The 114,718-nt window shown below is 62.0% G+C and carries 101 protein-coding genes, 3 tRNA genes, 3 pseudogenes and 1 riboswitch (2 of these 108 only partly in view); of the genes and pseudogenes, 71 read left to right on the top strand and 36 right to left on the bottom strand.

Annotation, left to right across the window (positions count from 1 at the left end; translation table 11 throughout):
• Positions 1–1,704 carry the 5' portion of a sensor histidine kinase gene (locus ACTAQJ_RS09260; RefSeq protein ID WP_498702168.1) on the bottom strand. It extends 51 nt beyond the left edge of the window, so the window shows 1,704 of its 1,755 coding nt (coding positions 1–1,704); the start codon lies at positions 1,702–1,704; its stop codon lies beyond the left edge, outside the window.
• 198 nt (positions 1,705–1,902) lie between these two features.
• Here ACTAQJ_RS09260 and ACTAQJ_RS09255 point away from each other — a divergent pair, with 198 nt between their 5' ends.
• From ACTAQJ_RS09255 to arr, 6 genes are all read left to right on the top strand, one after another.
• The gene (locus ACTAQJ_RS09255; protein ID WP_498701774.1) at positions 1,903–3,399 is read left to right on the top strand and encodes a CitMHS family transporter; all 1,497 of its coding nucleotides are present in this window, start codon (positions 1,903–1,905) and stop codon (positions 3,397–3,399) included.
• A 315-nt stretch (positions 3,400–3,714) separates the two neighbouring features.
• Complete coding sequence (gatC, locus tag ACTAQJ_RS09250; RefSeq protein ID WP_017199363.1) at positions 3,715–4,011, top strand: Asp-tRNA(Asn)/Glu-tRNA(Gln) amidotransferase subunit GatC; 297 nt, start codon at positions 3,715–3,717, stop codon at positions 4,009–4,011.
• A 5-nt stretch (positions 4,012–4,016) separates the two neighbouring features.
• A complete protein-coding gene (gatA, locus tag ACTAQJ_RS09245) occupies positions 4,017–5,585 on the top strand; it encodes an Asp-tRNA(Asn)/Glu-tRNA(Gln) amidotransferase subunit GatA (protein WP_477513710.1) in 1,569 nt (522 codons plus the stop codon).
• Positions 5,585–7,093: an Asp-tRNA(Asn)/Glu-tRNA(Gln) amidotransferase subunit GatB gene (gene gatB / locus ACTAQJ_RS09240; protein WP_498701773.1), complete on the top strand. Its 1,509-nt coding sequence runs from the start codon at positions 5,585–5,587 to the stop codon at positions 7,091–7,093. The genes gatA and gatB overlap by 1 nt, the downstream gene beginning before the upstream one ends.
• A gap of 107 nt (positions 7,094–7,200) precedes the next feature.
• Positions 7,201–7,761: a DUF5666 domain-containing protein gene (locus tag ACTAQJ_RS09235; protein WP_498701772.1), complete on the top strand. Its 561-nt coding sequence runs from the start codon at positions 7,201–7,203 to the stop codon at positions 7,759–7,761.
• A 128-nt stretch (positions 7,762–7,889) separates the two neighbouring features.
• Positions 7,890–8,300 (top strand): NAD(+)--rifampin ADP-ribosyltransferase, encoded by a 411-nt coding sequence (gene arr / locus ACTAQJ_RS09230; RefSeq protein WP_442006319.1) that lies wholly within the window; start codon positions 7,890–7,892, stop codon positions 8,298–8,300.
• Positions 8,301–8,342: 42 nt separating this feature from the next.
• Here the strand turns inward: arr and ACTAQJ_RS09225 are convergent, their stop codons facing one another.
• Positions 8,343–9,356, bottom strand: a complete 1,014-nt coding sequence (locus tag ACTAQJ_RS09225) for a formylglycine-generating enzyme family protein (protein ID WP_498701770.1) — start codon at positions 9,354–9,356, stop codon at positions 8,343–8,345.
• 213 nt (positions 9,357–9,569) lie between these two features.
• On the opposite strand from ACTAQJ_RS09225, the gene ACTAQJ_RS09220 reads away from it, so the two are divergent.
• The 5 genes from ACTAQJ_RS09220 to ACTAQJ_RS09200 all read left to right on the top strand — a co-directional run bounded on the left by ACTAQJ_RS09220 (position 9,570) and on the right by ACTAQJ_RS09200 (position 15,623).
• Positions 9,570–10,595 carry an ABC transporter permease gene (locus ACTAQJ_RS09220; protein WP_498701769.1) on the top strand — a complete coding sequence of 342 codons (1,026 nt, stop codon included), beginning with the start codon at positions 9,570–9,572 and terminating at the stop codon, positions 10,593–10,595.
• Positions 10,596–10,626: 31 nt separating this feature from the next.
• Positions 10,627–11,550 carry a carbohydrate ABC transporter permease gene (locus ACTAQJ_RS09215; RefSeq protein ID WP_498701768.1) on the top strand — a complete coding sequence of 308 codons (924 nt, stop codon included), beginning with the start codon at positions 10,627–10,629 and terminating at the stop codon, positions 11,548–11,550.
• Between the two features lie 72 nt (positions 11,551–11,622).
• Positions 11,623–13,284: a type 2 periplasmic-binding domain-containing protein gene (locus ACTAQJ_RS09210; protein ID WP_498701767.1), complete on the top strand. Its 1,662-nt coding sequence runs from the start codon at positions 11,623–11,625 to the stop codon at positions 13,282–13,284.
• 64 nt (positions 13,285–13,348) lie between these two features.
• Entirely contained in the window at positions 13,349–14,401 is a 1,053-nt protein-coding gene (locus ACTAQJ_RS09205; RefSeq protein WP_498701766.1) for a LacI family DNA-binding transcriptional regulator, read from the top strand.
• Positions 14,402–14,429: 28 nt separating this feature from the next.
• Positions 14,430–15,623, top strand: a complete 1,194-nt coding sequence (locus ACTAQJ_RS09200) for a Gfo/Idh/MocA family protein (RefSeq protein ID WP_498701765.1) — start codon at positions 14,430–14,432, stop codon at positions 15,621–15,623.
• Here ACTAQJ_RS09200 and ACTAQJ_RS09195 read toward each other — a convergent pair.
• Complete coding sequence (locus ACTAQJ_RS09195; RefSeq protein WP_431119289.1) at positions 15,620–16,546, bottom strand: LysR family transcriptional regulator; 927 nt, start codon at positions 16,544–16,546, stop codon at positions 15,620–15,622. The two genes, ACTAQJ_RS09200 and ACTAQJ_RS09195, sit on opposite strands and share 4 nt — an antisense overlap.
• A 107-nt stretch (positions 16,547–16,653) precedes the next feature.
• Here ACTAQJ_RS09195 and tdh point away from each other — a divergent pair, with 107 nt between their 5' ends.
• The 15 genes from tdh (at position 16,654) to ACTAQJ_RS09120 (ending at position 34,550) form a co-directional block, all read left to right on the top strand.
• Positions 16,654–17,700 carry an L-threonine 3-dehydrogenase gene (tdh, locus tag ACTAQJ_RS09190; protein WP_431119291.1) on the top strand — a complete coding sequence of 349 codons (1,047 nt, stop codon included), beginning with the start codon at positions 16,654–16,656 and terminating at the stop codon, positions 17,698–17,700.
• A 47-nt stretch (positions 17,701–17,747) separates the two neighbouring features.
• Entirely contained in the window at positions 17,748–18,941 is a 1,194-nt protein-coding gene (locus tag ACTAQJ_RS09185; protein WP_431119292.1) for a glycine C-acetyltransferase, read from the top strand.
• Positions 18,942–19,155: 214 nt separating this feature from the next.
• Positions 19,156–20,253: an NAD(P)/FAD-dependent oxidoreductase gene (locus ACTAQJ_RS09180; RefSeq protein ID WP_498701764.1), complete on the top strand. Its 1,098-nt coding sequence runs from the start codon at positions 19,156–19,158 to the stop codon at positions 20,251–20,253.
• Positions 20,254–20,264: 11 nt separating this feature from the next.
• On the top strand, positions 20,265–21,503 hold the full coding sequence (hutI, locus tag ACTAQJ_RS09175; protein ID WP_498701763.1) for an imidazolonepropionase: 1,239 nt from the start codon (positions 20,265–20,267) through the stop codon (positions 21,501–21,503).
• 113 nt (positions 21,504–21,616) lie between these two features.
• Complete coding sequence (locus ACTAQJ_RS09170; RefSeq protein ID WP_498701762.1) at positions 21,617–23,119, top strand: sensor histidine kinase; 1,503 nt, start codon at positions 21,617–21,619, stop codon at positions 23,117–23,119.
• A complete protein-coding gene (locus ACTAQJ_RS09165; RefSeq protein WP_498701761.1) occupies positions 23,116–23,799 on the top strand; it encodes a response regulator in 684 nt (227 codons plus the stop codon). The genes ACTAQJ_RS09170 and ACTAQJ_RS09165 overlap by 4 nt, the downstream gene beginning before the upstream one ends.
• 155 nt (positions 23,800–23,954) lie before the next feature.
• Positions 23,955–25,931 (top strand): APC family permease, encoded by a 1,977-nt coding sequence (locus ACTAQJ_RS09160; protein ID WP_431119301.1) that lies wholly within the window; start codon positions 23,955–23,957, stop codon positions 25,929–25,931.
• A gap of 18 nt (positions 25,932–25,949) precedes the next feature.
• On the top strand, positions 25,950–26,327 hold the full coding sequence (locus tag ACTAQJ_RS09155) for a hypothetical protein (RefSeq protein WP_431119303.1): 378 nt from the start codon (positions 25,950–25,952) through the stop codon (positions 26,325–26,327).
• 82 nt (positions 26,328–26,409) lie between these two features.
• Positions 26,410–28,395 carry an APC family permease gene (locus tag ACTAQJ_RS09150; RefSeq protein ID WP_431119304.1) on the top strand — a complete coding sequence of 662 codons (1,986 nt, stop codon included), beginning with the start codon at positions 26,410–26,412 and terminating at the stop codon, positions 28,393–28,395.
• Between the two features lie 76 nt (positions 28,396–28,471).
• Positions 28,472–29,851, top strand: coding sequence for a TrkH family potassium uptake protein (locus tag ACTAQJ_RS09145; protein ID WP_431119305.1), 1,380 nt, complete (start codon positions 28,472–28,474; stop codon positions 29,849–29,851).
• A 190-nt stretch (positions 29,852–30,041) separates the two neighbouring features.
• Complete coding sequence (locus ACTAQJ_RS09140) at positions 30,042–30,959, top strand: SIS domain-containing protein (RefSeq protein ID WP_498701760.1); 918 nt, start codon at positions 30,042–30,044, stop codon at positions 30,957–30,959.
• Positions 30,960–30,968: 9 nt separating this feature from the next.
• The gene (locus tag ACTAQJ_RS09135) at positions 30,969–31,904 is read left to right on the top strand and encodes an ROK family protein (protein ID WP_498701759.1); all 936 of its coding nucleotides are present in this window, start codon (positions 30,969–30,971) and stop codon (positions 31,902–31,904) included.
• Positions 31,901–32,899 carry a 1-phosphofructokinase family hexose kinase gene (locus ACTAQJ_RS09130; protein ID WP_498701758.1) on the top strand — a complete coding sequence of 333 codons (999 nt, stop codon included), beginning with the start codon at positions 31,901–31,903 and terminating at the stop codon, positions 32,897–32,899. The genes ACTAQJ_RS09135 and ACTAQJ_RS09130 overlap by 4 nt, the downstream gene beginning before the upstream one ends.
• Positions 32,881–33,735: a class II fructose-bisphosphate aldolase gene (locus tag ACTAQJ_RS09125; RefSeq protein ID WP_498701757.1), complete on the top strand. Its 855-nt coding sequence runs from the start codon at positions 32,881–32,883 to the stop codon at positions 33,733–33,735. The genes ACTAQJ_RS09130 and ACTAQJ_RS09125 overlap by 19 nt, the downstream gene beginning before the upstream one ends.
• A gap of 23 nt (positions 33,736–33,758) precedes the next feature.
• A complete protein-coding gene (locus ACTAQJ_RS09120) occupies positions 33,759–34,550 on the top strand; it encodes a DeoR/GlpR family DNA-binding transcription regulator (RefSeq protein ID WP_431119314.1) in 792 nt (263 codons plus the stop codon).
• Positions 34,551–34,582: 32 nt separating this feature from the next.
• Here the strand turns inward: ACTAQJ_RS09120 and ACTAQJ_RS09115 are convergent, their stop codons facing one another.
• Positions 34,583–35,239 (bottom strand): histidine phosphatase family protein, encoded by a 657-nt coding sequence (locus tag ACTAQJ_RS09115; RefSeq protein ID WP_498701756.1) that lies wholly within the window; start codon positions 35,237–35,239, stop codon positions 34,583–34,585.
• 112 nt (positions 35,240–35,351) lie between these two features.
• Between ACTAQJ_RS09115 and ACTAQJ_RS09110 the strand changes: the two genes are divergently transcribed.
• On the top strand, positions 35,352–36,125 hold the full coding sequence (locus tag ACTAQJ_RS09110) for a CPBP family intramembrane glutamic endopeptidase (RefSeq protein ID WP_498701755.1): 774 nt from the start codon (positions 35,352–35,354) through the stop codon (positions 36,123–36,125).
• A 141-nt stretch (positions 36,126–36,266) separates the two neighbouring features.
• Here ACTAQJ_RS09110 and ACTAQJ_RS09105 read toward each other — a convergent pair whose 3' ends face one another.
• On the bottom strand, positions 36,267–36,905 hold the full coding sequence (locus tag ACTAQJ_RS09105) for a VOC family protein (protein ID WP_216925364.1): 639 nt from the start codon (positions 36,903–36,905) through the stop codon (positions 36,267–36,269).
• Between the two features lie 226 nt (positions 36,906–37,131).
• Between ACTAQJ_RS09105 and ACTAQJ_RS09100 the strand changes: the two genes are divergently transcribed.
• On the top strand, positions 37,132–38,448 hold the full coding sequence (locus ACTAQJ_RS09100; protein ID WP_498701754.1) for a bifunctional o-acetylhomoserine/o-acetylserine sulfhydrylase: 1,317 nt from the start codon (positions 37,132–37,134) through the stop codon (positions 38,446–38,448).
• A 139-nt stretch (positions 38,449–38,587) separates the two neighbouring features.
• A riboswitch (SAM riboswitch) is annotated at positions 38,588–38,702 on the top strand.
• Between the two features lie 14 nt (positions 38,703–38,716).
• Positions 38,717–39,838 carry a homoserine O-acetyltransferase MetX gene (gene metX / locus ACTAQJ_RS09095; protein WP_477513682.1) on the top strand — a complete coding sequence of 374 codons (1,122 nt, stop codon included), beginning with the start codon at positions 38,717–38,719 and terminating at the stop codon, positions 39,836–39,838.
• A gap of 140 nt (positions 39,839–39,978) precedes the next feature.
• Here the strand turns inward: metX and ACTAQJ_RS09090 are convergent, their stop codons facing one another.
• From ACTAQJ_RS09090 to ACTAQJ_RS09080, 3 genes are read right to left on the bottom strand one after another with little or no spacing between them, the layout of a single operon-like run.
• Positions 39,979–40,296, bottom strand: a complete 318-nt coding sequence (locus tag ACTAQJ_RS09090; protein ID WP_498701753.1) for a hypothetical protein — start codon at positions 40,294–40,296, stop codon at positions 39,979–39,981.
• A 44-nt stretch (positions 40,297–40,340) separates the two neighbouring features.
• Complete coding sequence (locus tag ACTAQJ_RS09085) at positions 40,341–41,498, bottom strand: winged helix DNA-binding domain-containing protein (protein ID WP_498701752.1); 1,158 nt, start codon at positions 41,496–41,498, stop codon at positions 40,341–40,343.
• A 44-nt stretch (positions 41,499–41,542) separates the two neighbouring features.
• On the bottom strand, positions 41,543–42,388 hold the full coding sequence (locus tag ACTAQJ_RS09080) for an SGNH/GDSL hydrolase family protein (protein ID WP_498701751.1): 846 nt from the start codon (positions 42,386–42,388) through the stop codon (positions 41,543–41,545).
• 68 nt (positions 42,389–42,456) lie between these two features.
• On the opposite strand from ACTAQJ_RS09080, the gene ACTAQJ_RS09075 reads away from it, so the two are divergent.
• Positions 42,457–43,110, top strand: a complete 654-nt coding sequence (locus ACTAQJ_RS09075; protein ID WP_498701750.1) for an alpha/beta hydrolase — start codon at positions 42,457–42,459, stop codon at positions 43,108–43,110.
• A 70-nt stretch (positions 43,111–43,180) separates the two neighbouring features.
• Here the strand turns inward: ACTAQJ_RS09075 and ACTAQJ_RS09070 are convergent, their stop codons facing one another.
• Positions 43,181–43,408: an RNA-binding S4 domain-containing protein gene (locus ACTAQJ_RS09070; RefSeq protein WP_431119331.1), complete on the bottom strand. Its 228-nt coding sequence runs from the start codon at positions 43,406–43,408 to the stop codon at positions 43,181–43,183.
• A gap of 23 nt (positions 43,409–43,431) precedes the next feature.
• Here ACTAQJ_RS09070 and ACTAQJ_RS09065 point away from each other — a divergent pair, with 23 nt between their 5' ends.
• The 14 genes and pseudogenes from ACTAQJ_RS09065 to ACTAQJ_RS09000 all read left to right on the top strand — a co-directional run bounded on the left by ACTAQJ_RS09065 (position 43,432) and on the right by ACTAQJ_RS09000 (position 58,619).
• Entirely contained in the window at positions 43,432–44,436 is a 1,005-nt protein-coding gene (locus ACTAQJ_RS09065; protein WP_498701749.1) for a DMT family transporter, read from the top strand.
• Positions 44,437–44,570: 134 nt separating this feature from the next.
• On the top strand, positions 44,571–45,956 hold the full coding sequence (locus ACTAQJ_RS09060) for a glycine--tRNA ligase (protein ID WP_216925355.1): 1,386 nt from the start codon (positions 44,571–44,573) through the stop codon (positions 45,954–45,956).
• A gap of 2 nt (positions 45,957–45,958) precedes the next feature.
• Positions 45,959–46,921 carry a GNAT family N-acetyltransferase gene (locus ACTAQJ_RS09055; protein WP_498701748.1) on the top strand — a complete coding sequence of 321 codons (963 nt, stop codon included), beginning with the start codon at positions 45,959–45,961 and terminating at the stop codon, positions 46,919–46,921.
• 223 nt (positions 46,922–47,144) lie between these two features.
• The gene (locus ACTAQJ_RS09050) at positions 47,145–48,518 is read left to right on the top strand and encodes an FAD-binding oxidoreductase (RefSeq protein WP_498701747.1); all 1,374 of its coding nucleotides are present in this window, start codon (positions 47,145–47,147) and stop codon (positions 48,516–48,518) included.
• A gap of 55 nt (positions 48,519–48,573) precedes the next feature.
• Positions 48,574–50,076, top strand: coding sequence for a YibE/F family protein (locus ACTAQJ_RS09045; RefSeq protein ID WP_498701746.1), 1,503 nt, complete (start codon positions 48,574–48,576; stop codon positions 50,074–50,076).
• A gap of 111 nt (positions 50,077–50,187) precedes the next feature.
• Positions 50,188–51,126 carry an ABC transporter ATP-binding protein gene (locus tag ACTAQJ_RS09040; protein ID WP_498701745.1) on the top strand — a complete coding sequence of 313 codons (939 nt, stop codon included), beginning with the start codon at positions 50,188–50,190 and terminating at the stop codon, positions 51,124–51,126.
• The gene (locus ACTAQJ_RS09035; protein WP_498701744.1) at positions 51,123–51,899 is read left to right on the top strand and encodes an ABC transporter permease; all 777 of its coding nucleotides are present in this window, start codon (positions 51,123–51,125) and stop codon (positions 51,897–51,899) included. Before ACTAQJ_RS09040 ends, ACTAQJ_RS09035 begins: the two co-directional genes overlap by 4 nt.
• Before the next feature lie 29 nt (positions 51,900–51,928).
• Positions 51,929–53,038: a sensor histidine kinase gene (locus ACTAQJ_RS09030; RefSeq protein WP_498701743.1), complete on the top strand. Its 1,110-nt coding sequence runs from the start codon at positions 51,929–51,931 to the stop codon at positions 53,036–53,038.
• A complete protein-coding gene (locus ACTAQJ_RS09025) occupies positions 53,035–53,646 on the top strand; it encodes a response regulator transcription factor (RefSeq protein ID WP_498701742.1) in 612 nt (203 codons plus the stop codon). Before ACTAQJ_RS09030 ends, ACTAQJ_RS09025 begins: the two co-directional genes overlap by 4 nt.
• Before the next feature lie 84 nt (positions 53,647–53,730).
• The gene (dusB, locus tag ACTAQJ_RS09020) at positions 53,731–54,912 is read left to right on the top strand and encodes a tRNA dihydrouridine synthase DusB (protein ID WP_431119345.1); all 1,182 of its coding nucleotides are present in this window, start codon (positions 53,731–53,733) and stop codon (positions 54,910–54,912) included.
• Positions 54,913–54,977: 65 nt separating this feature from the next.
• Positions 54,978–56,293: pseudogene (locus tag ACTAQJ_RS09015) on the top strand (deoxyguanosinetriphosphate triphosphohydrolase).
• Between the two features lie 53 nt (positions 56,294–56,346).
• Positions 56,347–58,272, top strand: coding sequence for a DNA primase (dnaG, locus tag ACTAQJ_RS09010; protein ID WP_498701741.1), 1,926 nt, complete (start codon positions 56,347–56,349; stop codon positions 58,270–58,272).
• An 86-nt stretch (positions 58,273–58,358) separates the two neighbouring features.
• Positions 58,359–58,431 (top strand) — tRNA-Asn (locus tag ACTAQJ_RS09005).
• A 115-nt stretch (positions 58,432–58,546) separates the two neighbouring features.
• Positions 58,547–58,619, top strand: a tRNA-Asn gene (locus ACTAQJ_RS09000).
• Between the two features lie 46 nt (positions 58,620–58,665).
• Here ACTAQJ_RS09000 and ACTAQJ_RS08995 read toward each other — a convergent pair.
• The 5 genes from ACTAQJ_RS08995 to ACTAQJ_RS08975 form a co-directional block, all read right to left on the bottom strand.
• Entirely contained in the window at positions 58,666–59,073 is a 408-nt protein-coding gene (locus ACTAQJ_RS08995; RefSeq protein WP_431119351.1) for a hypothetical protein, read from the bottom strand.
• 43 nt (positions 59,074–59,116) lie between these two features.
• Positions 59,117–60,400 carry an alpha/beta hydrolase gene (locus ACTAQJ_RS08990; protein WP_498701740.1) on the bottom strand — a complete coding sequence of 428 codons (1,284 nt, stop codon included), beginning with the start codon at positions 60,398–60,400 and terminating at the stop codon, positions 59,117–59,119.
• A gap of 22 nt (positions 60,401–60,422) precedes the next feature.
• Positions 60,423–62,921, bottom strand: coding sequence for a bifunctional lysylphosphatidylglycerol flippase/synthetase MprF (locus ACTAQJ_RS08985; RefSeq protein ID WP_498701739.1), 2,499 nt, complete (start codon positions 62,919–62,921; stop codon positions 60,423–60,425).
• A gap of 155 nt (positions 62,922–63,076) precedes the next feature.
• On the bottom strand, positions 63,077–63,256 hold the full coding sequence (locus ACTAQJ_RS08980) for a YMGG-like glycine zipper-containing protein (protein ID WP_216925346.1): 180 nt from the start codon (positions 63,254–63,256) through the stop codon (positions 63,077–63,079).
• A 72-nt stretch (positions 63,257–63,328) separates the two neighbouring features.
• Entirely contained in the window at positions 63,329–64,558 is a 1,230-nt protein-coding gene (locus ACTAQJ_RS08975; RefSeq protein WP_498701738.1) for a multidrug effflux MFS transporter, read from the bottom strand.
• 176 nt (positions 64,559–64,734) lie between these two features.
• Here ACTAQJ_RS08975 and ACTAQJ_RS08970 point away from each other — a divergent pair, with 176 nt between their 5' ends.
• The 6 genes from ACTAQJ_RS08970 to ACTAQJ_RS08945 all read left to right on the top strand — a co-directional run bounded on the left by ACTAQJ_RS08970 (position 64,735) and on the right by ACTAQJ_RS08945 (position 70,059).
• A complete protein-coding gene (locus ACTAQJ_RS08970) occupies positions 64,735–65,583 on the top strand; it encodes a phage holin family protein (protein ID WP_498701737.1) in 849 nt (282 codons plus the stop codon).
• A gap of 49 nt (positions 65,584–65,632) precedes the next feature.
• A complete protein-coding gene (locus ACTAQJ_RS08965; RefSeq protein WP_498701736.1) occupies positions 65,633–66,256 on the top strand; it encodes a CDP-alcohol phosphatidyltransferase family protein in 624 nt (207 codons plus the stop codon).
• Complete coding sequence (locus tag ACTAQJ_RS08960; RefSeq protein WP_431119363.1) at positions 66,256–67,161, top strand: DMT family transporter; 906 nt, start codon at positions 66,256–66,258, stop codon at positions 67,159–67,161. Before ACTAQJ_RS08965 ends, ACTAQJ_RS08960 begins: the two co-directional genes overlap by 1 nt.
• Positions 67,162–67,271: 110 nt before the next feature.
• On the top strand, positions 67,272–68,468 hold the full coding sequence (locus ACTAQJ_RS08955; RefSeq protein WP_498701735.1) for a glycosyltransferase: 1,197 nt from the start codon (positions 67,272–67,274) through the stop codon (positions 68,466–68,468).
• Between the two features lie 83 nt (positions 68,469–68,551).
• Positions 68,552–68,625, top strand: a tRNA-Ile gene (locus ACTAQJ_RS08950).
• 243 nt (positions 68,626–68,868) lie between these two features.
• Positions 68,869–70,059 carry an acyl-CoA dehydrogenase family protein gene (locus ACTAQJ_RS08945; protein ID WP_498701734.1) on the top strand — a complete coding sequence of 397 codons (1,191 nt, stop codon included), beginning with the start codon at positions 68,869–68,871 and terminating at the stop codon, positions 70,057–70,059.
• A gap of 44 nt (positions 70,060–70,103) precedes the next feature.
• Here ACTAQJ_RS08945 and ACTAQJ_RS08940 read toward each other — a convergent pair whose 3' ends face one another.
• Positions 70,104–70,598: a M23 family metallopeptidase gene (locus ACTAQJ_RS08940; RefSeq protein WP_498701733.1), complete on the bottom strand. Its 495-nt coding sequence runs from the start codon at positions 70,596–70,598 to the stop codon at positions 70,104–70,106.
• A 409-nt stretch (positions 70,599–71,007) separates the two neighbouring features.
• On the opposite strand from ACTAQJ_RS08940, the gene rpsB reads away from it, so the two are divergent.
• The 6 genes from rpsB (at position 71,008) to ACTAQJ_RS08910 (ending at position 75,890) form a co-directional block, all read left to right on the top strand.
• The gene (gene rpsB / locus ACTAQJ_RS08935; RefSeq protein WP_431119370.1) at positions 71,008–71,856 is read left to right on the top strand and encodes a 30S ribosomal protein S2; all 849 of its coding nucleotides are present in this window, start codon (positions 71,008–71,010) and stop codon (positions 71,854–71,856) included.
• A gap of 121 nt (positions 71,857–71,977) precedes the next feature.
• Positions 71,978–72,814: a translation elongation factor Ts gene (gene tsf / locus ACTAQJ_RS08930; protein WP_431119372.1), complete on the top strand. Its 837-nt coding sequence runs from the start codon at positions 71,978–71,980 to the stop codon at positions 72,812–72,814.
• Between the two features lie 121 nt (positions 72,815–72,935).
• Positions 72,936–73,673: a UMP kinase gene (gene pyrH, locus ACTAQJ_RS08925; RefSeq protein ID WP_224092194.1), complete on the top strand. Its 738-nt coding sequence runs from the start codon at positions 72,936–72,938 to the stop codon at positions 73,671–73,673.
• Between the two features lie 117 nt (positions 73,674–73,790).
• Positions 73,791–74,348 carry a ribosome recycling factor gene (gene frr / locus ACTAQJ_RS08920; RefSeq protein WP_216925335.1) on the top strand — a complete coding sequence of 186 codons (558 nt, stop codon included), beginning with the start codon at positions 73,791–73,793 and terminating at the stop codon, positions 74,346–74,348.
• Positions 74,348–75,283, top strand: coding sequence for a phosphatidate cytidylyltransferase (locus tag ACTAQJ_RS08915; RefSeq protein WP_431119376.1), 936 nt, complete (start codon positions 74,348–74,350; stop codon positions 75,281–75,283). Before frr ends, ACTAQJ_RS08915 begins: the two co-directional genes overlap by 1 nt.
• A gap of 22 nt (positions 75,284–75,305) precedes the next feature.
• Positions 75,306–75,890 carry a DivIVA domain-containing protein gene (locus ACTAQJ_RS08910; RefSeq protein ID WP_477513655.1) on the top strand — a complete coding sequence of 195 codons (585 nt, stop codon included), beginning with the start codon at positions 75,306–75,308 and terminating at the stop codon, positions 75,888–75,890.
• Between the two features lie 13 nt (positions 75,891–75,903).
• On the opposite strand, the gene ACTAQJ_RS08905 is transcribed toward ACTAQJ_RS08910, so the two are convergent.
• The 5 genes from ACTAQJ_RS08905 to ACTAQJ_RS08885 form a co-directional block, all read right to left on the bottom strand.
• Positions 75,904–76,563, bottom strand: coding sequence for a hypothetical protein (locus tag ACTAQJ_RS08905; protein WP_498701732.1), 660 nt, complete (start codon positions 76,561–76,563; stop codon positions 75,904–75,906).
• A gap of 95 nt (positions 76,564–76,658) precedes the next feature.
• Complete coding sequence (locus ACTAQJ_RS08900; protein ID WP_431119381.1) at positions 76,659–78,125, bottom strand: sodium/solute symporter; 1,467 nt, start codon at positions 78,123–78,125, stop codon at positions 76,659–76,661.
• Entirely contained in the window at positions 78,122–78,484 is a 363-nt protein-coding gene (locus tag ACTAQJ_RS08895; RefSeq protein WP_431119382.1) for a DUF485 domain-containing protein, read from the bottom strand. The genes ACTAQJ_RS08900 and ACTAQJ_RS08895 overlap by 4 nt, the downstream gene beginning before the upstream one ends.
• Entirely contained in the window at positions 78,481–79,200 is a 720-nt protein-coding gene (locus ACTAQJ_RS08890) for a LytR/AlgR family response regulator transcription factor (RefSeq protein ID WP_431119384.1), read from the bottom strand. The genes ACTAQJ_RS08895 and ACTAQJ_RS08890 overlap by 4 nt, the downstream gene beginning before the upstream one ends.
• A 22-nt stretch (positions 79,201–79,222) precedes the next feature.
• The gene (locus ACTAQJ_RS08885; protein ID WP_431119386.1) at positions 79,223–80,425 is read right to left on the bottom strand and encodes a sensor histidine kinase; all 1,203 of its coding nucleotides are present in this window, start codon (positions 80,423–80,425) and stop codon (positions 79,223–79,225) included.
• Positions 80,426–80,667: 242 nt separating this feature from the next.
• On the opposite strand from ACTAQJ_RS08885, the gene ACTAQJ_RS08880 reads away from it, so the two are divergent.
• Positions 80,668–81,048 carry a DUF485 domain-containing protein gene (locus ACTAQJ_RS08880; protein WP_431119388.1) on the top strand — a complete coding sequence of 127 codons (381 nt, stop codon included), beginning with the start codon at positions 80,668–80,670 and terminating at the stop codon, positions 81,046–81,048.
• Positions 81,045–82,676, top strand: a complete 1,632-nt coding sequence (locus tag ACTAQJ_RS08875; protein ID WP_498701731.1) for a monocarboxylic acid transporter — start codon at positions 81,045–81,047, stop codon at positions 82,674–82,676. Before ACTAQJ_RS08880 ends, ACTAQJ_RS08875 begins: the two co-directional genes overlap by 4 nt.
• A gap of 95 nt (positions 82,677–82,771) precedes the next feature.
• Here ACTAQJ_RS08875 and ACTAQJ_RS08870 read toward each other — a convergent pair whose 3' ends face one another.
• From ACTAQJ_RS08870 to ACTAQJ_RS08850, 5 genes are all read right to left on the bottom strand, one after another.
• Positions 82,772–83,791, bottom strand: a complete 1,020-nt coding sequence (locus tag ACTAQJ_RS08870; protein ID WP_498701730.1) for a PHP domain-containing protein — start codon at positions 83,789–83,791, stop codon at positions 82,772–82,774.
• A gap of 78 nt (positions 83,792–83,869) precedes the next feature.
• Positions 83,870–84,469 carry a hypothetical protein gene (locus ACTAQJ_RS08865; RefSeq protein WP_498701729.1) on the bottom strand — a complete coding sequence of 200 codons (600 nt, stop codon included), beginning with the start codon at positions 84,467–84,469 and terminating at the stop codon, positions 83,870–83,872.
• Positions 84,470–84,513: 44 nt separating this feature from the next.
• The gene (locus ACTAQJ_RS08860; RefSeq protein ID WP_431119394.1) at positions 84,514–84,921 is read right to left on the bottom strand and encodes a DUF4383 domain-containing protein; all 408 of its coding nucleotides are present in this window, start codon (positions 84,919–84,921) and stop codon (positions 84,514–84,516) included.
• 130 nt (positions 84,922–85,051) lie between these two features.
• Complete coding sequence (locus ACTAQJ_RS08855; RefSeq protein WP_431119395.1) at positions 85,052–85,879, bottom strand: DUF3824 domain-containing protein; 828 nt, start codon at positions 85,877–85,879, stop codon at positions 85,052–85,054.
• A gap of 56 nt (positions 85,880–85,935) precedes the next feature.
• On the bottom strand, positions 85,936–86,406 hold the full coding sequence (locus ACTAQJ_RS08850) for an Lrp/AsnC family transcriptional regulator (RefSeq protein WP_431119396.1): 471 nt from the start codon (positions 86,404–86,406) through the stop codon (positions 85,936–85,938).
• Positions 86,407–86,600: 194 nt separating this feature from the next.
• Here ACTAQJ_RS08850 and pdhA point away from each other — a divergent pair, with 194 nt between their 5' ends.
• Genes pdhA through ACTAQJ_RS08835 form a run of 3 tightly spaced genes read left to right on the top strand, consistent with a single transcriptional unit; the run spans position 86,601 to position 90,267 of the window.
• Positions 86,601–87,770, top strand: a complete 1,170-nt coding sequence (gene pdhA / locus ACTAQJ_RS08845) for a pyruvate dehydrogenase (acetyl-transferring) E1 component subunit alpha (RefSeq protein WP_431119398.1) — start codon at positions 86,601–86,603, stop codon at positions 87,768–87,770.
• Positions 87,770–88,780: an alpha-ketoacid dehydrogenase subunit beta gene (locus ACTAQJ_RS08840; RefSeq protein ID WP_431119400.1), complete on the top strand. Its 1,011-nt coding sequence runs from the start codon at positions 87,770–87,772 to the stop codon at positions 88,778–88,780. The genes pdhA and ACTAQJ_RS08840 overlap by 1 nt, the downstream gene beginning before the upstream one ends.
• Entirely contained in the window at positions 88,777–90,267 is a 1,491-nt protein-coding gene (locus ACTAQJ_RS08835) for a dihydrolipoamide acetyltransferase family protein (protein ID WP_431119401.1), read from the top strand. The genes ACTAQJ_RS08840 and ACTAQJ_RS08835 overlap by 4 nt, the downstream gene beginning before the upstream one ends.
• 85 nt (positions 90,268–90,352) lie before the next feature.
• Here the strand turns inward: ACTAQJ_RS08835 and ACTAQJ_RS08830 are convergent, their stop codons facing one another.
• From ACTAQJ_RS08830 to ACTAQJ_RS08820, 3 genes are all read right to left on the bottom strand, one after another.
• On the bottom strand, positions 90,353–91,225 hold the full coding sequence (locus tag ACTAQJ_RS08830; RefSeq protein ID WP_431119402.1) for an NAD-dependent epimerase/dehydratase family protein: 873 nt from the start codon (positions 91,223–91,225) through the stop codon (positions 90,353–90,355).
• A gap of 262 nt (positions 91,226–91,487) precedes the next feature.
• Positions 91,488–93,275: an HNH endonuclease signature motif containing protein gene (locus ACTAQJ_RS08825; RefSeq protein ID WP_498701727.1), complete on the bottom strand. Its 1,788-nt coding sequence runs from the start codon at positions 93,273–93,275 to the stop codon at positions 91,488–91,490.
• Between the two features lie 80 nt (positions 93,276–93,355).
• A complete protein-coding gene (locus tag ACTAQJ_RS08820; protein WP_431119405.1) occupies positions 93,356–94,003 on the bottom strand; it encodes an SACE_7040 family transcriptional regulator in 648 nt (215 codons plus the stop codon).
• 145 nt (positions 94,004–94,148) lie between these two features.
• Here ACTAQJ_RS08820 and ACTAQJ_RS08815 point away from each other — a divergent pair, with 145 nt between their 5' ends.
• From ACTAQJ_RS08815 to ACTAQJ_RS08785, 7 genes are all read left to right on the top strand, one after another.
• A complete protein-coding gene (locus ACTAQJ_RS08815; RefSeq protein ID WP_498702167.1) occupies positions 94,149–95,759 on the top strand; it encodes a carboxyl transferase domain-containing protein in 1,611 nt (536 codons plus the stop codon).
• A gap of 99 nt (positions 95,760–95,858) precedes the next feature.
• Positions 95,859–97,964 (top strand): acetyl/propionyl/methylcrotonyl-CoA carboxylase subunit alpha, encoded by a 2,106-nt coding sequence (locus ACTAQJ_RS08810; protein WP_498701726.1) that lies wholly within the window; start codon positions 95,859–95,861, stop codon positions 97,962–97,964.
• Positions 97,961–99,124 carry an acyl-CoA dehydrogenase family protein gene (locus tag ACTAQJ_RS08805; protein WP_498701725.1) on the top strand — a complete coding sequence of 388 codons (1,164 nt, stop codon included), beginning with the start codon at positions 97,961–97,963 and terminating at the stop codon, positions 99,122–99,124. The genes ACTAQJ_RS08810 and ACTAQJ_RS08805 overlap by 4 nt, the downstream gene beginning before the upstream one ends.
• Positions 99,125–99,144: 20 nt before the next feature.
• Positions 99,145–99,933 (top strand): CoA transferase subunit A, encoded by a 789-nt coding sequence (locus ACTAQJ_RS08800; protein WP_498701724.1) that lies wholly within the window; start codon positions 99,145–99,147, stop codon positions 99,931–99,933.
• Positions 99,930–100,682 carry a CoA transferase subunit B gene (locus tag ACTAQJ_RS08795; protein ID WP_498701723.1) on the top strand — a complete coding sequence of 251 codons (753 nt, stop codon included), beginning with the start codon at positions 99,930–99,932 and terminating at the stop codon, positions 100,680–100,682. The genes ACTAQJ_RS08800 and ACTAQJ_RS08795 overlap by 4 nt, the downstream gene beginning before the upstream one ends.
• Positions 100,679–101,164: a MaoC family dehydratase gene (locus ACTAQJ_RS08790; RefSeq protein WP_223948528.1), complete on the top strand. Its 486-nt coding sequence runs from the start codon at positions 100,679–100,681 to the stop codon at positions 101,162–101,164. Before ACTAQJ_RS08795 ends, ACTAQJ_RS08790 begins: the two co-directional genes overlap by 4 nt.
• 61 nt (positions 101,165–101,225) lie before the next feature.
• Positions 101,226–102,101 carry an HpcH/HpaI aldolase/citrate lyase family protein gene (locus ACTAQJ_RS08785; protein WP_498701722.1) on the top strand — a complete coding sequence of 292 codons (876 nt, stop codon included), beginning with the start codon at positions 101,226–101,228 and terminating at the stop codon, positions 102,099–102,101.
• A gap of 125 nt (positions 102,102–102,226) precedes the next feature.
• Here ACTAQJ_RS08785 and ACTAQJ_RS08780 read toward each other — a convergent pair whose 3' ends face one another.
• From ACTAQJ_RS08780 to ACTAQJ_RS08750, 7 genes and pseudogenes are all read right to left on the bottom strand, one after another.
• The gene (locus tag ACTAQJ_RS08780; RefSeq protein WP_498701721.1) at positions 102,227–103,330 is read right to left on the bottom strand and encodes a Gfo/Idh/MocA family protein; all 1,104 of its coding nucleotides are present in this window, start codon (positions 103,328–103,330) and stop codon (positions 102,227–102,229) included.
• A complete protein-coding gene (locus tag ACTAQJ_RS08775) occupies positions 103,315–104,016 on the bottom strand; it encodes a ThuA domain-containing protein (RefSeq protein WP_431119417.1) in 702 nt (233 codons plus the stop codon). The genes ACTAQJ_RS08780 and ACTAQJ_RS08775 overlap by 16 nt, the downstream gene beginning before the upstream one ends.
• Before the next feature lie 57 nt (positions 104,017–104,073).
• Positions 104,074–105,077 (bottom strand): annotated as a pseudogene (locus ACTAQJ_RS08770) (sugar phosphate isomerase/epimerase family protein).
• Positions 105,078–105,088: 11 nt separating this feature from the next.
• A complete protein-coding gene (locus ACTAQJ_RS08765) occupies positions 105,089–106,282 on the bottom strand; it encodes a Gfo/Idh/MocA family protein (RefSeq protein ID WP_498701720.1) in 1,194 nt (397 codons plus the stop codon).
• Positions 106,283–106,295: 13 nt separating this feature from the next.
• On the bottom strand, positions 106,296–107,201 hold the full coding sequence (locus ACTAQJ_RS08760) for a carbohydrate ABC transporter permease (protein ID WP_498701719.1): 906 nt from the start codon (positions 107,199–107,201) through the stop codon (positions 106,296–106,298).
• 1 nt (position 107,202) lies between these two features.
• On the bottom strand, positions 107,203–108,132 hold the full coding sequence (locus ACTAQJ_RS08755; protein WP_498701718.1) for a carbohydrate ABC transporter permease: 930 nt from the start codon (positions 108,130–108,132) through the stop codon (positions 107,203–107,205).
• On the bottom strand, positions 108,129–109,454 hold the full coding sequence (locus tag ACTAQJ_RS08750) for an extracellular solute-binding protein (protein ID WP_477513626.1): 1,326 nt from the start codon (positions 109,452–109,454) through the stop codon (positions 108,129–108,131). The genes ACTAQJ_RS08755 and ACTAQJ_RS08750 overlap by 4 nt, the downstream gene beginning before the upstream one ends.
• A gap of 252 nt (positions 109,455–109,706) precedes the next feature.
• On the opposite strand from ACTAQJ_RS08750, the gene ACTAQJ_RS08745 reads away from it, so the two are divergent.
• Positions 109,707–110,843, top strand: a complete 1,137-nt coding sequence (locus tag ACTAQJ_RS08745; RefSeq protein ID WP_498701716.1) for a LacI family DNA-binding transcriptional regulator — start codon at positions 109,707–109,709, stop codon at positions 110,841–110,843.
• Here the strand turns inward: ACTAQJ_RS08745 and ACTAQJ_RS08740 are convergent.
• A complete protein-coding gene (locus ACTAQJ_RS08740; protein WP_431119428.1) occupies positions 110,815–112,293 on the bottom strand; it encodes a lipase maturation factor family protein in 1,479 nt (492 codons plus the stop codon). The genes ACTAQJ_RS08745 and ACTAQJ_RS08740 overlap by 29 nt on opposite strands.
• A gap of 89 nt (positions 112,294–112,382) precedes the next feature.
• Here ACTAQJ_RS08740 and dxr point away from each other — a divergent pair.
• Together dxr and ACTAQJ_RS08730 are read left to right on the top strand one after the other, a co-directional pair.
• A pseudogene (dxr, locus tag ACTAQJ_RS08735) lies at positions 112,383–113,565 on the top strand (1-deoxy-D-xylulose-5-phosphate reductoisomerase); the annotation flags it as partial.
• A 61-nt stretch (positions 113,566–113,626) separates the two neighbouring features.
• On the top strand, positions 113,627–114,718 hold the 5' portion of the coding sequence (locus tag ACTAQJ_RS08730; protein WP_431119431.1) for a M50 family metallopeptidase. It continues 240 nt past the right edge of the window; the window shows 1,092 of its 1,332 coding nt (coding positions 1–1,092); it begins with the start codon at positions 113,627–113,629; the stop codon falls past the right edge of the window.

Raw genomic sequence — 114,718 nt, 5'->3', positions numbered from 1 at the left:
CGTGCCGGTTTGGGCTTCAGCGCCGCCGTCGGCCGCTTGCCCCATCACGCCAGGTATTGTCGCCATGAAGACAGCTCCGGGGCCGCCTTTCCTGCCGGTCTCCAGGACGCGGACGTCCCCGCCCCTGCGCCGGGCCAATTGCCGCACCAAAGCCAAGCCCAAGCCTTGTCCGGCCCCTGAGCGTACCGGTTGTTCCGACGTCGTGAATCCTTCAGCGAAGACTTCCTCGGGTTCCAGGCCACCCAAACCGTCTCCGGAATCGCCGACGACGATATGCAGGGTTCCGCTGTCCTGGCCGGCATCGTCAAGTAACTCAAGTTCTACCCAGCGCTCCGAAGCGGAACCGGCGACGGCGGCACTCACGGCGTTGTCGATCAGGTTGCCGAGCACTGTCGTGACGTCCTGCGGATCGGCGACGTGTCCCCGGACCAGCGTTTCCGGCCCGATCCGCAGTGCCACTCCTCGTTCGGAAGCCTCTACACTCTTGGCGCCGACAAAAGCCTGCAAGTATGTGTCCTGAAGGAGTTCCGCCTGCTCTACAGGAAACTTCAGCGGCCCTGTGGCGGAGATCCGGGCCAGGTACTCCTTGGCTTGCTCGTGTTGGCCGATGCTCATGAAGCCGGCAATGGTGTGGAGCTGGTTGGCGAATTCGTGGCGCTGGGCGCGCAGGGCGGTAGACATGGTTCCCACCGCGTCCAACTGTCGGGTCAGTTGCTGCAGTTCGGTGCGGTCGCGGAGCATGACTACCCAGCCGAGGTCTTCCTTGCGGTGCCAGGCTTTTCGGGCGCTGGCCACCAGGACTCGTCCTCCCGCTACCAGTTCCACGGCTTCGGCGTCACGGGCTGCCGGTTGGGTGAGCTGCTTGAGTTGCCCGGGAACGTTGGCTGTGGCCCAGTCCTGACCGGTGGCGTCCGGCAGGTCCAGGAGCCTGGCGGCAGCTGCGTTGAACACGGAGATGCGTCCGTCCGCGGCGATGCCGATCACGCCCTCGTCCACGCCTTGGAGCACTGCCACTTGGTCGTGGACGAGGGTGCTGATCTCCTCTGGTTCCAAGCCCAGCGTGAGGCGTTGCAGGCGGCGCCGCAGCAGGAACGAAGCGAGGACGCCCGCCAGGAGTGCACCGCCCGCGGTCAGGGCAATGGGCACAATGTCCTGTGCCAGGCTCTTGCTGAGGGACTCCATGGAGTAGCCCACGCTCACTTCGCCCACGATGGTTCCAGCGGTTCCAGCGGTTGCTGCGCCGTCGGATGATGGTGCGTACACCGGCACCTTGGCGCCCGCCGATGGACCCAACGTGCCGGTGTTGCGGGTGGTGATCTCCTGGCCGGCCAAGGCCACAGAGGGATCTGTGCTCACGCGTTCACCGAGCCGCGCAATTTCCGGGTGGGCCAATCGGAGTCCGGTTTCGTCCGTGATGACCACGAAGAGGGCCCCAGTGCGGATCCGGGCCGCTTCTGCTGCTGCTTGCAAGGGTCCGGCGGCAAGAATGCTGGGCGGCGGCGTTCCTTCTTCCTTGCTGATGGCCTCGACGTCTTCCCTGATATCGGGATCCGCCGCAACTGTGCGGGCGAGGGTGAGTGCCTGGTTTTCGGCTTCGTCGCCGATCCGTTCGTAGACCAGCCACGCGTGGACGGCGCCGCTCAGGAGCACTACAAGCAGAACTACCCCCAGTTGGAGGAGGAGTGTTTGGGTGGAGAAACGCATACTGACCCTGGTAAAGCGCGGCACCGTTACTCCTTTCCTCCAGCTCCATTGAAGCACTGAGCACAATGCGCAAAACGCTCGCAATGATCAGTATTCCCAACAATTCCCGGAAACCCCAGCCCGTGACGGGCGCCACTATAACGTCTGTAGTGCGCATCACACCGAAGTGGTGCCATTCACAGTAGTAAGGAGCCGGCCGTGCTGGTTTTGCTTGGATTCGCAATGATTGCGGTATTCATGGTCCTGATCATGACCAAAAAGTTGACGCCCGTCTTGGCGCTGATCATCGTCCCCACCATCTTCGGCCTCTTCGCTGGGGCCGGCTTGGGCATAGGTCCCATGGTCATGGACTCGATGAAGTCCATGACCTCCACGGCCGCGCTCCTCATGTTCGCCATCATCTACTTCGGCCTGATGATCGACGTCGGGCTGTTCGACCCCCTGGTGAAGTTCATTCTGCGCAAGCTCGGCAACGATCCCGCCAAGGTAGTCCTGGGCACAGCTATCCTCGCCGCGGCAGTCTCCCTGGACGGTGACGGCTCAACCACCTTCATCCTCACCACCGCCGCTATGCTGCCGGTCTACCTGCGCCTGAAGATGAGCCCCGTTGTCCTTACCTGTGTGGCGGGCCTCGCCAACGGCACCATGAACATCCTGCCGTGGGGCGGACCCACAGCCCGCGCCGCTACCGCACTGAAGCTGGACGTCAACGACGTCTTCGTCCCCATGGTCCCGTCCCTCATCGTTGGCCTTATCGTCGTGCTCGTCTTCTCCTGGCTGCTTGGTCTGCAGGAACGTAACCGCCTCCGCACCACCGCCCCCGAAATCTGGGGCGACGTCGCCAATCCTGCTGACGCGTTCGACGGCGGCACTGGCCGCGGCGGTTCGGCCGCCACGGGTGCTGGTACTGGTGGTTCGGGCTTCAGCAAGGGTCGCTTCGGCTTTGGCCGCACCGCACCCAAGCCGGTAACCGGCGGAGGCGCCGGCGTCGCAGTTCTTGAACGTACTGAAGAGCTGGTGGACGATCACGACACCGCCATGGCTGACACCGCACTGGATCCCAACCGCACCACGCTGCGCCCCAAACTGTTCTGGTTCAACCTTGGGCTCACGGTCGCCGTCATGGTCACCCTGGTAGCGAACATCGTCCCGCTCCCGTTCGTCTTCATGGTGGGCTCCGCCATCGCACTGCTGGTCAACTTCCCCAAGGTCAAGGACCAGGGTGCCCAGCTGATCGCCCACGCACCGTCGATCGTCGCCGTCGTCAGCATGGTTATGGCCGCTGCCGTCCTCACCGGTGTCCTCAACGGCACCGGCATGGTCAAGGCAATGTCCGAGTGGCTGGTCCAGATCATCCCCGCGGACATGGGTCCGTTCATGGCAGTCATCACCGGCGTGCTGAGCATCCCCATGACCTTCTTCATGAGCAACGACGCCTTCTACTTCGGTGTACTTCCAGTCCTCAGCGAAACCGCCGCCCACTACGGCGTCGGTGCAGCGGACATGGCCCGCGCTTCCATCACCGGCCAGCCGTTCCACCTCCAGAGCCCCCTGGTTCCCGCGATTCTCCTGCTGGTCTCCCTTGCCAAGGTCGATCTGGGCGACCACCACAAGAAGGTCCTCTGGCGCACGGCAGTCATCTCGATCGTCATGCTTGCGGTCGGAGTCCTGACCGGAGCAATCGGCATCGGCTAAGCGAAGCCCGCCCCCAACCCAATAAACAAACGAGACAGCAAAGCGCGAATGGTCCGCTTTGCTGTCTCGCTTTGTTGTTGGGGGTGACTCGGCGCTGGGTGGGTTCGGCGTTAGGGGAGGGAGGCACATCGGCGGTTGGCGGGACCTCCCGTAGGCTGCGTCTAAGCGAGGAACGAGCGAGCAGCCGAGGGAGCGTCGCGCGGGCCGCCGAAAGGCGCGGACGTCACCTGCTGCTCATCCATTCGTCGTCGGTATCGTCCCGCACAGCCAAGTAGACTGGTTCGGAAAACCATTTGAACTTTGCAGGGGAGATCCATGGCTGCGATCAACCGTGACGACGTCGCGCATCTTGCGCGTCTGGCTCACATTGAAATGAGTGCCGAAGAGCTGGACAGGATGGCGGTTGAGCTTGCCGTCATCGTGGATTCGGTGAAGTCCGTCAGCGAAGCCGCCGGGGAGGATGTCCCGGCCACGTCCCACCCGATTCCGTTGACCAACGTGTTCCGTGAGGACGTCGTGGGCCACACGTTTACGGCTGAGCAGGCGTTGTCCGGCGCTCCGGATGCTTACGAGAACCGTTTCAAGGTCCCGGCAATCCTGGATGAGGACTAATTACCATGACTGAGCTGAAGAACGAACTCATTCGCCACTCCGCTGCCGATCTTGCTGCGAAGCTTGCTGCCCGCGAGGTTTCCGCTGTTGAAGTGACGCAGGCGCACCTTGACCGTATTGCTGACGTGGACGGCCAGATCAACGCGTTCCTGCACGTTAATACGGAGGAAGCCCTGGCTGTTGCGGCCGAGGTTGACGCTGCGCGTGCCGCTGGTGGCGCCGCTGCCGGGGAACTTCATGCCCTGGCTGGTGTGCCGATCGCTGTGAAGGACTTGATCGTGACGATTGGCCAGCCGACGACGGCTGGTTCGAAGATCCTTGAGGGCTGGCACAGCCCCTATGACGCCACCGTGGTGAAGAAGCTGCGCGCGGCCAAGATGCCCATCCTCGGCAAGACCAACCTTGACGAGTTCGCCATGGGTTCCTCCACGGAGCATTCGGCGTACGGGCCCACCCGCAACCCTTGGGACCTGGACCGCATTCCTGGCGGTTCAGGCGGTGGCTCGGCTGCCGCCGTCGCTGCTTTTGAAGCGCCGCTGGCGCTTGGCACAGACACCGGTGGATCGATCCGCCAGCCCGGTGCTGTCACCGGAACCGTCGGCGTCAAGCCGACGTACGGTGCAGTCTCCCGCTACGGAGCGATTGCCATGGCATCCTCCTTGGACCAGATTGGCCCGGTGTCCCGCACGGTGCTGGACGCGGCTCTGTTGCAGGAAGTCATCGGCGGCCATGATCCGTTCGATTCCACGTCCCTGACCGATCCGTTCGACAACCTGGCCGCTGCTGCCCGCGTTGGCAATGTTGCTGGAATGAAGATCGGCATCATCAAGGAGCTGCACGGCGAGGGCTATCAGGCCGGCGTTGAGAACCGCTTCAACGAGTCCCTTCAGCTGCTGAAGGATGCCGGCGCTGAAATCGTTGAGGTTTCCTGCCCCAACCTGAAGTACGCCCTGGGCGCTTACTACCTGATCATGCCGTCCGAGGCGTCCAGCAACCTGGCCAAGTTCGACGGCGTTCGGTATGGCTTGCGGGCCCTGCCCAAGGACGGCCCAATGACGATCGAGCGCGTCATGGGTGCAACCCGCGCCGCCGGCTTTGGTGATGAGGTCAAACGCCGCATCATCCTGGGCACCTACGCCCTGAGCGCTGGCTATTACGACGCCTACTACGGTTCGGCGCAGAAGGTCCGCACGCTCATTCAGCGCGACTTCGACGCCGCGTTCTCGAAGGCGGATGTCCTCATTTCGCCTACGGCTCCCACCACAGCGTTCAAACTGGGGGAGAAGGCCAACGATCCTCTGGCCATGTACCTGAACGACGTCGCCACCATCCCCGCCAATATGGCTGGTATCCCGGGCTTGTCGCTGCCCGGTGGCCTGGCTGACGAGGACGGCTTGCCCGTTGGCGTGCAGCTGCTGGCCCCTGCCCGTCAGGATGCCCGCCTGTACCGCGTAGGTGCTGTGCTTGAATCCATCCTGGAAGAAAAGTGGGGCGGCCCGCTTCTTGCCCAGGCCCCTGAATTGAAGACACCCGCTCTCGGTGCCGCATCCAACTCCGCCGGAGGTTCAAACTAATGTCCGTCGACGCAACCCTGAGCTTCGAAGAGGCCATGGAGAAGTACGATCCTGTTCTGGGTTTCGAGGTCCACGTGGAGCTCAACACCAAGACCAAGATGTTCTCCTCCGCGCCGAACGTCTTCGGCGATGAGCCGAACACCAACGTCAACGAGGTGGATCTCGGCATGCCCGGCGTCCTCCCGGTGGTGAACAAGACGGCTGTGGAGTCCTCCATCAAGATCGGCCTTGCCCTGAACTGCAAGATCGCCGAGTACTGCCGTTTCGCCCGGAAGAACTACTTCTACCCGGACACCCCGAAAAACTTCCAGACCTCGCAGTATGACGAGCCGATCGCGTACGACGGTTACCTCGACATCGAGCTTGAGGACGGCACGGTTTTCCGTGTCGAGATCGAGCGTGCCCACATGGAAGAGGACGCCGGAAAGCTCACCCACATGGGTGGTTCCGCGGGCCGTATCCAGGGCGCCGACTACTCGCTGGTGGACTACAACCGTTCGGGTGTTCCGTTGGTGGAAATCGTCACCAAGCCGATCCAGGGTGCCGGAAGCCGTGCCCCGGAGCTGGCCAAGGCCTACGTTGCCGCAGTCCGCGAAATCGTGAAGAACCTTGGTGTTTCGGATGCCAAGATGGAACGCGGCAACGTCCGTTGCGACGCCAACGTTTCCCTGCGCCCGCACGGCCAGGAACGCTTCGGCATCCGCTCGGAGACGAAGAACGTTAACTCGCTGCGCGCCGTCGAGCACGCCGTTCGTTACGAGATCCAGCGCCACGCCGCTGTCTTGGACTCCGGCCAGCCGGTGATCCAGGAGACGCGCCATTGGCACGAGGATACGCGTTCGACGACGTCGGGCCGCGCCAAGTCCGACGCCGACGATTACCGCTACTTCCCGGAGCCGGACCTGGTTCCCGTCGTCGCCTCCCGTGAGTGGGTGGAGGAGCTTCGCGCCACCCTTCCGGAGCCGCCGGCCGAGCGTCGCAAGCGGCTCAAGGAAGCCTGGGGCTACTCGGATCTGGAGTTCCGCGATGTGGTCAACGCCGGCGTCATGGACTCCATCGAAGAAACCATCGCAGCCGGTGCCAGCGCAGATGTTGCCCGGAAATGGTGGATGGGTGAGATCGTTGGCCGCGCCAAGGTTGCCGACGTCGATCCTTCCGCTCTGGGTGTCACACCGCAGGTCATCGTCGAGCTGAACAAGCTGGTCGAGGACGGCAAGATCAACAACAAGATGGCCACCCAGGTCCTGGACGGCGTTCTTGCCGGCGAAGGTACACCGGCCGAGATCGTTGAAAAGCGCGGCCTTGCGGTGGTTTCCGACGACGGTCCGCTGCTGGAAGCCATCGACGCCGCCCTTGCGGCACAGCCTGACGTCGCGGAGAAGATCCGTGGCGGCAAGGTCCAGGCTGTTGGCGCGATTGTGGGCGGTGTCATGAAGGCAACACGTGGCCAGGCTGATGCCAACCGCGTTCGCGAACTCATCCTGGAAAAGCTCGGCGTACAGGGCTAAATCCGGCAGCCAGTTGCCCAAGTAGCTCGCAGTTGTGGTTGTTTTGAGAGCTCAGAACAACCACAACTGCGAGCTACTTTTTTGTGTAAGGGGCGCAGAATGGATGCATGGCCACCATTACACCGGGCCTTCGAAAGGCCCTTATCGCCAGCGGCATCGCCGTCGCCCTGACCGGCGGCGGGGCAGCCGCAGTGTGGGCAGGCACCCAACCCAGCCCATCGCCGTCGAGCGCTACTGCCTCACCAAGTCCCTCCGCACCTGATGGCGCCAAGCGCCCTGAGGGGCGAGCCCATGGGATCCATGGCGAGCACGTTGTGAAAGAGCAGGACGGTACCTTCCGCACTGTGGTCACGCAGGCCGGCAAGATCGAGTCCGTGAGCGATTCTGCCATCACCGTCAAGAGCGAGGATGGCTTCACGCAGAGCTATGCGATCAACTCCGGGACCCGCATCTCACGCATGCCCACTGACCTCTCAGAACTGCGCAATGGCAAGGGCAAGCCCACGCTGCCTTCGGCTACCGCGGCGGATCTTAAGGCGGGCGACACCGTACGGATAGCAGGGACCAAGGACGGTGACACCGTGACGGCACAGCGCATTGTGGCTGGTGAGCTTCCGGCTGTCCTCAAGGGGCATGGTCCCAGGGGGCACGGACACAAGGGACTATGACCGTGAAAGGCGCACCGCCTCCAGTGCCTACATGGCCGGAGGCGGCGTTGGTCAAAGGCCAAAATCAGCTGTGATTGAGGATTTCGCAGTTGCGCTGGTCTGCGACGTTCTGCGATTAGGGTGTAGCTGTGAATCAACCGTTGGACGAGGGTCCGTTCTTTCATGGCACAAAGGCCAACCTTCGGGAAGGTGATCTCCTGAGCGCCGGCTTCAGGTCGAACTACCGGCCCGAGGTCGTGATGAACCACATCTACTTCACTGCTCTGCGGGATGGCGCAGGACTGGCTGCCGAACTCGCGGCCGGCGACGGCGCTCCGCGCGTTTATGCCGTCGAGCCGACCGGGCCATTCGAGGACGATCCCAACGTGACCGACAAGAAATTCCCCGGCAACCCCACCCGGTCATACCGCAGCACAGCCCCGCTCAGGGTCCTGGGCGAAGTCACCGATTGGACGCGGCTGGAGCCCGAGGCGCTGCGAGCATGGAAGGAACGCCTGGCGGCAATTCTTGCTGACGAGCGCGGCGAAATCATTAACTGACGGGGATCCTTGGCTGACCCGGGAACCGCTGACCCGAGAACCTTAGAGCGCTACGGTCCTGAATCCGAGGTTGGCGCTGGCCGAGTCAGGCGTGTTGGAACTCCGCGCGGCCAGCCGGTAACGGTTGCAGTAGGAGTCATGGCAAAGGTATGAGCCGCCGCGCATGACCCTCCCGCGCCCAATCGTTGGGCCTTGTGGGTCTTCTACGGTTCCGGCGGACAGGCACGTCTTGTAGTACTTGGGCAGGAACCAATCGTTGCACCACTCCCACACGTTGCCGCTGGTTTGGTACAGCCCGTAGCCGTTGGGGGCGAAGGACCTGGCCGGCGCTGTGGTGAGGTAGCCGTCCTCGACGTCGTTACGCACCGGAAACTCGCCCTGCCAGATGTTGCAGTTGTGCCGGGCGCTGCCTTCGGCGCTGTCATTGTGAAGTTCGTTGCCCCATGGATAGCGCTGCCCGGCCGCTCCACCGCGGGCTGCATACTCCCATTCCGCTTCGGTGGGCAGACGGCGCCCCGCCCACGCGCAGTAGGCCAGGGCGTCGTTGAAGGACACGTGCGTCACTGGATGGTCCGGGATGTCCGTCCAGTGGGAGAGGGGTCCGGCCGGGTGGGCCCAGTCTGCGCCCCGCACATTGAGCCACCAAGGGACGTTGTTTACCCTGTTCAGGATGTCGTGCGGCTCGGCCTTGACTGCAAGATGGAACACCGCTGACGTCCCGAACTCTTCAGATTCCGTGCGGTGCCCTGTGGCATCCACGAATGCCGCGAACTCGGTGTTGGTGACGGTGGTGGCGCTGATGGTGAGTCCGGAAACGGATACTTCGTGGACTGGCGTCTCGCCGTCGCCGTCGTAGCCTTCGCCAAAAGGATCGCCCATGGCGAAGGTCCCGGACGGGATGTCGATGTCGCCATTAACCGCCGTCACGGCGTCGATGCTGGAACGTACGACGCCGGCCGTCGGGTTCCGGTGTCCGCCCGCCGCGCGTAGTGGGAGCGTCAGTCCGGATGTGGTGTGTTCCCGGGCGCCGGCGCCCGGGCTGCAGCAATCTGCCATGTCAACCTTCCCTCTGCGGTTCTCCATCAATCTTAGTGGGGTGGGCCACACCGCCAATAATGATCAAAACTGATTTCTATCGTCAGTTTCAATCATGATCTTGCAAAGGGGAAGGTCGTCGTTTATGGTTTGTTAAACGGTTAACGAGCGTGTTTTGAATCACACTCTTCAATCAACATTTGAGAACCCTTGCCCCTGCACTGAGGAGACAGCATGAACTCGACGACGCAACAAGCTCCGGCTTTGCCGGAAGCGCGCCGCGTCCCTGAGCCATCGGCCGGAAAATCCGGCATGGGGAGGCGTAAGCGCGACAGGGCACCCCAGCAAAGCTTCCGTTCGAGGCTGAGGCGCGATAAGCAGATGCTCCTGATGATGCTCCCGGGTGTCGCTTTCCTGCTGCTCTTCTTCTACATCCCGATCCTGGGCAACGCCATCGCGTTCCAGGATTACCAGCCCTACCTCGGCATCGGGGACAGCCTCTTTGTTGGCTGGCAGAACTTCGTGGACCTGTTCGGCAACCCCGACTTCATCCACGCGTTCTGGAACACGCTCTACCTTGCGGCATGGCAGCTGGTTTTCCTTTTCCCGGTGCCGCTGGTGCTTGCACTGATTGTGGACTCCCTGATCAGCACGCGGGTCCGCAGGATTTTCCAGAGCATCGCCTACCTGCCGCACTTCTTGTCCTGGGTCCTGGTGATCGCTTTCTTCCAGCAGATGTTGGGCGGTGCGGGCTTCGTCAACAACCTGCTTCGCGATATGGGCATGGATCCGATTCCGTTCATGACCAATCCGGAGACGTTCCCCATCATGGTGGTTGTCCAGATGATCTGGAAGGACGCCGGCTGGGCAATGATCATCTTCCTCGCCGCCCTGGCAAGCATTGATGCCTCTTTGTATGAGGCAGCGGCTGCTGACGGTGCGGGACGTTGGCGCAGGATGTGGCACATCACCTTGCCTGGGCTAAGGCCGGTGATCGTGCTCCTCTTGATCCTGCGCATCGGCGACATACTTTCCGTCGGTTTTGAGCAGTTCATCCTCCAACGCGACGCCGTGGGTGCAGGGGCAGCGGAAGTGTTGGACACCTTTACCTACTACACGGGTGTGGTGGGTGGGGGCTGGAGTTCAGGTGCCGCAGCGGGCCTGGCGAAGGGTGTGGTCAGTGCCCTGCTGATCTACGGCGCCAACAAACTTGCCCACCGCTTCGGCGAAGAAGGAATTTTTGCAAAGCAAGCACGCTGAGCCTACGCGGCTGCTGCACAAGGAGAACCCCATGGCTACAACACTTTTCACGAGGAAACCGCGGGAATTGAGCTACAACCCCAAACGACCCGTATGGAAGGAACGCCCTTCTCCTCTGTACCAAACGGTAAAGGCCGTGGTCCTCGTCCTTTTCAGCCTGTCCATCCTGACGCCGATCCTCCTGGTGGTGTCGACGTCACTGGCGGACACCGAACAACTTGTACAGGCCGGTGGATTCGTGCTGTGGCCTGAGCGGCCCACCTTGGAGGCTTACGCCACGATCTTCAAAGGCCCCATGGTTCTGCAGTCCCTCGGCGTGAGCATGCTCATCACCGCCGTGGGCACCATCCTGGCGCTGTTCGTCACCATCACCATGGCGTACGCCACCAGCCGATCAGTCCTCTTCGGCCGCCCCGTGGTACTCGCAGTGTTGTTCACGCTCTTGTTCGCGCCGGGACTCATCCCGTCCTTCCTCATGATTCGACAGCTCGGGCTGCTGGATTCCCTGTGGTCGCTGATCCTCCCTGGCATATTCGGCGCCTTCAACTTTGTGGTGATGCGCTCGTTCTTCATGAACATCCCGGGCGAATTGATCGAAAGCGCCAGGATTGATGGCGCCAACGACTGGCAGATCCTGTGGCGGATCGTCATGCCGCTGTCCAAGGCCGTCATCGCCGTCGTCGGTTTGTTCTATGCCGTTGGTTTCTGGAACTCGTTCTTCAACGCACTGCTCTACATCAATGACCACAGCAAATGGCCCATCCAGTTGCTGCTCCGCAACTTCGTAGTCCAGGGCAGCGGGGCGGCAGACCAGCTGGGAATCACCACCACACCTCCGCCGCAATCCATCCAGATGGCTGTAGTAGTGGTGGCGCTGGTTCCGATCCTGATGGTTTATCCGTTCCTTCAAAAGCACTTTTCCAAGGGCGTCATCACCGGCGCTGTGAAGGGTTAGCCGCTCCAGCGGCCTGCCTGCAACAAGAACAGCAGCATCACCTACCAGTAAATAACCAGAAAGGGTTATGCCATGACGAGCACTACCTCAGGACAGGCTGGATTCAGCCGTCGCGGCTTTCTTGGCCTCGCCGGCCTGGCCGTCACCGCCGTCGGCCTGTCTGCTTGTGGGGGTGGGGGAGCTGCGAGCAGCGGAGGCGCAGCTGCCTCCGCGTCGGTCAAGCTGCCCACCTACAAGGAATTCACCGGTGTGACTCCGGACCTTGCCGGTAACGCCAAAGGCCTGCAGGCCGGCTACTTCAAGCTGCCCACCGCTGTGCAGTCCGTGAAGACTCCGCCGCTTAAGGGCAAGGTGACCGGTCTGACGGAAACCTTCGACACCATGAGCCCCGGTCTGAAGGACAACCCCTTCTGGCGACGCCTCAACGCCAAGCTCGGGGGTGACCTGGAACTGCAGATCGCCGAGGACATTGGAGACGGCTATCCGGCCAAGTTCGCCACTGTCCTTGCCAGCAATGAACTGCCCGACATGATGTGGGTGCCGCCGAACCAGGGAATTCCCAATGTTGGCCCGATGCTCGAAGCAAAGTTCCAGGACCTGACGCCCTACCTCTCCGGTGACGCAGTGCTCGAGTACCCCAATCTGGCCGCGCTGAAGCCCGATTCCTGGAAGACCGCCGTCGTGAACGGCAAGATCTGGGGAGCGCCCATCCCGAGCACCCCGTTCGGCCAGGTGTACCTGGGCAACCACGACGCATGGGCACAAGTAGGTGGTTTTGAGGCTGCGAGCGCGGACGAGTTCCTGGACAAGGCGAAGGAACTGACCCGTCCTGGCGATCAGAAGTATGCCCTGGAGCCCGCGTATATCAATGCTCTGCACATGGTTACCGAGTGGTTTGGCGCCCCGAACAGCTGGGCCATCAACAAGGACCGTACGCTGACGCACTTGTACGAAACTGATGAGTACTTGGCCGGCGTGGAGTTCACCGCCAAGATGTTCGCAGCCGGGGTTTTCTACCCGGATTCCAAGGCCACGGACATTCGTTCCCGCGTTGCCAATGGCAGTGTTGCGGCGCAGGTGGTGGTGGGTCCCCATGACCTCCGCAGCTACCGGGCACTGAACAAGACCGCGAAGTTTGACATCCTCATTCCTTTCAGCGCCGACGGGAAGGTCAAGCCAACCTACGACATGGGCTATGGGACGGTGGGTTTCACGCCGTTCAAGAAGGCTGGGGAGGACAAGATCCGTGAGCTTCTGGCCCTGATCAACTACCTGTCGGCACCGTTTGGCACGGTGGAGTACATGCAGAAGAACTTCGGCGAGCTCGGCCAGGATTACACCCTGGATGGTTCGGGCAACCCGGTGCGTACGGAGACTGGAACCACGAATGCGCCTGGCTTGGTCTCGGCGTTGAACATCATGTCCAGCCCGGAGAACGTCATCTTCAATCCGGGATTCGACGACGACACCCGCTATATCAGCCAGCAGGAAGAAAAATTGCTGGAGCTCGCATGGCGCAACCCCACCAATGGTTCCTACTCAGATACGAACGCCAAGGTGGGGGCGAAGATCACCAAACAGCTCCGCGACAAGGTGGTGGACATCATCACCGGACGGGCCAAGATCGATGAACTCAAGGACGCGGTCAAGCGCTGGAAGAGCGAAGGTGGTGACAAGATGCGCGACGAATACCAGGCCGCGTTGGATCCCGCTGCTCCCGTGTTCAGGAGCTAGCCTCAAAAAACAAGGCTAGATCAGACACCAGGCGACATCAGACACAAACAAGCAGGGGGAAATCATGGCAAAAGCGAGCAACTCGGGAGTCCGGCCCACCATCCGCATGGTGGCCGAACTCGCGGGTGTTTCCACGGCCACGGTTTCCTATGTGTTGTCGGGTCGCCGGGGCGATGCGGGACCGGGAGTTTCGGATCCGACGGCGGAGAAGGTCAAGGCTGTTGCGGAGCGGCTCGGCTATCGCCCCAACCAGGCTGCCCGGGCTATCCGGACGGGGCGGACGAACACCGTCATCCTGTCATTGACGATGCTGTCCGATCCTTGGTCGTTATCCGTCATCGAGGCCGTGCAAAAGGCGGCTGCTCCGTTGGGGATCACGCCGATGATCCTTGGCGACGCCGACTGGGTGAAGGTCCTTGGCACGCATAACGCGGACGCCGTGTTCGTGGACGCAGTCCGGCCTGAGCAACGGGACGCCCTTCGGAAGCTCGCGGAGCACGGGACCACGCTTGTGGTCTTTGACGAAGGGATTGAACCCGAGGGCTTTGACGTCATCAGGTCCATTGCGGGCCCGGGTTGCCGCATGGCCGTGGAGCACCTCCTCCACGGCCATCGGAGGATCGCTTGCCTCACCCCTGCCACGGCTGCCGGGGCTGCCGGCGGCACCCGCTATGGGGCATACTCAGAGGCCTTGGTGGACGCCGGCATCCCGGAAAACGAGGATTATTTGGGCCTCTTCGATGGCACGTCTGCCGGTGCGTATGCTGCCACAACGCGGCTGCTCAGCGTGCCGGACCGGCCTACTGCCATCTACGCCACCACGGACTTCGCCGCCGTCGCAGCCATCAATGCGGCTCAACGGCTTGGGCTCGCCGTTGGTGTGGACGTGGACATCATCGGCGTGGGCAACACGGTGGAGGGGGAGAGGATGTCGCCGTCGCTCAGCACTGTGGGCCCCGTGGATTTCTTCGGCAAGCTTGCCCGGCTGCTCTTGCAGCGGGCCACGTCACCCGCTTCGCCTGACGCCAAGCGCGAGCCTGCGGTCCTGGACTTCCCGTGGCACCTGTTCGTGCGCGAATCGGCACCCCACCGCAGCTCCGCAACCAGACTTTATTAAACGAACCAGCAGAAGGAAATTGCACCTCATGGAAAAGGATTTGAAGGTCGGCATCGTGGGTTTCGGCCTGCGCTCCGGGTTGTGGAGACACGCCCATAAGCCGGGCAAGGGCTCTGAAGTCACCCTCGTCTGTGACGTGAGCGAGAGGGGACGGGCGGACGCCGCGGCGAGCATCCCCTCGGCCCGCATCACCAGCGACCTCGAAGAGGTGCTCGCCAGCGACCTTGACGCCGTCCTGGTCTTAACCCCCGATAACCAGCATGCCGCCGTCGCGGTCCGTACGCTCAAGGCTGGCCTTGCGACCTTCTGTGAGAAGCCGCTGGACATCACAGTGGAGGCAGCGGACCTGATCCTGACGACGGCGTACGAGACCGGAACGCGCTTGTACGTTGGCCACAACATGCGGCACATGCCCGTTGTAGTACAGATGCGCCACATCATTCAGGAGGGCAGGATCGGTGAGGTCAAGGCCATCTGGTGCCGGCACTTTGTTGGCGATGGTGGGGACTACTACTTCAAGGACTGGCATGCCCAGCGCGCCAATGTCACCTCGTTGCTCCTCCAAAAAGGTGCGCACGATATCGATGTGATCCACTGGCTTGCCGGCGGGTACACCAAGCGGGTTGCCGCCGTCGGCGATCTTGCGGTTTATGGCAACGTCACCAACCGCAGTGACAACTCCGGCAAGCGCATGGGCGAATGGTTCTCGAGGGACAACTGGCCCCCCACGGAGCAGAAAGACCTGGCTGAGGTAATCGACGTCGAGGACATTTCCATGATGAACATGGTCCTGGACAACGGCGTGCTGGCCTCCTACCAGCAGTGCCACTTCACACCTGATTACTGGCGCAACTACACCATCATCGGCACCAAGGGCAGAATCGAGAACTTCGGCGACAGCCCCGGGCAGACCATCAACGTCTGGACCAACCGGACTTCCGGCTACGCGGCACCAGACGAGGTGATCACTATTGAGGACGGCGAAGGTGGCCACGGCGGTGCGGACCCTCGCCTGATTGAGGAGTTCCTGCGCTTTGCCTCCGAGGGCGGCCAGACCCAGACAAGCCCGATTGCAGCGCGACAGGCGGTAGTGGCCGGCATCCTCGCGGCAGAATCGTTACGCGGTGACGGCTCGGCTCGGGAGGTACCGGAGCTCCCGGTCGAACTAGTGGAGTACTTCGACGCCGGCCAACCCGCCTTGACACGCAACACACCCAACTAGCGGGGGCTGGATAGCTCGATAAGCTCGGTCATGACGGTTTGAAGTGACTCGCAAACCGTCATGACCGATTTCCGTTTCAGCGTTTCCGGCCGGGCGAGGATGTCGATCTTGCGCACCGAGTTCACGCCGGAAAGGGGCCGCAGCACAACACCCGCATCCAGGACGCGCCGCGCCGTGAACCTTGGCAGGAGTCCGATCGCGCCGCCCGCCGCGACAAGCGCGGCAACAGTTGAGTAGTCGTTGATGCGGTGCAGCACTTCGGCGGGCCGTCCACTCACGGCAACGACGGCGGCGAGCACGTCCGCGGGGGAGTAGCCGTCGCGGCTCGTCACCCAGGTTTCACCCACGACGTCGGACGGCTTCAGTTCGCGCCGGGATGCCAGCGGGTGGTCCGCGGGTAGGGCGACGTCCAGGGGTTCGTCCGCCAGTGGGATCACGGCCACTTTGTCCTCGGGCCACGCAGGGCTGTTGTCCATCCTGTGTGCAAGGACGAGGTCGTAGCGGGCAACCAAGCCCGGAAAATCTTCCTGGGCAACGTCCTCATCAGACAGCCGCAGACGAGGCGACTTCCCGCCGTCGGACGCCAACAGCGCTGCCAACGGCGCGAACAGCGCCTGCCCCGCACTGTGGAAGGCGCTGACGCTCACAGGCGCATCCGGAGCGTCGTGATAGGCGCCGATCGCTGCCCGCGCATCCGCCATGGCGTTCACGACGGCGGCACCGGCCTCGGCGAGGACCTTTCCGGCGTCCGTCAGCACCAGGGCGCGGCCTTCCTTGCGTGTCAGTGGAACGTCCACCGATTTCTGCAGGAGCGCGAGCTGTTGCGAAACCGCCGATGGGGTGACCATAAGAGTCTCGGCCACAGCTTTAACACTGCCCAGGTCCCCGAGTTCACGGAGCATCTGCAACTGGTGAATTTCCATTAGCAAATCCTAAATCGTTGATTGAGAAGAATCTAGTTGTGCTAAATCGTTAGCGGCGCTCTAATGGAGTCAGCAGCAGCGAAGCAGCCCCAGCAGTGAGGAATCCCATGAAGGCTCTCTACAAATCCGGACCACACGCAGGGTTCGAACTCGTTGACCGTCCCGAGCCCGAAGCGGGACCCGGCGACGTCAAGATCCGTGTCATGACCACGGGCATCTGCGGTACCGACCTCCACATCCAGAGCTGGGATGCCTGGGCCCAAAGCATCATCGAAACGCCGCTCATTGCGGGTCACGAGTTCTACGGTGAAGTAGTGGAAATCGGCGAGGATGTCCGTGACGTCAAAGTAGGAGACCGGGTCTCCGGCGAAGGCCACGTGGTCTGCGGGATCTGCCGCAACTGCCGTGCAGGACGCCGCCAGATGTGCATTCACACCGTCTCCGTTGGAGTGCAGCGCGATGGCGCGTTTGCCGAATATGTGGTCATTCCGGAGACCAACGTCTGGGTCCACCACGACGAATCCGTCACGCCGGAACTCGGTGCCATCTTCGATCCCTTCGGCAACGCCGTCCACACGGCCCTGAGCTTCCCCTTGGTGGGCGAGGACGTCCTCATCACTGGCGCAGGACCCATCGGTCTGATGGCCATTGCCGTCGCCCGCCATGCTGGCGCCCGCAAGATCGCCATCACTGACGTATCCGCTCCGCGACTGGAGTTGGCCCGTCAAATGGGCGTTGACCTCGCCGTCGACGTTTCCAAAATGCGCGTCCGCGACGCACAGCGGGAGCTGGGTATGCGCGAAGGTTTCGACATCGGCCTGGAAATGTCCGGACACCCCACGGCACTGCCTGAGATGATCGACAACATGAACCACGGCGGGCGGATCGCCATGCTCGGTCTTCCCAGCCAGTCCATCGACATCGACTGGGGCAAGGTGGTCACCCACATGCTCACGCTTAAGGGCATCTATGGCCGCGAAATGTTCGAGACCTGGTACGCGATGAGCGCCATGCTTTCTTCCAACCCTGTGCTGCACCGGAACATCTCAGCTGTGGTTACCGACAAGCTGTCGGCGGCCGACTGGGAGAAGGGCTTCGACATCGCCCGCGCCGGAACCGGCGGCAAAGTGGTCCTCGACTGGACCGAACTGTAACCCTGCTTCCGCCACCGAACCTTTCCCGACGTATTCAGGAGCACACCATGTACTCAGCCATCAAAGACCAACTCCAAGGCGAACTCGACGAAATCCGCAGCGCCGGCCTCTTCAAAACCGAGCGCCATATCGACTCCCCGCAGGCCAGCCACATCGCCGCCGGCCAACTCGGCCAGCCAGCCAATACTGTGCTGAACTTCTGCGCCAACAACTACCTTGGCCTTGCCGACCACCCGGACATCATTTCCGCAGCCAAGGCCGCGATGGACGAGCGCGGCTTTGGCATGGCCTCTGTGCGCTTCATTTGCGGCACCCAGGATCTTCACCTGGAGCTCGAGGCCCGCGTCTCGGCCTTTTTGGGCACCGAAGACACGATTCTGTTCTCCAGCTGCTTCGACGCCAACGGCGGCGTGTTCGAGTCCCTCTTCGGCCCGGAAGACGCCATCATCTCGGACTCCCTCAACCACGCATCCATCATCGACGGCATCCGCCTGAGCAAGGCCAAGCGCTTCCGCTACGCCAACCAGGACATGGCTGACCTTGAGGCCAAGCTCGTTGAGGCCGAGGGCTCCCGCCGCAAGATCATCGTCACCGATGGCGTGTTCTCCATGGATGGCTACCTCGCCCCGCTTGAAGCCATCTGCGACCTCGCCGAGAAGCACGATGCCCTGGTGATGGTGGACGACTCACACGCCGTCGGCTTCATGGGACCCACGGGTGCCGGTACTCCCGAGCACGCCGGTGTTTCCCGCCGCGTGGACATTTACACCGGCACGTTCGGCAAGGCCCTGGGTGGGGCATCCGGCGGGTACGTTTCAGGCCGCGGCGAAATCGTGGCGATGCTGCGCCAGAAGGCCCGCCCGTACTTGTTCTCCAACTCACTGGCGCCTGCCATCGTGGCCGCTACCATCAAGGCAATCGAACTCGTCCAGGAATCCGGGGAGCTCCGGACCCGCCTGTTCGAAAACGCAGCACTGTTCCGCCGCCGCATGAGCGAGGAAGGCTTCGAGCTCCTCGACGGCGAACACGCCATCATTCCCGTGATGTTCGGTGACGCCGTAATAGCCGCAAAGGTTGCTGACGAGATGCTCGGTCACGGTGTCTTCGTTACCGCCTTCAGCTACCCCGTGGTGCCAAAGGGGGCGGCCCGCATCCGCGTCCAGCTTTCGGCCGCACACAGCAGCGACGACGTCGAAGCTTGCGTTCAGGCGTTTGTGAAGAGTCGCGCAGCGGTCGCCTAACCGTTCCCGACGTTCTCTCACATCCTGCGGCTTTACGCCCGATCTTCTCGCACGTCCTACAGCTTTAGGCCCGATGTTCTCTCCCTTTCTTGGCGCAAGGGAGAGAACATCGGGGCGTTGGGGGTTGGACGTGAAGGAGCATCGGGCCGTTGGGGGGTGGATGTGGGAGAGGATCGATCTGTGCACCCCTCATGCCTTCTGACAGGATGGAGCCATGGCTTCGAATTATGACGTGGTAATCATTGGCGGCGGCATTGCGGGGCTCTCTCTGGCTTCTGCGCTCGCAGGCAAGTGCACCGTTGCACTGGTGGAGGCGGAGCAATCGTTGGCCTTCCACACTTCCTCGCGCTCAGCCCGCCAGCTGATTCCGAGTTACGGGCCGCCCATAGTGCAGGAACTCACCGTCCGGACCTTGGAGATGATGAGGGCGCGCGACGCCGAACTTCCTGAGCCGGTCCTTACCCCACGTGGCTTCATGCTGGTGGGCGATGAGGAAACAGTCCGGGCAGAGGCCAGCGGCAACATGCACACAATCACTCACGCAGAAGCCATGGAGCTGTGCCCGGTCCTGAATCCGGACTCGTTCACGGCGGCGGGGTTGGACAATGGCTCATATGGTTGCAATGCACCGGCCTTGTTGGAGGATCACCGGACGAGGGCCGAGGCCGCCGGAGCCGACATCATCACCGGTGCGCGTGTTCACTCGGCCCAGCGGCTCGGAAGCGGCTGGCAGGTGGGTGCCGGAACGGAAGGTTTCCAGTCCGCCGTCGTGGTTAATGCCGCGGGTGCGTGGGCGGACGAGTTGGCCGTCATCAGCGGCGTGGAGAAGCTGGGACTGCAGCCGTATCGGCGAACTGCGGCGATTGTGAACGTCGAGCAATCGTTGACGCGGCAAACGCCAATGGTGGCTGCAGCCGATCACTCGTTCTACTTCCGCGCCGAGGGCAACCAAGTGCTCATCTCTCCGTCGGAAACCGTGCCCAGCGGGGCCGAGGACGCCAAACCGTATGCCGGCGATGTGGACAAACTCATCACCAGGCTCAACTCAGTGACAACCTTGGGCATCCGTTCAGTGGACCGGGCATGGACGGGGTTGCGGACAGAAGCTGCGGACGGAATCCCGGTGGTTGGTTTCGACGCCGAAGCGAAGGGCTTCTTCTGGCTGGCCGGGCAGGGCGGCTACGGATTCCAGACGTCCTCGGCCATCGCCGGACTTGCCGCAGACCTCATCCTGGGAAATGTAGAGGCGGACAGTCCGGAATCCCGGACAGCTGAGCAGCTTGCGGCCGTTCGCTGGTCCATCCGGCGCTGAACAATAGGGACATGAGCGGAATCAGCAGTCCAGGACAAAACAGCACTCTCATCACCAACATCGGCGAGCTGATGACCCAGGACCTGGAGCATCGTGTCCTCAAGGACGCCGCGATCGTGTTCGAAGGCGAGCGCATTGCCTGGATAGGGTCCAGCAAAGACGCTCCCGCGGCGGAGGAAAAGATCGACGCCGAAGGCCGCGCCGTCCTGCCTGGCTGGGTCGACTCGCACTCCCACCTCGTTTTCGCCGGTGACCGCACAGCGGAGTTTGAGGCCCGGATGGCCGGGCAGAGCTACAGTGCCGGCGGCATTGCCGTCACCACGGGGGCCACCCGAAGCGTGAGTGACGATGAACTGACGCGCCTCGTGAGGGATCGTGTCACTGAAGCCGTTTCGCAGGGAACTACTTACCTTGAGAGCAAGACCGGCTACGGCTTGGACGTCGAGAACGAAGCCCGGAGTGCGCGCATCGCCGCGGCCCTGGTGGATGAGGTCACCTATCTCGGTGCGCACCTGGTGCCTGCCGGGTCCGATCCGGAGCAGTACACGGACCTCGTCTGCGGTGAAATGCTCGACGCCGTTCTGCCGCACGTGCGCTGGGCGGACGTGTTCTGCGAGCGAGGTGCCTTCACGGAAGAGCAGTCGCGCCGGGTCCTGACGGCTGCCCGGGACGCGGGGTTGGGGCTGCGCGTGCATGGCAACCAGCTGGGCGAGGGGCCAGGTGTTGCGTTGGCCGTGGAGTTCGGGGCCGCCAGCGTGGACCACGTGAACTATCTTTCGGATAGGGACATTGAGGCGCTCGCTGGAACCTGGAAGGGCTGGGATCCGGCTACGGGAAGTGGCGCCCGTGGAACCGTCGCAACCTGCCTGCCTGCCTGTGACTTGTCGACGCGACAGCCGCTCGCGCCAGGCCGGGAGCTGATCGATGCCGGCGTCCAGATCGCCCTGGCCGCCAACTGCAACCCCGGGACGTCGTACACGAGTTCCATCGCTTTCTGTGTGACCACGGCGGTCCTGCAGATGCACCTCAGTGTCCACGAGGCTGTTCGGGCGGCGACGTACGGCGGCGCCCTGGCGTTGGGCCGGGAGTCCGGGAACGACGTCGACGGCGAACGGGCGGTGGGTTCGCTCGCCGTCGGTCATCGTGCGGACCTTCACATGCTGAAGGCGCCGTCGGCCACGCACTTGGCGTACCGGCCGGGGATCCCGCTGACGCATTCGGTGTGGCGGGCGGGCGTTCGCGCCGTGTAAGGATCAAGTTGGAAAGAAGCAAAGGCGGCGTTCCGGTTGGGACGGCGCCCTTTCTTACCTTGTTCTTGCCTTGGGATCAGGCAGACCCCTGGCACAGCTGACAGACTGTGGACATGGCAAGGGGAATTCTTCGCATACGCTCAGGAGGGCTGGGCCGGACCAGGACCACGGCAGGTTTTGTCCTGGCGGTCTTCATCCCTGTTCTGACCACGGCGGTGATGTCGTTTGCCCCGGATCTGAACTTTGCCACCCATGTCTTGGTGCATTTGACCGGGGTGATGGCGGTGGCGTTCATCGGTGGTCTCTGGCCTGCCGTGCTGGCCGCGATTCTGGACTCGTTGCTGCTGAATTACTTCGAGACCGAACCCGTGGGGACTCTCAGAATCAATGACCCGCAGATTCTGTTTGCTTTGCTCGTGTTCCTGGGTGCCGGGATTGCTGTGTCCTTGGTGGTAGGGCTCTCGGCCAAGCGGGCCCAGGAGGCTATGCATGCCCGTGCCGAGGCGGCGACACTCTTGGACTTGGCCAGGGACGCCCTGATCGAGGACGACACCATTGCGGCATTTCTGGATAAGGTCCGTGAGACCTTCCAGGTCCGCTCGGTGGGATTGTTTACCAGAACCTCCGGCGCCAGGGGCGGCTGGAACCTCCAAGCGCACTCAGGAGAAGCGGCCCCACAGCCTCCGAGCTCGGCTGAATCAGGCGCCGATGCGTGTGAATTGGCAGATCCCGAGACGGCTCTTGTGGTCTCTGGCAGGACCCTTACCGCCGGGGAGCGGCGGCTCCTGACAGCCCATGCGACGCACCTGCTTTTACTCCGGCAACGTTCTGCACTCCAGCTTAGGCTGCAGAAGACCACGAAACTCGCTGAGGGCAACAGCATCCGGACGTCCATTCTGAACGCTGTCAGCCATGACCTTCGGACACCATTGGCCGGAATCAAGCTTGCTGTAACCGCCTTGCAGCGCCAGAAGCGACGGCTGCCAGAAGAGATACAGGACGAGATGCTCCATACCATCGACTCCTACGCGGACCGCCTTGACTCTTTGGTGGGCAATCTATTGGACATGTCCAGGATCTCCAGCGGATCCACCGCCCCGCTCACATCCTCGGTGACGTGGCGTGATGCCATAGAAGACGCGCTACGGGGACTGCCGGCAGGAGCCATCCGCATCGAACTGGCTCCAAACATGCCAGCCATTGATGCCGACCTGGGCATGCTGGAACGCGTCATTGCCAATATCGTCGAGAACGCCCTGAAATACGCGGCGGGCTCGGATATCGTCATCGTGGGACCTGCCAATGGATCAGGGGCGGCCACGATTGAAGGACGACCCTGCGGAGAACTGCGAATCGTGGACCACGGGCAGGGTGTGGCCACCGCGGACGTGATCGCCATGTTTGAGCCCTTCCAGCGGCTGGACGACGCGCCGGCTGGCTTGGGCATAGGACTGGGACTGGCTGTTGCGAAAGGCTTTACCGAAGCGATGGGCGGCCAGCTGAAGGCTGAACCGACACCGGGAGGGGGACTGACGCTCATCATCCGGCTCCCTCTTTCCACCGGGGACGGGAACGCGCATCACGCACCCGGCAACGCGGAACGAGGTGAGCCATGAGGACGATACTCGTCGTGGACGACGAACCCCAACTGCTGCGCGCTTTGCAGGTAAATCTGCGCGCTGAGGGATACCAGGTGCTCACCGCTTTGGACGGCACCACTGCGCTGCAGCAGGCCGGAGGCAACCATCCGGACCTTATCGTTTTGGATCTTGGACTGCCGGACATTAACGGCGTGGACGTCATTACCAGGATCCGCCGTTCCAGCAGCACGCCGATCATCGTCCTTTCCGCCAGGCACGGCTCCGTGGACAAAGTCCGTGCCCTCGACGCCGGTGCGGATGACTACGTCACTAAACCTTTTGGCCTGGATGAACTACTGGCACGGTTGAGGGTCGCCGAACGCCGTCTCAGCACGTACGACGGCGGCGAACAAGTCGTGATTGTCGACGTCGGGGACTTCGAAGTGGACCTCGAAAAGAAGAAAGTGACACGCGACGGCGCACCAGTGCGGCTCACGCCGCGGGAATGGGCCATCCTGCAGCTGCTGGTCTGCAACCCGGGCCGGCTCATCACCCAGCAGCAGATGCTGGCCAGGATCTGGGGCCCGGGTTACGACGGAGAAACGCATTACCTCCGCGTCTACATGGGACAACTGCGCCGCAAACTTGAAGCCGACCCTGCCCGGCCCAGGCATCTGCTCACCGAAGCCGGGATGGGTTATCGCTTCGAGCCGTAACCGGCAGCGATGCGGACGTCTTCACGAGACAACCTGAGCGTTCCGGAGGGGTGTAAATGATTCGTAAATAGAAACGCCTTTCCCGGTTCGATGCTTTCCGCCGGTGTTAGCTTCGGCTGTGACCGCGGCGCATTGTGCCGCGCGGAAAGGAAATAATGACCACGTTGAGCAGGCCGCCGGCCGACCCATCGGCTCCCAAGCCAGCCGGAAAAGCCGCACTGAAGAACTGGCTGCTGTTCGGGCTCCAGGACAGCAAAGGCACCCACCAGGGTCCCGGCGGAATGACTGCGGCCAACGAGAGGAAGCATCCGTGGTGGCAGGTCATGTGCCTCACCGGCGTCGATTACTTCTCCACCTTGGGTTACCAGCCGGCAATCGCTGCACTGGCCGCCGGTGTGATCTCACCATTGGCGACCTTGGTGCTCATTGCCGTCACCTTGTTGGGCGCCCTGCCGGTCTACCGCCGCGTGGCCCGGGAAAGCCATCGCGGCGAAGGCTCCATCGCGATGCTTGAACGGCTCCTGCCACGCTGGGGCGGCAAGCTCTTCGTCCTCATCCTGCTCGGATTCGCCGCGACCGACTTCATGATCACCATGACCCTCTCCGCCGCTGACGCAAGTGCACACCTGATCCAGAACCCTGTCGCCCCCGGTTGGTTGCAGGGCCAGAACATCCTCGTTACGCTCTTCCTTCTCGCGCTGCTGGCTGCCGTCTTCCTCCGCGGCTTCAAGGAAGCCATCGGAGTCGCGGTTGTCCTCGTCGTCCTTTACCTGGGCCTCAATGCCATAGTCGTGGCCGTGACCCTCAGCCAGGTGTTCATGCACCCTGTCGCCATGGGCGGCTGGTGGAACGCGCTCTGGACCTCGCACGGGGACCCGATCATGGTCGTGGGAATCGCCCTGCTCGTCTTTCCCAAGCTTGCCCTCGGACTGTCAGGCTTCGAAACAGGTGTCGCCGTCATGCCCCAGGTCCGGGGAGACGAGGCCGATACCGAGGAAAACCCGGCGGGGCGCATCCGCGGAACCCGCAGAATGCTGACCACGGCCGCTGTCATCATGAGCGGATTCCTCATGACCACCAGTTTCATCACTGTCGTGTTGATCCCGGAACAGGAATTCCAACCCGGCGGGCAAGCCAACGGCCGCGCCCTGGCGTTCCTAGCCCACGAGTACCTTGGCGTCGGGTTCGGCAGCATCTATGACATCAGTACCATCGCCATCCTGTGGTTCGCCGGAGCGTCCGCCATGGCAGGACTGCTGAACCTCGTCCCGCGATACCTGCCCCGCTACGGGATGGCCCCCGGCTGGGCCAAGGCCGTCCGCCCACTGGTTCTCGTCTTCACTCTCGTCGGCTTCCTCATCACCTTCCTCTTTGAAGCCGACGTCGACGCCCAGGGCGGCGCGTACGCTACCGGCGTTCTGGTGCTGATGACCTCCGCAGCCGTTGCCGTCACGCTCTCTGCGCGCCGACGCAGGCAGCGTAAACGCACCATCGGCTTCGGCATCATCTCCCTGGTCTTCATCTACACCACCATCGCCAATATCTTCGAACGCCCCGAAGGCATCAGGATCGCGGCAATCTTCATCCTGGGGATCATCGTGATTTCCCTGCTCTCCCGCATCCGACGTTCCTTCGAACTCCACGCCACCCGTGTCCACTTGGACCGTCAGGCCCTGGAATTCATGTCCGACACCCTCGAAGGACCCATCGCGATCATTGCCCACGAACCGCTCCGGCTCACCGCCGAAGCGTACCGGGACAAGCTCACCTCAGCGATCGAGGTCAGCCATCTGCCTCTGGAGCAACAAGCCATCTTCCTGGAAGTGATCGTCGACGATTCCTCGGACTTCGAAACGGAGCTACAAGTACACGGCGTGACGCGGCACGGGTACCGGATCCTGGAGGTCCACGGCCCGGTCGTACCGAACACCATCGCGTCCGTCCTGCTCCACATCCGGGACGTTACCGGGCTCATGCCACACATCTACTTCCGGTGGACCGAAGGGAATCCTTTCACCAACCTCCTGCGCTTCCTGTTCCTGGGCGAGGGCGAAATCGCTCCCGTCACAAGGGAAGTGCTGCGGGAAGCAGTTCCCGATGTCACCCAACGCCCCTGGGTTCACGTCGGCTGACCAAGGAGGTGCTCGCGGATGGGCCCGCATCAGGACCATACAGACGGCGGACTGAGGTTCGCTGCGCCTCCGGACTCAGTGGAGGGTTACGGAGGCCGCGGAGTAGACGGCGCAGCGTATCGGCCTCCGGCGGGCTACCTTTTCAGGGACGAAGCCGGAGATACCTGGTGGATTATTTTCCAGGTATCTCCTGACCCGGGTTCTCACGGACCCAAGGTTCGTGGAGATGTCCTGGGCTGCAGCGAAGCCTACGACGAGCTTGTTCACGTCCGAGTGCTGGCCGCCGACGTGCTCCGTGCAGATGCTGATTCTGCCTTCCGTCAGCAAGCACCCTCCAGCTACGAAGAGGCGGCGAGGGTTGCCGCAAGCATCCCCGGGGGCGTAAAGGAACCGTAAAGGATTTCCGGTTTTCCTGTTTCCGTTTTTTCTCCGGTGCTACGCTCCCGGAGATCACGTCGGCAAACAGAGAGATGAGGCAGTGACAACATCGGCCCGGAAGGACATTCCGGACAGCATCCCAACACCTGAACGCAAACGGCAATCCGGAAATCCGCTGGTGCGATGGTTGTTGGAACACCGCGTCCACCAGCCCGTCGGTCCGGAATCCGTTGAGGATCATGCCACGCAACAAAGCTGGTGGAAGGTCATGTGCCTGACGGGCGTCGATTACTTCTCAACGTTGTCATACCTTCCCGGCATAGCAGCCTTGGCAGCGGGTGCGCTTTCCCCGCTGGCAACACTGTTAATCGTCGCTCTGACCTTGCTGGGCATGCTGCCGATGTACCGAAGGGTGGCAAAGGAAAGCCCCCACGGCCAGGGATCCGTGGCCATGCTGGAGAACCTGCTGCCTTTCTGGCGCGGCAAAATTTTCGTACTCGTTCTGCTCGGCTTTGTTGCGACATCGTGGATCATCACCATCACCCTGTCCGCGGCCGACGCAACAGTACACCTTCTGGAGAACCCGTTCCTCCCGCCTTTCCTTGAAGGCCAAGCAGTCACAGTGACCGTCGTTCTCCTGCTGATCCTGGGCGGAGTGTTCCTGATGGGCTTCAGCGAGGCCGTCGCCGTGGCGATTCCGCTCGTGGCCGTGTTTTTGGGACTGAACGCCATCATCATCGGCGTTGGGATTGTGGACATCGCAGCCTCCCCGGCGCTCTTGTCCTCCTGGTCCGAAGCACTGACTGCCGCGTCCGGAGGTGGCCTGGGTGGACTGATCCTGCCTGCCTTGATTGCCTTCCCCCTTCTCGTCCTGGGCCTTTCAGGATTCGAGACCGGCGTCAGCATGATGCCCCTGGTCTCAGCAAAGGGTAAGACTCCCGAGGAACGGCTCGGCGCCCGTATCAGGAACACCCGCAAACTCCTCACGACCGCTGCCGTCGTCATGAGCGTCTATCTGATTGGCAGCAGTTTCGTCACGACCGTCCTGATACCGGCAGAAGCATTCCGGGAAGGCGGGGCGGCCAATGGCCGTGCCCTGGCCTACCTGGCACACCAAAGGCTCGGTGAAGGATTCGGATCTGTATACGACATCAGCAGTATCCTCATCCTCTGGTTCGCCGGGGCATCGGCCATGGCGGGGCTGGTCAACATCGTCCCGCGCTATCTTCCGTCCTATGGCATGGCACCGGACTGGACCCGGGCGGTGCGCCCCGTCGTCCTCGTCTACACGGCCATCAGCATCCTGATCACTGTTGGCTTCAAAGCAGATGTGAACGCCCAGGCAGGAGCCTACGCCACGGGGATCCTCGCCATGATGGTCTCTGGATCGGCTGCCGTGACCATCTCGGCCCTCCGACGAAAACAAGGCCAGGCAGCCACCGGTTTCACAATCCTGACTCTCATTCTGCTTTACGCCCTGATAGCGAACGTCATTGAGAAACCTGACGGACTCACCATCTCCGGTTTCTTCATCCTGGGCATCATTGTTGTGTCCCTCGTTTCCCGGGTCAGCCGGACCACCGAGTTGCGCGTGGATCGAATCGAATTCGACGACAACGCGCGTCGCTTCATCGCAGATTCGCTCGACTATGACGGGCGGCTCAACCTCATTGCCAACCGTCCCCAAGCACGGGATGCTGCCGAATACGCGGCCAAGGAAACTGACCAGCGCGAATTGAACCCGGTCCCTGGCTCCGCCGACGTCATCTTCCTCGAAATCGATGTTAGCGACCCCTCCAGCTTCAGCGACACCCTCACTGTTACTGGCGTCGAAGTTGCAGGTCACCGCATCCTGCGGGCCCAAAGCCCCGCCGCACCGAACGCGATCGCAGCGATCCTCCTGGCTCTGCGCAACGCCACAGGCGTCCGTCCCCACGCTTACTTCGAATGGTCTGAGGGCAACCCGTTGGCACACCTGATGCGATACCTGCTGCTGGGCCGGGGGGACACCGCACCCGTGGTGCGGGAAATCATCCGCGAAAACGAACCCGATCCCGACCTTCGCCCAGGCATCCATGTCGGTTAACCCAAAGCCATCGGCTAATCCGAAGCCCCGGGTCCGGACTCCCGGACCACCCCAAGCCGGGAACGGCAACGCACGCATGCAGTGGAAGCACCGAGACCCGCAGACGCGACGTGAGAACGTCCTTAGGCGCGCCCTCTCACATCCAGTCCGATCCGTACCTCTCGCTTTCCTGGCGGTCATCCTCCTCGGCGCAGCCCTGCTGATGCTGCCAGTCTCCCGCAATGGCACTGATCCAGCCACCCTCATGACGGCACTGTTCACCGCCGTGTCAGCGACGTGTGTCACGGGCCTGATTACCGTTGATACGGCCACCTATTGGACACCTTTCGGGCATGTCGTGATTCTGGCGCTCATCCAGGTTGGCGGGTTCGGCATCATGACCCTCGCGACCCTGCTGGCCCTGCTCGTCCGCAAAAGCATCGGCCTCCGCGGGCAGCTTGTTGTGCAGTCAGAAACGCACACCCTCAACCTCGGGGATGTTCGCTCCGTGCTGTTCCGGGTCGCCAGAATCATGGTCGTTTTTGAAGCGGTAACAGCAGCAATCCTGGCTGTCAGGTTCTGGCTCGTGTACGACTCCAACCCGGCCGTCGCACTGTGGCACGGCGTCTTCCACGCAGTATCTGCCTTCAACAACGCAGGGTTTGCGCTCTACAGCGACAACCTCATCAGTTTCCGCGAAGACCCATACATTCTGGTGCCCATCTGTTTGGCCATCATTTCCGGTGGCCTCGGATTCCCCGTACTCATCCATTTGCTCAACGGCGGGGGATTGAGGGTCCGGAACTGGACGGTACATTTGCGCCTCACAGTCTTCGGCACGGTCTTCCTGCTCGCAGCCGGCTTCGTGTTGTTCGCTGCGTTCGAATGGAACCGGGCCGAAACCCTGGGGCCGCTGTCCATCCCGGGAAAGATCGTCGGTTCCCTCGCTGGAAGCGTGTTCCCGCGCACCGCGGGATTCAACAGCATCGACTACGGGGTGGCCTCACCAGAGACGCTCATGGTCAGTGACATTCTGATGTTCATCGGAGGGGGAAGTGCGGGAACTGCCGGTGGAATCAAGATCACGACTTTCCTCCTCCTGGCATTCGCCATCTGGAATGAAGTCCGGGGCCGGGACGATGTGACCATAGCCCACCGGTCCATTAGCCCGGCCTCGGTACGGCAGGCCCTCTCGGTAGCACTGCTCGGCATCGGTGCAGTCATTACTGGAACCATGCTGCTGCTCATGTTCACCGACTACAGCCTCGAGAAGGTCCTGTTCGAATCCATCTCGGCGTTCGCCACCGTCGGCATGAGCACAGGAATCACGTACAACCTCCCTCCATCGGCTGAGTGGGTACTCATGGTTCTGATGTTTACAGGCCGCATCGGGACGGTCACGGTCGCTTCGGCATTGGCCCTGTCCTCCCGCCCCCGCCTGTTCAACCTGCCCGAAGAACGGCCCATCATCGGCTAACTGGAACAGGTTGAGCCTTCCCTGCTGCTCGTCACCGTTTCCACTGCCAGCACTTTGCCACCGTCCTGACTACTGGCCTGCCCAATTGCCGGATCCACTCCAGTAGATGATCCTTGTGAGATCGAAACTGATCGTTTAGTGTTTCTATAGATCATAAAACGTCATTGGCTGAGCAGGAGCGAAACACACGATGAGCGAGAACACACTGGGCGCCTTCATGGAAGAAGAGCTGGTATCACAGCCCGATGTCTGGCAGCGTGCCATTGACCAGGCCGATGCTGAGAACCTGCTTCCCGCCGACGGTCAGCGGATCGCCGTCATCGGTTGCGGCACCTCCTGGTTCATGGCCCAGAGCTATGCTGCCGCCCGTGAATCCGCAGGCAAAGGCGTGACGGATGCCTTTGCGGCGTCGGAGGCTTTCCTGAACAGCAACAGTGCTGATCGCCAGTACGACGCCGTTGTGGCCATTACGCGGTCCGGCACCACCACTGAGGTGCTGGAGATCCTGGCCGGGCTGAAGGGCATCGTCCCCACTGTTGCCATCATTGGCGATACGGCGTCTCCAATCGTTGATCTGGCCGACGCCGTGATCGGTCTCCCGTATGCAGATGAGCGATCCGTGGTGCAGACCCGCTTCGCGACCTCGGCACTGGTGTACTTGCTCACCAGCCTTGGGATTGACCTGAAGCAAGCTATCGAAGACGCAAGGGATGCAGTGACAGATCCCGTGGCACAGGAACTCCTGGATGCAGAGCAATTCACGTTCCTCGGTACCGGATGGACTGTTGGCCTGGCCCACGAGGCAGGACTTAAGATGCGCGAAGCCGTGCAGGGCTGGACCGAGTCCTACCCGGCCATGGAATACCGCCACGGTCCCATCTCCATCGCGGCGCCAGGACGCGTGACGTGGTTGTTTGGCGCACAGCCCGAGGGCCTTGACAAGGACATGGCAGCCACGGGTGCCCTCTACATCCACACGGACAAGCACCCGCTCGCTGAACTGGCCCGCGTCCACAAAGTGACCCTGGAACGTGCGCGCGTCCGCGGCCTCAACCCGGACCTGCCCCGGAACCTGACGCGCTCCGTCATTCTCGACCCCTCCGCCTAGGCACCCGTCATGGTTCTCGGGCACGCAGAATCAGCAGTCCTGGCATTCGACGTCGGCGGCACAGACGTAAAGGCTGGACTCGTGGATGCCTTTGGAAACGTCCTGGGTATGCGCCGGGTCCCCACGCCGCTGGATCCAGCACATCCCGGGGAAGCCGTGCTGGACAAGCTCGCAGGCCTCGCTGATGAACTCGCATCCGAGTTTCCGGACATCCCGGCCAAAGCAGCCGGCGTCATCGTCCCTGGCATCGTGGATTCCGCGGGAGGAATCGGGATCTACTCCGCGAATCTTGGGTGGCGTAATTTCCCGTTCACCGCCGAGGCAGAGAAGAGACTGGGGCTTCCCGTGGCCTTCGATCACGATGTCCGCTCCGCCGCTGCCGTGGAACACGCTTTTGGCGGATCCAAGGAGTTCAACGACGTCGTGGTCATGGTGGTGGGCACTGGAATCGCCGCCGCAGTCTTCTCCGGTGGTGTGGCCGTCACGGCCGGTGGTTTCGCCGGCGAGCTCGGCCACGCCCAGGTACCGGACCCCGACGCCGGAACTCAAGCAACAGGGGCCACCATCCTTGAGGCCGTGGGTTCGGCAGGCGCCATCGCCAAGCGATACAGCAAGAAGTCGGGCAACACCGTGGACGGTGCCCGCGACGTCCTCCTCCGGTCCCACCATGGAGATGCCGTGGCTGCCCGTGTGTGGGCGGACGCCGTGGACGCCCTCGCCTTCACCATCTGCCAATGCGTGAACATCATCGGCACTGAAGCGGTAGTGATCGGGGGAGGCCTGGCCGAAGCAGGCGAGGACCTCCTGGAACCGCTCCGGGCACGGGTCCACCAGATCCTGGACTTCCAACGACGCCCACGCCTCATCCAAGCCCAGCTGGGCCAGGACGCCGGGCTCCTTGGCGCAGCGTTGAACGCGCGTGCGCTCTTGGATGGTGCGCGATGACCGGCCCCGCCGCGGCCGGACGCGGCACCCGAAACGGCGCAATCCGCATTGTCACGGTGACCCCCAATCCAGCCATCGACATGACCTACACCGTCCACGGAATCACCGAAGGCGCCAGCCACAGGGTGCCCACACCCATCAGCCGCGCCGGTGGCAAAGGGCTCAACGTTGCCAGGGTGGTTCACCAAGTGGGCCATCCGGTGCTGGCCATTGCTCCCACCGGAGGAGCCGCGGGACAGACCCTGGCTGCTGAACTCTGGACCAGCGGCGTGCCCCACACGCTGGTGTCTGTCGCCGCCGAGACCCGCCGCAGCATCGCGCTCGTGGACACCCTCGCCGGCGAGACTTCCATCTTCAACGAGGAAGGCCAGGCACTCCTGCCGGACGATTGGCGCTCGCTGACAGCCGCCGTCGTTGAAGCCGTACGCGGCGATGACGGAGAAGCTCCGGCAGCTGTGCTGGTGGGTTCCGGCAGCCTGCCGCCGGACGCACCTGCCGATTTTTACCCGTCCCTGGTGAAGCTGGCGCACGACGCCGGCATCCCCGCCATCATCGATACCTCCGGACCGGGAATCATCACCGCAGCCCAGGCTGGCGCCGATGTCCTGAAACCCAATCACCACGAGCTCGCCGAAGCTACGGGGGAGTCGAGCGTGGAAGCCGCTGCGCTCTCGCTGATTGCCATGGGCGCGCGCACCGTCCTCGTCAGCGCCGGTGCGGACGGAATGCTCGCCTTCGACCACGCAGCACCCGGCGGGTACTGGAGTGCCAGCCTCCCCGGGCCGCTGAGCGGCAACCCCACAGGGGCGGGCGACGCCGGTGTAGCAGCTGCCGCCGTCGCCCTCGCCGAAGGCATCACCGAACCCCGCGAGATTCTCCGCCGGGCCACCGCCTGGTCCGCCGCGGCAGTGCTCATGCCCGCAGCAGGCGAGATCTCGCCGCGGTACCAGGAACTTGAAGAACAACTCATCGTGGCATGGAAGGAGACCCGGTGACCCTTGTCAGCACGCGGGAATTGATGGACAAGGCCGCGGGCAACGGCACCGGCCAAGGCGCATTCAACGTCATCCATGTGGAAACAGCCGAGGGGCTGGTGGCGGGTGCCGAGACTGCGGGAGTTCCACTGATCCTGCAGATTTCGGAGAACTGCGCCAAGTACCACGGTGGACTCGAACCGATCGCGGTGGCGACTTTGGCGATCGCCCGCGACGCATCAGTGCCCGTCGCGGTTCACCTGGACCATGCCGAATCCGAGGACCTCGCTCTCGCTGCCGTGGACCTGGGCTTTGGTTCCGTCATGTACGACGGCGCGCACCTGCCTTATGAGTGGAACGTCGCAGTCACGCAACGGGTGGCCCGCTACGCACACGAGCGAGGCGTTTACATGGAGGCTGAACTCGGCAAAGTGGGAGGCAAGGACGGTGCCCATGCACCCGGTGTCCGGACCGACCCCGCGGAGGCGGAGGCGTTTGTTGAAGCAACGGGTGTGGATGCGCTCGCGGTAGCCGTTGGCTCCTCCCACGCCATGACCGAACGCAGCGCCGCGCTGGACCTGCACCTGATCACGCGGCTGAAGTCTGCGGTCGGAAAACCGCTGGTCCTCCACGGCTCTTCAGGCGTCACAGATGAGATGCTCGTAGCTGCGATCGGCGCAGGTATGACTAAGATCAACGTATCCACACATTTGAACGGGTTCTTCACCCGCGCCGTCCGTGAGTACCTCGATGCCAACCCTGCAGTGGTGGATTCCCGGAAGTACATCAAGGCCGGCCGGGACGCACTGGTGCTGGAATCCGCACGTTTGCTCACGCTGTTCGCCAAAGCGAAATAGCCAGACCCCGCGAAAGGCTCGTCATGACCCGCACCGATCGGCTGACCGCCATCCTTGACCTCCTGGCCGAATCCGGCCATGTGGAAGTCGAGGACATCGTGACGCGGCTTGGCGTGTCACCGGCCACGGCACGCCGGGACTTGGACAGCCTTGCGAAACAACGGCTGCTCAGCCGTACCCGCGGTGGCGCCACCACCGGATCCGTATCCTACGACCTCCCGGGCCGGTACAACCGTGACGACCACGCCTTGGCCAAGCAGGAGATCGCCCAGGCCGCCTCGGCCCTGATCCGCCCCGGAGCGGTGATCGGCTTGAGTGGGGGAACCACCAACACGGCGCTGGCCCAGCTGTTGTCCACGCGTGAGGACCTCAACGCGCCGTCCAACAGGCCCACTCTCACGGTGGTGACCAACGCGATCAACATTGCATCGCAGCTCGCCGTTCGTCCGAACATCAAGATCATGGTGACCGGGGGAATCCTGAATCCGCGCTCCTACGAGCTCGTGGGGCCCTACACCGACGTCATCATGCAGAAGGTTGCCCTGGACATTGCGTTCATCGGGGTCAATGGTGTTGACCCGGACCTCGGCCCCACCATCACCGATGAAGGCGAAGCCATGGTGAACACCGTCATGGCGCGCCGGGCCACTGAGTCCTACGTCGTGGCTGACTCCTCCAAGGTGGGCCGCCGCTCCTTTGCTGCCATGGCCGGGTATGACTTCCGGCACCTCATCACGGACGCCGGGATCAGCGCTGAGGACAAGGCCGCGTTCGAAGCCAAGGGCACGGAAGTCATCGTCGCGCCCGGCAGCTAAGTGCCCCCCGCTAGAAACGCATTCTCAGGCTGCTAAAAGCGCATTCTCGGCGCGTGGAGCACTGAATCGTCAACATCCCTTGGCACCCACTGGCTGAACGGTTTGTCCAGACTGTATTGGCCGTCGTCGGTCCTTATCAGCGTGCGGAGTTCGGCGTTGTCCGGGTTGTTCAGCGATTCGAAATACTCAACAGTCCAGTGGAACCAGCGCATGCAGAACAGCCTCATGGTCAGTCCGTGGGTGACCATGAGGGTATTTGGGGCGTACGTCGGCTTTTCCCAATGGCGGTAAAGGGTCTCCATGAACGAGGACACGCGGTCGTAGACGTCCGAGCCTGACTCGCCCTCGCGGAACCTGTAGAAGAAGTGGCCATACAGGTTTCGCAGCTCCTTCTGGTCCTCGATCTCCCCGGCGATCTGGAAGTTGGCCCAGTCCTGCTCACGTAGCCTGGGTTCTTCGATCACCCGCTCGATCAGCGGGCCCAGGTCCAACGCCTCAAGAGTCTGGTAGGCCCGCAAATAGGGGGATACATAAACGCAGACCTGCTCGCCGTCGAGCTTCCGCCGGAGGGCCTCGCCTGTTATCCGGGCCTGTTCAATTCCGAGTTCGGTCAGCGGAATGCGGTAGTCCGGCACACGGTTGTAGATTGACGTGTCGGCATTCGCGGCGGACTGGCCGTGCCGGATCATGAAGATTCTCCCTGGGGCACTCATCCCACCAAGCATAGGGTCTGCCTGCGGGTGGAACCCGAACGTGCGCGGTTCACGGCAAAGTGGCAGGAACTGCAGGCAAGATAGGTACATGCTCCTTGCTTCCCGCCGCCGCCTGCGCGCCGAAGTACTCATCGTGCTGGGCCTGTCACTGGGCCAGTCAGCCGTGTACTCCGTGGTGCAGCTCCTGGACAAGATGACGCGCGCGCCGCTGTCCGAGGCAACTTCTACGCTTAACAGGTCCCAAAGCACCCGCGAGTACTTCGATCTCACGTACCAACTGCTGGACATTATCTTCGCTTTGGTGCCGGTGGTCCTGGTGTTCTATTTCCTCTCATCGCATGGCCAAGGCGGCCGGGAAGGTGCAAGTGGCTCAGGCTTTGCCCGGCTGGGGTTCAACTTCGCACGCCCCGGCAAGGACCTTTTGCACGGATTGGGACTGGCAGCTGCCATTGGTATCCCGTCACTTGGCTTGTACGCGGCCGGCCGGGCCCTCGGAATCACCACCGCCATTGTGCCCAGCGGCCTGGAAGCTTACTGGTGGACGGTGCCTGTGCTGATTCTCTCGGCGGTTCGCCACGCGATCGTTGAGGAAGTGATCGTCGTGGGATACCTCATGGACCGTTTCGGAAAATTCGGCTGGAGTACGCCGCTGGCCATTGTCCTAAGCGCGGCCCTTCGTGGCAGCTACCACCTGTACCAAGGTTTCGGACCGTTCATCGGCAACTTCGCCATGGGATTGGTTTTCGCCTGGATCTATACCAAGACGAAGCGGGTGGTGCCATTGGTCATTGCGCATGCGCTGCTGGACATCGTAGCCTTCGTTGGTTTCAGCCTCTTCGGCAAGGCGATAGGCCTGGGTTAGGCATCCGTTAAGAAATTCGGCCGCCATCGGTGGGTGACGTCATTGGCACCCGCTGATGGCGGCCGAAGCTTGACCGGACACACTGGTCCTTGACCGGACACGCTGGACCGGGAGGGGACCATGCCCCAAGGAAGTGACGCGTCAGATGGTGACGGCGCCGGATGCGGTTTCGAAAGTGACGGACATGATGCCAGGCGTACCGTGCGGGGCCATCCACTGGACAGCGACGTCCTCGAGTGGCTTCTCCACGGGTTCGCCCAGCCATTCGGTAACGCGTTCCGCCGAGCCTGCAATGGTGAGGCTGGACATCTTGACGTCACTCTCATAGACCTTGGACGGGTGCAGTGAGGGATCGCCCTCCCACTTGAGCAGGTACGGCACCTGAGGATCGGCGATCAAGCCGAGAATGCCGATCTGCTGCCATACAAGTTCGCGGCCGTCCGGGAACTTGCGGTTGCCCGGAACTGCGGAACGGCCGAGGCGTTCTTCGAAGGGGGCGAGGTCGTCAACGGCGACGCACCAGCCCATCCAACCGCCGCCAGCCGCCGAGCGTGCGCGGACTGCCTGGCCAAAGGGTGCCTTGTCAGAAGCAGGGTGGTCCAGGACCTCTACGACTTCCAGGTATTTGTTATCCGCCAAGGGAATGATCATGTTCCGGGTACCGAAGCGCGGGTGCACTCCGCCCCGGACTGCGTCCACTCCCAGAGCTGCGGAAATTCGTTCGGTAGTGGCCAAAAGGCCATCTCGTTCACAAGCGTAAGAGACGTGATCCATGCGCATGGCTTCATCTTGGCACTTTGTGATCGGGGTCTCAGCTAAGGGAAGCCTAACTAACATGGGACCTTATTGCGCGCCGCCGGAACGCGTCACGCCGGGTCGCGCAAAGACTGAAAAATACTGCCTTCGTCACAAAGCTGTCCAAGTACCCGGGCGCTTCCTAGACTGGCCCCAGCCCACGCCTACGGCGATCAACGGCAAACCCGCGCGCCACTAAGAGGAGAATTCAATGTCCCAAGGATGGTCTTTCGAAACACGCCAGATCCACGCAGGGCAGGAGCCTGACTCTGCCACGGGAGCGCGGTCGCTTCCGATCTACCAGACCACGTCCTTTGTTTTCCCCAGCGCAGAGAGCGCAGCCAACCGCTTTGCCTTGGCCGAGCTCGCCCCGATCTACACCCGTATCGGCAACCCAACACAAGATGCCGTGGAGCAGCGGATCGCCAGCCTCGAAGGCGGACTGGGCGCATTGCTCCTTAGCTCAGGACAAGCCGCGGAAACCTTCGCCATCCTGAACATTGCCGAGGCCGGAGACCATATCGTCGCCAGCCCCAGCCTTTACGGCGGCACCTACAACCTGCTGGCGCACACCTTGAAGAAGTTCGGCATCTCCGTGACGTTCGTGGAGGACCCGGACAAGCTGGACCAGTGGCGGGAGGCCGTACAGCCCAACACCAAGCTGTTCTTCGGTGAGGTGGTGTCCAATCCGCGCCAGGACGTGCTGGACATCGAGGGTATTTCACGCGTGGCGCATGAAGCTGGCGTGCCGCTGATCGTGGATAACACGCTGTCCACCCCGTACCTCATCCGTCCCATCGAATGGGGTGCGGACATCGTGGTGCACTCGGCTACCAAGTATCTGGGCGGCCACGGTGCGGCGATCGCGGGTGTGATCGTGGACTCCGGAAACTTTGATTTCGGCAAGGACCCTGAGCGCTTCCCCGGATTCAATACTCCGGACCCCAGCTACAACGGACTCGTTTACGCGCGGGACCTTGGCAAGGACGGCGCGCTCGGAGCCAACCTCTCCTACATTCTCAAGGCCCGCGTGCAGTTGCTGCGCGATCTGGGTTCGGCGGTTTCCCCGTTCAACGCGTTCCTCATCGCTCAAGGGCTGGAAACCCTGAGCTTGCGCGTCGAGCGCCACGTCTCCAACGCCACCAAGGTGGCGGAATGGTTGGAAGCCCACGACGACGTCGAATCGGTCGCCTTCGCGGGTCTGCCGTCCAGCCCTTGGTACGAGCGCGGCCGTAAGTACGGGCCGAGGGGTACCGGGGCAGTGGTGGCATTCAACATCAAGGGTGGCGTCGAGGCCGGCAAGCGATTCGTTGATGGCCTGGAGCTGCACTCCCATGTTGCCAACATCGGTGACGTCCGCTCGCTGGTTATCCACCCGGCGTCGACTACCCACAGCCAGCTCACGGTTGAACAGCAGCTGGTTGCGGGCGTGAATCCCGGCCTTGTCCGTCTGTCCGTGGGAATCGAGCACGTGGACGACATTATTGCTGACCTGGAGGCTGGTTTCCGGGCTGCCAAAGGCGCTTAGCGGAGCGGCCGCCCGCCGACGAAAATTCGCCGGGCGGCCCTTCAGCATGTGTGTTCCTGAACGAAGCGCCCCTAAACCGTCACACAGCTGTCACATTCTTCGCCAAAACAAGGGTATTTTTCCTAGACTCTACGTATTAGGTCATGAGTGCCAGCGACAGCCCCGGCTTGCTGGCCGGCAACCCTCCTCCGCGGTGGGGTGCCCCGGGTGAGGACCTGGCCTGTCGCACGCAAGGCGGCAGGCAAGCGCGAGGTTAGGTGTCAAAGGAATGACCATTACTGCTACAGCACCCCCAAAACCGGGCAAAGAAGACGGGACGGTCAAGTACGCCGGCGTAGGTTCGCTGGAACTTGAAGCCGGCGGTTTTCTCCCTGACGTTGTGCTGGCTTACGAAACCTGGGGGCAGTTGAACGCGGATGCGTCCAACGCAGTCCTCGTTCAGCACGCTCTGACGGGCAGCACGCATGTGGCCCGCGGTGCTACTGATGAGGAAGGCTGGTGGGAGCAACTCGTTGGCCCAGGCGCGACGATCGACACCAACCGGTTCTTCGTTATCTCCATCAACATTGTGGGCGGCTGTTACGGCAGCACGGGCCCATCGTCCCAGGCGCCGGACGGGCGGCCCTGGGGATCCCGCTTCCCCCTGATCACTTTGCGCGACAGCACGGTGGCTGAAGCCCGCCTCGCCGACGCGTTGGGGATCAAGTCATGGCACGCCGTCCTTGGCGGTTCGATGGGTGGGGCGCGGGCACTTGAGTGGGCGGTGACCTTCCCTGAGCGTGTCCAGCGGTGCGCGGTTATTTCTGTCGGCGCCTACAGCACAGCCGAGCAAATCGCTTTCGCCCAGTCGCAGACACTCGCCATCCGCCAGGACCCGAACTTCAACAACGGCGATTACTACGGTGGACCAACTCCTGAGGCGGGCCTTGCCCTGGCCCGACGGATAGCCCACATCACGTACCGATCAGCGCTGGAGCTTGATTTCCGCTTCGGCCGGGAAGCCCAGCACCAAGAGACGCCCCTGGCTGCTCCGGTCCTGGGGGAGCGTGGCCGCTACCAGGTGGAAAGCTACCTCGACCACCAAGGCACCAAGCTGGTGCGCCGGTTCGATGCCAACAGCTACATCGCCATCACTGAGGCACTCATGTCCCACGACATCAGCCGTGGCCGAGGCACCTTGCAGGAAGCCTTGGCCAGCGCCACTGCTGAATTCTTTGTAGCAGCCGTCGACTCCGACCGCCTCTATTTCCCGGCCCAGTCATTGGAACTGGCACAAAATCTGCCTGGCGACGTTCCCGTCCACGTGATCGAGGCCCCCATCGGGCACGATGGCTTCCTCACCGAAATCGGGCAACTGTCAGCCCAACTGCATCAGGCCTTCTTCGCCTAACGGCCCGGCTTTCTTCGACTAGGCCGGCTCAGCCGTTCATGATCTCGCCGCGCTGCTTCATGTAGTCCTCCATGGCGATCTCGCCGTTGCTGAACTTGAGGTCCAGTTCGGCCAGTTTTCGCGCGCGGAAGCCTTGCTGCTCAGAGCCGCTGTTGCTGGGGAAAGTAGGTGAAGAAGCGTTCGACGGCGGCCCTGCCGGCGGTTGCGCATCGGCAGGGCGGACGGTGGCGGGCTCCCCGGGATAGCCCGGGTAGCTCTGCTGCGGGTAACCCGGTCCCGGAAGATTCTGCGGGGGAGCCGGGGCCCGGATAGTTCTGGCCAGGGTAGTTCTGACCCGGGAAGCTACGGTCCTGGAAATTACGGTCCTGGAGCCGCCGCGCCCGGGACCTGTTGTATAGGCGGATTCCCATGGGAATCAGCCACGAGCAGACGATGATCCAGAAGATCAGATTGTTCACGGTGCAGGCCTCCTAGGTCTTAAACCCAGCTTAGCCCCGCCGTTTCACACCAGCTTTGCCTTCATGCCCAGGAACCTCCCATAGCGTTCCACCTCTGCCTCCAAAGCCTGTTGTTCGGCTGTTGTGACGGGCCGGTTCATTCTGACGTCGAGTTCGCAGAGCCCACCGGAGAAGCCATGGCGCCACCACCCGGCCAACCTGCCATCCAGCAACACCACGTGAATGGGAGCATCGCCCTCCGGGAAATAGGGTGCCCTTCCACCGAGGTAGTGCCTCGACTGGGAATAGCCCATCACGTACTCGTCGTAGCACTGGATGAGATCGACGCGGGGGAGCAGCGGCCCATCATCAGCTGGCGGCGGAGTCGCAGCAAGTGCTTCGAGGTCCTCTGCTGGCAAGTAGAAGTCCAGGCCCTCAATCGCCACAGGCTCCAAGGCGCCGGGAGCGGCCTCTTCAGCTATCTGTAAGCCAAGCCGTACATCTTTCATGGTCAGTCCGGACCACGCGGCACAGTCCTTGATAGTGGCAGGTCCGCGGCTGGTGAAGTACCGCAAGGCCAGTTGGCCCAAAGCCCACTCGCGGTCGTCCCCGATTAAGGACGTGGCGCCCGTAGCGGGCACTCGATCCTCGAACAAGGCGTATGTCTGTTTGAGTGCACCTCCTGCCGAACGGACCGGGGCGCCGCTCACCAGAATTTTGCTGATCTCCGCGTGCATGAGGTGGTAAACGAAGCCAAGGCCTTTGCCGGGGAGCCCTGCCTGTTCCAGGACCCCGGCTAATTCTTCGCGTGTTTTGTGGGCTCCACCGGCCACAGCTTCGGCAAGGATGTGCCCGCTGCGGGCGGCGGCGTGCTCATCAACTCCAGTCTGCCTGTACATGCCTTTGTTGCCTTGATGAAGGCGATCCGCAGACAACCCCATCAACCAGCCGAGGTCCTCACGATGCACAAAATGCCACGTCGGCCGCAGGATATGCGTCCGGAGGATCCTGCCGTCAGCCACCGCCTGCTCCACCTCATCGGCAGTGGTACCGGGTGTTCGCTGGGCAAGGGTCCACCTCGCATAGGGAAATTCCTGCGACTGCACCGCGAGGAGGTTGCGCAGCACGTCATCAACGCCTTCGCCGTACGGAGCCCGCAACTGCTGACGCCGAAGCCTGGATTGCACAACCTCGTCCGGCGCGAGTGAAATGTCAGCGTGCATCGCGGAGTTCTTTCCGGGCGTCAGTCCTGCAAGCGATCCTCACGTTAGCCGCGCGGCAGCATGGTGCCGTTGGGACCGAAGACCGGTCCCGCCGTCGGGCGTTTGGCGGTAATGCCGTCGCCGGAGGATCGATGCCGCAGCCTGCGGATAACCCAGGGAACAAAGTACTCACGGGCCCATACCAGATCCGAGGAACGGGCCTCACGCCAGGTGCGGACCGGCAGGGGCTTGGGCACCAAGGGTTCGAGGGTGTGCTGGACGTTCAGCGCTTCCAGGACCATCATCGCGATGGTGTGGTGTCCCAGCGGTGAGAAGTGCAGGCGGTCTTCGTCCCACATCCTGGGATCGGCCAACTGCCTCAGGGACCACATGTCCGCGATGATTGCGTCGTGCCGTGCAGCGACAGTCCTGAGGTTCTCGTTGTAAATGGCCACCTTGCCACGGATGCGGCCCAACACCGAGGATGCAGTGTCCGGCCCGTTGAACAACACCACAGTGGCACCACCGGAGCCCAGTTCCTGAACTGCAGCGTCCAGCTTCTCCGCCAACACGTCCGGGTCGCCACCGGGCCGGATGAGGTCGTTGCCGCCAGCGGAAATTGAGACAAGGTCCGGCTGGAGTTCCAAGCAAGGACCAACTTGTTCATCCACGATCTGCTGCAGCAAGCGCCCACGGATAGCAAGGTTGGCGTAAGCGAAATCCTCATGACCGCGGCCTAGTTCTTCCGCTACACGGTCAGCCCATCCGCGGAAGCCGCCGGGGTTCTGGGGCTCGGGATCACCGATGCCCTCCGTGAACGAATCCCCCAGTGCCACGTAACGGCTCCAAGGGTGTGTTTGAACCGGATCGCCCGGCTTCACCAATGAATTGACGTCACTCACGCTTTCCATCCTGCCTTGAACCTGCAAACCTACGCCACCGTAGGTTGTTACCCATCAGTAACTGCAAGAATAGACCCATGACTGAAGCCGTTGCATTCCCCGCGCCCGTTGTCCTGTGGTCCCATGACGAAGCCGAGCGGGAGGGCAAGCCGCTTCTGGTGCTGCTGCATGGCTATGGCTCCAACGAGGACGATCTCTTCAGCCTTGCCGGCCTGCTTCCGGAGGGATTTGTGGTGGCTTCCTTGCGCGCGCCCATGCCCATGGGCCCCGGCTTCACCTGGTTCCCGCTCACGGCGTCAATCGAATATTCCCTTGAAGCAGTAAAGCTTGCCGCTGAGTATGCCCTTGAATGGTTGGACACTGTCAAAGCCAATCATTCTTCAGTGACGCTGCTGGGCTTCTCCATGGGCATGGCCATGGCGACCACCATGCTCCGCTACCGTCCCGCGGACTTCGCTGCCGTCGTCGGGCTTTCGGGTTTTGTGGTGGACGCAGGTGACGACCTCGCCTTCCGCGATGCCGAACTGGACGGCGCCTTGCCGATGTTCTGGGGCCGCGACCAGCAGGACCCCGTCATTACCCCGGACAAGATCGAATACACCATGGGATGGGTGCGCAAGCACGTGGACCTCACCAAGGTGCTCTACACAGGCATGTGGCACGGTATCAACCAGCAGGAAATCGGCCACGTGGGGGAATTCCTGACCCACAAAGTTCTTTCCGTCGCCTAGAAAAGCAACGCGGGGTCACCTATGGCCCATGTTGCGGCTTCCAATGGGCCATAAGTGACCCCGCGTTGCTTCAGGCGGTGGCGATCCGGACGGTCTGGCCGTTGACGGTAACGGTATCTCCGGCGTGGAGTTGGCGGCCGCGGCGGTCTTCGATTTCGTCGTTGACCTTGACCAAGCCGTTCTTGATGAGCTCCGTTGCTTCAACGCCGTCCTCCACGAGGTTGGCGAGCTTCAGCAGCTGGCCGAGGCGGATCATGTCGTCGCGGATGGGGATCTCTTCGATTTCCGGGTTGCTCATAGAGCAATGATGCCTGAAGTAGTGTGGGGTCAGTGCCGCAGTCTTCGCTCCGTTCAACCCTTCCGCTCGCCGTTGGCCTCCCTGTTGCGGTAGCAACTGGCCTGGTCATTCCGCTTCAAGGAAGGATTAACGGGGCGCTCGGCGCCCGGTTGAACGATGGCATCGCCGCCGCCGTGGTGAGCTTCACCACAGGCCTGGTGCTCATTGCGGTCATTTCCCTTGCCACGCCAAAAGGCAGGGCGGGCCTTCGCCGCATCGTCCCGGCTGTCCGGGACCGGAGCTTTCCCCGCTTCTACGTCATGGCCGGCGGAATCGGCGCTCTCTTCGTCTTTGCCCAGTCCTTCACCATTGGCCTGCTGGGTGTGGCCTTGTTCACCGTTGCAGCGGTCACGGGGCAAACACTGAGCGGCCTCCTGGTGGACCGCATGGGCATAGGTCCCGGCGGCAAACGGTCCATCACGGGAGTGCGGATCCTGGGCAGCGTGCTGACGGTGGCCGCCGTTGCCTGGGCTGTTTCCCCTCGGTTCGGGGGCAATACCGACATCGCCTCGCTGTTGTTGCCCGTCCTGTTGCCTCTGGCGGCAGGGTTTCTCATGAGTTTCCAGCAAGCCATGAACGGAACCGCCACCGTTCACTACGGCACGCCTGTTGCCGCCACGCTGGTCAACTTCATTGCCGGTGCCGTTATCCTCTGGATTGCCTGGCTGATCAAGCTTTCCGTGGCAGGCGCGGGCAACCCGCTTCCGGGTGAATGGTGGTTCTACCTGGGTGGCCCCATGGGCTGCCTTTTCATTGGGCTTGCGGCGCTCTTGGTCCGAAGCCTTGGCGTGCTGGTCACCGGTCTGGGCATGATTGCCGGCCAGTTGGTGGGTTCTTTAGTGCTCGACGTCGTGATCCCGAGTCCCGGTGCGGTGGTCGCCTTGCCCACGGTGTTGGGTACGGTGCTGACGCTCGCCGCGATCATCGTGGCCACACTGCCCTGGCCCAGGGGAGCATTCGTACGAAAGGTCCCGGGCAAAGGCCGGTAGGCTAGGACACGCAGCTTTCTGCACAGTTATTATCCGCACCATCCCCAGCCCACCCCGCCGGACAACCTCGTCCGGGATCCGGGGCAACCACCGCGGACCGCACCCAGCGGCCCTGTAGAACAAATGGAGTACCCATGGCAGCAAAATCCGTCCTTGACCAGGTCATTTCCCTCTCCAAGCGGAGGGGCTTTGTCTTCCAGGCCGGTGAAATCTATGGTGGCTCCCGTTCCGCGTGGGATTACGGGCCCCTTGGTGCGGAACTGAAGGAAAACATCAAGCGCCAGTGGTGGCAGAGCATGGTCCGCGGCCGCGAAGACGTCGTCGGCCTGGACTCCTCAGTCATCCTTCCCCGCCAGGTCTGGGAAGCCTCCGGCCACGTAGAGGTGTTCTCGGACCCCCTGGTGGAATGCCTCTCCTGCCACAAGCGCTACCGCGCTGACCACCTCGAGGAAGAGTACGAGGAAAAGAAGGGCCGTCCCGCCGAGAACGGCCTGAAGGACATTGCCTGCGCCAACTGTGGCACCCGTGGCCAGTGGACTGAGCCGCAGGAGTTCTCCGGCCTCCTGAAGACCTTCCTTGGCCCGGTGGCCAACGACGAAGGCATGCACTACCTGCGCCCGGAAACGGCCCAGGGCATCTTCGTGAACTTCAACAACGTCCTCACCACGTCCCGGAAGAAGCCGCCGTTCGGCATCGGCCAGATCGGCAAGTCCTTCCGCAACGAGATCACGCCAGGCAACTTCATCTTCCGCACCCGCGAGTTCGAACAGATGGAGATGGAATTCTTCGTCGAGCCCGGCACGGATGAGGAATGGCACCAGTACTGGATGAAGGAGCGTATGTCCTGGTACACCAGCCTGGGCATCCGCGAAGAAAACCTCCGCTTCTTCGAGCACCCGCTTGAGAAGCTGAGCCACTACTCCAAGGGCACCACGGACATCGAGTACCGCTTCGGTTTCCAAGGCTCCGAGTGGGGCGAGCTCGAGGGCATCGCGAACCGCACGGACTTCGACCTCTCCACCCACGCCAAGGCTTCCGGTACGGACCTGAGCTACTTCAACCAGGCCACCAACGAGCGCTACACCCCGTACGTGATCGAGCCCGCCGCCGGTTTGACCCGTTCCTTTATGGCCTTCCTGATCGACGCCTACACCGAAGACGAGGCACCCAACGCCAAGGGCGGCGTCGACGTCCGCACGGTCCTGAAGCTGGATCCGCGGCTGGCCCCGGTCAAGGCAGCAGTCCTGCCGCTGAGCCGCAACGAGGACCTGTCCCCGAAGGCAAAGGCGCTGGGCACCCAGCTGCGCAAGAACTGGAACATCGACTTCGACGACGCCGGCGCCATCGGCCGCCGTTACCGTCGCCAGGACGAGATCGGTACCCCGTTCTGCATCACCGTGGACTTCGATACCCTCGAAGACCAGGCCGTGACCATACGTGAGCGCGACACCATGAGCCAGGAACGCGTGTCCCTGGACAAGGTTGAGGCTTACCTGGCAGCACGACTGATCGGCGCCTAACCGTGGCTTTGGAATACCGCGAGTGGAAGGAAGGCGACGACCTCGCCCTCCTGGAAATCTGGGGCGGCCCGGAGACGCTGCCCGCAGAACAGTTCCGTGCTGCTTTGGCGCCTTCGAGCAACCAGCCTTGGCGCCGCTGCATCGTTGCCGAGGACGTCGTTGACGGCGTTCGCATCCCCGTTGCCGCCGGCGTGGTCCATGAAGCGTCCCTGCATCCGGAACGTCTCTGGGCTTATATCGAGGTTGCCAAGGACCATCGCCGGAACGGCGTTGGGACCACACTGCTGACCATGCTGCGCCGCGAAGCCGGGAACTCGCCGTCGGGCGTTTCCAAGCTTCGCAGCAAAGTTGAGCCGGGCACGCCGGGGGCCGCTTTCGCCGAGGCTGCAGGTCTTGGACCCATCCAGCGTTCCCAGTTGGTAGTGGTGGATCCTGAGCCGCTGAAGCTCCCGCGGTTCGGCGACGGTTCCGAGGAAGCTGCGTCGGAGCGCGTCGAGGACCTCGCCACCGGATCCGTGGAACTCAGCGAAGTGGTGGGCAGCTACTACTCAGCCGTCCATCACTGGGACAGCCCAGGTGAGCTCAGCATTCCTACGGTGCAGCGGCTCTTCCTGCACGATCTCACCGGGGCGCACGGGGCCATTGTGCTTCGTGCACCGAAGGCAAGCGCCTTTGGTGGGGGAGTGCCGGCCAGCCGAAAAGGCAAGATCCAGGCGTTCGCCATCAGCTACGCCCAAGGCAACTCCGAGGAGCCTTCGGATGTCTTCCTGGGTCACGATCCGAAGCTGTCCGCCGACGACGCAGAGGCTGCCGTACGGGACCTCCTGGCGCTCATTGCCTACCAGCACCCTGTGTTGTTGGAAGTGGACGAATCCATGACGGCACTGCGCAGCGTCCTGGCACCCTTGCTGGAGTCGGGCAAGGCCCACGTTCGTGGCGCTGACACACTGATCGTGAGCGACTGACAGCGACTGACCAGGTGTCTGCGTGTCCGGATCCCGCTTTGCCCATCGCCGATGGGCAGGGCGGGATCCTGGCTTTAAGCTCAGTTCGGATTCATGCTGGAAAAGTCTTGACGCGCCCATGGCGCAGGAGTAGGAAGGCGACGTAAGCCACGCGCCGGCACACTCGGAGGGAAGCGGCGTCTGTGGAACAGCTCCGGTCTCCTTTGAATCGGCGGTAACAATAATGAACGGAACGGCCTTGGACGGGCTGCGGGATCAGCTGCGCGGACAGCTCATCACTCCCGAAGACCCTGACTACGATTCGGCACGGGCAGTCTTTAACGCCATGGTCGACAAACGTCCTGCGGGCATCGTCAGGGTGGCCCAGGTGGCGGATGTGATCGCGGGAGTGAACTTCGCACGAGAGAATTCCATGCCCCTGGCAATCCGGGGCGGCGGACACAGCGCCCCTGGATTTGGAACAGAGGATGACGCACTGGTGCTGGACTTCGTCAACCGAACAGGGGTCAGGGTGGACCCGGAGACCGCCACTGCGCGGGCCGAAGGCGGAACCACATGGGCTGACTTCAACCACGCAACCCATGCCTTCGGACTGGCCACCACAGGCGGGATCGTCGGTTCCACGGGAGTGGCCGGGCTAACCCTGGGCGGCGGGATAGGTTACCTGGCCCGCAAGTACGGTCTCTCCTGCGACAACCTCGTTTCAGCCGATGTGGTCACGGCGGATGGAAAGTTCCTGGTTGCCAGCGAAGACCAAAACGAGGACCTGTTCTGGGCGCTCCGGGGCGGTGGCGGCAACTTTGGCGTGGTGACCTCGTTCGAGTTCAAACTCCATCCCGTTGATATGGTCCATGCCGGAGTCATTCTCTATGGCGCAGAACATACGGACACCGTTGCCCGGTTCTACCGTGATTACATCGCGAACGCCCCGGAAGAGTTTGGCGCGTTCCTGGGATTTCACCAAGGCCCGCCAGTCCCGTTCCTTCCCGAAGAGTGGCACGGCAAGCCTGTCTGTGTGGTGGTAGGGATGTGGACAGGGGACATGGGAGAAGGCGAAGCACGCTGGCAGCCCTTCCTGGACGCCGCTCCTGTTGCCGGCTCACTGGTAGCTCCTATGCCTTACCCAGCCCTGAACGTTGCCTTCGACGCCCTGAACCAGAAAGGAATGCAGGGCTACTGGAAGGCGAACTTCCTCCCCGAACTCAGTGATGGCGCCATCCAAGCTCACGCTGAGCACGGCGCGACGGTCACCAGCGTCAATACGGCCGTCCATATTTACCCGATCGATGGCGCCGTCTCACGCGTTGGCGTCCACGACACTGCCTTTGCGCATCGGGACATGAAGTTCGCGCCGGTCATTGCCGCGCAATGGATGGAGCCCACGGACAACGAAGCCAACATCGCCTGGGCGCGAGGGTATGCGGCGGCTCTTGCACCGCACTCGGCGCTGGGCGGGTACATCAACTTCATGGACACCGAAGACCAGAACCGCGTCACTGACAATTACGGCCCCAACTGGGATCGTCTGGTGCAGGTCAAGAGCAAGTACGATCCCGGCAACCTTTTCCATGTGAACCAGAACATCAAGCCCGCCTGAGGGAAGGCTTTGCATGTGACCCGGCTAGGCTTGAAGCCATGAGGTTTTGCAGCTGATGGGTCACGGACACTCCCACGGTCACGGTCATTCTGAAAGTTCCGAGCCAACCCCGCAGGCCGTTGCGTCCCGGAAGCGCGCCAACTGGCTCCTGGCTGCGGTGCTGGTTCCCCTTGGAGTGCTCACTGTCATCGCCATGATGGTCATGTGGCCCTCGGGCAGTCGGGACGGAATCTCCTTTGCGAGTCCCTACCAGGCTGCCCCGGGGGTGACGTTTGATACAGGAAAGATCCAGAGCGTGGTGCAGGAAAGTTGCACACAAACCGGACAATCCACGCAAGGACAAACGGATACTGGCCAGACGGACACCGGTCAAACGGGCCAGTCCGGCGGATCCGACTGCACTTTCGCCTTCACCCAGCCCGATAAGGGCGGGGAAGCCGTCAAAGTAGTGATCAACCCCGACGTCGCCAAATCCCATGGGGTGGATGTGGGGGACTCGATCCGCTATCTGAACCTTTCCGGTGTCCAGGGCGCATCGCAAGGCAACGGCTCGCCGTCGTACGTTTTTGTGGATTTCGTGCGGAGCCTGCCAATTGCCCTGCTGGCCGTGCTCTACGCGGTGGTAGTGATCGCTGTGGCGCGCTGGCGTGGCTTCCGGGCGCTCCTTGGCCTGGTTGGCGCCTATGCCGTGCTGGTCAGCTTCATCCTGCCGGGGCTCGTGGAGGGGAAGCCGCCACTCATGCTGGCTTTGGTGGGTTCCACGGTGATCATGATCGGGGTCCTGTACTTCGCCCACGGCTTCTCGGCGAGGACGTCCACGGCCCTGCTGGGAACCATCTTCGGGTTGGGCATTACAGCGCTGTTGGCGGCGTGGGCCACGGATGCTGCCAACCTTGCAGGCGTCGGTGACCATGACGCTGCCACGCTGATAAATATGTCGGACAAGATTTCGATCTCCGGCATCATCCTGTGCGGACTGATCATCTCAGGCCTCGGCGTCCTCAACGACGTCACCATTACCCAATCCTCTGCTGTGTGGGAACTTTACGAACTGGCCCCGAACACCAGTGCCCGGAAGCTGTTCTCCTCGGCGATGCGGATTGGCCGGGACCACATCGCCTCCACCGTTTACACCATTGCCTTCGCTTACGCCGGTGCCGCCCTTCCGATCCTCATCATCGTGATGCTTTACGACCGCCCACTTGCCGAGGCCCTGACCAGTGCGGAACTATCCGAAGAAGTCATCCGGACGCTGGTCGGCTCCATCGGGCTGGTGCTCGCCATCCCGGTTACGACGCTGATTGCCGTCCTGGTGGTCAAGGCCACGGGCGTGAAGGGGGCGGTCCCGGAGCCCGCTCTGTCCGTGAATCCGGACGACGTTGACGATACCGGTACGCTCGCAGCCGCGGCCGCCGTCGTGGGTTCTGGCCGGGTCGAAACGCTCGACGGCGGCCGGTCTTCCCGCGTGGTCGGCAAGCCTGCCCGCCCGGGGAGTCGCCGTGCCCAGCGTGAGGCGGAGCGCCGCGGCGACGATGACGGTGCGCGCGGCTCCATGTGACGGCAGGGCAATGACATTTGTCATCTTGGACCGGTGACAGCCTCCACGGGTCCGGGTGGGCAATCCCGGCTTGAATGGATGGTGGAACAAGACCGCCAACCAGGGAGAACCATGGGAATCACGGGAGTGCCGGCAGTCCACGCCGTCGGATTGCACAAGAGCTTCGGGGAGGTCCGCGCGGTTCGTGGCTTGGATCTGACCGTGCAACAAGGCGAAGTTGTGGCCTTCCTTGGGCCCAATGGTGCAGGCAAGACCACCACCATCGACATGATCCTCGGTCTTAGCACCCCCGACCAAGGTGAGGTTTCGATTTTCGGCCACTCGCCACGCGGCGCCATTGCGCGGGGCCAAGTGGCAGCGGTCATGCAGACCGGCGGGTTGCTGCGGGATATTACTGTCCGGGAAACGGTGCAGCTAACGGCCGCAATGTTTGACTCGTCGCGACCAGTGGAAGAGGCACTGACCCGTGCCGGCATCCTGGATATCGCCAACCGCAAGGTGGAGAAATGCTCGGGCGGCCAGCAGCAGCGCCTGCGCTTTGCGATGGCCCTGGTTTCTGATCCCGGCCTGCTGATCCTGGACGAACCGACCACTGGCATGGACGTCGCTGGCCGACGCGACTTCTGGGCCGCCATCAGGGCGGACGCCTCGCGCGGCCGCACAGTAATTTTCGCCACCCACTACCTTGAGGAAGCGGACGCTTACGCGGATCGGATCGTCTTGGTCCGTCAGGGCGAGGTAGTTGCCGATGGCACAGCGGCCCAGATCAAGAACCTTGCCTCCGGCCGCACGGTCAAGGCTTCCTTGCCAGCCACTGACCGGCATCTTCTGGCGGGACTCCCATCAGCGGACAGCGTGGACTACGACGCCGGAAAGCTCACCGTACGCACGGCGGACTCAGACTCGGTAGTCCGCTACCTGCTGAACAGCACTGCAGCACACGATCTGGAAGTCGTGGCCAACAACCTTGAGGAGGCCTTCGTGGCGCTCACAGGGGATGGAGCAGAATCAGAAACCACTGAACCCGCACTCGAAGGAGACCGGGCATGAGTACGGCAACGGCAATGCAGGACCGCAAGCCCTCCGCGGGCGGTATCAACCGGACGTTCCTGTGGATCGAGATTAAGCGGATGCTCCGCAACCGCAGGACAGTCATCTTCACAGTCGTCATGCCCGCGATCTTCTTCTTCATCTTCGGCCTGTCCAACAAGAACCAGCAGTTGCCCAACGGCCACAGCTATGGTCAGTACATCCTGATCAGTCTGACGGTGTACGCAGCCATGACCGCGGCCACCGGAGCCGGCAGTCAGGTGGCGGTGGAACGTGCGCAAGGGTGGAGCAGGCAGCTCCGGCTTACTCCTTTGCTTCCCGGTGCCTATATTGCTGTCAAAGCTGCGGCAGCCCTGACGTTGTCGCTCGTCGCCGTGATCGCCCAATTCGTCATAGGCGCTTTGGCCGGGGTCACCATGGACGTTCAGACGTGGGTGACAGCTGGATTGGTTGCCTGGCTGGGTTCCTTGGTCTTCGCCGCCCTGGGCTTGTTCGTGGGGTATCTCATGCCAAGCCAGAATGTGATGCAGATCCTTGGCCCGGCGCTGGCTATCCTGGCCATGCTTGGCGGGCTCTTTATGCCGATCGAGATCATGGGCGAGACCTTTGGTGCCATCGCCAAGTTCACCCCGGCATATGGGATCGGGCAGTTGGCCCGGAGCCCCATCACTGGACAGTTCGACGCCATGTGGATCGTTAACGTCGTGATCTGGCTGGCGATTTTCGTTGGCGGAGCCGCGCTGGCATTTCGCCGCGACACCAAGCGCGTCTGATCCTGTCCACTTTGACTAGGGTGGGAGTCATGAGCTCCGAGAAGTCCGGCGGAACGTTCCTTGGGAGAGGACCCGGCCGGTGGTATGTAGGCGCCGGATTTTCCATTCTTCTCTGGGCTTGGCCCACGTGGAACCTGGTGTGGTCCGTCGACGAACCGCTTCCCTGGAAACTTGCAGCCTCCACATCGTTGATCGCCTTCTTCGCCGCCTATGCCATTCTTCCCATGTACAGCCGACGCCGGGGCAGCGCGACCGGTCTGGTGTGCGTCAGCATTCTGTTGGCGCTGAACGGCCTGGTGATTTTCCTGGTCGGCCCGGAGGCACTCTGGACGTGGCCCTTCCTCGCGTGCGCGATTGCCATGACCGTGTTGCCGCCCCGCGTCGACTTCGCCTTGATCATGGCGCTTGCCGCAGTCTCCTTGGGTACCGGGCTGTCCACAGGGACACCCGGGCAGGCCTTCTTCCAGCCCGCACTCATCTTGTCGTTGGGTCTCATGATGTCTTCCTTTGCACGTATGATCCGGCAAACATCCCAGTTGCGTGCGGCGCAAAGCGAATTGGCGGATGCGGCGGTTGCTGCCGAGAGGAGCCGGGTTGCCCGGGACATGCATGACATCCTGGGACACTCCCTGACAGTGATCGCCGTCAAGGCTGAACTGGCAGGCCGGTTGATGGAAGGAGCTACCGGGCCTTCCTTGGACAGGGCGGCGGCGGAGATCACGGAAGTGCAGGACCTCGCCCGCGGCGCGCTGGCTGACGTCCGTGCCACCGTGGCCGGATATCGTGGCGTCAATGTCCTCGCCGAACTCGCAACCGCCAGGACTGCACTGGAATCGGCAGGTATCGAGGCCGAGTTGCCGTCGACTGTTGAGCAAGTTCCAGCCCGGCATCGCGAGCTCTTCGGCTGGGTACTGAGGGAAGGCATCACCAACGTAGTGCGGCATTCCCGTGCGACGCATTGTCGGGTCATGCTGACAGCCTCCGGCGTCCTGGTGGAGGACGACGGCGTGGGGCCGGGTCCCGAAGCGCGCCCCGGCAGCGGACTGGCCGGAATACGGGAGAGGGCGGCCATGGCAGGCGGAAGCGCCAGCATCGGCCCCAGCGAACTTGGAGGTTTCAGATTGGCAGTTGACGTATGAGCATCCGATTGGTGATCGCAGACGATCAAGCACTGGTGCGTGGTGCCCTGGTGGCCTTGCTGGGATTGGAGCCGGACATCGAGGTGGTTGCGGAACTGGGCGATGGGACAGGAGTCGCCGATGCGGTCGTGGAGTATTCCGCAGACGTCGCAATGCTGGACGTCGAGATGCCGGGACTGGACGGAATCAGCGCAGCCGCTGCCGTCCGCCGGGCGGCGCCCTTGTGCCGGGTGCTGATGGTTACCACCTTTGGTCGGCCCGGCTACCTCAAACGAGCCATGCAGGCCGGGGCATCCGGCTTCGTCGTCAAAGACACGCCGGCGCGGCAGCTCGCCGAGGCCGTGCGTCGCGTTCACCGTGGGCTTCGCGTGGTGGATCCGGCACTGGCTGCAGAATCCTTGACATCCGGCGACAGCCCGCTGACTCTGCGCGAGACGGAAGTGCTGAGGGCTGCCGCTGCCGGTGGGACTGTGGCGGACATTGCCAAAGCAGCAGTCCTTTCCGAAGGGACCGTGCGTAACTACCTCTCTGCGGCGATGGCCAAGACCGGCGGAAGGACACGAGCCGAGGCCGTACGAATCGCAGCCGATAACGGCTGGCTCCTGTAGGCAATTTCCGGAACAGCCGCCGGAACGCGCCATGCCCAAAAGTCTCTCGATAGTCGATTTGCCCTGATTTGCAACAATGGATGGGTGACTGTAGTAGCAACGCCCCCTGCCCCAAAGCTTGAGCTTCCGCCTTTGCAGCTCGGTGGGATCACCGTGGACACTCCCGTGATCCTTGCCCCCATGGCGGGCATCACCAACTCAGCCTTCCGCAGGCTCTGCCGTGAATACGGTGGTGGCCTGTACGTGGCCGAGATGGTTACCTCGCGTGCGCTGGTGGAACGGACTCCGGAATCGTTGCGCATCATCTCGCACGATGAGGACGAGAAAGTGCGTTCCGTGCAGCTCTACGGTGTTGACCCCGTAACGGTCGGCGCGGCAGTCCGCATGCTCGTCGAGGAAGACCGCGCAGACCACATCGACCTCAACTTCGGCTGCCCGGTGCCCAAGGTCACCCGCCGCGGCGGCGGTTCCGCGCTGCCCTGGAAGATCGATCTGTTCACGTCGATCGTGCAAACTGCCGTCAAGGAAGCCTCCAAGGGGGGCATCCCGCTGACCATCAAGATGCGCAAGGGCATTGACGAGGACCACCTGACGTACCTCGACGCCGGTCGGATCGCCCGCGATGCGGGAGTGGCCGCCGTCGCCCTTCACGGCCGCACCGCCGCCCAGTTCTATTCCGGGCAGGCTGACTGGTCCGCCATCGCCCGCCTTCGTGAGGCGTTGCCTGACATTCCGGTGCTGGGAAACGGTGACATTTGGTCCGCAGAGGACGCTGTCCGTATGGTCCGGGAAACCGGTGTGGACGGCGTAGTGGTAGGCCGTGGTTGCCAGGGCCGTCCGTGGCTGTTCGGCGATCTGCAGGCGGCGTTCGAAGGCAGCGACCAGCGGCACCGTCCGGGCCTGCGGGAGGTCGCCGAAGGCGTCTACCGTCACGCAGAGCTCATGGTGGAGACCTTCGGCAACGATGAGTACAAGGCACTGCGGGAAATCCGAAAGCACATGGCTTGGTACTTCAAGGGTTACGTAGTTGGCGGGGAGCTTCGCGCCAAGCTGGCCACGGTTCCCACCCTTGAGGTCCTGCGCGGACTCCTTGAAGAGCTGGACATGGATTTGCCGTATCCGGGCATCGATTCCGAGGGTCCGCGCGGCCGTGCCGGATCACCGAAGAAGCCAGCGCTGCCCAAGGATTGGCTCGTGAGCCGTCAGCTGAACGCGGAACAGAGTGCCGAAATCTCCGCAGCAGAGCTGGACGTGTCAGGCGGCTAGCTTCACACGTGTAAGACTGGCTCAAGAGGCACCATTACAACGGCGCTTGAAGGAGGCAGATACCCATGGGAACCGAAGCGATGCTGGGCCGCACTGGAACGCCGCACGACTACGTGCTGGCAATTCCGGGCTACACCGAAGCGGATTCTGCGCGGTGGGTGGAAGAGCCGCGAAAGACTACGTACCGCTCCGATTTTGAACGCGACCGGGCACGGGTCCTGCATTCCTCCGCCCTGCGACGGCTGGGGCAAAAACGCAGGTTGTTGCCCCGGATACGGACGATTTCGTTCGCACCCGTCTGACGCACAGCCTGGAGGTTGCGCAGGTAGGCCGTGAACTCGGCCGTTCGCTGGGCTGCGACCCGGACGTCGTGGATACTGCCTGCCTTAGCCATGACCTGGGCCACCCACCGTTCGGCCATAACGGTGAGTCCGCCCTGAATGAGGTGGCACACACCATTGGAGGCTTCGAAGGCAACGCGCAGACACTGAGGTTGTTGACGCGCCTGGAACCGAAAGTCCTTGCCGAGGATGGCAGGCCCGCCGGGCTCAACCTGACCCGCGCCAGCCTGGATGCTGCGTCCAAGTACCCGTGGTCCGCCGTCGACGCCCCCGTTATCCATGGCCACCGCACCAGCAAGTTCGGCGCCTATGAGGACGATCTTCCCGTGTTCGAATGGCTGCGTGAGGGCGCTCCCGGTAACCGCTCCTGCATCGAGGCCCAGGTGATGGACCTCGCGGACGATATTTCCTATTCGGTCCATGACGTCGAGGACGCAATTGTTGCCGGCCACTTCCAACTGAAGTGGATGGAAAATCCGGACCACCGCGCCCGCGTCGTGGGCTACACCAAGCAGTGGTACCTCCCACACAACGATCCTGCTGACATTGATGCTGCCCTTGCCAGGCTTGAGGCCACCACTGTGTGGGTCCGCGAGGCCGATGGCAGCCGAAAGTCCATGGCAGCGCTGAAGGATATGACCAGCCAGCTCATCGGCCGGTTCTGCCAGAGCGCCATGGAAACCACGCGTGACCATTTTGGCCCCGCAAACCTGACCCGCTATGGCGCCGAGCTGATGGTCCCGGAGGACACCGTGACCGAAATCGCGGTCCTGAAGGGCCTGGCCACCACGTTCGTCATTTCCACGGATCACCGCCAGCCCGTCTACGAACGCCAGCGCGAAGTCCTGCACGCCTTGGTGGGCGTCCTTAACGCCACGGGCGACCGCCACCTCGAGCCGATGTTCGCTGCTGACTGGCGTGACGCTGCCGACGACGGTGCGCGGCTGAGGGTAGTCATTGACCAGGTGGCGTCGCTGACGGATGGTTCAGCCCTGGCCATGTACGAGCGCCTGGTGGGGAGCCTGCCGTCACTCTGGTAGCACCGGCACCCTGGCAGCCAGGGACGCCAAGCTGGAGCGGCTAGGATGGTCACGTGGCTGGCTTGATCAAACGTGAAGATATCGACGAAGTACGCCAGCGCACGGATATCAAGGAAGTCGTTGACGGTTACGTCACCCTGAAGAGTGCCGGCCTGGGCAGCTTCAAGGGCCTGTGCCCCTTCCATGACGAACGCTCACCATCCTTCACTGTCCGCCCCCAAGTGGGCAGATATCACTGTTTCGGCTGCGGCGAAGACGGGGATGCCATCTCCTTCGTCCAGAAAATGGACCATAGCTCCTTCCACGAGGCAGTGGAAAAGCTGGCCGCCAGGATCGGCTACGAGCTGCGTTATGAGGACGGCGGCACCGGTCCGAGCCGCGAAGAAGTGGGCAAGCGCCAGCGACTCCTGGATGCCCATAAGATCGCCGACGAGTTCTTCCGCGCCCAGCTGCTGACGCCCGGAGCCGCCGAGGGCCGTAACTTCCTCGATGGCAGGGGCTTTGACCGCGCGGCGGCCGAGCACTTCGGTGTGGGCTATGCGCCGCAGGGCTGGGACTCGCTCCTTAAGCACCTGCGCGGCCGTGGACTTACAGATGCTGAACTCAAGCTGACGGGCATGTTTTCCGAAGGAAACCGGGGCATCTACGATCGCTTCCGTGGCAGGCTCATTTGGCCCATCCGGGATATCGCCGGTGACACCATCGGCTTCGGCGCCCGGAAGCTCTACGAGGATGATCAGGGTCCAAAGTACCTGAACACTCCTGAAACCACTCTCTACAAAAAGTCCCAGGTCCTCTACGGGATCGACATCGCAAAGCGCAACATCGCCAAGGACCGGCAGCTGGTGGTGGTTGAGGGGTACACCGACGTCATGGCCTGTCACCTGGCAGGAATCACGACGGCGGTGGCCACCTGCGGCACGGCGTTCGGCACCGAACACATCAAGATCGCCCGGCGCCTGCTTTCGGACGACGGCACCGGGGGAGAAGTGGTTTTCACCTTCGACGGAGACGCCGCCGGCCAGAAGGCCGCCCTCCGCGCCTTCGAGGAAGACCAACGATTCGTCGCGCAAACGTACGTCGCGGTAGAACCCACTGGCGCTGATCCCTGTGATCTTCGTCAACTCAAGGGCGATGCCGCAGTACGTGAACTCATCGACAGCAGGAAGCCGCTCTTCGAGTTCGCCATCCGGGCCTCGCTCCGCAGGCACAACCTGGACACGGTAGAAGGTCGCGTCGCAGCGCTGCGGGAAGCGGCGCCCGTTGTGGCACAAATCCGCGACTCCGCCATACGTCCCGCCTACATCCGCGAACTCGCTGGCTGGTTGGGCATGCCTATTGAGGAAGTCAGCCGCTACGTTGGGGCGGCAGCCAAGCGCGCGGCATCCGGCGCTGCTTCATCCGGCGCTGCTTCATCTGGCGCTGCTCAGTCCGGCGCTGTGGGGCAATCGACGACGACGGCAGCATCGTCGAACGGTCAGGCGTCGAGCGGTCAGGTCTTCAACCGTCCCGACCCGCGGGACCCCGTGGCAGGGATGGAGCGCCAAGCACTGGAAGTGGTCCTCCAGGAGCCCTCAGTCCTGGGCGACGGGGCATGGGAACGCTTTGAGGCGTCCCATTTTGCTACTCCTGCCTATGCGGCGGTGCACGCAGCCGTGCGTGCCACAGGACTGGCCCACGCGGCTGATCCCGTGGCATGGGTGGAGCACATCCGGCAGGAAGTCCCGGAGCCTCTTCGGCCCTTGGTTTCTGAGTTGGCGGTAACTCCTTTGCCGGCCAGTACCCCGGAGGCCATGCAACGCTATTGCCGGGACATTTTGGCGAGGCTTTTCGAACTGCAGATCACCCGCATTAAAGCGGACAAGATGGGCCAGCTGCAGCGCCTTGACGCAACTGCATTTCCCGAGGAATTCCAGCGCCTGAACCGGGAACTGATGATGTTGGAAATGCAGCGTCGAGCCCTGCGTTCAGACTCCTGACGGTCCCTGCCGAGGGCTGTCAGAAGCGGCCTGGATGCTCGATTTCGTTTTCCGGCGGGGCCCTGTTAAGCTAGTAACCGCTTCATTCCTCCGTAGCTCAATTGGCAGAGCATTCGACTGTTAATCGAAGGGTTACTGGTTCAAGTCCAGTCGGAGGAGCGCACAATACCCCCGTTCCGGAGTCTCGGAACGGGGGTATTTTTATACCCCCAGGGGGTATCTCCGGCCGATTCGCATTCGCATAAAACCTTTGCTAAAGTCATAACCGCTTCATTCCTCCGTAGCTCAATTGGCAGAGCATTCGACTGTTAATCGAAGGGTTACTGGTTCAAGTCCAGTCGGAGGAGCGCAAGGACCCCGCATCGGTTTCGTACTGGTGCGGGGTCCACTTTTTTACACGAAATCCATCTCCACCTGGAGGAACCGTGCGGCTTCGGCCACGGCTGCCAGGAAGGCTTCCTGTTCGGTCGGGGGTGTCCGGGGTTCACGCGGATGCCATTCGTGGGGTGCGGAGTAGACGCGGCTGAAACCTCCGCCCGGGGGCGCATAGAAGATTCCAAACCGCTGGACCGGCCACTCAGGTGAGGTCTCCGGGGCAACCAGCAACGCGGCGTCGGCTTCGGGGTTGTACCACTGGGCGATGGGCCGGCGGCGATCATCCGTGAAAAGGCCGGCAGCATACAGTGCCGCAGACTGGGGACTGGTCACAGAGCACAGACGGTCCCACCAGAGCGGCAGGATGCGTTCATCCCGACGCTGCCAAGGTGCCGGAAGCGGCTGCAGCTCTTGCCAATGTGGCACATCTCAACTTTATCGCCGGGGACGGGCCGGCAACAGGCCCCGCCTAGCCGGACAGACCAAGTCTGGGATACAGCACCTCGAAGCCCTTGGTCAGGCCGGCGTTCAATGCGATGCCTACATGCCCGCCGTTTGGCACTTCGTAATAAGTAACCGTCATTCCGGAAGCTTTCGCAGCCGCGGAGACAGCCTTCGCAGCTGCAACATAGGTCACATCATCCGAGCCCACGGTGAAAACGGCAGTGGTGTCTGGAAATTGCTTACCCTTCATGATGTTGATGGGTTTCTGTGCGTCATAGGCGGCCTGGTTGCCGCCAAAGATCTCTGCCAGGTTGCCCGCAGGGTCCTCCGCCCCGGGAAACTCCTCGCCTGAGATGTCCACCACATTGCCCCACATCTTCGGGTATTTGAGGGCAAAGGAGATGGCGCACTGCCCGCCGTTGGAGTATCCGGCGATGGTCCAATGGTCGCGGTCCGGGAGGATGTTCAGGTTCGCCTTGGCCCAGTTCACGACGTCAACGTTGATGTACTTCTCCACGTTTCCGTACTTGGCTGTGTCCAGGCACAGAGTGTCGTCTTGATCCGGTCCGATCTGGTCGGCCACGATCGCGATGGGCGCCAAGCCGTTGTTCTTCGCAGCAAATTCGTCCAACGCGGCCGAAACGTACTGGGGATCAGGGAGGCCCGGCTGGCCCATCATGAGGACGAACAAGGGCAAACGGGGAGGGTTCTCCGTCAGGGCTGCAGGCGGCAGGTAGATCCCGGCGGGGCGCGCATTGAAACCCGATGCGGTGGCTGGAATGACCTGCGTTCCCACCTCGCCCTTTGTTGGCATGTTGGCTGGTGGTTTCCAGTTCTGCCAGAGGGGCCCGGAAGGGAGGGGAGCGTCCGGGTCCGGCTTGCTCAGTTGGATGGCTTCTTCAGTGGAAATCCCCAGCGCTGAGCCCAGGGTCCTGTTGAGCCCGAACTCCATGTTGACGCCCAGCGCAGTGACCAGGAGGAATACAGGAATCGATATCGCCGCCACCACCTTCCGCCACCGGGGACTATGGCGAAAACTCACCACGGCCAGCCCAAGGGCAGCGAAGCCGGTGACCACCCAGAACGACACGCGAGGGGTCAGGCCCACGTGGAAGACGTCCAGGACATCTTCCACGATCCAGACCGTAAACCAGCCCAGTGCCGCTGTTATCACAATGCCAACCACCGCGGTGATGACCCAGCGCGAAGACGGCCTGAGGAACAGCAGCAGGAAAAGCCCGACGCCGATGACCACGGCTATCGTCATGACCACCGGGCCGCTGATCTCGATTTCCAGGAGGCCCTTCATGTCCGCGGCATCTGTCGCGCGGTCATGCGGCGGGTTCCCGGGCAACCATTTGCCGAAGCAAACCGGCGCTCTGTGCGCGGGACAACCCCGGCAAGTACGCCGAGCCAACGGCAAGACCAATGGAAGGCAGAGCCAGCGGGTCCCGGTAATACATGTACAGAGTGCGGTGCTCGGGCTGGAACCGCGATTTGAAAGCTGCCAGGGACTTGAAGCCGTACATCGGTTCCAGTGCATTGCCCAGCATTGCCAGGACCCGGTCCAAGGCACTGTGGTCACCGTCGTCCGTCGCGGCCCCTGTGTTGGCCAGCGGGGAGCCTGACAGCGAAATCCGGGGAACGTCGTCCTTGAAGTGCGTAACGGCAGAGGCGATCAGGAATTCCATGACCCCCTTGAAACCAGTGGTTCGGCGGCGCATGAAGTCCAAGGTCCAGCCCGACACCACGCCGTCGGTAAAGACCGGCAGCCAGCTCGTGACGCCATGGACCAAGCCATCATCGTCCACCGCCACGCAACACACGACCTCGGGATCCTTCAGTTCATCGAGTCCGCCCAACGTGAACCCCATCTCGGGGAGGGCCTTGTCCGCCACCCACTCTTCCGAGATTTCGGCCAGTTGTGCCCGGATCCCCGGCGGCATGTCCGCGTAGTGGTACCAGTGGTCCTTGATGGACAGCTTCCCAGCCCTGTTCAGCGCGGTCCGGACGTTCTGCCATTCCTTGCCTTTGAACGTCATGGCCTGGATATTCAGCAGGGTTTCTTCCGCCACCTCCAGTTTGCGGAAGCCGCGGGGGAGGAGGGCCTCGTCAAGCTCCGCCGTGGCCGAATAGAAGCACGGTGTGAGGCCCAGTGCCGCACAATGGGCCAGGAAGCCTGTCGCAGCCTCGGTGTGGTGCTGGCGGGCCCCGAACGGACCCGCCACCGTCAGCGCCACTCCGTTGTGCACTTGGTAGGCGAGGCCAGCCCTCCTGTCCGGAGTGAACCAGTATTGGTTGTTGTCCCACAGGGCCATCCAGGACAAGGTGCCTCCGCCGTCGTGAAGTAATTCACGGGTATGTCCCAGGTCCGCAGCAGGGTCCTTTGCCAGCGTCCGGAACCGCTGGAAATTGCTCAGGACCATCAAAAGGATGCAGAGCCAGATGACGTCCCCGCCCAGTCCGTAAAGAACTGTGCTCAGCAGTCCCTGTGGCAGTTCAACGACGAAGGGAACAGGGAAGGGGACCAGGATATGGGTCAATTGGCCTGCGAGGTCCCACAGGGATGAGCGGCCCGGGTTCCCTTCTACGAACCAGAAGACCACGTAGAGGGCCGCCGCCGCCGCAGCCATGATGAGGGTTGTCCTGCCCAGGACGCGATATCCGGCGTCGCTGGACTCCACCCGGAATTTGTGGCGGTTGATCACCAGCAGGGCCGCGATGATCAGCGGCGCCAGGATAGCGGGAACGGCATAGAGCAGGAGGTAACCGATGTCGTCATTGCCCAGTGTCACTTCCGGATCCGTCACGTACTGCAGGATTGCCACGCTCGTCACGAACGCCAGGTAGAGCTGGATGACCAGGGTCAGTCTGTAGGCGAGGCGGCGACCACGGCGCAGCCCCTCAGCACAGACAAGCAGCAACAGCACCGGGATCACTGACAGGATGGTGGCGCCGAAACTCTGCACACCCACAACGCTCTGCAGCGTGACGCAGCTCTTGTCGTTGTCGCAGGCTTCCTTCACTTCGTCCACGCTGGGGCTTGCTTGCAGCATCACCTCGGAAACCACAGAAAGCGGTCCCACCTCCAACGTGCCCGTCAACTGTGTGAGCAAGGGGCCCAGGGCGAAGACACCCACCACGGTTCCCACAAGGAACCGGGTCTCACGAAGACTCGAGGAATGAAGCGAGCCCGCACGTCGCCGCAGCACCAGGGCCTGAACGGCCCAACCGGCCAGAATGCCGATGACAGCGCCGGCAAGGGCCTGGAGTGTTTGTGCGACGCCTACAAACAACGCAAACATGAGCGTGGCGGCCAGCAACCATGTCCGGAGGCGACGACGCCACAGTGCCTCCAGTGCCGCCGTCGAACATCCCAACGCGGCGGCGGCGCCACCGTAAGCGCCCACAACGTACTCGCCACCCAGGAAACTAAGCCATTGGTCGCTGTTGTCCGTTCCAAAAGCAACCAGCCCCATCAACACCAAGGCGCTCAGGGCAGAACCAAAGATAAATGCTGCCAACGCCAGCCATGGACCCATGGTGCGCTCGGCGATACCCACGCCCACCAGGATCATCACGGTGCATGCCAGATAGTCGAGCAAGGATGAGGCGAAGAAAGATGATGTGAAGATGGACCAACCCGGCCCCGGATCCAGCGCCAAACCCAGCCCGACTTGTTCCAGGAGTGCCTCGTTGGGACCGGCGATAAGGCTCCCTGTAACTGCCCCTACAACCCAAAGGAACAACACGAGTCCCAAGGTCAGGGGCAGCCGCCGTATGGCCGCCAGGCCGTAAACAGTGCCCCTATATCCCACAGCCGCACTCATGTGATGTCCCCTTCACCGGCGAAGCGGGGGAAACCCCCGGCTGGCCACCATTCTGCCCTGCCAGGCGCCGTAAGGGGAGGGCTTACGCGGGCCGATGGACCCGGGGTCGATGGACCCGGGGCCGATGCACCCGGGGCCGATAGACCCGATTACGGTTAGTCCCGATTCCAGGGACCCGGGTTCACCCGGTACAGCAGGGCCGCTCCAATGACGGCGCCAAGTATCGCCCCGAACAGGGCACTCCCAGCCAGGCGGCCCAACAGTGCCCCGACGACGGCGCCAAGCACGGCCCCGAGGAAAAGGCCCCTGCCGTTGCGGTGCGGTTTCTTGGTCATGGTCACAGCCTATGGTCCGGTTCTGGGGAATGCCGTACTAACGGATTGATGGGACTAGTTGGATTGAAGGGACTAGTGGATTGAAGGGACAGTCCGAGGCCGGACCACCAGCCACAGTGCGGCAATGGCTCCGGTGATACAGACAGCCTGGACCGCGCCCATGGGTACCGCTGAATCGACTCCCAGCCAGCCGACCACCGGGGGGACGATGCCCGCCATCATGAATTGCGCTGCGCCCAGGAGCGACGCCGCCGTCCCCGCTTGGGCTCCATGGTTCGCCAGGGAGAGGACCTGGACGCAGGGGAACAGGAAGCCTGTAGCGCAAATGTAGAACCAGAGCGGAATCAGGATGCCCCAGAGACCCACGTGCAGGAGGTCGAGCACAATAATCAAGGCCGCCATCAGCAGCATGAACACCGTGGCTCCGGCCACGATCCACTGCGGAGCCACGCGTCGGATCAACCTTGAACTGATCTGGACGCCCGCAACGATGCCCAGCGAATTGACGCCGAAGAGGAGGCCGTATTCCTGGGGAGAGAACTCATAAATGTTCTGGAACAGGAACGTGGAGGCGGAGAGGTAGGCGAACAAACCACCAAAGTTGAGGCTGCCTACCATCAACATGCCCACGAAAATCCGGTCCGTCAGCACCGTCTTGTACCGCTGCCGCACAGTGACTGTGGACTTCCCGCGCCGTTCCGCCGGGAGTGTTTCGCGAATGAAGAAGATCGCGGCCAGTATCACCAGCGTGCCGTAGCAGGCCAGGAAGTAGAAAATGCCAGGCCACGGGAACACCAGCAGCAACTGGGAACCGATGATTGGGGCCAGGATCGGGGCCAACCCGTTGACCAAGGACATCCGGGAGAACATGCGGACCATCGAATAGCCGTGGAACAGGTCCCGGACCATCGCCATTGCAACGACGCCGCCGCCCGCGGCGCCGATACCCATGAGCACACGGAAGAGGGACAGGAACCCAATGTCCGTAGCCAATGCAGCGCCCAACGATGATCCGATATGGAGGGCAGTGGCCAGGATCAAGGGCAGGCGACGGCCAAACTTGTCGCTGAAGGGACCAACCACCAACTGTCCAAGGCCAAACCCAACGGTGGTGCCGGTCAGTGTCAGCTGGATCGCCGTGGCTGATACGCCAAAACTCTCCTCCAGCGCAGGAAACGCAGGAAGGTAGAGATCCACCGTGAAGGGCCCCAGAGCGGTCAGGGCACCGAGGAGGACAATGTAGACAAGCTTTTCGAGTCGGCTCAGGGAATCGCCCGGAGCAATTGGATTGGTCACGATCATCTATCCTATGGCCGTCACATCATATTTATGCAGCTACGTCAGGCGCGCCGCGGTGTCATCGGCGAAAGTTGAGCCGGAACCTGAATGATAGTTTTGAGGACAGGTGCCCGCGGCGATCTTTTTCCGGCCGCGTTCGCCCGACACGATGCCCAGAGGAAGCAGTTAGGCGGAACCCAATGAGTGGACGTCACACCGGCCGGACCAGCACGCGACCAGCCATCCGTACTTTGCCGAAGACCCTCAAGCTCGTTGCCCGTTTGGCCCCCAGGCAACTCAACGATGAAATCGCCCTTGCCAAGGTCGAACTCAAGCGCAAGGCCACCCAGGTTGGGGTGGCCGGAGCGTTCTTTGGCGTAGCACTTGTATTCATGTCCCTCCTGGTGATCGCGTTGGTGGTGGCCGCGATTCTCGGTTTGGCTACCATCATGCCGGGCTGGCTTGCGGCGTTGATCGTCGCAGCGGTCTTTCTCGTGATCGTCGCGCTCGGAGCCTTGATCGGCGTCGCCAAGTTCAAGAAGGCCATGCCTTTGATCCCGGAAGACACCATCCGTGGACTCAAGCACGATCTCGGAATTGCGAAGGAAGGCTCGGCCTTCGACGAATCGATCCTCGATCCCAATTCGCCTGCTGCCAAGGCGGAGAAAGCCGCCAAGGAAGCTGCCGCCGAAAAGGCGAAGGCAGAAAAGGCTGCAAAGGAAGCTGCCAAGGAAGCGGACGCAGCCAAGGCGCCCACGGAGGCAGAACTCCGCCTGCGCCTGAACAAGCGGCGGGAACACCTCACCGGCGTGCGCGATGAACTTGGCGAGCAGTTGGACGTCAAGAAGCAGGGCCAGGCTTTGCTGGGCACAGCCACCATGAAACTCCAGGAGGGAAAGGACTTTGCTTCGGCGAAGTTCGCTGACCTTGGGGAGGCCGTCCCCGAGGACCTCACCGGACGCCTTGCTTCACGATGGAAGGACCTCGTGGCTTTCGCCGCCGCGGCTGCAGTCTTCGTGGTTGCCCTGCGGAAGCTGCTGAAGAAGTAGCAGCCTGCCGCGGTACCGCACACACTGGAGTAGAGGAAAGGGGGACACCATGAGGTTTATCGGTGCTGGTTCGCATCCGGACCGTCCCCAGGTGGACCACGACCTCCTCTTTACTGTTCCCAATGTCCTCACCGTTCTGCGCTTCATGGGCGTTCCGCTCTTTGTGTGGCTGGTCCTGTGGCAGAAGGAGTATGGCTTTGCCGTGCTCGTCCTGGTCATCATGGGCAGCACCGACTGGGTGGATGGTTATATCGCCCACCGCTACGACCAAACCTCCAAGTTGGGCAGGATCCTGGACCCCCTGGCGGACCGGGCCGCGCTCATAGCCGTTGCCATCACTTTGGCGATCGCCGGCGTCGTGCAGTGGTGGTATCTGGCCGCGCTGGTGGTGCCTGACGCCATTCTTGCCATTGCCTCGCTGATTTACTTCCGCAGCCACCCAGACCTTCCTGTCAGCATCATCGGCAAGATCCGCACCGGGCTCCTGCTGGTGGGCACGCCGTTGCTGGTACTTTCCAAATTGCCGGTTCCCTACACCGACGCTTACTTTGCCGCCGCTTGGGTCTTCCTCGGCCTCGGCCTGCTGGGACACTGGATTGCGGCCTACAACTACTACTGGGCCATCCTGCGTAAAGGCAAAGAACTGCGGGCCAACGACGGCGGACACGGCTGATGGTGTGGCTGGCGGTTTGCCTTGCCGTACTTGGCGCTTTTTTCCTTGCCATTGGTGCCCAACGCCAAGGAAGCGCGGTCAAGGCCGATACCGGCGGTCTGGCGCTGAGCTCCAACGGGTTCCTCCGGCTTCTGCGTAACCCACGATGGATGCTCGGGCTCTTGCTGTTGTGCCTGGGCATGGTGATGAATGCGATTGCCCTCGTATCGGCACCCCTGACGGTGGTTCAGCCGATTGGTGCGATCGCACTGGTCATTACCACCGTGGTCAATGCGAAGGATCAAGGCCTGAGCATCAACCGCGCCACCGTGGTTGCCATTACGGCCTGCGTTACCGGATCCGCTTTGTTCGTACTGCTGGCAGTTAACGTCACGCAGGAAAACCACCATGTTAACGCTGAAGACGAACTGACAATCGTGCTGCTCCTGGCTCTGGCCGTGGGTCTTTTCGGCACCCTTGCAGTGTTGTTCAAACACCGCATGAGCGCCTTCGTATACATTGTGGGAGCTGGCGTACTCTTTGGCTTCGTGGCCGTCCTGACCCGGATCATCGGCAAGCACCTCCTGGATCCCAACGGCCTGTTCCTGCTCAATGTGCAGTGGTACACGCTCATTGCCATCGCGGCCGCCGGCGGCCTTGGTTCCTGGTTCGTCCAGAGCGCGTATTCAGGCGGCCCTCCGGATCTGGTTATTGCCGGACTCACGGTGGTGGACCCCATGGTGGGCATCGCCATCGGCATCGTCATCCTTGGTGAGCTTCGTCCCGATGTCCAGCCTGTGATGGCAATCAGCATGGCCGCCGCAGCTTCCCTTGCTATCGTGGGGGTTATTGCCTTGAGCCGGCACCATCCGGAAGTCACCAAGCGTAAGAAGGACGCGAAGGCGGCTGCAAGCCGGAAGGCCTAGCCAAAGCTTTATCTTGCGCCACCGCTTCCCAGCGGTCCGGCAACCCGGCGACACCACAGCATTGATCCGTTCAGCGCTGTTCCGCACCGTGACCATCAGGAGTTCTCCACGTGACCATTCCCGACACCAACAAACCCCTTACCATCCTGATCGCGGCGGACACCTACCCGCCGCACATGAACGGTGCTGCGCAGTTCGGCTACCGCCTGGCCAAGGGTATGACCGCGCGTGGACACAACGTGCACGTGTTGGCCTGCCGTCCGGACACGGGCAAGAGCTACACGGAGTTCCGTGACGAGGCCACAGTGCACCGCCTCCGCTCGCATGGAGTGTTCACCCACGAATACTTCCGCATCTGCTTCCCTTGGGAAATCAAGAAGGAAATCAGTCTCCTGTTCGACAAAGTCCGACCGGACGTGGTGCACATTCAAAGCCACTACATGATTGGCGAACACGTACTCTATGAGGCTGTAAAGCGTGGCATCAGGGTTATTGCCACCAACCACTTCATGCCTGAAAACCTGAACCCCTTCCTGCCTTTCCCGCAGTGGTTCAAGGACATCGTGGGCCGCATCTCCTGGAAGGATATGGGCAAAGTGATGGGCCAGGCGGACGTCGTCACAACACCGACCCCTCTGGCGGCGAAGGCCATGCACCAGCACGCGTTCCTCCGTAAGGTCCTGCCCCTGTCCAATGGCATCGACTCCGCAGCCTATGAACTTCAGCCGGGCGAGACAATCGAACCCCATGCCAATCCCACCGTTCTTTTCGCGGGACGGCTTGCGGAAGAGAAACACGTCAATGTGCTGATCGACGCCATTGCCAAGACCCCGCGCGAACTCAACGTGAACCTGGAAATCGTGGGTGGCGGCGAAGTCCGGCCTGCCCTTGAAGCCCAGGTTGCGAAGCTTGGGCTGGGGGACCGGGTGAGGTTCCTCGGGCTGGCGAGCGACGAGGACCTGCGCGAGGCCTACATCAAGGCGGACATTTTCTGCATGCCAGGCACTGCAGAACTTCAATCGTTGGTGACGCTCGAAGCAATGTCTGCCTCCACTCCGGTGCTGTTGGCCAATGCCATGGCACTTCCGCATCTGGTCCGCGACGGCGAAAACGGATACCTCTTCACACCGAACGACAGCACGGAGCTCGCAGCGAAGATCACCAAGCTGGTGGAGCTTCCCGAGGACCAGCTGAAGGCCATGGGCAAGGTGAGCCGCGAAATGGTGGAGCCGCACAGCATCAACGGCACCCTTCAGACCTTCGAGGACCTCTACCGCGGGGCTTCCTACGAGGACATGGTGGTGTGACAAAAGCACTCTCAAGTAGCTATTAGTATTGCTAGAGTGCATTTGCCCCAACTGCTGCTTCTTGGCGGCTGGCGGGGCGTCACGGGGCTATAGCTCAGCTGGTTAGAGCGCGGGACTCATAATCCTAAGGTCCTCGGTTCAAGTCCGAGTAGCCCTACATTTACACGGGAGCCGTGGTTGGCGTTTCATACGTCAGCCACGGCTCCTTTGCGTTGCCGCTGTGCGCAATCGGCCGGGTAAGGGATCCCGGTGTGAAAATCCCCGAAGCCTGAATTCCTCCATTCGTCTCGTTGCGGTGAACCGTGCAACTGCGGTATGTTACTCATCAGTAACTTACTACTCGCCGGTAACTTCCGGGGCCGTGACGTGGTCGCAGGTGACCACCCTTGAAGGAGCGCACATGTCCAACGCTGCATTCGATGCCAACAATCTCCCTTATGCCGATGGTGACTTCTACGCCTTTGAGCAGATGCTGACGGTCAAGGAGCAGGACCGCCTGGCCGAGGTTCGCGAATTCCTTGCCCGCGAGGTCAAGCCCATCGCCGTGGACTGCTGGAACCGCGCTGAGTTTCCCATGGAGCTCATCCCCAAGTTGGCGGAAATCGACCTGGTCAGCCCCGTGCGCCGGCAAGGCTATTCGAACCTCTTTGCCGGCATCCTCCATGCGGAAGTGACCCGCGCCGATGCTTCCATTGCGACGTTCATGGGCGTGCACGACGGCCTGTTCACCGGCTCCATCGAAGCCCTGGCTTCCCAGGAGCAGAAGGATGCCTGGCTTCCGGACATCTACTCCCTGAAGAAGATCGGCGCGTTCGGTTTGACCGAACCTCTGGGTGGTTCCGATGTGGCCGGTGGTACCCGGACCACCGCACGGCGCGATGGGGACCACTGGATCCTCAACGGTGCCAAGCGGTGGATCGGCAACGCCACGTTCTCCGATTGGGTGGTCATCTACGCCAAGGATGTGGCCGACAACCAAGTTAAGGCCTTCCTCGTGGATACTTCGCTGCCCGGATACTCGGCAAGCAAGATCGAGAACAAGATCTCCCTGCGTACTGTTCAGAACGCGGACATCACCCTGGACAACGTGGTGGTGCCGGACTTCTTCAAGCTGGCCAACGCCAACAGCTTCCGCGATACCAATGAAGTCCTCAAGGTCACCCGCCTCGCCGTGGCCTGGCAAGCCGTGGGTCTTCAACTCGCTGCCTTCGATGTGGCCCGATCCTACGCGGTGGAGCGCCAGCAATTTGGCAGGCCCTTGGCGGCCTTCCAACTGGTGCAGAACCAGTTGGTTCAGATCCTGGGCAACGCGGTGGCATCAATGGGCATGATGGTGCGTTTGGCCCAGCTTGAGGACGCGGGGGTTGCAAGGGACGAGCAGTCAGCCTTGGCAAAGGCGTTCACCACCGCACGCATGCGGGAAAGTGTTGCCCTTGGCCGCGGGATCCTGGGCGGCAATGGCATTGTCACGGACTACGAAATGGCCAAGATCTTCTCCGATGCCGAGGCCATCTACTCATACGAAGGCACGCACGAGATCAACACCCTGGTGACTGGGCGGGCTATCACTGGAGTCTCGGCCATCGTGTAGGTTTTCTGCCATCGTCCAGATACCGGGCTCCCGTTCAATCGGGCCTAATCCAGCGGTAGCAGGATGGATGGCCTCAGGTCCTCCACGAATCCCAAGGGGTTCACGTAGTCCTCGCCGCGGCGGACGCCCCAATGCAGGCAAGCAGTGGCGCTGCAGTGTCCGGCGTCCAAGGAGCCGATCGCCTGGCCCTTGCGCACCGTATCTCCGGGCTTCAGGTCACTCGTCACCGGCTCAAAACTGCTGCGTAGGCCGTCGCCGTGATCGATCGTAAGGACCGGACGGTCAACCACGACGCCGGCAAAGGTCACCACGCCGGCGGACGGCGCAGTGACCGTAGCGCCGTCGAGCGCTGGCCCCAGGTCAACACCCCGGTGTCCACTTAGCCAAGGCTTGTCCGGCGGATCGAAGGTCCGAAGGACGGCGGGTTCAGGGGAGAGGGGCCAGCTCCACCGCGCCTCTGCCGACGACGTCGCGCCGGGGCTTCCGGCCATGGTCACGGCGAGGACAACAGTGGATATGGAGAGCTTCAAAATAGCCATGTACCAAGGCTTTCCGCTCCCGCGCTGCCGTGCCATCCCCGGGCTGCCCTATGTGGACAACGTCCCTTTCGGGCGGTCAAACGAGTGGTGCTCCTGTAGTACACTTGGTGGAGCAGTTTGCTGTGCCCTCAAGCTAGTTCAGGAGCATGTCTCATTCAGATATGTGAGGGTCCCGAGCTGACTACGCGTATCCAGCCCTCCACCAGCGAAGCCTCTTGGCTTTAGGCTGCGGAGGATTGTGCCTCTTGCGGTCCGGTTGAGCCTTTGTGGCCCCACTCCGGATGAGAAGTGCAATGGATGCCAGGAGCCGCGCCCGTCCGGGCAAAGGCTAAACAACCGTCAACTATTGGCAGGGTAAGAGCAGCCCCATGGGCTCTCTCATGAATGACCTGCCGGAAGGAGCGTCGGCATGCCCGTCGTAACTATGCGCCAGCTGCTTGACAGCGGCGTCCACTTTGGACACCAGACCCGTCGTTGGAACCCGAAGATGAAGCGCTTCATCTTCACGGAGCGCAACGGCATCTACATCATTGACCTCCAGCAGTCGCTGTCCTACATCGACCGCGCCTACGAGTTCGTCAAGGCTACTGTCGCCCACGGCGGCACCGTCCTGTTCGTCGGCACCAAGAAGCAGGCTCAGGAAGCAATTGCCGAGCAGGCTACCCGCGTTGGCCAGCCGTACGTGAACCAGCGTTGGTTGGGCGGTATGCTCACCAACTTCCAGACCGTCGCCAAGCGTATCCAGCGCATGAAGGAACTCGAAGAGATCAACTTCGAGGACGTCGCCGGCTCGGGTTACACCAAGAAGGAGCTCCTGCTCCTCAAGCGCGAACTCACCAAGCTTGAGTCCAACCTCGGTGGTATCCGCAACCTGACCAAGGCCCCGTCTGTTCTGTGGGTTGTTGACACCAAGAAGGAACACCTTGCTGTCGACGAAGCCAAGAAGCTGAACATCCCGGTTGTTGCCATCCTGGACACCAACTGCGATCCCGACGAAGTTGACTTCCCGATCCCGGGCAACGACGACGCCATCCGCTCCGTCAACCTACTCACCCGCGTTGTTGCCGACGCCGTTGCTGAGGGCCTCATCGCCCGCAACCAGCGCGCCACCGGCACCACCGAGGCTCCGGAAGAGCCGCTGGCCGAGTGGGAGCGAGAGCTCCTCGAAGGCAGCAAGGCTGAAGAAGCTCCGGCCGCCGAGGCTGCTGAAGCTCCCGCTGCTGAAGCTGCATCCGGCGAAGCCGAAGAAGCCAAGTAAATCTGGACCTTCCCTGAGGCCGGAAATGGCCCCGGGGGCATCTGACAGGATGGCGGCTCACATGGTGGGCTGCCGTCCTGTCAGTCCGTAAACACACAACTTTCTAGACAGAGGGGTTCACATGGCGAACTACACTGCTGCTGACATCAAGGCCCTGCGCGAGCGCACCGGCGCCGGCATGATGGACGTCAAGAAGGCTCTTGACGAGGCCAACGGTGACGCCGAGAAGGCCATCGAGATCATCCGCATCAAGGGCCTCAAGGGCGCTACCAAGCGCGAAGGCCGCTCCACCGCTGAGGGCCTGGTTGCTGCCAAGGTTACCGGCGGCGTGGGCGTAATGATCGAGGTCAACTGCGAGACCGACTTCGTCGCCAAGGCTGACAAGTTCATCCAGCTCGCTGACAAGGTCCTCAACGTTGCAGTCGAGTCCGGCGCTGCCGACCTCGAAACCCTGCTCGCCACCGAGGTCGACGGCAAGCCGCTGTCCGAGATCGTCATCGAAGAGGGCGCTGTCCTCGGCGAAAAGGTTGTTGTCCGCCGTATTTCCCGCGTTGAGGGCACCACGGTTGACGCTTACTTGCACAAGACCTCCAAGGACCTTCCCGCACAGGTCGGCGTCCTGTTCGCTGTTGACGGTGAAGGCGAAACCGCTGCCACCGCAGCACACGACATCGCCGTCCACGTGGCAGCCATGGCTCCGAACTACCTGACCCGCGAAGACGTCCCGGCCGAACTGGTCGAGTCCGAGCGCCGCATCGCTGAAGAGACTGCCAAGGCTGAAGGCAAGCCGGAAGCGGCACTCGCCAAGATTGTTGAAGGCCGCGTGACGGGCTTCTACAAGGGCGAGGTCCTGGTTGACCAGGCATTCGCCAAGGATTCCAAGAAGACTGTTGCACAGGTCCTCGAAGAAGCCGGCGTCAAGGCAACCGCAGTATCCCGTTTCCGCGTCGGAAACTAGTAATTCATGAAAAGGGGTGGTCACTTCGGTGGCCGCCCCTTTTTCATGCACCCGTCCGGGTAGTATCTGCGCGGACCCACAGCACGATAATCTAGCCAGAGTCCACCAACGGGAAGGCACCATGGAAACCGTCAATACTGCAATCCAGCCCGAGAAGACCCGCCGCCGTGTACTTCTGAAACTTTCCGGCGAGGTCATCGGCGGAGGCAAGCTCGGCGTCGATCCTGAAACCGTGCGCGCCATTGCCAAGCAGATCGCTGCTGCCGTCGCTGACGTTGAAGTAGCCATTGTGGTTGGCGGTGGAAACTTCTTCCGCGGAGCCGAACTATCCCAGAGCGGCATGGACCGGTCCCGTGCGGACTACATGGGCATGCTCGGCACGGTCATGAACTGCCTTGCGCTGCAGGACTTCCTGGAGCAAGCGGGCGTTGAAACCCGGGTCCAAAGCGCCATCACCATGGGCCAGGTTGCAGAGGCGTACATTCCCCGCCGGGCCATCCGCCACATGGAAAAGGGCCGCGTGGTCATCTTCGGTGCAGGAGCCGGTCTGCCGTACTTCTCTACGGACACGGTGGCTGCCCAGCGTGCGCTCGAAGTCCACGCCGACGTCGTACTGATGGCCAAGAGCGGTGTGGATGGCGTCTACACCGCAGATCCCAAGAAGGATTCCTCCGCCGAAAAGCTTGATGTCCTCAGCTATGACGACGCCCTGCGCCGGGACATCCGCGTCATGGACCAGACAGCCATGACCATGTGCAAGGACAACAACCTCTCCATGGTGGTCTTTGGCATGGAGGGCGAGGGCAACGTTACCCGCGCCATCCTGGGTGAAACGCTGGGAACCCTGGTTACTCCCTAGCAGCGGCTAGGATATTTCTAGGACCGTCCGCCCCTCGTGGCGGATCTTTACTGTGCATTCCTGTAACGTGCATTGCCGCCCGCAGTTGGGCAGCGACTATTTTCTGAGGAGAAACCCGTGATCGAAGAGACCTTGCTCGAAGCCGGCGAGAAGATGGACAAGGCGGTTGAGGTAGCCAAGGAAGATTTCGCCTCGATCCGTACGGGCCGGGCAAACCCCGGGCTCTACAACAAGGTGATCGTGGAGTACTACGGCACTCCCACCCCGCTGCAGCAGCTGGCATCTTTCGCAGTTCCGGACGCAAGGACCATCCTCATCACGCCGTACGACAAAACGGCACTGCGTGACATCGAGAAAGCCTTGAGCGACTCCGAAGTTGGCGCCAACCCCTCCAACGACGGCAACATCATCCGTGTCACCATCCCGGAGCTCACCAAGGAGCGCCGCAAGGAATACGTCAAGATCGTCAAGGGCAAGGGTGAAGACGCCAAGGTTTCCATCCGCAGCATCCGCCGCAAGGCCAAGGACGCTATCGACAAGTTCGTCAAGGACGGCGACGCCGGCGAGGACGAAGGTTCGCGCGGTGAGAAGGAACTCGACGCCATCACCAAGCAGCACGTCGACAGCATCGACGAACTGCTCAAGCGCAAGGAAGCCGAGCTGCTCGAGGTCTAATGAACCAGGCAGAGCCGGCACCCGCTGGGAGGGTCCCGACACGCGATACGAGCAAACGCGTCAGGCGTTTGCGAGGGAACCCGACGCCGAAGGCAGGCCGGAATCTTCCGGCTGCCATCGGCGTCGGGCTTGCCATGCTTTTCGCCGTTCTTGGGGGATTGCTGTTCCTCCCGCTCGGATTCGTCCTGCTCACCACATCGTTTGCGGTATTGGGCGTTTGGGAAGTTTTCAGGGCCCTTGAGGCCCAGGGAACCAGGATGCCGATCATCCCTGTGATGATCGGAACTTTGGTGATGCCGGTTTCCGCCTACTTCGGCGGTTTGGAAGGCTTGTTGTTCACCATGACGGCAAGCTGCGTCGCGGTGCTGCTGTGGCGCTCCATCGAGAGTGCCGCAGGCGCTCCCCGCAGCGTTTTCGCGGGTGTCTTCACTCTCGCCTGGATACCGTTCCTGATCAGCTTCGCCGCGCTGCCGCTGCATGCCAGCGGTGGCGCGACTCCAGTTGGCTTATGGCCGGACGGAATCCCAGGGGGAGCCTGGCAGATTGCCACGATGCTGCTCCTGGTCGTATCGAATGACACGTTCGGTTACATCGTGGGCGCCTCCTTCGGGAAGCACCCCATGGCACCGAAAATCAGTCCCAAGAAGTCCTGGGAAGGATTTGCAGGTTCTGTCGCGGGCGCCATGATCATTGGCGTTCTCGCGTGTGTCCTCATGTTGGACAAACCGTGGTGGGTTGGCCTGGTGCTGGCTACCGGCATGGTTGCTGCTTCGACGGCGGGAGACCTCGCCGAGTCCATGGTCAAGCGCGAACTTGGCGTGAAGGACATGAGCAGCATCCTCCCCGGCCACGGTGGCGTCATGGACCGTTTGGACTCGATCGTCTTCGCGGCCCCTGTAGCCTATGTTCTGTTCGCGCTGCTGAGCGGCGTCTGACAACCCCGATGAAGGAAAATTAGTGGCCTTGGATATTCGTCGCCAGATTCCCGCAACGTTCGATCGCGTTGAGCGCAGCAAGTACGGCTACAACGCCAAGCAAGTGGACGCGTTCCTTAGCCGTGCCAGGACTTCTTTCGAGAACCCTGTGGGTGCCGCCGATCAAGTGGCCAGCACGGATGTACGCGATGTAGCTTTTGACCCGGTCAAGGGTGGGTACGACGCCAACAGCGTCGACGCCGCCTTGGACCGGCTTGAAGACGCCTTCGCGCGCCGGGAACGCGACGACCTCATCAGCCAGCAGGGTGAGGAAGCCTGGCTGCGGCAGATCGGTAAGCTCTCCGGCATCCTTCGTGGACGGCTGCACCGGCCCGACGGCGAACGATTCCGCCGCCCGGCCAAGAAGAAAGTCCGAAGCTACAACGTCCAGGACGTGGATGCGCTCTGTGCCGAACTCATCGGTTACCTGGAGCACGATCAGCCCCTTAGCGTGGACACCGTGCGGCGTGCAGTCTTCCGTGCCGCCAAGGGGGACGAAGGCTATGACGAGGCCCAGGTGGATGCATTCCTTGACCGCGTGGTTGAACTGATGGCGGCCATCGACTAACAAAGCCACAAAACTAACGTGGCGTTGGAGAGATGGGTGGGTTGTTCTTCCACACATCGAGGTAGCGGCGCCTGCCGCGGGCGAGTGCTGTAACGAAAAAAGCCAAGGCTGCCCCTAGGGCAACGCTCACCGCGACCGCGGCTGGCAGCCCTGCAACCAACAGCGCCGAGCCCACCAATAAGGCGATCAGTGCTGCGTTTACGGTTGCCATGAATACCATGCTGCTGCCAGCCACCTGGCTGAAGTCCTTCCTATCTCCGAAGAAGTAGTACGTACGTTTCGAACCTTCCTCGTCGTCGTGGGATCCAGCCATAAGGTACCTCGCCATGCCTGGATCCAGATCCACGTACGCGGCTCGCAACCGGTTCATGGCGATGACGTACATCAGATCCTCCATCCCGACGCTCATGACGCGTATGTGGGTGAGGAGCCCCACCATAAGGTCAATGGTGAGGATGGTCAGCGCGAATGCCCTGAAGGCTTCGGAGAATTGCGTCGCCTGACCCACCAGGGCCACACTCAGCAGGCTGGCCGATGTGAACGTCAGGAACATGCTGATACGTGTGAGGACCTCACCTTGGGTGGTGCTCCTGGAAGCAAGAAGGCTCCAATGTTCGGTGGCCAGCAACTGGGCCCGGATGCTCAGGGACGCGGCCGGCGGTTCTTCGGACATGGCGTCATTGTCCACCTTGCCCTATGCGCGGACAACAGGTGGCCGGTTTCAGTGCCAGTGGTCTTCTTCGCCAGTGGTCTGTCCTTCGCCAGTGGTCACCGTTCTGTAGCCACTGGTCGTTCCGGAACGTGCAGGCGGGACATCACGCGGTTCACGGAAGCCGGCACACGGTTCTTGGTCCAGACAGAAACCGCCACCGTCACTGCGAAAGCAGCCGGGACCGTCCACGCAGCCGGTTGGGCCAGCCATGCAGGAGCGTTGCCTTGGCCCATGACAGTGCCAATCACCATGGCCCCGCCGCACAGCAGCGCACCTGTCACCATCCCCGCAATTGCTCCGGCATCGGTCAGCCCACGCCACCAGATTCCCAGCAGCAATACGGGACAAATGGTGGAGGCCGTAAAGGCAAAGACGAGTCCAACACTTCCGGCCAAGGCAAGGGTGTCTGTCATGAAAGCAAAACCCAAAGGCACGACGGCGGCCAGCAGCGCTGCGAGGCGGAATCCCCGGACGCTTCCTCCAAAGAGGTCCTGGCTGATGACGCCTGAGAGCGAAACTACCAGCCCGGACGTGGTGGACAGGAACGCGGCAAAAGCGCCGGCGACCACGAGGGCTGAGAGGAGTTCACCGGCTGTTCCACCCACGAGCTTGCCGGGCAACAGCAGGACCAAGGCATCGGCCTGTCCGGACTGTGCAAGTTCCGGGGCGAAGATTCTTCCCAAAGCGCCGGAAAGCGTGGGGAAGAGATAAAACACGGAAAGCAGCCCAAGGACGATCAGTGTGGTGCGTCGTGCGGATTGTCCATCGGGATTTGTGTAGAAGCGCACCAGGACGTGGGGCAGGCCCAGTGTCCCGAAAAGCAATGCCACCATGAGCGAGATGTTCTGATAGGCGCTGGCGGCTGGCTGACCAGTGGGATTGACCGGGAGTTGGGCTTGGTGCGGGGTGTCGTTTCCAGCCAGCACCAGGAGCACGAATATCACAGGAACGGCCAACGCAGTCAGCTTGAGCCAATATTGGAAAGCCTGAACGAACGTAATGGACCGCATCCCACCAGCCACTACCGTCAGGCACACCACCAGCACCACCGCCGTCGAGCCTACCCACGACGGCAGGCCCGTGGTGATGCGGATGGTGAGCGCAGCGCCATGAAGCTGGGGCACGATGTACAGCCAGCCGACGGCCACCACCACCAGGCTTGTGACGCGTCGAACCACCCTTGAATCCAGGCGCGCCTCCGTGAAGTCAGGGATGGTGTACGCGCCGGAGCGCCGCAGGGGAGCGGCAACGAAAAGCAACAGCATGAGGTAGCCGGCGGTGTAGCCAACAGGGAACCACAAGGCATCGGTTCCGGACAGCAGGATCAGTCCCGCGACTCCCAGGAAGCTCGCGGCGGACAGGTATTCGCCGCCAATCGCTGAAGCATTCCACCACGGCGGGACTGTGCGTGAGGCAACGTAGAAGTCTCCCGTTGTGCGGGAGATGCGCAGCCCATAGAAGCCAATGACCGCCGTCGTGATCGAAACTGCCAGAAAGGCGACCAAGCCAACAGCAGGGTTCACTTGTCCTCCACAAGGTCCCGATATCGGGCTTCGTTGCGTGCAGCCGCGCGGTTGTAGAGCCAGGCGCTGAGGCCGATCACAGGGTAGATCCCCAGCCCCAGCAACAGCCAGTCGAGCGGAATGCCCAGGATCCTGGTCTCAGCCACCCCTGGTCCGAAGACCAGCAACACGGCGAACGAAGCAAGGATCAGCAGGAAGCCGCAGGCCACCACCAGGGCGAGGCGCAACTGTGAGCGGATAAGGGAACGGACGAAAACGCGTCCCACGTCCGAATCCTCGGCGACTTCGCCACCGTAAGGGAACCGGGTGGGGGCCGGTATCGCTGCTTGGCGTGGTGCTGTGACCCGAACGCGCGTCATCCTTGAGGCCGGATGCGGGTGGATTGCAGCTTGTCACGCACCGATGGCAGGTGGCGCCGGCTAATAGGCAGTTCCGCGCCGGCCACTCTTACGCTGGGCGCAGTCGCAGAGAGCTTCAGATGCCCCACGTGGTCCAAGGCAATCAGGTAGCTGCGGTGGATCCGGATGAACCCGGCTTCGGCCCACTTCTGTTCCAGATCGCTGAGCGGGACGCGGATCAAGTAACTGGCCTCGGCCGTGTGCAACCTGGCGTAATCGCCCTGCGCCTGCACATAGCTGACATCATCGCGACGGATCATGCGGGTGGTGCTTCCCAGATCCACCGTGATCATTTCGGGAGCAGGAGCGCCGTCCTTGATCAGCTCGCTGATCCGGTCCACGGAACGTGCAAGCCGTTCGGCACGGAGCGGCTTGAGGAGATAGTCAATGGCCGCGAGGTCGAAAGCCTCCAACGCGCAGTCTTCATCAGCGGTGACAAACACGACGGCGGGCGGGCTGCTGCTGCGCGCGATGGCGCGGGCGATGTCCAAACCGGAAAGGGCAGGCATATGGATGTCAAGGAACACGGCGTCAACTGACTCCCGTTCCAACATCCGCAAAGCCTCGGCCCCGGAAGAGGCCCGATGGATAGTGCCGATGCGCGCATCCCGCCCTAGCAGGAAAGCGAGCTCCTCCACGGCGGGCAGTTCGTCGTCAGCGACGAGCACGTTGATCATGATTAAAGATTAGCCCCGTGTGTCAGGCGTCATGTCCGGGCTGGGATTTGGGGACCCGCATGGTGATCAGCGTTCCTTCACCCGGAGCCGTTTCGATGACGAGACCGTGCTCGTCCCCGTAGACCTGCCGCAAGCGGGCATCGACGTTCCGCAAGCCCACGTGCTCACCGTCCGTATGTCCGGCAAGCACCGACCGCAGGTGCTCAGGTTCCATCCCCACACCGTCGTCCTCGATGGTGACCTCGGCGAACGCGCCGGAATCATTGGCGCAAATGGTGATGTGTCCGGGGCCTTCCTTCGCCTCAAGGCCGTGCCGGACCGCGTTCTCCACCAGCGGTTGCAGGCTAAGGAACGGTATGACGGTGCTCAGCACTTCGGGTGCGATCCGAAGGCTCACCTGCACGCGCTCGCCGAACCGGGCCCGTTCCAGAAGGAGGTAGCGGTCGATGCAGCGCAGTTCCTCGGCCACGGTAGTGAAGTCGCCATGCCTTCGGAAGGAGTACCGGGTGAAGTCGGCGAACTCCACCACGAGCTCCCTTGCCCGGGCAGGATCCGTATTGATGAAGGAAGCGATCGCGTTCAAGGAGTTGTAAATGAAGTGCGGGCTGATCTGGGCACGAAGAGCCCGGACTTCGGCCTCCATCAGCAGCGTCCGCGAAGCCTCCAACTCAGCCAGCTCAAGCTGGGCAGCAATCCAGTCAGCCACTTCGCTGGTGGCCCGTACCAGCCCGGCGCCAGCTGCAGGCGCCAGTGCTGCCACCGAACCGACCACTTTGGAGCCGGCACGGATGGGGGCAATGACAGCACTGAAATCGTGGTGACCGTGCTCGGATTTTGCGGACGCCGAATGCCCGGCGTGGGGCACCACGGCAGTCCGTCCCGTCGCCAGCACTTCAGCGGCGAGACGCATGAGGGAGGGCCTCAGCTCCTCGGCAACTCCGTCCCAGGCAAGGACCGAACCGGTGTCCGTGATGGCCAATGCATCGCAGCCGAGGAGCATCCGCAGTTGCTTGCTCGCCTTGGCCGCGCCGGCTGCCTGCAGCCCGCCACGCAGATGCTGCCCCGCACGCGAGGCAGCATGAAGTGTGTTGTAGGTGGCCCGTTCAGCATCCGTGCCCAGGTCCCGGAAGGAGCGGATTACCTTCAGCCCAACACCCACGACGACGGCGACTGCCAGGACGATCACGGCGATCGCGGCTGCGGTGAAGAGCGGGGAGTCAGGCATAGAGCCAGCGTATCGGGATGCCCGCTCACATCCTGCGCCGTTTTCCCCAACGTTCTCTCACGTCCCACCGGGTTTTCCCCAACGTTCTCGCATATCCCACCGTTCGGCGCAGCATCCTGACCGTTGGGCGACGGTGGCAGCTGGTTCTCTGGAACCGCTGGCACGGCGCGTTCGATAGTGATTGCAGTCACATTGGCAAAGCGTGTGGAGCTGATGTGGACACATCACAATCAGGAGGAACCATGGGTAATGAGGCCCAACCCCAAGACGCAACGGCGTCCGTGGACTTCCAGGAAGTCCAGCAGACGGAACGGTTCACGACGCTGCGCAAGCGGCACCGCAGTTTTGTCTTCCCGATGGCAGTGGCGTTCCTGCTTTGGTATTTCGCCTACGTTCTCTTGGCCGACTACGCCGTCGGCTTCATGTCCATCAAAGTTTGGGGCAACATCAACGTCGGCCTGATCCTCGGGCTGCTCCAATTTGTCACCACTTTCGGCATCACCGCCTGGTACGTGAGCTACTCCAACAGGAAGCTGGACCCCATCGCGGCCGAGATCCGCAACGAGATCGAGGGCCACCAGTTCGATAAGGACGGCAATGTGATCAGAGGGGCAGCCAAATGAACACCAACCACATCAGCACCGTTGTCCCCGCGGTCAACGTCGCCGCATTGAAGGATACGACGCTCCTCAATATGGGCATTTTCGCCCTCTTCGTGGCGGTCACGATGGTGATCGTCTTCCGGGCCAGCAGGAACAACAAGACCGCGGCGGACTACTATGCGGCAGGCCGTTCATTCACCGGTTCACAAAACGGTACAGCGATTGCCGGCGACTACCTTTCCGCGGCCTCGTTCCTGGGCATCACGGGCGCCATTGCGATCAACGGATATGACGGGTTCCTTTACTCCATCGGCTTCCTCGTCGCATGGTTGGTGGCATTGCTCCTCGTGGCCGAGCTCTTGCGCAACACCGGCAAGTTCACCATGGCCGATGTCTTGTCGTTCAGGCTGCGCCAGCGGCCGGTCCGCATCGCGGCTGCCCTCTCCACCCTTGCGGTTTGCTTCTTTTACCTCCTCGCGCAAATGGCAGGAGCCGGTAGCTTGATTTCGCTCCTGTTGGGCATCAGCGACTGGGGCGGACAAGCTTTGGTGATCATCGTCGTCGGCGCCTTGATGATCATGTACGTCCTCATCGGAGGCATGAAGGGCACCACGTGGGTGCAGATTATCAAAGCCATCCTGCTGATTGCCGGTGCTGCCGTCATGACAGCCTGGGTACTCGCGATCTACGGCTTCAACCTGTCCAACCTGCTGGGGTCCGCCGCTGAGGCCGCCAACAACCCGAACGTTCTCAACCCGGGCCTGCAGTACGGAAAGACGGAGACGTCCAAGCTTGATTTCATGTCCCTGGGCTTGGCGTTGGTCCTGGGCACGGCAGCTTTGCCACACGTTCTCATGCGCTTCTACACGGTCCCCACGGCAAAGGAAGCGCGCAAATCCGTGGTCTGGTCGATCTGGCTGATCGGCCTGTTCTACCTGTTCACGCTGGTACTGGGTTACGGTGCAGCAGCTTTGGTTGGAGCAGACACCGTTAAGTCCGCACCCGGCGGCGTCAACTCTGCCGCACCCCTGCTGGCCTTCCACCTCGGTGGGCCGCTGCTGCTCGGCTTCATATCCGCCGTCGCTTTTGCGACTATCCTGGCCGTGGTGGCCGGACTGACCATCACCGCGGCAGCGTCCTTTGCCCATGACATTTACGCCAATGTCATCTCAAAGGGCAAAGCCGACGCCACCACAGAGGTCAAGGTAGCCCGGCGCACAGTTGTAGTGATCGGTATTCTGGCCATCCTGGGTGGTATCTTCGCCAACGGCCAGAACGTCGCCTTCCTTGTGGCTCTTGCCTTCGCAGTGGCAGCTTCGGCCAACCTGCCAACCATCGTCTACTCGTTGTTCTGGCGGAAGTTCACCACCCAGGGCGCCGTATGGAGCATGTATGGCGGCCTGGCGTCGGCCATCCTGCTCATCACGTTCTCGCCCGTGGTCTCTGGTGCGAAGACGTCCATGATCCAGGGAGCCAACTTCGCGTTCTTCCCGCTGAGCAACCCGGGCATCGTATCGATCCCCCTCGCCTTCCTGCTGGGCTGGCTGGGGACCGTCCTGGATAAGCGCCGCGAGGATCCGGCCAAGCAAGCGGAGATGGAAGTCCGCTCGCTGACGGGTATCGGCGCAGAGAAAGCAGTGGATCACTAAAGTTCAACAAGAATCAGGGCCAAACACGGGGGCTCCTTCTGCCAAACGGCGGGGGAGCCCCTTGGTCATCCAAGCCCTCAGGCATGACCACTAAATCACTTCTCGAGGCTGAGCCATTCCTGCAACTGTTCCAAAGGCCATGTGGTGACGATCCGTTCTTTTGGCACCCCAAGTGCCTCGGCACGTTCGGCGCCGTATTGAAGGAAATCGAGTTGGCCCGGGGCATGGGCATCACTGTCAATGCTGAACAGGCAGCCGGCGTCCAGTGCCATCTTGATCAGCGCGTCCGGAGGGTCCTGCCGCTCCGGCCGTGAATTGATTTCGACGGCGACTCCCCACTCGGCACATTCCGTGAAGACCTTCATGGCATCGAATTCGGACTCAGGCCGGGTGCCGCGCGATCCTTGGACTAGACGGCCAGTGCAATGCCCCAAGACGTTGGTGTGTGGATCACTGATTCCGCCCAACATCCGCTTGGTCATGGTCTTCTTGTCCGAGCGCAGCTTCGAATGGACACTGGCCACCACCACGTCCAGCCGGTCCAGCATTTCCGGCGATTGGTCCAGTGTCCCGTCCTCCAGGATGTCCACTTCGATGCCTTTGAGCAGGCGGAAGCCGTCCTGATTGGCGTTGATTCCATCCACCACATCGAGTTGTTTTTGAAGCCGCTCCACGCTGAGGCCATTGGCGATGGTCAGATTGGGGGAGTGGTCAGTGAGGGCGAGGTATTCACGACCCAGGGTTTTGGCGGCAGCCACCATGGTTTCAATCGGTGAGCCGCCGTCGGACCAATTGCTGTGGCTGTGCAGGTCACCGCGTAACGCAGCCTTAAGGGTGTCGCCGCCGGACGCCAAGGATTCGGCTCCGCGCTCGCGAAGGTCGGCCAGATAATCGGGGACCTTGTCTTCCATTGCCTGGGTGATGACTTCCGCGCTTCGGTCCCCAACACCTTTCAGGCTGGTGACTCTTCCGTTCCGGACGAGCCTGGCCAACTCGTCGGGCGGAAGCTGCCGAACGGCGTCGGCCGCTTTCCTGAAGGCCTGGACCTTGAAGGTAGGGGCTTGGCCGCGTTCCAACCAAAAGGAGATTTCTTCGAGCGCCTCAACGGGATCCATGGCTCCATGATCCACGAGACCGGGCGCACCATCAACAGTGGGCAATGCTGATGGTGAGCCGGTCCGGGCCCATTGCCACTAGTGGTGGCGGCTTGGAATCAGTGTTGGAGGTGTTCCTCCAGAGGGCGCCAGTCCATGTTCCCCGTGCTCCCCGTGGGGCACGGCGTGTTGGCCGGCCATGGATGCGGCCAATCCCGGCGTGGCCACTGATGCAACAACGACGGCGGCCCCGAACGCGGCTGCCAGAAGCCGCCCGGTCCTTGGCAGGCCGTGGGCGCCGCCGTCGTTGGTCTTTTGCTGCCGGCCCAGCCAACCGCCTCCGCCAAGTGCCATCAGCGTTAGCCCCAGGGCGGCAAGATGGCTCACTTCAAGAGAGCGTTCACTGGCCGCCAAAGCCCCTGCGAGGACGCCGATGTGGGCAGCGGCGGCAACCGCCAGAGCGGGAAAGGCAAGCCGACGGAAGACGAGGGAGTTCCGGTGGAGCCCCCACAAAGACCACGCCAGGAAGGCAAGGCCAGCTGCGAGAGCCACCACTCCGAGAACCACCAAGCCAGGCGCGCCAGCTTCTGTGAGGTAGCTGGCCGCAATGGACAGCTCCACCATCCCGCCAGCCATTGCAGCGAAGTAAACGAACAACAACGCGGACGCGTTCAGCGTGGGGTGATGTTTGACTGCCATGGCTGTCCTCGGTCTCGATGGTTTCGCGGTCAGGGGTTCCGCTATCAGGCGCGGGCTGAGACGACGACGGCCTTGTCCTGGGACAGGGCCACACCCAGAAGCACCACAGCGCTGGCCAGGTGCAGCACGTTATCTGCCCCGTTCAGGGCGATGATGTTCAGCGAAGTTCCCACGAGGAACAGCCCGAGGATACCCACCAGCAGGTAGACGCCGCCGACAGCCGTGTTGACGGATTTGGAAAGCGTGACACTGTTCATGCCCGCATAAAGAAGGGCGGCACCGATGGCCAAGTGAATGACGTTGTGCAGGGGGTTCACCGCGAAGATGATCAGGTTGGCACCTTCTGTGGCGAAGAACCCGGTTCCCGAGGTGACGAAGAATCCGAGCACGCCTACCAAAAGGTACACGGCTCCGAAGATGGTGGCGATCAAGCGATTGGGCGAAGTGCGCATTGGTCCGAACCTTCCGGTGATGGCAGGGAGTTTCCCGGCCGTCCTGTGGAACCCCGGACGGGGTTCTCAAACAGTGATTCGGACCATGCGTTGACGCGGATGGGTGGAAACCGGGATATTTTTTCCGCCGTTATGGACGGAGGCGGATGCTGCTCATTTTGAGATCGTCGGTCCCTTCGAAAACGTACTTGAGATCGATGGTCTTGCCACTGCATTGCAGGGTTCCCGCGATGTCCGCTTTATTATTGCCGTTGTTCGAGTTCACGCTCACCGAGCTGTAATTGGGTTTGCATGAGTCATCAAGTTCCAGGCTGGCTATGCCGTCGATGAAGGACTGCTTATCCAGTTCGTCCTTCAAGGCCTGGTGCAGGTAGTTGTCGTAGGCCTGCTCTGTTTGACCTGAAACCACCAGGTTGGTGAACTCGTCAGCCAAAGACCTCGCCTTCGACGTCGCGCCGCCCACGACGTTCACCAGCACCAGGACGCCCACTACGGCCAGGACGATCACTCCTGCCACAATGCTCAGGACAATCCAGAGCATTTTTCTACTCTTGGCCGGCTGCGGAAACTGCTCGCCGTACTGCCCCGGGTACTGGCCGGGCGAATACTGTCCCGGCGCATACTGATCTTGGGGGTACTGGCCTTGCGGGTACGGGTTTTGGTCCGGTGGGTACTGTCCCGGGGCGTATTGGCCTTGGGAGTCCGGGGACGACGGCGGCTGTTGCCACTGCGGCGGAGTCCCGTTCGGTTGTGGGTACCCAGGACCGGGTGGGACGGGTGGTGTGTTCTGGCCGTACTCGCTTCCACCGTATTGATTTCCGCTGCGCTGTCCGTCGCGACCATTCGGTTCTTGCGCGTTGCTCACTGTAGTGCCCCTTTCGGCAGCCTGCGGCAGCGCCACCACGTAGCCGGAAACCGCTGGCCGGCCCCCGATGCGTCCATCTGAATCAAATCGCATTCACAGTTCCACAGGCAAGGGCCACAAGGGTAATAACGGCAGGCGAAAACGGGGGTTTAGCCTTCAGAGCGCCGACCCAGGAGGGGTTGTACCCGGTACGGAATCATTTCCCGCATCGCCAAGGCAGTGTCCGTGCGGTCAACGCCGTCGCACGCAAGGATCTTGCCGTTGATCCGGTAGAGGTCTTCGGCGTCCAGCGCCACCACCCGCAAGAGCAAATCGGCTGATCCGGTCAGGCCAAAGCCTTCCAGGATCTCCGGGATGTCGGCAAGATCCTGGGCAAGCGAGGCGAGCTTCTGTTGCTGGACATGCACGGTGATGAACGCCGTGAGGGGGTAGCCGAGGGCAACCGGATTGATTCGCCGCTCAAAGGAGAGAAAAGCATGCTTCTTCTCGAGCTGGGCCATGCGTGCCTGGACCGTATTGCGGGACAGGCCAAGACTCTGGGCGAGGGCCACAACGGTCCCTCTGGGATCCTTTGCCATCGCTGAAAGGAGCCGGGTGTCAGTGCCATCCAAAGGTTGCATAATGCGCAAGATTAGCACGGCACGGCCGCTCCCAACATGGCAGAATGCTCAAGTTTTTCAACGGTAGTTGTACCCGATGCGTCTTGTGAGTAGGGTCACGATTAACGCTGGCGAAGGAGCCAGGGGGTCGGTCTGCGCTTGGATCACAAGTCCAGCAGGGCCGGCAAAACCTAGCCGGAAGGTTGCGATCACCTGTGTTGACGGATAAGGCGGGCAAGGGAGTGCAAAATGACGCTCCGCGCCCCGGACAAAGTGCACAAAATCCTTTGCGGACGGGGGGCAACCTCCTCCAGCTGGTGTCGCCGGAAGGCGAACGGATCAGCCACCCGGAATTTGATCTCTGGATCAAGGACATCGGCGATGAGCAGTTGGGCTCCTTGTTTGAGGACATGACAGTCATCCGCCGCATCGATACCGAAGCCACAGCCCTCCAGCGGCAGGGTGAACTGGCACTCTGGCCTCCGTTGCTGGGGCAGGAAGCAGCGCAGATCGGCTCGAGCCGTTCCTTGCGGGACGACGACTTTGTTTTCCCCAGCTACCGTGAAAGCGGCGTAGCCTACATCCGTGGCGCGCATGTCTCCGAGATCGCCCAGGTATGGCGCGGAAACGCCCTCTACTCCTGGGATCCCCAGCGGATCAACATGGCGACACCCCAAATCATTATTGGTTCCCAGAGCCTCCACGCCACGGGTTACGCCATGGGAGTCCAACTGGACGGCGCCAGCACGGCGGTCCTTGCCTACTTCGGAGATGGCGCCACGAGCGAAGGCGACGTGAGCGAGGCCATGGTGTTTGCCGCCAGTTTCCAGGCTCCTGTGGTGTTTTTCTGCCAGAACAACCACTGGGCTATTTCCGAACCCGTGCGGGTTCAGTCCCACGTTCAATTGGCCGACAGGCCAACAGGGTTCGGCATCCCCAGCCTGCGCGTTGACGGAAATGATGTCCTTGCCGTCATGGCCGCTACCCGCTGGGCTTTGGACCGTGCCCGCAGCGGAGGCGGCCCAACCTTTATCGAAGCAGTCACCTACCGCATGGGCCCACACACTACTGCCGATGACCCCACCCGATACCGGGATCCGAATGAGTTGGAGGATTGGGCTGCCAAGGATCCCATTCTCCGTCTGCGGAGGCTCCTTGACGCCAAAGGCCTGCTCACCGAAGACCTTGAAAGCAGAGTCAAAGCCAAGGCCGACGCCGTTGCAGCCGAGCTACGTACCAGTTGCGTCAACATGCCTGATCCGCAGCCTTTGGACGTCTTCAACCACGTCTACAGCACCCCCAATTCCTGGATTGAACGCCAGAAGGATCACTATTCGCGATACCTGAACAGTTTCAGCCAGCCCGTCGAGGAAGGTGCACTCTGATGTCCAAGCTCACATTTGCCCGGGCTATCAACGCCGGCCTCCGCAAGTCCCTGGAAAACGATCCCAAAGTCATCCTCATGGGCGAGGATATTGGTTCCCTCGGTGGTGTCTTCCGTGTCACCGACGGACTCCAGAAGGACTTTGGAAAGCACCGTGTGATTGATACGCCCCTTGCCGAGTCCGGCATCATCGGAACCGCCGTGGGCCTGGCCTACCGGGGCTACCGCCCAGTGTGCGAGATCCAGTTCGACGGCTTCATTTATCCTGCTTTCGATCAGATCGTCAGCCAGGTGGCCAAGATGCACTACCGGACCCAGGGGCGGGTCAAGATGCCCATCACCATCCGCGTTCCTTTCGGCGGTGGCATTGGCTCGCCGGAGCACCACTCAGAATCGCCGGAAGCTTATTTCACGCACACTTCAGGGCTTCGTGTGGTGGCGGTGTCCAACCCGCAGGACGCCTACACCATGATCCAGCAGGCCATTGCCTCGGACGATCCTGTTCTCTATTTCGAGCCCAAGCGCCGCTACCACGACAAAGGTGACGTCGATGAGTCCATCGACCTCTCCAAGGCGATGCCATTGGACAAGGCAGCTGTGCTCAACGCCGGTTCGGACGTCACCCTGGTGGCCTACGGCCCCCTGGTAAAGACCGCCAAGGATGCGGCACAGGCTGCGGCTGATGAAGGAGTGTCCGTGGAAGTCATCGACCTGCGCTCGTTGGCTCCCGTTGACTACCCCGTGGTGGAAGCATCCGTGCGCAAGACGGGCCGGCTGGTCATCACGCACGAGGCCGGACAATCCGGTGGCCTCGGGGCGGAGATTGCTGCCAGCATTACCGAGCGCTGCTTCAATTATCTGGAGTCCGCACCCGTTCGGATTACCGGCTTCGATGTTCCGTATCCCTACTCGAAGCTTGAAATGCACCATTTGCCGGATCTGGACAGGATTCTGGATGGTGTGGACCGCACCTTGGGCCGCCCCAACTCCCTGAGTGGACTGGAAGGATGACCGCCACCATGATCAAGGAATTCAGGCTGCCGGACCTTGGCGAGGGCCTGACCGAGTCGGAAATCCTGAGCTGGAAGGTCGCAGTAGGGGACACCGTCACCCTCAATCAGGTCATCGCCGAGGTTGAGACGGCCAAGGCCGTCGTCGAGCTGCCGTCGCCTTTCGCCGGCGTCGTGGCGGCCCTGCATGAGCAGCCCGGTTCCGTGGTGGAGGTCGGCAAACCGATCGTCTCCTTCGAAGTGGACGACGCCGGAGCCTCCAATGGGGGCAACGGACCTGCCGCTGGGGATCAGGCTGCCGGCGAACCGACGTCCACTAGCGAAACTGCGTCAAACGGAGGATCTGGATCAAACGGCGTGTCTCGATCTAACGGCGTATCGAACGGCGGGTCGCAACCAGTCGAGGCGAGTGTGGCGGCCGCAAGTCCCGCCAAACGTGAGCCGAACCTGGTGGGGTATGGCGCCGTCGTCGAGCACACCGGACGGCCGACGCGCCGGGTCCGTGCCAACGTCCAAACCGTCCAAGCCGAAACCGTCCAAGCCGAAACGCCACAGGCTCGCCCCATGGAAGTGCCGCGGGAGTCAACACCTCACCCTGACGCAGCCACGGCTGAGCGTCCACGTTCCACACCGCCGGTCCGTAAGCTGGCGCGCGATCTTGGGATCGACCTGCAGCTTGTTCCCGGCACTGGCCCAGGGGGACTCATCACACGCGAAGACGTCCAGAACTTCACGGGTGGGGCGGAAGCCACAAGCGCAGAACCAACAGGGCCGGCAGCGACCGGCGAGCGTGAAACGCGTACACCTATCAAGGGTGTCCGTAAATTCACTGCGGCCGCTATGGTGCAGAGCGCATTCACCGCGCCGCATGTGACGGAATTCCTGACGATCGATGTCACTGCGACCATGGAATTGCTGGCGCGGCTTAGGGCCAGCAAAGCGTTTGAGGGCTACAAGCTCACCCCGCTCACGATCGCGGCCAAGGCGGTCCTGATAGCACTGCGGAACAACCCAACGTTGAATTCGCGCTGGGATGAAGCACGCCAGGAGATCATCCAGTTCAACTACGTCAACCTTGGCATCGCGGCTGCTACGCCGCGGGGCCTGACGGTACCGAACATCAAGGATGCCGATCGCCTGACACTGCGGGAACTTGCTACAGCGTTGTCGGACCTGACAGACACCGCACGTGCCGGCAAGACGTCTCCGTCAGACCTTTCGGGCGGCACCCTCTCCATCACCAACATCGGAGTATTTGGGATCGATGCCGGAACGCCCATCCTGAATCCGGGCGAGGCTGCCATTGTGGCCTTGGGTGCAGTGCGGAAGGCGCCGTGGGTGGTCGATGATGAGATCGCCGTACGGCAGGTAATGTCCTTGAGCTTGTCCTTTGACCATCGCTTGGTGGATGGCGAACAGGGCTCACGCTTCCTGGCGGACCTTGGCGCTATCCTTTCCGATCCCGCCATGGTGTTGACTATGGTCTAGCTTCACGAACGTAGGAAGCTGCGCCGGCCCACCCCTTTACGAGTGCTTGCAGGAAACTGCGGCTAAGGGGTGGGTCGTCGCGCGTTCAGTCTTCTGTGGGCGTGGTCCGATTGGAGTGGACATCACGCCAGCTGTGTTCCGGCTCGAAGCCCAGGAGCCTGCGGGCTTTGTGGATGGACAGCATCGTTTCGTGCTGGCCCAGTTCCTTGACAACCTCGACGCCGGGAAAGACTTCCGCGGCAAGCTCGGCGCTGCTTCGGCTCATCACGGTGTCAGAAGCGGCGATGATGAAGGTCTCGAAACCGGGTGCGCCTTTCTCCAAGGCGCGAACTACTGCCTGTGCGCCGTCGCGGGCATCGATATAGCCCCACAGGTTCCACTTGCGCAGGGTGGCGTCAGAATCAAAGGACGGGAAGGCGTCGTAGTCTTCGGGGTCCATCACATTGGAGAACCTGAGTGCGGTGATGCTCAACGCCGGGTCCCAGCGCGTGAGCTGGATGGCCATCTGCTCCTCGAGGTGTTTCACGAGGGAGTACGTGCTTTCAGGCCGAGCCGCGTACTCCTCATCCACGGGAATGTAGGGAGGGTCGATATCGAAGGGGAGCCCCAGGACTGTCTCGCTGGAGGCATAAACCACCTTCTTGATGCCCGCCCGCCGGGCTGCCTGGAAGACGTTGTAAGTGGAGAGCATGTTGTTTTCAAAAATTGCGGCGTCCGGGGCCAAGCCCGGTGCGGGGATGGCGGCCAAATGGACGATCGCGTCCAAGCCGCTGTGTTGGTCGTCCAAGCCGAGGACGACGTCCAGGACCTGTCCATAATTGCGAAGGTCCACATTTACGTAGCCGCGGCCCCTCTTGCCTGCACGGTCAATGTTGAGCACGTGGTGGCCATCCTGTCTCAGCCGGCGGACCACGCTCCTGCCCAGTTTTCCGCTTCCGCCGGTTACGGCAATCCTCATGGTGCGCTCCTCGATAATGGCTGGTACCAACCCTGTTGCTGTACGGATTCGGTATGGGTTCGAGCTTCAGCCTAGGCTCCACTTCCGCCCCGCACAGCCCCTGAAACTGGCCCTGTGAGTCCTAGGAATACTGGAACGGCCCAAGAATATACGCGCGCAGGCATCCGGCACCCATGAGCATCTGGCACCCATGAGCATCTGGCACACTTCCGCATACCCGGGGCACTGCCCTCGCCGCACCCGGCATCACTGTCGGGCAGGTTTATGTTCTCTGGGGTGTGTGGTGGTGGTTGCGTCGTGGTGTTTGTTTGGGGTCGATGTGTGGTGGTGGGGTGAACCAGGGCACGCCGGTGGTCATGTCGATCCGCCATTGTTCCTTGTGGATGACGTGGTGGTGGTGGCTGCAGAGAAGCGTGCCGTTCTCGGTGGAGGTGGTGCCGCCGTGTGACCAGTAGGTGATGTGGTGGGCTTCGCACCAGGGGGCGGGCATGGTGCAGTCGGGGAAGGCGCAGCCGCCGTCCCGGGCGGTGATGGCTTTGCGGATGTGGGGCGGGAAGATCCGGGTGGTGCGGCCGATGTCCAGGACGCGGGAGTCGCTGCCGAGCAGGACGGGGATGATGTCCGCGTCGCAGGCGATTTTGCGGATGGTGTTCGGGTGCATCGGACCCAGGAACGTTGCTGTGCCGGTGCTGAGTCGTTGGTGGTCGGTGAGTCGTTCGGAGAGGTCGCGTTCGTCGATGGTGAGGGTGAGCTGGGGTCGGAGTCCGCCGTTGGCTGGCAGTTTCCCGGTGGTCATGGCGACGGCGCAGGCTCCGACGAGTCCGTCGAGGAGTTTCATGGGGCGGGAACGCCGGTCCAGATCCGGTCCGGTGGGATTACTATCCGTGGTGAGTCGGGGGTTGGTGGCGGTGTGCATGGCGGTGGCCAGGGTTTCGTATTGTTCCGCGGTGGCGAAGATTTCGATGTGGTGGAGCCCGTGGCGGCGTCGGCGGCGGAAGAACGCGCCTTGGAGTTGGCGGAGAACTTCTTCGGACGGTTCGGGACCGTCTTGGTCGATCGAATCGACCCAGCGTTTGGCCATTTTGGTGACGAAGTCCGGGTCGGACTCGATGGCGGTGCGGGTGAGGGCGTGTTCCATCCGGGTGATGGTGTCGTCATCGGTGAGCTGCCGGACTTTTTCCAGTGCGCTGCTGATGATCGTCGCGGAGCGGGAAGGCAGCAGGGCTGAGGAGAGGGCTTCGGCCAGCACTTCGCGCCGGGCCGGGATCTCCTGCCCGGCCATTCCGGCCTGCGGAAGGACGTCGGGTGCGAGGGCGAGCCGGCGGTTGGCTTCGCTTTTGCTGATCCGCAACCGGGCCCGAAGGAACTCAGCGGCATTCCGGTACCCGTCGTCCAAAGGGCTCGCTTTGCCGGCGGCGGCCCAAGCCGCTGAGCCTGCTGCACTCACGGAACTGGCGCCACCCACGGAAGGTGCTGCTTTTGGGGAGCGTGCTTCACAAGCGGAAGCTGACGCCACATCTGATCCTGGCTCCGGTTCGGTCCAACCGGTCCGCCACTCCGGCGCGCAGGCCGACGACCCCGGCGACGCTTGGTGTGCTTCCTTCCGGGTACTTTCCACCGCTTGCGCGGCGACAACCTGTAAGTACTCCAACGACCGGGAGATCTCCTCGATCCTGGCGGCAAAGTCCGCGGCCTCAACAAACCCAAACAGCCGCGCCGCATCGGCCGCTTCGGACAACCTAAAGGGGTCCAGAAGAGCCGCGACGTCCTCAAGAAGAGCCGCCGGGTCCCGTCCGGTAGCCGCAGGATTGGGATGCCTGTTTTTGAAATGGGGGCTCGGCTGAGCAAGCGCGGCGTCGTTGCCCAGCCCGGCTCTGTTGCCCAGCCCGTGGAAATGGCCGATCGCGATGACGGACGCCGTCGAATCCTTGAACCCGGCCCTGACCAAGTCCGGCATGCTCAAGAAGCGCCGTGACCGGGCCGTGGCCAGGGCAGCAACAACAGGGGACGATTCCGTCCGAAGTGCCGTTAGCTGCCCCATATCTTCCATGATCAAATCATTTCATCGGGGTCCGACAATTTTAAGGGCATCTGGAAGACGGCCCCAAATCTCCCTAAAAGAGTAAACAATCAGGCTGAAGTGAGAGCGGCCAAAGCCATCTGTTCCAGGATCGGCCTGGCCGACTTCACGGCGATCTTCCTGCCGTGGTGGCGCACAGAGTGGGGTGTGGAGTTGATCAAACCGAAGGCTGCGTGTGCACGGACACGGAGGCCGGCGACATCCGCGTCCGGGTGAATGCGTGCAAGGACGTCCACCCACGTTTCAACGTACGCGCGCTGCAAGGACCTGACTTCTGCCTGGTCCGCGTCGCTGAGACTTCCGAAGTCCCGGTCCTGGACACGGATGACGTCAGGATTGCTGAGGGCGAAATCGACTTGGAACTGGATGAGCCCCTTCAGCGCGGTCCCGGGATCTTCGGACTCGGAGACCACGCGGAGGCCGCCGTCGAGCAGGTCGCGGCTGACGCTGAGGAGAAGCTCGCCGAGGACAGCCTGCTTGCCGGGGAAGTGCCGGTAAACGGCAGGCCCGCTGACGCCTGCGGCAGCACCAAGATCCTCAAGCGAAACCCGGGTGAAGCCATTTTCTGCAAAGAGTCCCGCGGCCGCTGAAAGCAATGCCAGCCTGCGGAGTTCCTTGGCTTGGCCTCGCTGTGTTGCTGCGGCTGGGGTTGCTGCGGCTGGGCTGCGGACTGTGCCTGTTTCCGGGCCTCCGGTCACGTTCTCCTCCTTGGTGCCACTGCCAGAGATGTGGGTTTGCGCGGGTCCCACTGTGCTGGACATCACAGTTAATAAAGACTAACCTAAATTTCAGTTACGTGGCACTAACCGAAATGGCCAGGGGCCGGGAATGGAACAGTGGTCAATGGAGACAATCGCCAGCTTGGCAGGACCCAACAGTGGCACCTTTGAAGCCAACCAAGAAGCACAGCTGGCCCTCGTAGGGGAACTGAAGGAAAGGCTAGCCACGGCAGCCCTCGGGGGACCCGCGAAGTCCAGGGAGCGTCACGTCGCCCGAGGCAAACTGCTGCCCCGCGAGCGAATTGACTACCTCCTGGACGAGGGCAGCCCGTTCCTTGAGATAGCACCCCTGGCCGCACATGGCATGTACAACGATGATTCGCCGGGCGCAGGAGTGATTGCCGGTATTGGGTTGGTCCGTGGCCGGCATGTCCTGGTGATTTCCAACGACGCCACGGTCAAGGGCGGCACGTATTACCCCATGACGGTCAAGAAGCACCTCAGGGCCCAGGAAATTGCCTTGGAAAACAAGCTTCCATGTATCTACCTGGTGGATTCCGGTGGAGCATTCCTGCCCAAGCAGGATGAGGTTTTCCCCGATAAAGAGCATTTTGGCCGGATCTTCTACAACCAGGCCAAGATGTCAGCGGCCAAGATCCCGCAGATCGCCTCGGTGATGGGTTCGTGCACGGCCGGCGGCGCCTATGTACCGGCCATGAGTGACGAGACGGTCATCGTAAGAAATCAGGGCACCATCTTCCTTGGTGGGCCGCCACTGGTGAAGGCAGCGATTGGCGAGATTGTCACCGCTGAGGAACTGGGTGGCGGCGACGTGCACTCCAGGATTTCCGGGGTTACGGACCACCTGGCCGAGAACGACCAGCATGCGCTGGAGATCGTCCGGGACATCGTCGGCACGTTGCCCAAGCCAGCCACGCCGGCGTGGGACGTACTCGACGTCGTCCTGCCGCCCGTCGTCGACCCTTCCGGGATTTATGGCGTGGTCCCCACGGACGTCAACGCCCAGTACGATGTCCGCGAAGTCATCGCCCGGCTCGTGGACGGTTCCCAATTCCATGAGTTCAAGAAGAACTATGGCACCACGCTGGTGACTGGATTCGCCCATCTCCATGGACATCCTGTTGGCATCGTGGCCAACAACGGGGTCCTGTTCAGTGAGTCCTCGCTCAAGGGCGCCCATTTCATCGAACTCTGCGATCAACGCGGCATCCCGCTGATCTTCCTGCAGAACCTTTCCGGGTTCATGGTGGGCAAAGACTACGAGCAAGGCGGCATTGCCAAGAACGGCGCAAAGATGGTCACCGCCGTCGCAACGGCGAGGGTCCCCAAGCTGACAGTTGTCATCGGCGGCTCCTTCGGCGCCGGAAACTACTCCATGTGCGGGCGGGCCTACTCGCCGCGTTTCCTGTGGATGTGGCCCGCTGCCCGTATTTCGGTCATGGGTGGAAACCAGGCATCCAGTGTCCTTGCAACGGTGAAAAGGGACCAGTACGAGGCCGCCGGCCAGGAATGGTCTGCCGAGGAAGAAGAGGCTTTCAAAGCTCCCATTAGGCAGCAGTACGAGGAACAAGGCAGCCCCTATTACTCCACCGCCCGGCTTTGGGATGACGGCATCATCGATCCCGCAGACACCCGACGGGTCCTCGGCATGGCTTTGGACGTCGTCTCCCGCCAGCAACTGCCCGAGACCTCCTTCGGCCTCTTCAGGATGTGACCATGACTCTGCCAACCACCACAGCATCAGCCGCCACTGCGGCGTCCCGTCCGTTTCAACGCCGTTCTCGTTGCCAACCGTGGAGAGATCGCTTGCCGTGTGATCCGAACGCTCAGGGACATGGGCATCCGTTCCATTGCCGTCTATTCGGACGCGGACAAGCACGCCAAGCATGTGGCGCTTGCCGATACCGCAGTGGCAATCGGGGGGACGGCGCCAGTCGAGAGCTACTTGAAAATCGATGCCATCATCGATGCCTGTCGCCGCAGCGGTGCGGAGGCGGTTCATCCTGGCTACGGCTTCCTGTCCGAGAACGTGGAGTTCGCCAAAGCCCTTGACGCGGCGGGGATCACGTTCATCGGACCGGGCATTGACGCGATCGAGGTTATGGGAGACAAGATTCGTTCCAAGAATCACGTCATGGCCTACGACGTCCCGTGCGTACCGGGAATTGCGATACCCGGCCTCACGGACCAGGAACTGATCGACGCTGCTCCGTCGGTAGGCTTTCCTTTGCTCATCAAGCCCTCGGCAGGCGGCGGCGGCAAAGGGATGCACATCGTGGAGCGGCCCGAGGACATGGCTGCCACGCTGCAGACCGCACGGCGCGTGGCAGCTTCGGCGTTTGGGGATGACACGCTGTTCCTGGAACGGCTCATCCAGGCACCCCGCCACATCGAGGTCCAGGTCCTCGCGGATAACCACGGCAACGTCATCCACCTGGGCGAGCGCGAATGTTCCCTCCAGCGCCGCCATCAGAAAGTCATTGAGGAAGCTCCTTCAGCACTCTTTGAGTCGCTGGCGGACGGCCCGGCCGAACGGGCCCGCATTGGAGAGGCAGCCTGCAACGCAGCACGTTCGGTCAAATACAGCGGTGCCGGCACGGTGGAATTCCTGGTGTCCGACGAACATCCCGATGAGTTCTTCTTCATGGAGATGAACACGCGCTTGCAGGTGGAGCACCCCGTCACTGAAATGGTCACCGGGATAGACCTCGTTGAATGGCAGGTGCGGATCGCCGCCGGTGAGGTACTCACCGTTGCGCAGTCCGACGTCGTTCTTGAAGGCCACGCCGTAGAGGCGCGCGTCTATGCCGAGGTACCGGAGCGGAACTTCATGCCGTCGATGGGGCGCGTCGTGGCGCTAGCCGAGAATGGCGGGACGGATCCCAAGGTGCTCGGCGAGCAACGCTCCCACGCGAACGTCCGGATCGACTCCGCTATGCGCGAGGACCTTGAGATTACCGGCGATTACGATCCCATGCTGGCCAAAGTCATCGCCTGGGGCGAAAGCCGTGCTGTTGCCCTGGACACCTTGGACGCTGCCCTGGGCAGGTACACGCTGCTGGGCTTGGACACGAACGTGGAATATCTCCGGCTGCTGATCAATGATCCTGACGTCCGGGCCGGCCACCTGGATACGGGGCTGATCGAACGCAAGCTGCCGTCCATGGAGTTCAGGCACGCAGGCGCCCACGAGTTGATCGCTGCCGCCCTGACGCTGTGGCTTGAAAGGAAGGCAAACTCTGGGGCTTCTGCGCATGCCGGCAACGCCTGGAGCTCGCCGGACTCGTGGCGCCTGGGCGCCCGCGGCGCTTGGAGTGCCACGTTCGGATTGCCGGGTGGCGGCACCTCCACCGTTGCCTTGACTGAGGACTCCGGCACCTTCCCGGCAGTCATCGACGGCGGCCCTGACGGGGGCCGTTCGGCCAAAGTCAACGCCGTGGAACGGACCGGAAACGGCATCGTCCTGGAGATCGACGGCGGTCGGGTCACCTATGCGGTGGGGCTGCCACCAGCCGAGGCGAACGGAATCCGGGCGATCTACCTTGGCAACAACGGCTGGTCCTGCCGCCTGGAAGTCCTGGACCGCGCCGAACGTCTTCAGAGGATGCTGGCAGGCATCCAGCGCGAAGAAGGTGCTGCAGACCCGGAGGTGCGCTCGCCGATGCCCGGAACGGTGGTTTCGGTGGCAGTGGCCAACGGAGACATGGTCCAAGAGGGGCAGCCGCTCCTGGCAGTGGAAGCCATGAAAATGGAGCACCAACTGGTGGCATCGGTCTCCGGAACCGTCCACCTCACCAGCAAACCGGGCGACCTGGTCAAAGCCGACCAAGTACTCGCCACTATTCACGCAGCAGACCCTCTTGAAGGACCTGCAGAGACAGACAAGCCCGCAGATACAGACAAGGACCTCCAGCCATGAGCAGTTTTGACCTGAACGAGGAATACCAGGACCTCAGTGATTCCGTCCGCGAATTCGCCGACGAAGTGGTGGCACCCGTATCTGCCAAGCACGATGAAGAACACAGCTTTCCCTATGAAGTGGTCAAGCAGATGGGGGAGATGGGCCTGTTCGGCCTGCCGTTCCCGGAGGAGTTCGGTGGAATGGGCGGGGACTACTTCGCCCTTGCGCTGGCTTTGGAACAGTTGGGCCGGGTTGACCAGTCGGTGGCAATCACGCTTGAGGCGGGCGTGTCCCTGGGCGCCATGCCGGTGTACCGTTTCGGCACGCAGGAACAGCAGGAGCGCTGGCTTCCGGAGCTGGCATCCGGACGATCCTTGGCCGGATTCGGGTTGACCGAGCGTGAGGCCGGTTCCGATGCAGGTGGTACCAAGACCCACGCCCACGTGGACAACGGGGAATGGGTCATTAATGGCAATAAGGAGTTCATCACGAATTCGGGCACGGATATCACCACTTTGGTGACGGTCACTGCCGTCACCGGTAAGACGGAAAACCCCGATGGCAGCGCCAAGAAAGAAATATCCACCATCCTGGTGCCCACCGAAACCCCGGGCTTCAAGGCAGAGAAGGCTTACAACAAGGTGGGCTGGAACGCGTCGGACACGCACCCTCTGACTTTGGACAACGTCCGGGTTCCTGAAGCGAACCTCCTGGGCCAGCGGGGCAGGGGATATGCCAACTTCCTGTCCATCCTTGACGAGGGCCGCATTGCCATTGCCGCCTTGGGTACAGGTGCGGCCCAGGGTTGCGTGGATCTTTCGGTGAAGTATGCCAAGGAACGCAGCGCTTTTGGCCAGAACATCGGCAAGTACCAGGCCATCCAATTCAAGATCGCCAGGATGCAGGCCAGGGCCCATACGGCTCGTTTGGCCTATTACGATGCAGCAGCGAGGATGCTGGCCGGCAAGCCGTTCAAGACTGAAGCGGCCATCGCTAAGATGGTCGCAGGCGAGGCAGCCATGGACAACGCACGGGACGCCACCCAGGTGTTCGGTGGCTATGGCTTCATCAACGAATTCACAGTGGCGCGCCATTACCGCGACTCCAAGATTCTTGAAGTTGGGGAAGGCACCACTGAAGTCCAGTTGATGCTCATCGCCCGCGAGCTGGGTCTCTAACCGTACGGGAAGGATCAAGGATGATTGACAAGGTTGTTGCCAGTGCCGCGGAAGCGGTGAAGGACATCCCGGACGGTGCCTCGCTCGCTGTCGGCGGTTTTGGCTTATGCGGAATCCCCGTGTCGCTGATCGACGCGCTCCACAGCCAAGGCACCACGGACCTGGAGACCGTGAGCAACAACTGTGGCGTGGACGATTGGGGCCTCGGAATCCTCCTCAAGGATGGACGAATCCGACGCACCATCAGCTCCTATGTGGGTGAGAACAAGGAGTTTGCCAGGCAGTACCTCGCCGGTGAACTGGAAGTGGTCCTCACCCCGCAGGGAACGCTCGCCGAGAAACTGCGCGCAGGCGGCGCCGGTATTCCTGCCTTTTACACGAAGGCCGGTGTGGGCACCCAGGTCTCCGAGGGCGGCTTGCCGCAAAAGTACGACGCCGAAGGGAACGTTGCGATCGCCTCGGCCCCCAAGGAGGTGCGCACTTTCCAGGACGCCGACTACGTACTGGAAGAATCGCTGACGCCGGACTTCGGGCTGGTCCATGCGTGGAAGGGCGACCGCCACGGCAACCTCGTTTTCCATGCAACGGCCATGAACTTCAACCCCCTGTGTGCCATGGCCGCGAAGACAACCATTGCCGAAGTCGAAGAGCTCGTGGAAACCGGCGAGCTGGACCCGGAGCACATCCATACCCCTGGCATTTTCGTGCAAAGGGTGGTGGTGGCTCCCACAACGGAGAAAAGGATTGAGAAACGGACGGTGGCTCTGACCACCGGCCAGGCAACCGGGCAGGCAGGAGCAGCACAGTGAACGACAACTCGTATCATGACATCCCGCCCCGTCCCGAAGCCGTGCGGCACGAGTACCGTCGTGCCGACGTCGACCATCACGAAGCCAAGGGCTGGAGCCGCAACGAACTTGCAGCACGCGTAGCCCAGGAACTCACCAACGGCCAGTACGTGAACCTGGGGATCGGGATGCCCACCCTGATTCCCAACTACATTCCTGCGGGTGTGGAAGTGATCCTCCATTCCGAGAACGGCATCCTGGGCGTCGGACCTTACCCGGCCGAGGACCGGGTTGATCCGGACCTCATCAACGCCGGCAAGGAAACTGTCACCATCAAACCGGGCGCTGCGTTCTTCGATTCGGCCTCATCCTTTGGCATGATCCGGGGCGGCCACGTGGATGTGGCGGTCCTGGGTGCCATGGAAGTGGCTGCCAACGGCGATCTTGCCAACTGGATGATCCCCGGAAAGATGGTCAAGGGCATGGGCGGGGCCATGGACCTCGTGTTCGGCGCCAAGAAGGTGATCGTCATGATGGAGCATGTGGACCGCAGTGGCAGGCCCAAAATCGTCAAGGACTGCACTCTGCCCCTGACGGGCAAGGGCTGCGTGGACCGGATCATCACCGACCTCGCCGTGATCGACGTCGTCAAGGACGAGGGGGAACCGCGGCTGGTCCTTCGCGAACTGGCCCCCAACGTCACTTTGGACGATGTCGTGGCTGCCACCGGAGCTGAACTCTTCGAAGAGGACCAGGAACTCACCGTATGACGCGTGTTGTTGAGCAGCGTGGACTGTACTTCGATGAGCTGGAAGAGGGCGTGATCTACGCCCACAAGCCCGGACGAACCGTGACGGAGACGGACAACGTCCTGTTCACTACCTTGACCATGAACACCCAGGCGCTGCACCTGGACGCAGCATGGAGTTCCGCGCAGCCGTTCGGGCAGCGGCTGATGAATTCGATGTTCACGTTGTCCACAATGGTGGGGCAGTCGGTGACCCAGCTGACGCAGGGCACCATCATCGCCCAGCTGGGGCTGACGGATGTCACCTTTCCCCACCCGCTCTATCACGGGGATACCCTGTACACGGAAACGGTGATCACCGCCAAACGGTTGTCGTCCTCGCGTCCCGGCCAAGGTGTGGTGACGATGCAACATACTGGCAGGAACCAGGACGGAGTGGTGGTGGCGCTTGCCACGCGTACCTGCCTGATGTGGACCCAGGAAGCACACGCCGCGCAGTCCTAGGCTGTTTTCCGCATTTGTCAGCATTCCAGCAGCCCAGCATTCCAGCAGCAAGGAACTCTTCATGCCTTCTCCCGACTCTTCCCTCCGCGGCGCGGTTACGCCGTTCACCATGGGGCCGGCACTCCTCTTTTGCCCCGCTGACCGGCCGGAGCGTTTCGGTAAGGCTGCGGAGCGCTCGGACGCAGTGATCCTGGACCTCGAAGATGCCGTGGCTCCGGGGGACAAGCAACGGGCCCGGGGTGCGATCCTCGCACAGCTCGGATCCGAAGGAGACACCGCTGAACTGGACCCGAGCCGGACGATTGTCCGCGTCAACCCAGTGGGCTCCGCGGAATTCGAGAAGGACCTGCACAGCCTGGCGCACACTCCCTACCGCACCGTCATGCTCGCCAAGGCGGAGAGCGCCGGGCAGCTCAAAGCGCTGGAGGGTTACCGCGTGATCGCACTCTGTGAAACGGCCGCCGGCATCGTCAATGCTTCAGCCATCGCCGCGGAACCCAACGTGGTTGCCTTGATGTGGGGCGCGGAGGACCTGCTGGCTTCGCTGGGTGGTCTCTCCAGCAGGAACGACGACGGCGGCTACCGGGCCGTGGCCCTGCACTCGCGGTCCGCTGTGCTGCTCGCCGCCAAAGCCGCCGGCAAGGAAGCCATCGACTCCGTGTATGTGAACATCCCCGATCTCCGGGGTCTGGCCGCGGAATCCCTTGACGCCGTAGCCAGCGGTTTCGGTGCCAAGGCCTGCATCCACCCGAGCCAGGTTGCAACAGTGCGGGAAGCCTATGCACCAACACCCGAAGCCGTGACCGAGGCCGCCGAGCTTCTCGATGCAGCATCTGCGACCGGAACGGGCGTCTTCCAGTTCAAAGGCAAGATGATCGACGGCCCCATCCTCAAACACGCCGAGGCAACACTGCGCCGGGCGCGGCACACGAAGTAACAGTTGAACCCGCACGTTCGCCTGAAAACCCAACTAGGGGACAGCAAACGTCGCTATGAGGGTTCATTGCGACGTTTGCTGTCCCCCAGTTGGGCAACATGGGATTCGACTGTTGCCCTGCAGCGCTAGGCGCGTACCGGCGTCGAAAGTTCTGCCAGTTCCACCATGTCCGGGCGGCTGACTGTGCTCCGGATGGCTACCGCCTGTCCTGTCTTGGCGGATTCCAGCACGGACTCCATGACCTCAAGGGCGTGGAAAGCGAGTTGGCCGCCGGCGCGGGGTTCTTGTCCCGCCGGAGTGGCTGACAAATCGGCGATGCCAAAGCCGCGGCCGGCGTCAACGTAACCCGCGGATACAGGCAGCGTTTTCCACTCCTCGGCTCCCAACTCGAACAGCTGCACATCGCCGTCGAAGTGGTTGGGATCCGGAACAATGAGCGAACCCTTCTCCCCATGGATTTCGATGTTGGGGCTCTTGGTCTTGACGGCGTCGAAGCTCATGAACAGCGTAGACAGCGCGCCGGAAGCATGGACGAGGACACCCGTGACGTGGGAATCGATCTCCACCGGTACTTTTTGCCCTTGGCGGGGACCCGAACCGATGGTGCGTTCGCTGCGGGTGTGGCTGGCCGCGCCCACCACCGACACTACGGGGCCCAGCAAGGTGACCAGTGCGGACACGTAGTAGGGGCCCATATCCAGCAGCGGTCCGCCGCCGGGCTGGTAATAGAAATCGGGATTCGGATGCCAGCGCTCATGGCCCGGGGTAGCCATAGTGGCTGTCGCTGAAACGGGAGCGCCAATCAGGCCGTCGTCGATCGCTTTTCGTGCGGTCTGGATACCGGTGCCGAGGACAGTATCCGGAGCGCACCCCACAATCACTCCCGCCGTTTTGGCCGCTTCAAGTACTTGCCGGGCCTCGGCTGTAGTCGCCGCCAACGGCTTCTCGCCATAAACGGACTTGCCCGCCGCGATGGCCTTGAGCGCGATCTCAGCATGCGCTGCCGGGATGGTCAGGTTGAGGACAAGCTCAACGTCGTCCGCCTTAAGCAGCTCATCCACGGACAATGCACGGACGCCGTCGTAGGAGTCGGCAACAGCCTGGGCGCGGGCGGGATCGAGGTCCGCGACGGCCACGAGGTTGATGGAATCCAACCGGCGGAAGTTTGCCAGGTATTGGGCGATGATGGCGCCGCAGCCAATGATTCCTACATTCAGCGGGATGCCCACAGCATGCCCCTTTCGATGATGGTGCGGACGTTGCTGTCCTGGAGGATTTCCACGCGGTGGCCGGGAGTGGAGACGAAGATTCTTCCCTTGCCCCATTGCCTGGTCCAAATGGCGGGGGAAGTGACCTCACGGTTCCACGGGTCCCATTCGCGGACTTTTTGCGTAGTGGTCGCCAGGACGTCGATGTAGTCATCGGCCAGAACCCAATACTGCTCGGTGACGAGGTCAAAGTCTCCGATTCCCTGCGTAATGGGATGCTCTGCTGCGGTCGGGAGCATATTCACCGTGTAGGGAACGTAGTTATCCGACTGTTCGCCGATCCGTTCGTCCTCATGCTTGCCCGGGTGGCAGGCGAACTGGCCCCCGATCAAGTGCAGGTAGTCCGAAGTGTCGCGGTAGGAATCCGCGATCCCGCCGTGCCATCCGGCCAGCCCAGTCCCATTTTCGACGGCGGTGCGGAGCCCCTCAAACTCGTCCTTTTCGATGGTGGACATCGTCATGCACTGCACAATGAGGTCTACGCCTGCCATGTAGTCAGCGTCAGCGTAGATTTTGGGGGATTCCTCCACCCTGACCTCATAGCCGTTCGCTTTGAGGAACGGGAGGAACAGTTCGGTAGCTTCCACCGGCTGGTGTCCGTCCCACCCGCCTCGAACCACAAGTGCGGTCTTACTCTTGGTTGTCATGTTTTCCTTCATATCTGTAAACGTCCGGGTGAGTCTGTTGGCTGATCGAGAGCGGGTTCAGCGGGCGGCAAATGCGGCATCGAAAGCTGCAGCCGGGGGCCGGATGGCAGCCAGTCGGCGGACCATGTCCAACGCTTCCGGAGCGCCGATCAGCCGATCCATGCCTGCGTCTTCCCATTCGATGCTGGTGGGTCCGGCATACCCGATCGAGTTGAGCATCCGGAAAATGGGTTCCCAGTTCACATCGCCATGGCCTGCGGTGACGAAGTCCCAGCCACGGCGGGGATCCGCCCACGGCAAGTGGGATCCAAGGCGCCCGTTGCGTCCATTGAGTTGGCGAACGGATTCCTTCACATGGACATGGAAGATTTTGTCCGCGAAGTCCTGCAGGAACATCACAGGGTCAAGGTCCTGCCAGATGAAGTGGGAGGGGTCAAAGTTCAGGCCAAAACTGTCCCTGTGCCCGATCGCTTCCAGGGTGCGTTTTGCGGTCCAGTAGTCGTACGCGATCTCCGAAGGATGGACTTCCAAGGCAAAACGGACTCCTACCTCGTCAAAGACATCCAGAATGGGGTTCCAACGGTCTGCAAAGTCCTGGTAGCCCCGCTCGATCATGCCTTCTGAAGCCGTGCGGGAACATCGCAACGCACTTCCAGATGGACGAGCCCGTGAACCCCGTGACGGTCTTGACGCCAAGCCTTGCTGCCGCACGTGCCGTGGTCTTCATCGCTTCGGCAGCACGCTGACGGACGCCCTCCGGTTCGCCGTCACCCCAGACGTCGGGTGCCAGGATGTCCCGGTGACGTTCATCGATGGGGTCATCGCACACTGCCTGTCCGGTGAGGTGGTTGGCGATCGCATGGACCGAGAGATGGTGCTTCTCCAGGATGTCCAGCCTGCTTTGAAGATACGAGTCGTCCTCGACGATGCGCCGGGGATCCAAATGATCGCCCCAGCAGGCAATCTCCAGGCCGTCGAAGCCCCACTCGCCAGCCAGGCGCGCTACTTCCTCAAACGGCAGATCGGCCCACTGGCCGGTAAAGGGTGATGGGTCGGGTCATGATGATTCCTCTCAGACGTTCTGCCAGCGGCTCGCGTTGCCCGCGCTCGCCTCAACGGCGGCCAGCACCTTTTGGACCTGCAAGGCATCAGAGAACGACGGCGAGGGCTGCTCCCCGGCGCCGATGGCATTCACCAGGTCCACCACCTGATGGGTGAAGCCGTGCTCGTAACCAAGGCCGTGACCGGTGGGCCACCAATTGCCCGTGTACGGATGGGACGGCTCGGTGACAATGATCTTGCGGAATCCGGCGTCAGGTTCCAGCGCCGAATCGTAGACCTGAAGCGAGTTCATGTCCTCGAAGTCGAAGGCCAGCGAGCCCTTGGTCCCGTTGAGCTCCAGGCGCATGGCGTTCTTGCGGCCCAGCGCAAAACGAGTGGCTTCGAAGATGCCGATGGTGGCGGCAGCATCGGCGTCGTGCTTTCCGCTAAACCGGGCGGTGAACAGCGCGGCGTCGTCCACGGTGACGGGGCCCTTGGGAGCGTCCGAACCGCCGCGGCCGCCGAGTCCCACGTAGTCTCCACCTACTGGCCGTTCCTTCACGAAGGTTTCCAGCAGCGCCGAGACGCCGGTGATTGTGGAGCCCGTAATCCACTGCGCGGCGTCAATGCTGTGGGCGCCGATATCGCCCAAGGAACCGGAGCCGGACTTGGACTTGTCCAGGCGCCACGTGAGCGGCGCATCCGCGTCACTGAGCCAGTCCTGCAGGTATTGCGCCCGGACATGGCGGATGTTGCCCAGACGCCCTTCCTCCACCATCCGTTTGGCCAAAGCCAAAGCCGGAGTGCGGCGGTAACTGAAGCCGCACATGGACAGTACGCCGCGCTCGGCTGCCGCCTGTGCAACCACTGTCATTTTCTCCGCCTCTTCTACTGAATTGGCCAGTGGCTTTTCGCAGAGCACGTGTTTGCCCGCTTCCAAGGCCGCGATGGCGATCTCGGCGTGCGTGTTTCCGGGGGTGCAGATATCGATGAGGTCAATGTCATCGCGCTCGATCAGGCGGCGCCAGTCGGTTTCAACGGAATCCCAACCGTACTTGGTGGCAGCTGCACGCACGCCGTCCGGGTTGCGGCCGGCGACGGCAGTCAGTTCAGGTATCAGGGGGAGGTCGAAGAATCGCGGGGCTGTCCGCCAGGCATGCGAGTGGGCAGCGCCCATGAAGGCATAGCCCACCATGCCCACGCGGAGGCGTTTGGGTTCTGACATGTGAAGGTCCTTTCTACTTGCTGAAGCCTGCCGTAAGGCCGCTGACCAGCTGACGGCGTCCGAGGACGTAAATCACCAGGATTGGCAGGGTGCTCAGGACAACGGAGGCAAGCACGGCGGGGATGTTGACGCTGAACTCGCCCTGGAAAGTCCACAATCCCAACGGGAGGACGCGGAGTCCGGGGCTTTGGGTGAGTACCAGGGGCAGCAGGAATCCGTTCCAGACATGCAAGCCGTTGTAAATTGCCACGGTTACAATCGCCGGGCGGGTCAACGGCAGCGCCAACCTCCACATCGTTTGCCAATCACTGCAGCCATCCAGGCGCATTGACTCGAACAATTCGTTCGGCACATCGCGGATGAAGTTGGACAGGATCAGAACCGTCAACGGAATGGCGAACGCTATGGAGGGAAGCATGATGGCAAGGAGGCTGTCATACAGGTTCAGCCGGATGATCATCAGGTAGATCGGAATGATGGTTGCCTGGAGCGGAATCGCCAAGCCCATGAGGAACATGCCGTTAACAAACTTCAGGTATCGGCCGCGACCACGAACGATCGCGAAGGCGGCCATGAAGGAGATCAACACCGTGGGGACCACGGAGCCAAGTGTGACCATCACGCTGTTCATGAAGTACGTGGTGAAGTTGGCCTCGAGAACCAGTTGGTAGTTCTCCAACGTAGGAGCCGCCGGGAGGGCCAACGGATTCTGCCCAAAGTACCCTTCGGACGTCTTCAAGCTGGTGATGACGATGTAGTAGATCGGCACAATGATGATGGCCAGCCATATCCAACCGCCAAGGCCGCCGGGAATGTTCAGCCGCCTGACCCGTGAACCAAGGCTCTGCTTGGCCTTGATGGAATGGCCCGTGGGAGTGGCTGGAGCGATTTTCGAATCGCTGTGAAGGACAGTGCTCACCTTACAAACCTTCCAATTGGCTGCCCTGCTTGTCCTTGCCTCCAAGGCGCTGGAGGAACAAGGCAAGGACAAGGCCGATGACGACGAGGATGACCGCGATGACACTTGCCGGGCCCATCAGGTTGGCCCGGAAGCCGCGCAAGTACATGTCAAGCGCCAGGATGCGGGTGGAATTACCCGGGCCGCCACCGGTCAGGACAAAGATGAGGTCGAAGTACGTCAGCGATCCGACCACCATCAGGGTGGACGACGTGATGATGGTGTATTTCAGCTGCGGAAGCGTGATGTGGAAGAACTGCTTAATGATTCCCGCACCATCGATCTGTGCTGCCTCATACAGGGACTTGGGGATTTGCCGGACACCACCTTGGTAGATGAGCGTATGGAAGGGCACGAACTGCCAGGCGATCACAAAGATGACCAGTCCCAATGCCAACTGTGGAACGCCCAGCCAGTCTTGGGCCAGGAAGGGCAAACCCAGCCCCATGGCCAGCCCAAAGTTAGGGTCCAACAATGCTTTGTACGCAATAGCAACTGCCGCGGAGGAGAGGAGAAGCGGCAAGAAGTACAACACCGCCAAGGCGGCCCTGTAACGCTGTGTGCCGGCGGTGAAGACTCCCAGGAGAAGGCTGATGGGAGTCTGAACCAGCCAGGAGACGATCATGATCAGGAAAGTCAGGCCCAGTGCGTTGTACAGTCCGGGGTCGCTGAGAACTGAGGACCAGTTCTCCAGGCCGGCTGCTCCGATGGCGCCGATGCCGTCCCAGTTGGCGAAGCTCAGAACCAGGACACCTACCAGTGGCGCAAGTGCGAACACCACGAAGAAGATCAAAGCCGGCACCGTCAGCCACGCAAGTGCAGATTCTTGCTGCCCGCTCTGCTCGATTTTCCGCGATGCAGTGGCAGCCCTTTGAGTGGTTGTTGAGCTCATTTGCCCAGGGTGGCATTCATGTTCTCGGCGAACTGCTGTGGCGTGATCGACTTGAGGAAGAGCTGGTCGATGTTGTTAAGCAGGGCCTCGGCCGCAGTCGGGCTCAGGGCTTGATCCCATGACTGCTGGAAGTTCGGGGCATTCTTGGCAAGGTCGTAGACGAAGTTCAGGAAGTCCTTGTCCGGGGACGTTGCGAGCTTGTCTTCAATTCCGTTGACGATCGGGACCGAACCGGAGTTGATATAGGCGTCGATGACCGTATCCGTCATGATGCCGTCCTTGAAGAACTTCTTGGCCGTTTCCTTTTCCTTGTCGGTGGCCTTGGCCGAAATCGACATGTACTGGGCGGGGTTGCCTACGCCATTCTTCGGATCTCCCTTGCCTCCCGGGATCGTCGGGAAGGTGACGAAGCCCAGTTTTCCGTCCTGGACGAAGTTCTGGCCTTCCTTCTTCATGGGTCCGTACGTCCAGGAGCCTTGAAGCAACATTGCTGCTTTGCCCGTGAACAGCAGCGCCTGATCCGCTTTCGAATCCGCCGTGATGGAGGAGAAGCCCTTGATGAAGCCATCGGCGGACACCAGTTCCTGGATCTTGGTACCTGTTTCGATCACGGCCGGATCCATCCAGGCATTGGGTTTGCCTTCGAAAATCGAAGTGAACACCTCGGCCCCTCCGATGCGGTCCAGCAGGTATTCCAGCCACATCATGGATGTCCAGCGGGATTGACCGCCCAGGGAGAACGGGGCTACGCCCATGTCGTTGAAGGTCTTTACCAGCGACATGACGTCGTCCCAGGTCTTGGGTGGCTGCACCCCGGCCTTTTCAAAGAGCTCTTTGTTGTAGAACAGGACAACAGGGGCCACGTACTGGTTGGGGAGGGCGTAGATCTTGCCGTTGACGGTGGCTGCACCGAAGGAAGCGGGGAAGAACTTGTTTTTCAGATCCGGGTTGGCCTCGAACCAGCTGGTCAGGTCCTCCACCTGCTTGGCCTCGGCGTAGGTCTTCAACGTCCCGCCACCCCAGCCATAAACAATCGTGGGTGCCTGGCCGGCGCCGATCGCGGTTTTGATCTTCGTTTTGTAAGCATCGTTCTGGAAGTACGTCACAGCGATCTTGTTATCGGGATTCGATGAGCCAAAAGCATCGACGGCTTTCTGGATGGTGGTCTGGTTCGGCTCACCGGAGAGGAACCACATGCTGGCGCCTCCTCCGCTTGCGCTGCCCGGTCCGGACGTACCGCAGGCGCTGGTTGCCATGACTGCGAATGGCGTAACTGCCGCTAGAGCCAGAAAAGAACGCCGTGATGATTGGAACTGCTTCATTGCTTCTCCATGTGTAGTCGCCTCGTTGGGCACGTTGCGGTGCCCATCTCCCAAAAGGAGTGACCATTGCCCGAAAAATATCGAAATATTTCGCGAGTGCTGTTTAGGTCACGGTCTAAACTAAAGTGCAATTCATCACACGTCAAGGCTTACTTTGGCTCTGATTGGCCCGACGTTGCAGCTCTCTTGAGCTTTCCATCCGCTTCCCGCATACTCGAAGCAAGCCGAAATATTTCGAAAGCAGGGGGATTCATGGAACGCGAGCAGCGTCCGCTCAAGCTCACACTGGCTGCGGTAGCGAAAGAAGTGGGGGTTTCAGCACCCACGGTTTCCAAAGTGGTGAATGGCAGGGAGGACGTGGCCGAGGAAACCCGGGCGCGCGTGCTGGCGGCCTTGCAGCGAACCGGATACAAGTCGCCCCTGCAACGCAAGAGTCCTCCGCCTCAGCAGTCAGTTGAGGTGGTTTTCGACTCCCTGAACTCGGCCTACTCCGTGGAAGTCCTCAACGGTGTCATGGAGCACGCGGCGGTCTCGGACATGGAGGTCATCCTCTCGGTGACCAGCAGGCAAACAGCGTCGCCGTTGGGCCCCGAAGAGCGGGCCCAGCGCATCATCGACGAAGGCCGCAGCGGAATGATCGTGGTGACTTCCGCCTTTGGGTCCGCACAGTTGGAAGCTTTCCAACGCCGCCGGATCCCCATCGTGGTGGTGGACCCCCTCAACCCGCCGCCGGCAGACGTCTTCAGCGTGGGCGCCAGCAACTGGGCCGGAGGCAAGGCCGCAGCTACTCACCTACTGGGGTTGGGACACCGCAGGATCGCCTATATAGGCGGACCTGCCACGGCAGAATGCAGCCAGGCACGGCTCCACGGCTATATGGCGGCACTCATGGCAGAGGGCATCACCGTGGACGAGGACTACGTATCTTCCGGCGCATTCCGGCCCGAGAATGGTGTGAGGGGCATGAAGGCCCTGCTGGCACTTGCGGATCCGCCGACGGCAATATTCGCTGGAAGCGATAGCATCGCGCTGGGTGTCCTGGCAGAAGCGCGAAGGCAGAACATCCGGATTCCGGAGGACATGAGCCTCGTTGGTTTCGACGGCACACACCAGGCGGAAGAATCCGTTCCACCCCTGACGTCCGTGTCACAGCCACTACAGGAGATGGGCCGTTCGGCCCTGCGGTTCATCCTGCGCCAGGTCCACGGCGAGGACATCGACTCCCGCAGGGTGGAACTGGCCACACACTTGGTGGTCCGTGAGTCCACAGCGCCACCGCCCGCATCCAAGGCCAAGCCCGCGTCGAAGGCCAAGCCCGCGTCGAAGGCCAAGCCCGCGTCCGAGGCGAAATCAGACAACGCTAAAGGAGCCGCCGCCGTCGAGGTGTAAGCGAGACCGGCGGAATGGCGTCATACAGTAACACCCGCACCCAACGCTCACCCGTCTCACGGAACTCCGCACGGCTGGCGAAACGATAAAGATAGCTGCGCGCACGCACCCAACGGGGGCGTTCGCCGTCGAACGGGTCATGGCGAAGCAGCCCAAGAGTGGGCTTGTCTGCCTCCAACAGCTTCTCCAGGAAGGCGTAGAACCACCCCTCGTGGACGGTCCGCAGCGGCAGGAACCACATGAGCCAATCAAGCCTGAGGTGATACGGCGCCCACTGCCGCGGGAGGCGGCGCACGTCCCCGGGTTTACCTTTGAAGCCGTACTCCAGCCATTCCTCGTCAGCTGCATCCGGCTCTTCTGCCATGGTGCCTTCAACGACGATCTCGATCCGCTGCTTCGTCACCGTGCCGAACGCGCCATAGGCATTGACCAGGCGCCAGCGATTGAAGCTCGCATTCATGAGTTGCTGGCGCGAGAAGAGGTTCAAAAGGGGGCGATAACTAAGGACCAGCAACAGGACCGTCACGGCAAGTACGACGACGAGCCACCACACCGGAGTTTCGGCACCTGTGTGCCACTGGAGCGGGATGACGGGAAGAACCGCATGCGCCACCGGATCACTCACGGCAGCGAAGGCGAGAACGATTGCCATCCAGTTCAGCCAGGCAAAATTACCGCTGCCCACCAACCAAAGCTGCGTCACGATGATGATTCCTGCCGCGATACTGGCCAGCGGTTGGGGCGCGAACAGGAAGAACGGAACCACCAACTGCGCGAAGTGGTTTCCCACCACTTCCACTTTGTGCAATGGGCGGGGGAGGAGATGGGCCTGCCTGCTCAGCGGTCCGGGCATCGGCTGCGTCTCGTGGTGATAGAACATCGCCGTGAGGTCGCGCCACTCACGGCCGCCCCTGATTTTGATCATTCCCGCGCCGAACTCAAGCCGGAACACCAGCCACGCAATCAGGATCAGGATGGTGGTGGGTGGCGGAACCTGGTCCGAGCCAAGGAAAGCTACGGTGAAACCGGCCTCCAGCAACAGGATCTCCCAGCCAAAGCCGTAGAACGTCTGGCCCACATTCACGATCGACATGTACAGGAACCAGAGGGTGAGGAACGCCAGCATCGGCAGCCACGGTGGTCCCAGCTGCGGCAAGCCCAACACCAGCAAGGCGGACACGGCAATTCCCACCCAACAGACTGCCCGCAGCAGGGCATCGGAGTACCGCCACTGGAAGAGAGTGGGCCGAGCCAGGCGGCGGGCCATCTCAAGGAACGAAGGTACGGGAAGCAGGCCGTGCTCGCCAAGGAGTGCCGGAAACTGGTTCATGGTGGAGAGGAACGCAACCAGATAAAGGGCGGCAGTACCGCGTTGCAATACCTGCCGCGCGAATTCGTAGTCCCGCGCGTCAAACCAGTCCTGCGCGTCAAACCAGGCCAGCCACTCCACAATTCCACGTTACGCGCGGGAAAGAAGTGGTCAAGCGGGGTTTTCCACTTACCTGGGTGCTACGTTCGCACCCTTCTGCGGCTGCTGGGATACTTAAGCAATCGCAGCCGCGCAAGATCGTCATCCTCGGGTCCACCGGTTCCATCGGCACACAGGCGATTGACGTCGTCGACGGCGCCCCGCACCTTTTCGAAGTGGTGGCACTGAGCGCCGGCGGCGGGAACCTGGAACTGCTTGCCCACCAAGCTGTGCATACGCGGGCGCAGGCCGTTGGCATTGCCCACGGCGATCCGGAAGCATTGCAGAACCTGATTGACGCCGCGGCGGCCCGAAGCGGCTTGCGCAACTTCGCCCCGCAGATTTTCGTTGGACCGGACGCGTCCACCCGCATTGCCGAAGTGGAATGCGACGTCGTTCTCAACGGCATCACCGGCTCCATTGGCCTGGCGCCAACCCTGGCCGCGCTGGCATCCGGCGCCACCTTGGCGCTCGCTAATAAAGAGTCGCTGATTGTCGGTGGTGCCCTGGTGAAAGCAGCTGCCCGCCCCGGCCAGATTGTGCCTGTCGATTCCGAACATTCGGCCATCGCCCAGTGCCTGCGTTCAGGTACTGAGCAGGAGGTGGAGAAGTTGATTCTCACGGCGTCCGGCGGACCTTTCCGGGGCCGCAGCCGTGAGCAGCTTCACGATGTCACGCCGGCCGAGGCCCTGGCGCATCCCACCTGGGATATGGGCCTCATGGTCACCACCAACTCGGCGAGCCTCGTTAACAAGGGCCTTGAAGTGATCGAGGCACATCTGCTGTTCGACGTACCCCTGGACAGGATCGAGGTCGTGGTCCATCCACAGTCGGTGGTCCACTCGATGGTCCAGTTTGTGGATGGGTCCATCATTGCCCAGGCGTCGCCGCCTGACATGCGGCTTCCCATCGCCTTAGGGCTGGGCTGGCCCGGAAGGGTTCCAAGGGCTGCCCAGCCATGCGACTGGACCCAAGCCACAAGTTGGACATTCGAACCACTGGACTCGGTTGCGTTTCCGGCCGTGGAGCTCGCCAAGGAGGCCGCGAAGCAGGGCAGCACTTACCCTGCCGTCTTCAACGCGGCCAACGAGGAAGCTGTGGAGGCTTTCCACGCGGGTCGTATCCGCTTCACGGACATTGTGGACACGGTGGAGTCCGTCCTCAGCGAACAGTTCAGGTTCTTCGGAGCTTACGGTGGAGTCCGTGCTGGATGCTGAGAGTTGGGCACGCACGCGCACCCATGATCGTTTCAGCCAACAGCGCCGTATAGCTCAGAAACCCACAGAGAAACCCCTATGGAAGCAGTCCCGTCAGCATGAGTCCCGTCCTTCTGTTCATCCTCGGAGTCGTCTTCGTCGCCCTTGGCGTCGCGGTATCCATCGCTTTGCACGAGGTTGGCCATCTGGTCCCCGCGAAGCTCTTTAAGGTGCGCGTGACCAAGTACATGATTGGCTTCGGGCCAACCTTGTGGTCCAGGAAGAAGGGTGAAACGGAGTACGGCTTCAAGGCCCTTCCGTTGGGTGGCTACGTGGCCATGATCGGCATGTACCCGCCCAACAAAGAAGATGGCGGGGTACGTCCCTCCAGCACGGGCATGTTCCAGACACTTGCCAGCGAGGCCCGTTCCGTTGCGCATGAAGAAGTAGGCCCCGGGGACGAAGGCAGGGTCTTTTACAAGCTGCCGGTCTGGAAGAAGATCATCATCATGCTCGGCGGCCCGGCCATGAACATGCTGATCGGTTTGGTTCTCCTTGCCATCCTGCTCATGGGTTTTGGCGTTGCCACGGCCACCACCACCATCGCGGACGTTTCAAAGTGCCAGGTGGCTGCGGGGAAAACGGTGGATCCTGATTCGGCGGACTGCAAGCCAACACCTGCGGCGGCCGCCGGCCTGCAGCCGAACGACACCGTCAAGACTTTCGACGGCAAAGCCGTCACCAGCTGGGATGAACTCACCGGCTGGATCCGGGCCTCGGCGGGCAGGGAGGTACCCATCACAGTAGAACGCAACGGCTCGGAAGTTTCCACCACCGTTACTCCGGTCTTGTCCTCGCGGCCGGTTGTGGGTGCCGATGGACGCCAGGAGCAGGACGCCAACGGCGTGCTGAAGTACCAGGAGGTTGGCTTCCTGGGAATCGGCGCGCAGAGCGCCTTGGTTCCCCAGCCGGCGTCGTCGGTTCTTCCCATGGCGGGGGAGAATATCAAGCAGATTTCCGGAGTAATCCTTAACCTGCCTGCCCGTGTGGTTGGTGTGGCGAAGGCCGCTTTCAGCGAGGAACCCCGCGATCCGAACGGGCCCATCAGTGTGGTGGGCGTCGGTCGGGTGGCCGGCGAAGTTGCTGCGATGGAAGAGGTACCGCTCCAAGCACGCATCGGAACCTTGGTAGGGCTGCTTGCCGGCCTGAAC

Source organism: Arthrobacter sp. alpha11c (assembly GCF_054149985.1).
Note: the sequence above shows the minus strand (reverse complement) of the source record. Positions and strands in the feature narration are given on the sequence as shown.

Coding starts and splice junctions, on each gene's coding strand:
- gatC (WP_017199363.1), top strand. CDS start 3,715: ATGGCTGCGATCAACCGTGACGACGTCGCGCATCTTGCGCGTCTGGCT.
- gatA (WP_477513710.1), top strand. CDS start 4,017: ATGACTGAGCTGAAGAACGAACTCATTCGCCACTCCGCTGCCGATCTT.
- gatB (WP_498701773.1), top strand. CDS start 5,585: ATGTCCGTCGACGCAACCCTGAGCTTCGAAGAGGCCATGGAGAAGTAC.
- ACTAQJ_RS09235 (WP_498701772.1), top strand. CDS start 7,201: ATGGCCACCATTACACCGGGCCTTCGAAAGGCCCTTATCGCCAGCGGC.
- ACTAQJ_RS09225 (WP_498701770.1), bottom strand. CDS start 9,356: ATGGCAGATTGCTGCAGCCCGGGCGCCGGCGCCCGGGAACACACCACA.
- ACTAQJ_RS09220 (WP_498701769.1), top strand. CDS start 9,570: ATGAACTCGACGACGCAACAAGCTCCGGCTTTGCCGGAAGCGCGCCGC.
- ACTAQJ_RS09215 (WP_498701768.1), top strand. CDS start 10,627: ATGGCTACAACACTTTTCACGAGGAAACCGCGGGAATTGAGCTACAAC.
- ACTAQJ_RS09210 (WP_498701767.1), top strand. CDS start 11,623: ATGACGAGCACTACCTCAGGACAGGCTGGATTCAGCCGTCGCGGCTTT.
- ACTAQJ_RS09205 (WP_498701766.1), top strand. CDS start 13,349: ATGGCAAAAGCGAGCAACTCGGGAGTCCGGCCCACCATCCGCATGGTG.
- ACTAQJ_RS09200 (WP_498701765.1), top strand. CDS start 14,430: ATGGAAAAGGATTTGAAGGTCGGCATCGTGGGTTTCGGCCTGCGCTCC.
- ACTAQJ_RS09195 (WP_431119289.1), bottom strand. CDS start 16,546: ATGGAAATTCACCAGTTGCAGATGCTCCGTGAACTCGGGGACCTGGGC.
- tdh (WP_431119291.1), top strand. CDS start 16,654: ATGAAGGCTCTCTACAAATCCGGACCACACGCAGGGTTCGAACTCGTT.
- ACTAQJ_RS09185 (WP_431119292.1), top strand. CDS start 17,748: ATGTACTCAGCCATCAAAGACCAACTCCAAGGCGAACTCGACGAAATC.
- ACTAQJ_RS09180 (WP_498701764.1), top strand. CDS start 19,156: ATGGCTTCGAATTATGACGTGGTAATCATTGGCGGCGGCATTGCGGGG.
- hutI (WP_498701763.1), top strand. CDS start 20,265: ATGAGCGGAATCAGCAGTCCAGGACAAAACAGCACTCTCATCACCAAC.
- ACTAQJ_RS09170 (WP_498701762.1), top strand. CDS start 21,617: ATGGCAAGGGGAATTCTTCGCATACGCTCAGGAGGGCTGGGCCGGACC.
- ACTAQJ_RS09165 (WP_498701761.1), top strand. CDS start 23,116: ATGAGGACGATACTCGTCGTGGACGACGAACCCCAACTGCTGCGCGCT.
- ACTAQJ_RS09160 (WP_431119301.1), top strand. CDS start 23,955: ATGACCACGTTGAGCAGGCCGCCGGCCGACCCATCGGCTCCCAAGCCA.
- ACTAQJ_RS09155 (WP_431119303.1), top strand. CDS start 25,950: ATGGGCCCGCATCAGGACCATACAGACGGCGGACTGAGGTTCGCTGCG.
- ACTAQJ_RS09145 (WP_431119305.1), top strand. CDS start 28,472: ATGCAGTGGAAGCACCGAGACCCGCAGACGCGACGTGAGAACGTCCTT.
- ACTAQJ_RS09140 (WP_498701760.1), top strand. CDS start 30,042: ATGAGCGAGAACACACTGGGCGCCTTCATGGAAGAAGAGCTGGTATCA.
- ACTAQJ_RS09135 (WP_498701759.1), top strand. CDS start 30,969: ATGGTTCTCGGGCACGCAGAATCAGCAGTCCTGGCATTCGACGTCGGC.
- ACTAQJ_RS09130 (WP_498701758.1), top strand. CDS start 31,901: ATGACCGGCCCCGCCGCGGCCGGACGCGGCACCCGAAACGGCGCAATC.
- ACTAQJ_RS09125 (WP_498701757.1), top strand. CDS start 32,881: ATGGAAGGAGACCCGGTGACCCTTGTCAGCACGCGGGAATTGATGGAC.
- ACTAQJ_RS09120 (WP_431119314.1), top strand. CDS start 33,759: ATGACCCGCACCGATCGGCTGACCGCCATCCTTGACCTCCTGGCCGAA.
- ACTAQJ_RS09115 (WP_498701756.1), bottom strand. CDS start 35,239: ATGATCCGGCACGGCCAGTCCGCCGCGAATGCCGACACGTCAATCTAC.
- ACTAQJ_RS09110 (WP_498701755.1), top strand. CDS start 35,352: ATGCTCCTTGCTTCCCGCCGCCGCCTGCGCGCCGAAGTACTCATCGTG.
- ACTAQJ_RS09105 (WP_216925364.1), bottom strand. CDS start 36,905: ATGCGCATGGATCACGTCTCTTACGCTTGTGAACGAGATGGCCTTTTG.
- ACTAQJ_RS09100 (WP_498701754.1), top strand. CDS start 37,132: ATGTCCCAAGGATGGTCTTTCGAAACACGCCAGATCCACGCAGGGCAG.
- metX (WP_477513682.1), top strand. CDS start 38,717: ATGACCATTACTGCTACAGCACCCCCAAAACCGGGCAAAGAAGACGGG.
- ACTAQJ_RS09085 (WP_498701752.1), bottom strand. CDS start 41,498: ATGCACGCTGACATTTCACTCGCGCCGGACGAGGTTGTGCAATCCAGG.
- ACTAQJ_RS09080 (WP_498701751.1), bottom strand. CDS start 42,388: ATGGAAAGCGTGAGTGACGTCAATTCATTGGTGAAGCCGGGCGATCCG.
- ACTAQJ_RS09075 (WP_498701750.1), top strand. CDS start 42,457: ATGACTGAAGCCGTTGCATTCCCCGCGCCCGTTGTCCTGTGGTCCCAT.
- ACTAQJ_RS09070 (WP_431119331.1), bottom strand. CDS start 43,408: ATGAGCAACCCGGAAATCGAAGAGATCCCCATCCGCGACGACATGATC.
- ACTAQJ_RS09060 (WP_216925355.1), top strand. CDS start 44,571: ATGGCAGCAAAATCCGTCCTTGACCAGGTCATTTCCCTCTCCAAGCGG.
- ACTAQJ_RS09050 (WP_498701747.1), top strand. CDS start 47,145: ATGAACGGAACGGCCTTGGACGGGCTGCGGGATCAGCTGCGCGGACAG.
- ACTAQJ_RS09045 (WP_498701746.1), top strand. CDS start 48,574: ATGGGTCACGGACACTCCCACGGTCACGGTCATTCTGAAAGTTCCGAG.
- ACTAQJ_RS09040 (WP_498701745.1), top strand. CDS start 50,188: ATGGGAATCACGGGAGTGCCGGCAGTCCACGCCGTCGGATTGCACAAG.
- ACTAQJ_RS09035 (WP_498701744.1), top strand. CDS start 51,123: ATGAGTACGGCAACGGCAATGCAGGACCGCAAGCCCTCCGCGGGCGGT.
- ACTAQJ_RS09030 (WP_498701743.1), top strand. CDS start 51,929: ATGAGCTCCGAGAAGTCCGGCGGAACGTTCCTTGGGAGAGGACCCGGC.
- ACTAQJ_RS09025 (WP_498701742.1), top strand. CDS start 53,035: ATGAGCATCCGATTGGTGATCGCAGACGATCAAGCACTGGTGCGTGGT.
- ACTAQJ_RS08990 (WP_498701740.1), bottom strand. CDS start 60,400: ATGAAGGGCCTCCTGGAAATCGAGATCAGCGGCCCGGTGGTCATGACG.
- ACTAQJ_RS08985 (WP_498701739.1), bottom strand. CDS start 62,921: ATGAGTGCGGCTGTGGGATATAGGGGCACTGTTTACGGCCTGGCGGCC.
- ACTAQJ_RS08980 (WP_216925346.1), bottom strand. CDS start 63,256: ATGACCAAGAAACCGCACCGCAACGGCAGGGGCCTTTTCCTCGGGGCC.
- ACTAQJ_RS08975 (WP_498701738.1), bottom strand. CDS start 64,558: ATGATCGTGACCAATCCAATTGCTCCGGGCGATTCCCTGAGCCGACTC.
- ACTAQJ_RS08970 (WP_498701737.1), top strand. CDS start 64,735: ATGAGTGGACGTCACACCGGCCGGACCAGCACGCGACCAGCCATCCGT.
- ACTAQJ_RS08965 (WP_498701736.1), top strand. CDS start 65,633: ATGAGGTTTATCGGTGCTGGTTCGCATCCGGACCGTCCCCAGGTGGAC.
- ACTAQJ_RS08960 (WP_431119363.1), top strand. CDS start 66,256: ATGGTGTGGCTGGCGGTTTGCCTTGCCGTACTTGGCGCTTTTTTCCTT.
- ACTAQJ_RS08945 (WP_498701734.1), top strand. CDS start 68,869: ATGTCCAACGCTGCATTCGATGCCAACAATCTCCCTTATGCCGATGGT.
- ACTAQJ_RS08940 (WP_498701733.1), bottom strand. CDS start 70,598: ATGGCTATTTTGAAGCTCTCCATATCCACTGTTGTCCTCGCCGTGACC.
- rpsB (WP_431119370.1), top strand. CDS start 71,008: ATGCCCGTCGTAACTATGCGCCAGCTGCTTGACAGCGGCGTCCACTTT.
- tsf (WP_431119372.1), top strand. CDS start 71,978: ATGGCGAACTACACTGCTGCTGACATCAAGGCCCTGCGCGAGCGCACC.
- pyrH (WP_224092194.1), top strand. CDS start 72,936: ATGGAAACCGTCAATACTGCAATCCAGCCCGAGAAGACCCGCCGCCGT.
- ACTAQJ_RS08915 (WP_431119376.1), top strand. CDS start 74,348: ATGAACCAGGCAGAGCCGGCACCCGCTGGGAGGGTCCCGACACGCGAT.
- ACTAQJ_RS08905 (WP_498701732.1), bottom strand. CDS start 76,563: ATGTCCGAAGAACCGCCGGCCGCGTCCCTGAGCATCCGGGCCCAGTTG.
- ACTAQJ_RS08895 (WP_431119382.1), bottom strand. CDS start 78,484: ATGACGCGCGTTCGGGTCACAGCACCACGCCAAGCAGCGATACCGGCC.
- ACTAQJ_RS08890 (WP_431119384.1), bottom strand. CDS start 79,200: ATGATCAACGTGCTCGTCGCTGACGACGAACTGCCCGCCGTGGAGGAG.
- ACTAQJ_RS08885 (WP_431119386.1), bottom strand. CDS start 80,425: ATGCCTGACTCCCCGCTCTTCACCGCAGCCGCGATCGCCGTGATCGTC.
- ACTAQJ_RS08880 (WP_431119388.1), top strand. CDS start 80,668: ATGGGTAATGAGGCCCAACCCCAAGACGCAACGGCGTCCGTGGACTTC.
- ACTAQJ_RS08875 (WP_498701731.1), top strand. CDS start 81,045: ATGAACACCAACCACATCAGCACCGTTGTCCCCGCGGTCAACGTCGCC.
- ACTAQJ_RS08870 (WP_498701730.1), bottom strand. CDS start 83,791: ATGGATCCCGTTGAGGCGCTCGAAGAAATCTCCTTTTGGTTGGAACGC.
- ACTAQJ_RS08865 (WP_498701729.1), bottom strand. CDS start 84,469: ATGGCAGTCAAACATCACCCCACGCTGAACGCGTCCGCGTTGTTGTTC.
- ACTAQJ_RS08860 (WP_431119394.1), bottom strand. CDS start 84,921: ATGCGCACTTCGCCCAATCGCTTGATCGCCACCATCTTCGGAGCCGTG.
- ACTAQJ_RS08855 (WP_431119395.1), bottom strand. CDS start 85,879: ATGCGATTTGATTCAGATGGACGCATCGGGGGCCGGCCAGCGGTTTCC.
- ACTAQJ_RS08850 (WP_431119396.1), bottom strand. CDS start 86,406: ATGCAACCTTTGGATGGCACTGACACCCGGCTCCTTTCAGCGATGGCA.
- ACTAQJ_RS08840 (WP_431119400.1), top strand. CDS start 87,770: ATGTCCAAGCTCACATTTGCCCGGGCTATCAACGCCGGCCTCCGCAAG.
- ACTAQJ_RS08835 (WP_431119401.1), top strand. CDS start 88,777: ATGACCGCCACCATGATCAAGGAATTCAGGCTGCCGGACCTTGGCGAG.
- ACTAQJ_RS08830 (WP_431119402.1), bottom strand. CDS start 91,225: ATGAGGATTGCCGTAACCGGCGGAAGCGGAAAACTGGGCAGGAGCGTG.
- ACTAQJ_RS08825 (WP_498701727.1), bottom strand. CDS start 93,275: ATGGAAGATATGGGGCAGCTAACGGCACTTCGGACGGAATCGTCCCCT.
- ACTAQJ_RS08815 (WP_498702167.1), top strand. CDS start 94,149: ATGGAGACAATCGCCAGCTTGGCAGGACCCAACAGTGGCACCTTTGAA.
- ACTAQJ_RS08805 (WP_498701725.1), top strand. CDS start 97,961: ATGAGCAGTTTTGACCTGAACGAGGAATACCAGGACCTCAGTGATTCC.
- ACTAQJ_RS08800 (WP_498701724.1), top strand. CDS start 99,145: ATGATTGACAAGGTTGTTGCCAGTGCCGCGGAAGCGGTGAAGGACATC.
- ACTAQJ_RS08790 (WP_223948528.1), top strand. CDS start 100,679: ATGACGCGTGTTGTTGAGCAGCGTGGACTGTACTTCGATGAGCTGGAA.
- ACTAQJ_RS08785 (WP_498701722.1), top strand. CDS start 101,226: ATGCCTTCTCCCGACTCTTCCCTCCGCGGCGCGGTTACGCCGTTCACC.
- ACTAQJ_RS08775 (WP_431119417.1), bottom strand. CDS start 104,016: ATGACAACCAAGAGTAAGACCGCACTTGTGGTTCGAGGCGGGTGGGAC.
- ACTAQJ_RS08765 (WP_498701720.1), bottom strand. CDS start 106,282: ATGTCAGAACCCAAACGCCTCCGCGTGGGCATGGTGGGCTATGCCTTC.
- ACTAQJ_RS08755 (WP_498701718.1), bottom strand. CDS start 108,132: ATGAGCTCAACAACCACTCAAAGGGCTGCCACTGCATCGCGGAAAATC.
- ACTAQJ_RS08750 (WP_477513626.1), bottom strand. CDS start 109,454: ATGAAGCAGTTCCAATCATCACGGCGTTCTTTTCTGGCTCTAGCGGCA.
- ACTAQJ_RS08745 (WP_498701716.1), top strand. CDS start 109,707: ATGGAACGCGAGCAGCGTCCGCTCAAGCTCACACTGGCTGCGGTAGCG.